The organism is Pedobacter sp. BS3, from assembly GCF_008274585.1.
In the GTDB taxonomy this organism is placed as follows: Bacteria; Bacteroidota; Bacteroidia; order Sphingobacteriales; family Sphingobacteriaceae; genus Hufsiella_A.
In genome coordinates this window covers 1-84,093 of the sequence record NZ_VTRT01000010.1, presented here as the reverse complement: position 1 = coordinate 84,093, position 84,093 = coordinate 1, and the positions used below count along the sequence as shown (strand labels likewise).

At 43.5% G+C, this 84,093-nt stretch carries 65 protein-coding genes; 33 read left to right on the top strand and 32 right to left on the bottom strand.

What is annotated here, in order from left to right:
- Nucleotides 1-257: 257 nt before the first annotated feature.
- From FW774_RS19370 to FW774_RS19355, 4 genes are all read right to left on the bottom strand, one after another.
- A complete protein-coding gene (locus FW774_RS19370; RefSeq protein ID WP_149350033.1) occupies nucleotides 258-953 on the bottom strand; it encodes an RluA family pseudouridine synthase in 696 nt (231 codons plus the stop codon).
- Nucleotides 954-1,098: 145 nt separating this feature from the next.
- Entirely contained in the window at nucleotides 1,099-1,914 is an 816-nt protein-coding gene (gene panB / locus FW774_RS19365; RefSeq protein WP_149350031.1) for a 3-methyl-2-oxobutanoate hydroxymethyltransferase, read from the bottom strand.
- Nucleotides 1,915-2,782: 868 nt separating this feature from the next.
- On the bottom strand, nucleotides 2,783-4,054 hold the full coding sequence (locus FW774_RS19360) for a M16 family metallopeptidase (RefSeq protein ID WP_149350029.1): 1,272 nt from the start codon (nucleotides 4,052-4,054) through the stop codon (nucleotides 2,783-2,785).
- The gene (locus tag FW774_RS19355; protein WP_149350027.1) at nucleotides 4,051-5,292 is read right to left on the bottom strand and encodes a M16 family metallopeptidase; all 1,242 of its coding nucleotides are present in this window, start codon (nucleotides 5,290-5,292) and stop codon (nucleotides 4,051-4,053) included. Before FW774_RS19355 ends, FW774_RS19360 begins: the two co-directional genes overlap by 4 nt.
- A gap of 176 nt (nucleotides 5,293-5,468) precedes the next feature.
- Between FW774_RS19355 and ade the strand changes: the two genes are divergently transcribed.
- From ade to FW774_RS19335, 4 genes are all read left to right on the top strand, one after another.
- Nucleotides 5,469-7,103 (top strand): adenine deaminase, encoded by a 1,635-nt coding sequence (gene ade / locus FW774_RS19350; protein WP_149350025.1) that lies wholly within the window; start codon nucleotides 5,469-5,471, stop codon nucleotides 7,101-7,103.
- A 506-nt stretch (nucleotides 7,104-7,609) separates the two neighbouring features.
- Nucleotides 7,610-8,713, top strand: a complete 1,104-nt coding sequence (gene carA, locus FW774_RS19345) for a glutamine-hydrolyzing carbamoyl-phosphate synthase small subunit (RefSeq protein WP_149350023.1) — start codon at nucleotides 7,610-7,612, stop codon at nucleotides 8,711-8,713.
- A gap of 34 nt (nucleotides 8,714-8,747) precedes the next feature.
- Entirely contained in the window at nucleotides 8,748-9,515 is a 768-nt protein-coding gene (locus FW774_RS19340; RefSeq protein WP_149350021.1) for an ABC transporter ATP-binding protein, read from the top strand.
- Nucleotides 9,516-9,660: 145 nt separating this feature from the next.
- Nucleotides 9,661-10,749 carry an ABC transporter permease gene (locus tag FW774_RS19335; protein ID WP_149350019.1) on the top strand — a complete coding sequence of 363 codons (1,089 nt, stop codon included), beginning with the start codon at nucleotides 9,661-9,663 and terminating at the stop codon, nucleotides 10,747-10,749.
- Between the two features lie 84 nt (nucleotides 10,750-10,833).
- Here FW774_RS19335 and FW774_RS19330 read toward each other — a convergent pair whose 3' ends face one another.
- Complete coding sequence (locus FW774_RS19330) at nucleotides 10,834-11,133, bottom strand: FtsB family cell division protein (protein WP_149350018.1); 300 nt, start codon at nucleotides 11,131-11,133, stop codon at nucleotides 10,834-10,836.
- 330 nt (nucleotides 11,134-11,463) lie between these two features.
- On the opposite strand from FW774_RS19330, the gene nth reads away from it, so the two are divergent.
- The 3 genes from nth (at nucleotide 11,464) to FW774_RS19315 (ending at nucleotide 14,358) form a co-directional block, all read left to right on the top strand.
- Nucleotides 11,464-12,123 carry an endonuclease III gene (gene nth / locus FW774_RS19325; RefSeq protein ID WP_149350016.1) on the top strand — a complete coding sequence of 220 codons (660 nt, stop codon included), beginning with the start codon at nucleotides 11,464-11,466 and terminating at the stop codon, nucleotides 12,121-12,123.
- Between the two features lie 248 nt (nucleotides 12,124-12,371).
- Entirely contained in the window at nucleotides 12,372-13,382 is a 1,011-nt protein-coding gene (recA, locus tag FW774_RS19320) for a recombinase RecA (protein WP_149350014.1), read from the top strand.
- A gap of 367 nt (nucleotides 13,383-13,749) precedes the next feature.
- Nucleotides 13,750-14,358, top strand: a complete 609-nt coding sequence (locus FW774_RS19315; RefSeq protein WP_242457887.1) for a superoxide dismutase family protein — start codon at nucleotides 13,750-13,752, stop codon at nucleotides 14,356-14,358.
- A gap of 159 nt (nucleotides 14,359-14,517) precedes the next feature.
- Here FW774_RS19315 and FW774_RS19310 read toward each other — a convergent pair whose 3' ends face one another.
- The 3 genes from FW774_RS19310 to FW774_RS19300 are packed head-to-tail and all read right to left on the bottom strand — an operon-like array spanning nucleotide 14,518 to nucleotide 15,443.
- A complete protein-coding gene (locus tag FW774_RS19310; RefSeq protein WP_149350012.1) occupies nucleotides 14,518-14,742 on the bottom strand; it encodes a hypothetical protein in 225 nt (74 codons plus the stop codon).
- A gap of 19 nt (nucleotides 14,743-14,761) precedes the next feature.
- On the bottom strand, nucleotides 14,762-15,169 hold the full coding sequence (locus FW774_RS19305; protein ID WP_149350010.1) for a GreA/GreB family elongation factor: 408 nt from the start codon (nucleotides 15,167-15,169) through the stop codon (nucleotides 14,762-14,764).
- A gap of 49 nt (nucleotides 15,170-15,218) precedes the next feature.
- Entirely contained in the window at nucleotides 15,219-15,443 is a 225-nt protein-coding gene (locus tag FW774_RS19300; protein ID WP_149350008.1) for a hypothetical protein, read from the bottom strand.
- Between the two features lie 785 nt (nucleotides 15,444-16,228).
- On the opposite strand from FW774_RS19300, the gene FW774_RS19295 reads away from it, so the two are divergent.
- From FW774_RS19295 to FW774_RS19280, 4 genes are all read left to right on the top strand, one after another.
- Nucleotides 16,229-21,760, top strand: coding sequence for a beta strand repeat-containing protein (locus FW774_RS19295; protein ID WP_187774966.1), 5,532 nt, complete (start codon nucleotides 16,229-16,231; stop codon nucleotides 21,758-21,760).
- 67 nt (nucleotides 21,761-21,827) lie between these two features.
- Nucleotides 21,828-22,889, top strand: a complete 1,062-nt coding sequence (lpxK, locus tag FW774_RS19290; RefSeq protein ID WP_149350004.1) for a tetraacyldisaccharide 4'-kinase — start codon at nucleotides 21,828-21,830, stop codon at nucleotides 22,887-22,889.
- Nucleotides 22,861-23,676, top strand: coding sequence for a purine-nucleoside phosphorylase (locus tag FW774_RS19285; protein WP_149350002.1), 816 nt, complete (start codon nucleotides 22,861-22,863; stop codon nucleotides 23,674-23,676). The genes lpxK and FW774_RS19285 overlap by 29 nt, the downstream gene beginning before the upstream one ends.
- Nucleotide 23,677: 1 nt before the next feature.
- A complete protein-coding gene (locus FW774_RS19280) occupies nucleotides 23,678-25,687 on the top strand; it encodes a putative porin (RefSeq protein ID WP_149350000.1) in 2,010 nt (669 codons plus the stop codon).
- Between the two features lie 193 nt (nucleotides 25,688-25,880).
- Here FW774_RS19280 and FW774_RS19275 read toward each other — a convergent pair whose 3' ends face one another.
- Entirely contained in the window at nucleotides 25,881-27,062 is a 1,182-nt protein-coding gene (locus FW774_RS19275; protein ID WP_149350052.1) for an asparagine synthetase B, read from the bottom strand.
- A 248-nt stretch (nucleotides 27,063-27,310) separates the two neighbouring features.
- Here FW774_RS19275 and FW774_RS19270 point away from each other — a divergent pair, with 248 nt between their 5' ends.
- Nucleotides 27,311-27,748: a peptidylprolyl isomerase gene (locus FW774_RS19270; RefSeq protein WP_149349998.1), complete on the top strand. Its 438-nt coding sequence runs from the start codon at nucleotides 27,311-27,313 to the stop codon at nucleotides 27,746-27,748.
- 31 nt (nucleotides 27,749-27,779) lie between these two features.
- On the top strand, nucleotides 27,780-28,304 hold the full coding sequence (locus FW774_RS19265) for a DUF5606 domain-containing protein (RefSeq protein ID WP_149349996.1): 525 nt from the start codon (nucleotides 27,780-27,782) through the stop codon (nucleotides 28,302-28,304).
- Between the two features lie 225 nt (nucleotides 28,305-28,529).
- On the opposite strand, the gene rlmH is transcribed toward FW774_RS19265, so the two are convergent.
- Both rlmH and FW774_RS19255 read right to left on the bottom strand, forming a co-directional pair.
- Nucleotides 28,530-29,003, bottom strand: a complete 474-nt coding sequence (rlmH, locus tag FW774_RS19260) for a 23S rRNA (pseudouridine(1915)-N(3))-methyltransferase RlmH (RefSeq protein ID WP_149349994.1) — start codon at nucleotides 29,001-29,003, stop codon at nucleotides 28,530-28,532.
- 296 nt (nucleotides 29,004-29,299) lie between these two features.
- Nucleotides 29,300-31,570: an aconitate hydratase gene (locus FW774_RS19255; RefSeq protein WP_149349992.1), complete on the bottom strand. Its 2,271-nt coding sequence runs from the start codon at nucleotides 31,568-31,570 to the stop codon at nucleotides 29,300-29,302.
- A gap of 621 nt (nucleotides 31,571-32,191) precedes the next feature.
- On the opposite strand from FW774_RS19255, the gene FW774_RS19250 reads away from it, so the two are divergent.
- From FW774_RS19250 to FW774_RS19205, 10 genes are all read left to right on the top strand, one after another.
- The gene (locus FW774_RS19250; RefSeq protein WP_149349991.1) at nucleotides 32,192-32,536 is read left to right on the top strand and encodes a YciI family protein; all 345 of its coding nucleotides are present in this window, start codon (nucleotides 32,192-32,194) and stop codon (nucleotides 32,534-32,536) included.
- Complete coding sequence (locus FW774_RS19245; RefSeq protein WP_197739896.1) at nucleotides 32,529-33,815, top strand: RNA polymerase sigma factor; 1,287 nt, start codon at nucleotides 32,529-32,531, stop codon at nucleotides 33,813-33,815. Before FW774_RS19250 ends, FW774_RS19245 begins: the two co-directional genes overlap by 8 nt.
- A gap of 306 nt (nucleotides 33,816-34,121) precedes the next feature.
- Nucleotides 34,122-34,949: a hypothetical protein gene (locus FW774_RS19240; protein ID WP_149349989.1), complete on the top strand. Its 828-nt coding sequence runs from the start codon at nucleotides 34,122-34,124 to the stop codon at nucleotides 34,947-34,949.
- 105 nt (nucleotides 34,950-35,054) lie between these two features.
- Nucleotides 35,055-35,933 carry a helix-turn-helix domain-containing protein gene (locus tag FW774_RS19235; RefSeq protein WP_242457886.1) on the top strand — a complete coding sequence of 293 codons (879 nt, stop codon included), beginning with the start codon at nucleotides 35,055-35,057 and terminating at the stop codon, nucleotides 35,931-35,933.
- Nucleotides 35,934-35,958: 25 nt separating this feature from the next.
- Nucleotides 35,959-36,912, top strand: coding sequence for a zinc-binding alcohol dehydrogenase family protein (locus FW774_RS19230; protein WP_149349987.1), 954 nt, complete (start codon nucleotides 35,959-35,961; stop codon nucleotides 36,910-36,912).
- 294 nt (nucleotides 36,913-37,206) lie between these two features.
- The gene (locus tag FW774_RS19225) at nucleotides 37,207-37,779 is read left to right on the top strand and encodes a dihydrofolate reductase family protein (protein WP_066209143.1); all 573 of its coding nucleotides are present in this window, start codon (nucleotides 37,207-37,209) and stop codon (nucleotides 37,777-37,779) included.
- A 65-nt stretch (nucleotides 37,780-37,844) separates the two neighbouring features.
- On the top strand, nucleotides 37,845-38,435 hold the full coding sequence (locus FW774_RS19220) for a dihydrofolate reductase family protein (protein ID WP_066209988.1): 591 nt from the start codon (nucleotides 37,845-37,847) through the stop codon (nucleotides 38,433-38,435).
- A 187-nt stretch (nucleotides 38,436-38,622) separates the two neighbouring features.
- Nucleotides 38,623-39,414 carry a hypothetical protein gene (locus tag FW774_RS19215; RefSeq protein WP_149349985.1) on the top strand — a complete coding sequence of 264 codons (792 nt, stop codon included), beginning with the start codon at nucleotides 38,623-38,625 and terminating at the stop codon, nucleotides 39,412-39,414.
- A 480-nt stretch (nucleotides 39,415-39,894) separates the two neighbouring features.
- Nucleotides 39,895-40,263, top strand: a complete 369-nt coding sequence (locus tag FW774_RS19210; RefSeq protein ID WP_149349983.1) for a VOC family protein — start codon at nucleotides 39,895-39,897, stop codon at nucleotides 40,261-40,263.
- A gap of 328 nt (nucleotides 40,264-40,591) precedes the next feature.
- On the top strand, nucleotides 40,592-41,059 hold the full coding sequence (locus FW774_RS19205; protein ID WP_149349981.1) for a DUF4293 domain-containing protein: 468 nt from the start codon (nucleotides 40,592-40,594) through the stop codon (nucleotides 41,057-41,059).
- 290 nt (nucleotides 41,060-41,349) lie between these two features.
- Here FW774_RS19205 and FW774_RS19200 read toward each other — a convergent pair whose 3' ends face one another.
- Nucleotides 41,350-42,063 carry an SDR family oxidoreductase gene (locus tag FW774_RS19200; RefSeq protein WP_149349979.1) on the bottom strand — a complete coding sequence of 238 codons (714 nt, stop codon included), beginning with the start codon at nucleotides 42,061-42,063 and terminating at the stop codon, nucleotides 41,350-41,352.
- Nucleotides 42,064-42,256: 193 nt separating this feature from the next.
- Here FW774_RS19200 and FW774_RS19195 point away from each other — a divergent pair, with 193 nt between their 5' ends.
- The 3 genes from FW774_RS19195 to FW774_RS19185 are packed head-to-tail and all read left to right on the top strand — an operon-like array spanning nucleotide 42,257 to nucleotide 45,314.
- Nucleotides 42,257-42,688, top strand: coding sequence for a hypothetical protein (locus FW774_RS19195; protein ID WP_149349977.1), 432 nt, complete (start codon nucleotides 42,257-42,259; stop codon nucleotides 42,686-42,688).
- Nucleotides 42,689-42,698: 10 nt separating this feature from the next.
- The gene (gene queD / locus FW774_RS19190) at nucleotides 42,699-43,055 is read left to right on the top strand and encodes a 6-carboxytetrahydropterin synthase QueD (protein WP_149349975.1); all 357 of its coding nucleotides are present in this window, start codon (nucleotides 42,699-42,701) and stop codon (nucleotides 43,053-43,055) included.
- 27 nt (nucleotides 43,056-43,082) lie between these two features.
- Nucleotides 43,083-45,314, top strand: coding sequence for a tetratricopeptide repeat protein (locus FW774_RS19185; RefSeq protein WP_149349973.1), 2,232 nt, complete (start codon nucleotides 43,083-43,085; stop codon nucleotides 45,312-45,314).
- Nucleotides 45,315-45,318: 4 nt separating this feature from the next.
- Here the strand turns inward: FW774_RS19185 and FW774_RS19180 are convergent, their stop codons facing one another.
- From FW774_RS19180 to FW774_RS19160, 5 genes are all read right to left on the bottom strand, one after another.
- Entirely contained in the window at nucleotides 45,319-46,479 is a 1,161-nt protein-coding gene (locus tag FW774_RS19180) for a beta-ketoacyl synthase N-terminal-like domain-containing protein (protein ID WP_149349971.1), read from the bottom strand.
- 75 nt (nucleotides 46,480-46,554) lie between these two features.
- Complete coding sequence (locus tag FW774_RS19175; protein WP_149349969.1) at nucleotides 46,555-46,929, bottom strand: putative zinc-binding protein; 375 nt, start codon at nucleotides 46,927-46,929, stop codon at nucleotides 46,555-46,557.
- A gap of 565 nt (nucleotides 46,930-47,494) precedes the next feature.
- A complete protein-coding gene (locus tag FW774_RS19170; RefSeq protein ID WP_242457885.1) occupies nucleotides 47,495-48,529 on the bottom strand; it encodes an ABC transporter permease in 1,035 nt (344 codons plus the stop codon).
- Complete coding sequence (locus FW774_RS19165; protein ID WP_149349968.1) at nucleotides 48,522-49,490, bottom strand: ABC transporter ATP-binding protein; 969 nt, start codon at nucleotides 49,488-49,490, stop codon at nucleotides 48,522-48,524. Before FW774_RS19165 ends, FW774_RS19170 begins: the two co-directional genes overlap by 8 nt.
- 3 nt (nucleotides 49,491-49,493) lie before the next feature.
- Entirely contained in the window at nucleotides 49,494-50,651 is a 1,158-nt protein-coding gene (locus tag FW774_RS19160) for an NEW3 domain-containing protein (RefSeq protein WP_197739895.1), read from the bottom strand.
- A gap of 585 nt (nucleotides 50,652-51,236) precedes the next feature.
- Between FW774_RS19160 and FW774_RS19155 the strand changes: the two genes are divergently transcribed.
- Both FW774_RS19155 and FW774_RS19150 read left to right on the top strand, forming a co-directional pair.
- A complete protein-coding gene (locus FW774_RS19155; protein WP_149349966.1) occupies nucleotides 51,237-52,346 on the top strand; it encodes a hypothetical protein in 1,110 nt (369 codons plus the stop codon).
- 231 nt (nucleotides 52,347-52,577) lie between these two features.
- Nucleotides 52,578-54,371, top strand: a complete 1,794-nt coding sequence (locus tag FW774_RS19150; protein ID WP_149349964.1) for a DEAD/DEAH box helicase — start codon at nucleotides 52,578-52,580, stop codon at nucleotides 54,369-54,371.
- 85 nt (nucleotides 54,372-54,456) lie between these two features.
- Here the strand turns inward: FW774_RS19150 and FW774_RS19145 are convergent, their stop codons facing one another.
- The 6 genes from FW774_RS19145 to FW774_RS19120 form a co-directional block, all read right to left on the bottom strand.
- A complete protein-coding gene (locus tag FW774_RS19145) occupies nucleotides 54,457-54,774 on the bottom strand; it encodes a hypothetical protein (protein WP_149349962.1) in 318 nt (105 codons plus the stop codon).
- 45 nt (nucleotides 54,775-54,819) lie between these two features.
- Nucleotides 54,820-55,119 carry a hypothetical protein gene (locus FW774_RS19140; RefSeq protein ID WP_149349960.1) on the bottom strand — a complete coding sequence of 100 codons (300 nt, stop codon included), beginning with the start codon at nucleotides 55,117-55,119 and terminating at the stop codon, nucleotides 54,820-54,822.
- A gap of 41 nt (nucleotides 55,120-55,160) precedes the next feature.
- Nucleotides 55,161-56,168, bottom strand: coding sequence for an NAD(P)H-dependent glycerol-3-phosphate dehydrogenase (locus FW774_RS19135; RefSeq protein WP_149349958.1), 1,008 nt, complete (start codon nucleotides 56,166-56,168; stop codon nucleotides 55,161-55,163).
- Nucleotides 56,169-56,206: 38 nt separating this feature from the next.
- The gene (locus tag FW774_RS19130) at nucleotides 56,207-56,566 is read right to left on the bottom strand and encodes a DUF1016 N-terminal domain-containing protein (protein WP_149349956.1); all 360 of its coding nucleotides are present in this window, start codon (nucleotides 56,564-56,566) and stop codon (nucleotides 56,207-56,209) included.
- Nucleotides 56,567-56,790: 224 nt separating this feature from the next.
- Nucleotides 56,791-58,134 carry an efflux RND transporter periplasmic adaptor subunit gene (locus tag FW774_RS19125; RefSeq protein ID WP_149349954.1) on the bottom strand — a complete coding sequence of 448 codons (1,344 nt, stop codon included), beginning with the start codon at nucleotides 58,132-58,134 and terminating at the stop codon, nucleotides 56,791-56,793.
- 114 nt (nucleotides 58,135-58,248) lie between these two features.
- A complete protein-coding gene (locus tag FW774_RS19120) occupies nucleotides 58,249-59,598 on the bottom strand; it encodes a TolC family protein (protein ID WP_187774964.1) in 1,350 nt (449 codons plus the stop codon).
- Between the two features lie 181 nt (nucleotides 59,599-59,779).
- Between FW774_RS19120 and FW774_RS19115 the strand changes: the two genes are divergently transcribed.
- The 5 genes from FW774_RS19115 to FW774_RS19095 all read left to right on the top strand — a co-directional run bounded on the left by FW774_RS19115 (nucleotide 59,780) and on the right by FW774_RS19095 (nucleotide 66,527).
- On the top strand, nucleotides 59,780-60,397 hold the full coding sequence (locus FW774_RS19115) for a polysaccharide deacetylase family protein (protein WP_149349952.1): 618 nt from the start codon (nucleotides 59,780-59,782) through the stop codon (nucleotides 60,395-60,397).
- 138 nt (nucleotides 60,398-60,535) lie between these two features.
- Nucleotides 60,536-61,321, top strand: a complete 786-nt coding sequence (locus FW774_RS19110; RefSeq protein ID WP_149349950.1) for a murein L,D-transpeptidase catalytic domain family protein — start codon at nucleotides 60,536-60,538, stop codon at nucleotides 61,319-61,321.
- 315 nt (nucleotides 61,322-61,636) lie between these two features.
- On the top strand, nucleotides 61,637-62,941 hold the full coding sequence (locus FW774_RS19105) for an ammonium transporter (RefSeq protein ID WP_149349948.1): 1,305 nt from the start codon (nucleotides 61,637-61,639) through the stop codon (nucleotides 62,939-62,941).
- Nucleotides 62,942-63,040: 99 nt separating this feature from the next.
- Nucleotides 63,041-65,104: a TonB-dependent receptor gene (locus tag FW774_RS19100; RefSeq protein ID WP_242457884.1), complete on the top strand. Its 2,064-nt coding sequence runs from the start codon at nucleotides 63,041-63,043 to the stop codon at nucleotides 65,102-65,104.
- Between the two features lie 223 nt (nucleotides 65,105-65,327).
- The gene (locus tag FW774_RS19095) at nucleotides 65,328-66,527 is read left to right on the top strand and encodes a hypothetical protein (RefSeq protein WP_149349947.1); all 1,200 of its coding nucleotides are present in this window, start codon (nucleotides 65,328-65,330) and stop codon (nucleotides 66,525-66,527) included.
- Nucleotides 66,528-67,179: 652 nt separating this feature from the next.
- On the opposite strand, the gene FW774_RS19090 is transcribed toward FW774_RS19095, so the two are convergent.
- The 9 genes from FW774_RS19090 to FW774_RS19050 form a co-directional block, all read right to left on the bottom strand.
- Entirely contained in the window at nucleotides 67,180-71,160 is a 3,981-nt protein-coding gene (locus tag FW774_RS19090) for a hybrid sensor histidine kinase/response regulator transcription factor (RefSeq protein WP_187774963.1), read from the bottom strand.
- Between the two features lie 206 nt (nucleotides 71,161-71,366).
- Nucleotides 71,367-72,818, bottom strand: coding sequence for a sulfatase (locus FW774_RS19085; protein ID WP_197739894.1), 1,452 nt, complete (start codon nucleotides 72,816-72,818; stop codon nucleotides 71,367-71,369).
- Between the two features lie 13 nt (nucleotides 72,819-72,831).
- Complete coding sequence (locus tag FW774_RS19080) at nucleotides 72,832-74,235, bottom strand: sulfatase (protein WP_187774962.1); 1,404 nt, start codon at nucleotides 74,233-74,235, stop codon at nucleotides 72,832-72,834.
- A 3-nt stretch (nucleotides 74,236-74,238) separates the two neighbouring features.
- Complete coding sequence (locus tag FW774_RS19075) at nucleotides 74,239-75,489, bottom strand: purple acid phosphatase family protein (RefSeq protein WP_149349943.1); 1,251 nt, start codon at nucleotides 75,487-75,489, stop codon at nucleotides 74,239-74,241.
- Between the two features lies 1 nt (nucleotide 75,490).
- Nucleotides 75,491-76,825 (bottom strand): alkaline phosphatase family protein, encoded by a 1,335-nt coding sequence (locus FW774_RS19070; protein ID WP_149349941.1) that lies wholly within the window; start codon nucleotides 76,823-76,825, stop codon nucleotides 75,491-75,493.
- A gap of 138 nt (nucleotides 76,826-76,963) precedes the next feature.
- Nucleotides 76,964-79,030 (bottom strand): arylsulfatase, encoded by a 2,067-nt coding sequence (locus FW774_RS19065; protein WP_149349939.1) that lies wholly within the window; start codon nucleotides 79,028-79,030, stop codon nucleotides 76,964-76,966.
- Between the two features lie 46 nt (nucleotides 79,031-79,076).
- Nucleotides 79,077-80,024, bottom strand: coding sequence for a formylglycine-generating enzyme family protein (locus FW774_RS19060; protein WP_149349937.1), 948 nt, complete (start codon nucleotides 80,022-80,024; stop codon nucleotides 79,077-79,079).
- A 121-nt stretch (nucleotides 80,025-80,145) separates the two neighbouring features.
- Nucleotides 80,146-81,822, bottom strand: a complete 1,677-nt coding sequence (locus FW774_RS19055; RefSeq protein ID WP_197739893.1) for a sulfatase — start codon at nucleotides 81,820-81,822, stop codon at nucleotides 80,146-80,148.
- A gap of 93 nt (nucleotides 81,823-81,915) precedes the next feature.
- Entirely contained in the window at nucleotides 81,916-83,691 is a 1,776-nt protein-coding gene (locus FW774_RS19050) for an arylsulfatase (protein WP_149349935.1), read from the bottom strand.
- Nucleotides 83,692-84,093: the final 402 nt, after the last annotated feature.

Below are 84,093 nucleotides of genomic sequence, written 5' to 3'. Positions count from 1 at the left end.
ATACTAATCCTTAACTTAATGACATTGCCCAGCGGGACAACCGCTTTGTAACAACACAAGTGTGTAGCAAGCGTGCCGTAGGTACGTTTCCTTCCAATTATACCGTAGTCACATACTTGCAAAAACACTTTGCATCTTAGCCAACGCTTTGCCGTGGCCAATCCCCACTGGCAGGCCGGAGAAACGCACAAATTTGAGTATTATAGACGTTCTTCGTCTTGCAATCTCCTGTCTCAATACCCACCGCTCAATACCCGCTACGATTTCTCAAACACCTCAAACTTTTCCCAGAAACCATCGTGCGGGAGCGGAGCAAAAACAGCTACCGGCTCATGCTTTACCGGATGAATGAATTGCAATTGCCGGGCATGTAAGCAGATACTTTTTTTAAGACTGCCACGAGGGTAACCGTATTTATTGTCGCCAACAATGGGGCAACCTAACGTGGATAACTGCACCCGTATCTGGTGCGGCCTGCCGGTAATTGGGTTTACCTCGATAAGATAATAACCATTCAGCTCGCCGATAAGCCGGTAGTTCAGTTCGGCACGCAGGCTTCCGGCCACTTCATGGTCGTATGCCTTCGTTACATTTTTTTGCGGATTTTTTACCAGCCAGTGCACCAGGTTACCTTCGGGCTGCGATGGTTTGTTACGAACCACGGCCCAGTAGGTTTTATGCATCTGGCGGTTTTTGAACAGCTTGTTTACGCGGTCTAAAGCTTTGCTGGTTTTAGCAAACAGGATGACGCCGCTTACGGGACGGTCTAAACGGTGCACTACGCCCAGGAATGCGCCATTGGGCTTATTATACTTTTGGGCGATAAACTTCTTGACCTTTTCGTCGAGCGATTCATCGCCGGTATTGTCTACCTGCACAATATCGCCGGCCCGTTTATTAACGGCAATGAGATGATTATCTTCGTATAAAATATCTTTTTCTGTTACCTGCACTGTATTTTGTTTAATAAACCCGGTTGCAGCGGATACCGGCCTTGTGGCTAATGCCCCGCGAGGTTTCGGGGCGGGCTGAAGGCGTATGAGCGTAAAACGGGACTATGGTAAGCGATAGATCACTGCATTTGCTTTTCCTGACTTATCAATATTGCTCTTTTTCGTTAGGGAAATCCTTATCTTTTACATCCTGCACGTAACGACCAACGGCGTTTTTCATTTCTTCGTACAGGTTGAGGTACTGGCGCAAAAACCGGGGCTTAAAGCCCTTAGTAAGGCCAAACATATCGTTAACAACCAACACCTGGCCATCGCAATCGGCACCGGCACCAATGCCAATGGTCGGGATTTTGAGGCTTGCCGTAACTTCTCTTGCCAGCATAGCGGGTATTTTTTCAAGCACAATGGAGAAGCATCCGGCCTGCTGCAGCACCTGTACATCGTTGCGTAGCTTTTCGGCTTCGGCTTCTTCTTTTGCCCGCACGGTGTAGGTGCCAAATTTATAAATGGACTGCGGCGTTAGGCCCAAATGTCCCATTACCGGGATTCCAGCCGTAATGATACGCTCTACCGACTCGCGGATTTCGGCGCCGCCTTCCAGCTTTACGGCATGCGCTCCGGATTCTTTCATAATACGGATAGCCGAGCTGAGCGCTTCCTTGGAGTTGCCCTGGTACGAGCCAAACGGCAAATCGACAACTACCAACGCCCGTTTTGCCGCCCGCACCACGGACGAAGCGTGATAAATCATCTGGTCTAAAGTGATGGGCAGCGTAGTTTCGTGTCCGGCCATAACGTTCGAAGCCGAATCACCCACCAGGATAGCGTCTATACCGCCATCATCAACAATGGTCGCGGTAGAAAAATCGTACGAGGTTAGCATCGCGATTTTTTCGCCACGCTCTTTCATTTCCTGGAACGTATTGGTGGTTACGCGGCGTATTTCTTTGTTTACAGACATGCCAGACAAGTTTAATTGCCAAAAGTATTAAAAAAGGTGGGAAGGGTGAAGGGTTTTAGGTTCTAAGTTTTACGTAGCTGATGGTTCAAGCTAATGGACAGTTGACACAGTTGACAATCGTTAGTTTATACTCAGCAAGAAAAGACAAGGAAAAAGATTAAATCGTGAAATACTATCTTAGTATAAATAAGCTCCATCTGCTGCCCTAACTTTAAGTTGACGTAAGGCTGAACCTAATATCCATATTAAGGACAGCAGATTTATTGAGTCAAAGCAGAGAGTATTTAGGGCAGAACCCATTATCACGATTTTAGCTACTCAAATGGGGAGCATAAAACAAAATGTTATGCAAGTATATGGAATTGATTTGTCAAAGGAGAAGTTCGATGTAAGCTTCCTTGATTCAACAGGAGAAGAAAAGAACAAAACCGTGAAAAACGGATTGTCGGCTATTTCTGGAGAGAACAATCTACAGTGTGGTAAAGAACAAAAAAGTATTCTCTGCTGACTACGTAGGTATAGACCCCAGAGTAATAAATGCAAACCGCTCCGAAAAAAAAGTGGCCTGATAGCTTGCATTTTATTAGAGTATATGGATAGTGGATAGTGGACAGTGGACAGTGGACAATGGACAATGGACAATATCTGTATGGTTCAGCTCCCCTCTTCCGCCAACTGCGGAGCTGGGGGTGAGGCCAAGCAAAAGCATAGACCCAAGAAAGGTAGAGGGTGGAAGGCATAAGGTTGTACCTTATAAGTTTTACGTAGCACTGCCATGTTCCCTTCTTCCTCCAGTTGGCGGAGTTAGAGATGAGGCCAAACACAAACAAAGAAGCAGAGATAAGACTAACTAACAACCAACTACCAACTACCTCCTACCCACAATCACCTTTTCAAACCTGTCAAAATCAAGGTACTGGTTAGCGAGCTCCTGTAGCCGTTGTGGTGTGATGGTTTTAACGGTATTCACGTAGTGCTCAAAATAATCGTAACCTAAGCCGGAAAAATAAATATTCTTAAACTTATCAGCGTGAGAGAACGCGTTTTCAAGGCTTCCTAAAAAAGAGCCAAGCATATAATTACGTACTAACGCAAGCTCATCCGGCAGTATGAGTTCATCACGTAATAACCGGACTTCCTTTCTGATTTCTTCCATGGCAGCGCCGCACACTTCCGCCCCAACTTCAGAAGCAATGAACAAATAACCCGCATGCTGTAAAGACACCAGCGCCGAGCCGATACCATACGTATATCCCTTATCTTCGCGAATATTAGCCATTAAACGGGAGCCAAAGTAACCGCCTAAAACGGTATTAAGCACCTGTAGCCCGGCAAAATCCGGGTGCGACCGGTTAATGGCCAGTATACCCATGCGTATGGCAGACTGCAACGCTTCCGGCTTTTCAATGTAATGTTCCTGTCCCTGCCCTGCCGTAAATCCGAATGTATTTTTATGATACGAAGCCTGCGATTTCCATTCGCCGAAATAACTGTTCAATTGGGCAATAACATGGTCATTAACCTTTCCTGATGCTACGATTATGCAGTTCTGCGGCTGATAAGCCGTTGAAAAGTACGAACAAACATCTTCACGTTGCAGCTCCTGGTAATCGGTAACGGTTACCGGATGCCCATAAATGCTGCTTCCAAACAACGCATGGCCAAGAGTCTGCCGGGCAACAAAATCATTCTTTTCCAGCTGTACCTTGATCTGCTGCTGGTGATTAAGCCGGTAAACCTCCAATTCATCTACGGGGAATACCGAATGGGTCAATACATCGTGTACAACGGGCAAAACGTTATCCAGGTACTTATTCAGCGTATATAAAACCAACGATGAATGGTCATACGTATATTCAGTTTGCAGAAAGGCTCCGTAATAATCGATCTTTTCAGCGATTTGTGCCGCGTTTAAAGTCGCTGTACCCTCGTTAAGCATTCCGTTAGCCACAGAAGCCTGTAAAGGCCGCGATGCATCCCAGTTGACATTATCGAAAATAAATTCCAGGCGTATTAAGTCCTGCTCTCCGGAATAAATGGAATACACCGGGATACCGTTATCTAATTTTAAAGGAACTGCCTGAATAAGGTCTACTTTTTCAATCTGCCTGAAGGCTGGAGCTATGGTTCTGTCTATCATGCGCCGGCTAAATAATATAATGTAGATGAATTTTCTTTGGTGAATAGTTTTGCTGCACGCTGCTGTATATCGGCAGTACTCACCGCCAGGTATTTATCAATCTCGTGATTAAACCCGTCGGCATCGCCCAGCAATTCAAAATAAGCCAGGTTCATGGCTTTATCCAGCAGGTTCATTTCGCTGAACACGAACGTTGATTCCTGCTTATTTTTTACTTTATCAAGCTCCATATCGGCTACAAGAGTCTTTTTAAGCTGTTCCAGCTCTTCCCAAACTGCCTGTTCCGCCTGGTGAATATCAATGCCGGGAAGCAATTTACCATCAATCACAAACAAGCCGGCATCAATGCTTCCCGTATGATAAGCGTGCAAATCGCTGAAAAGCTTTTTACCCTTAACCAGGTTTAAGCACAACCGTGATGAGTTTCCGCGTGAAAGAATATCCGAAATTAAATCACATTCATAATAACCGGCTGTTTTGCGGGCAGGCATGTGAAAGGTAATATACAAGGCGTTTAATGGCACGTGGCTGCTGGTAACGGTTTCTGCTCGGGCCTCGGTCTGAACAGGTTCCTGCGGCAGGTTCCGGTTGTATTTTTCGCCTGCCGGGATAGGCCCGAACCACTTTTCGGCAAGAGCTTTAACTTCATTGGTAGTTACATGCCCCCCAACCACAAGAATGGCATTTTGCGGGTTATAGTGCTTCTTAAAAAAGGCCTTTACATCCTCAATCCTGGCATCGGCAATGTGGGCAATCTCCTGCCCTATGGTTGGCCAGCGGTACGGATGAACTTTATACGACAGCGGTCTGAGCTTTAGCCATACATCGCCGTAGGGCTGATTCAGGTAACGCTGTTTAAACTCTTCAATAACTACATTTCGCTGCACATCCAGGCTTTTTTCGCTGAACGCCAGACTTAACATGCGGTCGCTCTCCAGCCAGAAAGCCGTTTCCAGGTTCTCGGCGGGCAATGTGATATAATAATTGGTGATATCGTTGCTGGTAAAGGCATTATTTTCGCCGCCAACCCGCTGTAAAGGCTCGTCGTAGCTGGGAATATTTACCGAACCACCGAACATGAGATGCTCAAACAAATGCGCAAATCCCGTCTGGTTAGGATTTTCATCACGTGCACCTACATCGTATAAAATATTAACTACCGCCATGGGCGTAGTTTTATCCTCGTGGACCAACACCCGTAGTCCGTTATCTAACGTAAACCGATCAAATTTTACCATTACTGTGGCAAAGGTAATAGTTTTGTTGGAGTATCATGAAGCCCACCCCAACCCTCCCAAAGGGAGGGAGCTAGTCTATGCTCCCTAGTCGTGTTTCTTGCCTCTCTATCAGCTATGAACCATAAGCTATAAGCTGAAAAAAACCTAAATTTAGGCCATACTTAACTTATCATCTCATGACCATCACAGGAAACATCGTCGATATTTTTAATCGGTCCATCTATTACGGCTCTGTTCGTACAGAAAACGGCCTTATTCAGAACATAGAGCAGTTTAGTTCATCACCGAAAGACGGTTTACCGTTTATCCTGCCGGGATTTATAGATGCTCATGTACACATTGAAAGCTCCATGCTCGTGCCCTCTGAATTTGCCCGGCTGGCCGTAGTACATGGCACTGTAGCTACTGTAAGCGACCCACACGAAATTGCCAACGTGTGTGGTATGGAAGGCGTTGAGTTTATGATTGAGAATGGCAAAAGCGTCCCGTTTAAATTTCACTTTGGCGCTCCAAGCTGCGTTCCGGCAACCGTTTTTGAAACAGCAGGCGCAACTATAAACTCCGGCCAGGTAGCTCAATTGCTTGAACGTGATGATATTTTCTATTTATCTGAGATGATGAATTTTCCCGGTGTATTATATGGAGACGAAGAGGTATTAAAGAAAATTGCGGCAGCCAAACATACAGGCAAACCGGTAGATGGCCATGCTCCGGGATTGCGGGGCGAACAGGCCCGTAAATACATTTCGGCGGGTATCAGTACAGACCACGAATGTTTTACCCGCGACGAGGCTTTGGATAAACTGAATGCCGGTATGAAAATCATCGTTCGGGAGGGCAGTGCCGCTAAAAATTTCGAAGAGCTGATTGACTTATTGCACGACCACCCGGATGCCATGATGTTCTGCAGCGATGATAAACATCCCGACAGCCTGGTTGAAGGGCATATTAACAAGCTATGCCAACGGGCTTTACAAAAGGGAATTAACCTTTTCAACATCCTGAAAGCAGCCTGTGTTAATCCGGTGTTGCATTACAAACTACCGGTTGGTTTATTGCGTAAGGGCGATGCTGCCGATTTTATCGCGGTAGAAAGCCTGGAAAACTTCAACGTATTGCAAACCTGGATAAACGGACAATTAGTAGCTGAAAATGGCAAAAGCCTTATCCTGGGAAAAACGGTAACAGCCATTAATAATTTCAGCTGTTCGCCTAAAAAAGCGGAAGATTTTCAATACCCGGCACAAACCGGTATATCCGAAGTCGATGTGATAGAAGCCTACGATGGTCAGCTGATAACCGGCTGGAAAAAATATCCGCTTAAAGCGAGTAACGGTTTTTTAATTACCGATACCGCTGCCGATATTTTAAAAATTGCCGTAGTAAACCGTTACCGGGATGCTCCGGTTGCCATCGCATTTATTAAGAATTTCGGGTTAAAAGAGGGAGCTATTGCCTCTTCCGTAGCTCACGACAGCCATAATATTGTGGTCGTAGGCGTTGATGATAAAAGCATAGCACAAGCCGTAAACCTGGTTATTGAGCAACAAGGCGGAATCAGCTGCGTAAGCAGCACTGAAAGCCAGATTTTAGCTTTGCCCGTTGCCGGATTAATGAGCACAGACAATGGTTATGACGTAGCCGCCGCTTATACCAGCATCAGCAATAAGGCAAAAAAGCTCGGCTCCATACTTTCAGCCCCGTTCATGACACTCTCTTTTATGGCCTTACTGGTTATTCCCCGACTTAAATTAAGTGATAAAGGCTTATTTGATGGCGAAACGTTTACGTTTGTGCAGGAAAAGAGGTAGAGGGCAGAAGGTTTAAGTTTTATGTGGCTGGTGGTTCAAGCTAATGGACAGTGGGCAGTGGACAAGGGACAAGGGACAATGGACAGTGGACAGTGGACAATGGAGAGTTGACAATGGAGAGTTGACAATGGGCAGTTGACAATGGACAATATCTGTATGATTCATGAGTTGAAAGAGAGACAAAAGCAAAAGGCTAAAAGCCAAAAGCTATAACAGAAGAGACAAAACAAGAAGCAGAACCTACTCCTCCCTTGCGCCACCGCTAAAGCTAAGGCAGCACGCGGTTGGGAAGGTCGGGGTGAGCTTAACCAAAAAACTCCACCTTGCTGTTTACAGATTGGCGAATAATTCTTACCTTTGTCCCTCGTGCAAACAGAAGTCACCTGCTTCATCACGCCAAGTACTTTTAACGCGGATTTTCTCCGTAAACTACCTTCTTTTTTATTAAGTTCCCGTAAGGGCGAAACCTGCAACATACAATTACAGCAATATATTTTAACAGATAAATGACAACGAATTACACCAAACTGCCCGCAATTTTACTCCTGGAGGATGGAACGGTCTACCATGGCAAGGCCGCCGGTAAAATAGGTACTACCACCGGCGAGATTTGTTTTAATACCGGAATGACGGGATATCAGGAGATTTTTACTGACCCTTCGTATTTCGGACAGATCATGGTTACCACCAATGCGCACATTGGCAATTATGGTATCCATGACGATGAAACTGAATCGGGCAACATTAAAATTTCCGGGCTGGTGTGCAAAAACTTTAATATTGCTTACAGCCGCAAGCTATCCTCAGAATCTATCCAGGATTATTTCCAGGAAGAAAACATTGTAGGTATTTCGGATGTAGACACCCGCTCGCTGGTGCGTCATATTCGTGATAAAGGTGCCATGAACGCCATTATTTCATCAGAGATACTGGATGTTGAAGTGCTGAAACAGAAGCTGGCCGAAGTTCCATCAATGGACGGGTTAGAGCTTTCATCAAAGGTTTCTACCCGGGAACCTTATTTCTACGGCGACTCAAACAGCACATATCGCGTAGCTGTACTTGACCTGGGTGTTAAGAAAAACATTCTTCGCAACTTTGATAATCGCGATGTTTATGCCAAGGTTTTCCCGGCCAAAACCAGCTTCAAGGAAATGGAAGCCTGGCAACCACACGGCTATTTCATCTCTAATGGCCCCGGCGACCCGGCGGCTATGCCTTATGCCATAGATACGGTTACCGAAATATTGCAGGCCGATAAACCGATGTTCGGTATCTGCTTAGGGCACCAGCTACTGGCACTGGCCAACGGCATACGCACCCGGAAAATGTTTAACGGGCACCGGGGCATCAATCACCCGGTAAAAAACATTATTCTTGACCGTTGTGAAGTTACCTCGCAAAACCACGGTTTTGGCGTAGTGGCCGAAGACATTGAAAAATCTGACAAGGTTGAGATCACTCATGTTAACCTGAACGATCAGTCGATTGAGGGAATACGGGTTAAAGGCAAAAAGGCTTTTTCGGTGCAATATCACCCGGAGTCATCTCCCGGCCCGCACGATTCCCGCTACCTGTTCGACCAGTTTGTAACATCCCTGCAAAACTAATGTTCTCCACCCTGCGGTAAATAATTATCGGGAAATGGAAGAAAAACCGGCTATTATCACGGTAAGTAACCTGGTAAAAAAATACGATGATTTTACCGCGGTAAACCATATCAGCTTCAGCGTACAGGAAGGCGAAATTTTCGGGTTATTAGGCCCAAACGGAGCCGGTAAAACCACCACGCTGGAGATCATGGAAACCTTACGGGATAAAACTTCCGGCAAGGTAATCATCAATGGCTTCGACCTTGATCAATCGCCTGCGGCCATTAAGCGCATTATTGGCGTGCAGCTACAGGCAGCCGGGTATTATCCCAATTTAAACCTTACCGAGCTGATCGAGCTGTTTTCGGGCCTGTATGGCGTACCGGCCAATCCCATGCAATTGCTTGAGAAAGTAGCGCTTACCGACAAGGCCAAGGCACGCTACAAGGCTTTATCCGGCGGACAAAAACAGCGCTTTTCTATAGCTACTACGCTGATCAATCAGCCCAAAATCATTTTCCTGGATGAGCCTACCACCGGTTTAGACCCGCAGGCCCGGCGTAATTTATGGGATCTGATCCTCGATATACGCCAATCCGGAACTACAGTGGTGATCACTACACATTATATGGACGAGGCCGAAGTGCTGTGCGACCGCGTTGCCTTTATTGACAGCGGTAATATTATCGGCATTAACACCCCCGACCATTTTATTGATGAACTGGTAGCCTCGGGATTTGAACGCACCAAAGAAGTGAAAAAAGCTAATCTGGAAGACGTATTTATACACCTTACGGGAAAAGCATGGCGGGAAGGATGAAGAAATAGAAACAAGAGCATAGAAGCAAGAAAATTAAGCTGAAAGCATAAGTTATGTGTTGTGAGTTATGTGTTGTGGGACTCGTAACCCGTAACCCGTAACTCACAACCCGTAACGATTTAACACTAACTAACAACTAAATAAAATGCAATACAGCAATACAAAAGCAACCCTGGCTATGGCGAAAGCCAGCTTCAGGTCTATCCTGCGCAGCCCGTCTGCTGTGGTATTCAGCCTGGCATTTCCGCTGGTGTTTATTGTTGCATTTGGATTTATTAAAGGCGGTGGTGTAAAAGTAGATGTGGGTGTCGATAAAGCCAGCAACCCGGATAACCCGGTATATTCTATACTAAAACACACTATGGTATTGCACCTGGTTGAAGATCAAACCGAGGATGAAATGCAAAAAAACCTCCAGCGAGGCCACCTCGATGCCATTATTAATATTCAAAAAAACACCACCGGAACTCCTTATACTGTTGCGGTTCAGTATACCAAAGCATCGCCCGATAAAAAGCAGGTTCTAAGCTCGCTGTTGCACAACATTTTATATAAGCTCAACTCAAAAGCGCTCCAAACGCCTGAACCGGTTGCCAAATTAGAGGAGGCCAGCATACAGGGACGTGAGTATAAAAGCATTGATTTCATATTACCCGGTCAGTTGGGGTTTTCATTACTCAGCAGCGGCGTTTTTGGCACAGCTTTCGTTTTTCTGAGCCTGCGGCTAACCCTGGTTATCAAACGTTTTTTTGCTACACCCGTTAAGCGCTCAAGCATTGTGCTTGGCGAGGCGCTTGCCCGTATCGGCTTCTCGCTGATCGGCGCACTATTCATTATTGTTTTAGGCCATTACGTATTTGGCTTCACGCTGATACATGGCATCGTTACCGTATTAAACCTGCTCATACTCTCAGCCATCGGACTGATCGTATTTATGGGATTCGGCTTCGCAGTATCAGGTATTGCCCGCAACGAGAGTTCTGTGCCACCTATAGCCAACATCATTACCTTACCGCAGTTTCTCCTGTCGGGAACATTCTTTTCTATCAGTGTTTTTCCAACCTGGCTGCAATACATCAGCAAGGCATTACCCCTCACCTATCTTAACGAGGCGATGCGCAATGTAGCGTTCGACGGAGCCAGCCTGTTTGATGTCAGGCAGCAGCTACTGATTTTACTATTGTGGGGAGTCGCCATTTATGCACTGGCAGTGAAAGTGTTTAAATGGGAATAGCGAAGTGTGGAAGTTATCCAACACAAGCTAACCTTACGCTCAGGCAAACACGTTAAGCTTGCGCCAGCGAAAAGACGTTACAAATTACTCCTTACTCTTTGCCGGAACAATGATATAAACATCTTCATTGTCTTTTTTCATGTGGTATTTTTCGCGGGCAAATTTTTCGAGTTGATCGCGATTGGTGGTCAATTCGTCGAGGTCTTGTTTTACTTTTTCTATCTGCTGGGTATAAAATTCCTTTTCTTCTTCGAGCTTATTGAGTTGGGTTCTGTATTCGTACTGTGACATCAGGTCGTTACGGTCGAAAAACAGCATCCACACGACAAAGGCCACAGTCGAAATCAGGTATTTATTACGAATGAGATGAACAAAACGAGCCATTGCAATCAAAGGTAAATAAAAAACGTCCGAAGATTTGAATACTCCGGATGTTTTCCAAGTTTTTTTATGTTCGATTGGGCGAAGCTCCAGCTTCGCCCGACTACTTTTAAGCCTCTGGCTTTATACCTGTTAATATTAAATGAACCCTTGCTAACCTTCACTTAGCCAGCCATTCAAGCTTATACCAGCGAAGTGAACCATGAACCATACGCTACACAGATTCCTCGTTTTGTTTCCAACCTTAAGTTTCTCACTATTGTCAGAAATCAATGTAACGCTGTTGGAAGGGTAACTTTTTCCTTTTGATTAACAATAATTACATTTGCCTCTATGCAGAAAAAAGAGCGCTACAAAGCCTTTGTCGATTATTTTTCAGAACACCAGCCCAATGCCGAAACCGAGCTGCATTACTCCAATCCATACGAATTATTGGTTGCCGTAATATTATCAGCACAATGCACCGATAAGCGCATAAACCAGGTTACGCCCAGGTTATTTGAACGTTTTCCGGATGCGGAGAGCCTGGCTGCCGCATCTTCCGACGAGGTTTTCACCTACATTCGCAGTGTAAGCTATCCGAACAATAAGGCTAAACACCTTGTTGGCATGGCTCAAAAGCTGGTTCACGAGTTTAATAGTGTAGTGCCTTCTGATGTTAAAACCCTGCAAACCTTGCCCGGGGTAGGTCGCAAAACGGCCAACGTTATTGCCTCTGTTATTTACGATGTTCCGGCGCTGGCCGTAGATACGCATGTGTTCCGGGTGGCAAACCGTATTGGTCTTACCAGCAATGCCCGTACTCCGCTTGCGGTAGAAAAACAACTGGTTAAATACCTGCCGAAAGATAAAATCGCGGTAGCACATCACTGGCTTATTCTGCATGGTCGCTACATTTGCGTAGCCCGGAAACCGAAATGTGAGATATGTCCGTTAACCTGGTTTTGTAAATACTTTGAATATGTCAAAATTCAAAAATCGGGCATTAAATAAAACCGAATAAAAAATTGAGTATATTCGTTAGTCAGGATAATTAAGAGTATGTTAAAAATGAAAAGTAAGTTATACAGGGCTGCTGGTATTTCCACTAGCAGTGGCAGAGGCCATGGACGGTGTCCTCACCGTCCATTAATTAAACCTGTAAAACCTCTATATAAATTTAATCAACTCTAAAAAATGATAATATTTTTAGCATAATTTATTAAAACAAATACTATATTTGCATTTATAAAACTAAAATAATGAGCAATCCGGAAAAATTAAAAGCCCTGCAATTAACCTTAGATAAGCTTGAAAAATCATACGGCAAGGGTACAATAATGAAACTTGGCGATACAGCTGTAGAACCTATCGATGCCATTTCAACCGGCTCTATTGGTCTGGATATTGCGTTGGGTATTGGCGGATTACCCAAAGGCCGGGTTATAGAAATATACGGGCCGGAATCATCCGGTAAAACCACCCTGGCTATTCATGCCATAGCCGAAGCACAGAAAAAAGGCGGTATAGCAGCTTTTATTGATGCCGAGCACGCCTTCGATAAATTCTATGCAAAGAAATTAGGTGTGGATATTGAGAACCTGCTGATATCGCAGCCGGATAATGGCGAGCAGGCACTGGAAATTGCCGATAACCTGATCCGTTCAGGCGCTATTGATGTTATCGTTATCGACTCGGTAGCCGCATTGGTTCCGAAGGGAGAGATCGAAGGCGAAATGGGCGACTCTAAAATGGGATTACAAGCCCGTTTAATGTCTCAGGCACTGCGTAAACTGACCGGAACCATCAGCAAAACCGGCTGCTGCTGTATCTTCATCAACCAGCTACGCGATAAGATCGGCGTCATGTTTGGTAATCCAGAAACCACTACCGGTGGTAATGCCCTCAAATTCTATGCATCGGTAAGGCTTGATGTACGCCGTATGTCGCAAATTAAAGATACCGATGAGGTATCGGGTAACCGCGTGAAAGTAAAAATTGTGAAAAATAAAGTTGCCCCACCCTTCAGGGTAGCTGAATTTGATATTATGTTTGGCGAAGGAATTTCTAAAGCCGGCGAAATCATTGACCTGGGCGTTGATTTTGATATTATCAAAAAGTCAGGTTCCTGGTTTAGCTACGGCGATACCCGCTTAGGCCAGGGACGCGATGCCGTAAAGCAGCTCTTGCTGGATAACCCTGATCTGATGGATGAATTGGAAGCAAAAATTAAAGAAACCGTTACAGGAGAAAAGCTGGAAGGCAGGGAATAAAGAAGTGTATAATAGCGTTCTCAGCAACATTTACCTGCTGAAACAGTATAGCCAGATGGAATGTGATTTCATCTGGCTTTTTTTATTACAAATCCCGTCGGGCGAAAGGGAGCGTTGTTGAGCAAACCGAAATCCCAGGCATCCAGAATTGTTCGTTGTGCCTTATTCGTTTTTAATTGGTCATTGTCAATTGTCCACTGTCAACTGTCAATTGTCCACTGTCCACTGTCCACTGTATTAAATTTTCTCAAACCAAAAGCCATTTAAACCGTTAAAGTTTGCGTTAACTGATCTTTTCAGGATATTACAAATCCAATAATAACCCGGTCTGTTTCTGGCAGGCTGTTTATCTAAAACAATTAAAACCATGAAAAAAGAAAATCTTTTCGGAATGATGGCTATTGCACTGATTATAGCCGCAGGTTGTAGTAATAATAACCGCAACCAAAACATGACAGACAGCACCATGGCCATGTCTGATACTTCTATGACCGATTCAATGGCTTCGGGAGCTAATGCAACTATGGCGCATGCCGATATTAGCGCAACCAAAACCGATACCGCCGGAACGGGCACCGCTGATTTTGTCAAAGAAAGCGATGGCACTGTTCAGCTACAGTTAAAAATTCATTTCCCGTCAATGGCCAATAAAAGTGTAGCTGTGCACATTCATGAGCATGGCGATTGCGGCGATTCAGGCAAAATGACCCACGGCCACTGGAACCCAACTCATGAGCAGCATGGTAAATGGGGATCAGCATCCTATCATTCCGGCGATATTGGTAATGTACAATTAGATAACAAAGGCGACGGCGAATTAACCATGAAAACAAACCGCTGGAGCATTGGCGGCGATTCAACAACCAATGTAGTGGGCCATGGTATCATTGTTCACTCTGGCGTAGACGATTATAAATCACAACCGGCAGGTAATGCAGGCAGCAGAATTGGCTGCGGTGTGATCACTGCCATGTAGTAGCATTCAAAATCCAGGATCAGAAAGAGTGTCTAAAAGGTTCCCGTCATCCCGAGCGTAGTCGAGATATCTTCGTCAGAAATGCTTGGAACTTCACCTCCTAAAGTCGTCGAAATGACGATGTCTTTTGGCTTTTTAGACACTCTTTTTTTATTGCTATCAGCTTCCGCTCTTACTTATCTTCCATCCCATTTCTACCCGTTCGCTCATTAGCTGCTCATAAAGCCGGATAATGGCATGATATAAATCGGCAGAACGCTCATTATCTTCAAACCGCAAGATGAGTGGAAAAATTTCCCGGTTATAGGTGATCACCCGGATACTATCCTGCGTGTAGGTAGCAGTCAGTCTTTTCAGAAGCTCTTTTACCATTTGCCAGTCCATAGCATAATTCTTTAATGGATTATTTGACTGCGGGTTCAACGTCCAATACATCACGGGTAACGTTTACTATCCTGAAAGTTTTCAGGCCATTAGGCATTTCCCATTGTACCTCAGCGCCCACACCATACCCCAACAGGGCCACTCCTATTGGCGCCAATACCGATAATTTGTACTTTTTCATATCAGCTTCATCAGGACTTACCAGTTGGAAAGTAAAACGCTGCCCTCCTGCAACTTCCTCAATTTCAACCTGCGAATTGGTTGCAACAATATCATCAGGCAGATCTTCCAGCCTCATTATCCGGGCCGACTGCAATTCCTCATTTAGCTTCTTCCTGTTAAATTCAGACAAATTACTGCTTAATTTCAGATGACTCTGTAAAAGATCAAAATCGTTTTGAGAAATAATTAAACGTGCATTTTCCATGTTACTATAGATTTATATAAAAACATTAATTGATAACAAACAGACCTTATTACGGGAGCGAACTGCGCCGTCTTAACCGGTCAAAGTGCCGGCTGATCAGCTTCCTGCGCTGCAAATAATGGTAAGCCGCCAGTTGTAATAACGACAACGTAATGGCGACAAATAATAGCAACTGCTCGTGAGTAAATAAAGCACCCAGGATAGCTGCTATATTGAGTAAAAAAATAAAAACAAATGCAACCCGTGTATAGGGGTAAAATCCAACTGGTTTCATGAAATAAAATTTTAAACAGTAAAAGAAGAAAAAGCGGAATGATACTCCCCAAGCCTGAAAAACAGAGGCCGGGGCTTACTGAATAAAGTCCTTACTGCTCGTTTGGAAAGAATACCCGATTGGAGACGCAGAACGGCCGAGCATACAACAACACCGGTACGCCTGCTGCATCTGTAATGCATGGCATCTCATTGTAGTGGTATGTATATGCTTCTTGTTATTCATAATAGTCCTTGTTGACCATGATGTGATACGAAGATAAGGTATTTATGTATTAGAAACAAAAATTATTACTGCATGCTGCCAGAACAGGCGCAACTGAAAATTCGGCGTCATCGCTGTATGCAATAGCAACAGGAAGAAACTTAAAACGAAGCAATCTCGTCGCCAATTGAGAGATTACCTCAACCCACACGGTCATACAGTGATGACGAAAAAAATTTGATACAGCACCTTGGTGCGCTGCTGATTATTGGTTAACAGCCGCTTTTAAAGTTTTTTTGATATTAACCAGGCTAACACTCCGCCTTAACTCATTCGAATTAAAATACCCTATTATATCTTATATTTTCATATACAGCTCCAATAACATGATTTCGCAAAACTATTGGTTAACCACAGATAACATACTTCATAAGCAGGCAATTTTTTTTCAGAAAAAAGCCACCAGACGCACCAAAAACGATATTAAAAAAAATTTAACTCAAAAAATGAGCTACAACATTGTGATTGTCAACTATTTTTATATAATTTTGCTCCTCTTAACCCCTTTAATACGCTCAACCATGAAAAAAAATTTACGCATCTCTTATTGCGGCAAAGTCTTTACTGCAATATGTTTATTAATCACTTGTTTTGTAATTACCGTATCAGGCCAGATTTATGTATCTGCTTCAGGCGATGATATTACCGGAAACGGTTCGTCAGGATCGCCGTACAAAACCATTAACAAAGCAATAAGTACAGCAACAGGCTCGGCTGTTACTATCAACATTGCGGCCGGTATTTACGATGAGAATGTTGTAATTAACAAAACCAATATTAAGCTCCAGGGTGCAGGAAATGCAAATAGTTTAACCTATAATCCTGCTACAAATACTATTATTAAAGCTGTATCATTAGCCGATGTTACCCACGAAGGAATCTTCATCAACAATAATATTACCGGGACTGAAATTACAGGGATTATTGTTGACGGATTTAAAGCCGGAATAGTTGGAAAGCTAGGCAACAGTAATACCAGCATAACTTATTGTGACATCATCAATAACAACGCTTCCGGCGGGATTGGTGAGCAAGGTGGAATTTATTTTAACGGACCATTGGACAATATAGTCTTTGACCACAACTATCTTGAAAATAATGGCATGGCTGGAGGCTTTAGGCAAATGGTTATTTGGAATGGGTTTAAAACCCATGTTAATATAACTAATAATACCGTAAAAAACACGGATGCCTGTTGTTCTATCGAGCTTCAGGACGGAACAGCATCGGGTGTGAATATTTCAAACAACACGATAGAAAATTCAAGTGATAATGGTATTGGCGTTACAGGCTTAACTTCAGGTGCTGGCCCTAATATTATTTCAGGCAATACCATTACGGTTGCTAAGCGCTACGGTATTGAAATAAAAAACCCGATGGGCAGCGGTGCTGATGATGAAGTGGCCGATGGCAGTATTATCGTGAAAAATAATATTATTACACGGTCAGGAAGTTTGGGTACTGAAAAACGTGACCTGGCAGGAATCGCAGTCTTTCGTCGTGGGGTACTAGAAGATAACAGCGCAGGTTATTTAGATGTTCCGGCAGGTGTAGTGATTAAAAGCAATACCATTGACGGATTCCAACAACCGGATGCCAATGGTGAAGGATATGGTATTGTGGCTGAAGGCGTTCTGGTAACTATAAAGGATAACATTGTTAAAAACTGTGATGTGGGCATCCAGCGACAGTCGGGCAATGCCAGTGGTTACGTTAAAAATAATAAGGGCGATGCCGACCAGGCCGCAGTTGATGACTATTTCGACCGTGGTAACTCGCCTTTTTCTGCCGCAATAACGTTATCAGGCAATGATTTAAGCACCGGAAATATCGTACAGACACGTGATCAATTTGCAGCAAACACTTATTTTGGCGATACGCAATACGTGTTTAACACTACGCTAAACACCGCTTTTGCGACTATTGGCCTGGGTGTCGAAGCTGCTTCGGCCGGGAATACACTGCAACTTTCAGCTAATACCTTTGATGAACGGGTTATTATTGACAAAGCCATTACCATTGATGGGTTAGATACCACCAAGGCAAAGGCTACTTACACAGGCCCTGCTATAACTACTACCGGAAACGGTATACCTACCATTTTTACTGTTGCCTCGCCCAATGTGACTATTAAAAACATTAATTTCATTGTTAATTTAGATAAAATACATTCAGCTATCCATTCGTATGGAGATGTTAGTGGCATAACCATTACAGATAATAATTTTGTAGCCGCGGCTACTGGTACATTGGTAAGTGGAAAACTAAAATATACTTTCCGCAATGCGGTAGGTATTAACATTGACCCGTACGATTCTGATTATAGTAATGTAAATACAGGAATAACCGGGGTAACCATCCAGCGAAATACGGTACAGGGACTTATCGGGGGCACACCGGCTAAAGGGTTCAGAGGCGGCTTCCAGGTTGACAGGGCAAGAAATGTACTTATTGGCGGCAATACTGCCGCTGATGGAAATACTGTTCAGACCATCAGTCAGGACGTTATTTGCCGCTTCTTCACCGATGGCGATGTAACCGTAAAGAACAACACCCTGAACGGTGGCGGACTCGAAATGTCATCTACAAACAACGCATCGGGCACGGTTACTGTTGAGGATAACAGCTTTGATGGAACAACTTCAAATACTTACACTTCACTAGCCCGTTTCCAGTTTAACACCAATAAAAAAACATTCATTGTAAAGAACAACACGTTCACCAATGTAAACTGGGGAATGAGCTTAGAAAACTTCAACAGCATTACATTAGACGGCAATACGTTCACGCCATCGGTTGACGGGTTCAGATTGGTTACTATTAATACCAAAGCTCTGGTTACTTCTCCTCCTACAACCTTACCAATGGGCTTTTTAATGAAGAATAATACATTCAACGGGTTAGCAGGAAGCACCAACGGTACCGCGATAGGGTTCTACAATCACAATGAAGATGGCACAAGTAACTACATAACCAATTCATCATACCTTATTGGTCAGCCCGGAGCTGAGAATACCTTTAATACCAATATTAAAAACTTCATCTGGATAGATAATTCCAATGGTATTTCAACAACAGATGGCACATTCCAATCAACATACCCGGCAGATTATGGTGGAATTCCAGCCACAACAACTGGCTATTGGACAAAAGACATTACTGCTGTTTATAACAAGTATGATATCGGAGCCGGTCTCCAACTAGCCGGCGATATGAATTCATCAGACCGCACAACATTAAAAACGTTTATGCACGATAAGGATGAAGATAATAATATCGGAGAAGTACTTATCTATTTTCCGGTTAAGGATATAACTTCCGGTTATGGGTTTGCCTCGATACAAGATGCTATTGACGATGCTACCACTCAAAACGGTGATGTGATCAACGTTGACGCTGGAACCTACACCTTAACCAGTGGTATCCAGATAAACAAAGAACTCACCATTCAGGGCAACAATAATACAACCAGCACTAAACCTGTAATTAATGGAAATGATAATTCAGCACAACAGGCATTATTTATTGTAAACAAACCCAATACTACCATTTCAAACTTCAGAATAGAAGTTGCTCAAAATGGAAGCACTAAAAACGGAATAAGGGCTCCCCTTTCAGGCACTTACAACAACCTGACTATTCAGGACAATGAAATTGTGGCCATGAGTTCCTCCTATGCTACCTCCTCTACAACAACCCAGTTTGGCACGTATGGCGTACAGTTGGGACATCAGTTAAACGCGTCTCCCCAGGTTTACGATAAAGTAACTATTATACGTAATACTATCACAGCCGACAATCCTAAGTCAGCGTTCGGACGTGCTATCCGTTCGTGGAACATTAACGGAACCATTGGCGGGTCATCGGCAAACGCCAATACATTAAAAGCTTATTTCGCTTCATTCCAGGGAGGTATTTTTGGTGGAGACGCTAACGAAACCATTGATTTCAGTTACAACAATATCATTGCCGGAAAATTAGATCTGTCAGTTTTCAAAACTCCGGGCAATACCATTTCTCATAACACCATTTCAAGTGGAGGCACAGCTTTAAAAGCTACCTGGGCTAGCAACGATGAAGATGCCGCCGACCAATTCCCTGCACTTATTGAAATTAATTCTTCTACTGCCGGAGATGTTACCTTAAGCGACAATACTATTCAGGACTATAAATATCTTGGTATTTTTGTCATGGCTTCGAGCAATGTAAATATTAAAAATAACACATTAACTCCGCTCTCTGGCGTTACTGACTTTACAGCGATAGCTGTTAATACCAAAACATCTAACAGCAATGAGAACAGCTTCGATTCGTACGATAACATCACCATACAGGGAAATACGCTGAACGGTTCGGGCAGTGCTGGCGGAAGAGGTATCTGGTTTGCCAATCATCAGGGCACAGCGTCTGTTATTCCGTTTACCAATATAAAAGTAGGCGGTACCGGTTCTGAAGAAAATACATTCGCATCCAGCCTGGCTACCTACATCGATTTAGACAACCAGGAAGTAGCCGATTCAAAAACAATTTTCCCCTGGAATCCGGAGTTTAAAAGCCCAACTAATGCCAGTTCATTTTACTATGGAAGCAGCTTATCCGCATCACCAACCGCAGCCTATAAAGGTGATGTAGACGCATCTGGCAATATATTTGGCGGTTCATCTTCTTCAGCCATGACTAACGCCGATTTATATGCCCTTGAAACAAAGATCAGCCACGGCATTGACAACGGAACAACCGGCTTTGTAACCATCAAACCGCAAATGGCCTATGTAAGCACCGCTACGGAAACCATCAACGCATTTGCTGTTGTGCCTGATGCCAACTATACTGTTTTGGTAAAAGCAGGAACAGACCTTTCTTCGGCTACTATTTCGGCAGACCGGGATATTACATTAGATGCGGAAAATGCGACAATATCCTTAAGTGGCGTTACTATCAATGCCGCCGGTAAAACATTAACTCTTGCCAAGCCAGTAACCGTTGGTGCATTAACGACCACTGCAGGTGCAATTAAAACAGATGCTACCAATATTTTAAGCGTATCCTCTCCAACCGGGATTACAACCCCGACCGCCAATGGCTATGTTGACGGTCCAATGAAGGTAACTGCCGATGGAACCAATGCCATTATATTCCCTGTAGGTAAAAATGGCGCCTCTGCTCCTATTGAAGTAAGCGGTACAGTTAGTTCAGATATTTTCACTGCCGAATACTTTAAAACTGCCTACAGCGATGTAAGCAGTGTAGAAAGCGGCTTAACTGGCGGTGTAAGTGGTCATGAATATTGGAATTTAGCGCATAGCGGCGCTTCAAATGCAGTAACCGTTACACTGTACAGCTTTGATAAAACGGCCAGTAATATTGCCGGTAGTACAGGTTACACTGTTGCCCACTACGAAAGTGGCGAATGGAAGAACTATGGCGGCACAATTGTCGATGGAGTACCCTATAAAGTAACTTCTACCACAACTTTATCTTCATTCAGTCCGTTTACGTTTGGTTCAACCGACAATGTTCTTCCGGTTAACCTCATCAGCTTTGAAGCTGTTGCCAAAACACAGGGAGCCATGTTAACCTGGGTTACCGCATCCGAAAACAACAACCTGCATTTTGAAATTGAGAAAAGCAGCGATGGCGTAAACTTCACAACGATAGGTATTGTACCCGCACAAGGCGCCGGTAATTATACCTATACTGACGGAACGCTTAGCGGTCTTGCTTATTACCGCCTGGTTCAGGTAGACATAAACGGTAAACGCACCGTTTATACCGATAAAGTTCGTGCAGTAACCGGCCTTAACGGCAACAATATTGTACTGAGCGCTTACCCTGTACCAACACCGTCATCATTAAATGTAATAGCCGGAACACCAGGCAGTGAGCAGGTAACCTTTAAAGTGCTCGATTTGTACGGACGCACTGTCATCAGCCAGTCCGGATTAAGCAACAGCAAACATGAGCTTAACCTGGCATCATTAGCTTCGGGTATTTACACCCTGCAGGTAACTACGTCAGTGGGCGTTAAAGTTCAAAAAATCATCAAGCAATAAATAAATCGGCTATTGCCTCGATAAAAGGCCGGGTAATTGCCCGGCCTTTTATATTTTTACACCGGTTATGCAAATGCTCAGATGGTTGTTACTTCCGTTCTCACTGCTCTATGGGCTGGTAGTGTATCTGCGTAATTTTTTTTACAATCACGGCATATTCAAAAGTTACACCTTTGACCTGCCGGTTATATCGGTAGGTAATATCACAGTAGGTGGTTCAGGTAAAAGCCCGGCAACAGAATATCTTATCCGCTTGCTGAACAGCCGGTATCGTATAGCCACCTTAAGCCGTGGCTACGGACGACAGACAAAAGGTTTTTTGGAAGTAACCACTACAACACCCGCTACCGAAGGCGGCGATGAGCCGGTACAGTTCAAGCAAAAGTTTCCGGCAATTACCGTAGCGGTATGCGAAGACCGGGTAAAAGGTATTCAGCAGCTTCAGCAGAATCACGATGTTATCCTGCTGGACGATGCATACCAGCACCGGGCCGTTAAGCCCGGCCTGTCCATCCTGTTATTTGATTATAACCGCTTACATGAACCTCAGCTTCTGCTTCCGGCAGGAAATCTACGCGAACCGCGAAGCAGTAAGAGCCGGGCGGATGTTATTATCGTGACCAAAACACCAGCTAATCTGGATAATAATGAACGGCAAGAGATTGGCAAAAAAATCCGGCCGTTACCCAAACAACAATTATTTTTTTCATACCTGCAATACGGTAACCTATTGTCGCTTCATGATGGACATAATAAAGCCTTGGGAAGCATCGCTCCGCAAACAGGAATTGTTGTGCTTACCGGGATAGCCTATGCCGAGCCGTTACTTAAGGAACTGCAACGCTATACCAGTCATATCCGGCACATCCGCTACCCCGACCATCATACCTACACCACAAAAAATATTAGTAAACTTGCAGAAATATTTAACGCATGGCCGTATACCGAAAAGCTGATTATTACCACCGAGAAGGACAGTCAGCGGTTGCGCATGCCGGAGTTTAAACAACTTTTAGATACTTTGCCTGTTTACTATCTGCCTGTTGAAGCACGCATTCACCAGCCCGACGAACACAGGTTTAATCAGCTCATAGAACTATATGTTAGAAAGTATAGAAACAACTACTGAATATATAAAACGACGTATAGGCGATTTTAATCCCGAAATAGGCATTATTTTAGGCACAGGGCTGGGGGCGTTGGTCAACGATATCGAGATACAGCACCAGTTGCTCTACGCCCATATCCCGGATTTCCCGGTGTCAACGCTCGAATTCCATTCCGGGAAATTAATCTTCGGCACGCTTAGCGGTAAACGCGTTGTCGCCATGCAGGGCCGCCTTCACCTGTATGAGGGCTACAACATGCAGCAGATCACGTTCCCCGTCAGGGTAATGAAAATGCTGGGCATCAGGCAACTGTTTGTATCCAATGCCAGCGGCGCACTTAATCCCGGCTATCGCAAGGGCGATTTAATGATCATTGACGACCACATTAACCTTCAGGGTAACAATCCCTTACGGGGAAGAAATTACGACGAGTTAGGCCCCCGTTTCCCGGATATGAGCCAGCCGTATGACCCGGTACTACTTTCAAAAGGATTGGAAATCGCAAGCCGGCATAATATTACCTGTCATAAAGGAGTTTATGTATCAGTTTTAGGCCCGAATCTGGAAACACGTGCAGAATACCGTTTTTTACGGATTATTGGCGGCGATGCGGTGGGCATGAGCACGGTACCCGAAGTTATCGTAGCGAACCACATGAGTTTGCCAGTCTTCGCCATATCCGTTTTAACAGATGAAGGATTCCCGGAAACGTTAAAGCCTGTATCTGTAGAGGAAATTATAGAAGTGGCCATGAAAGCCGAACCCAAAATGACACTGATTCTTAAAGAGCTTATTGCCACGTTATAAGATGCGGAACACGTTAACCCGGATTTTAATTTTCATATTATGGTGTTGCAGTTGCAGCGCAGCCTTAGCACAAATACGCCCTGCCGAGCCGCCCAATACACAACAGCAGCCAAAGGATAGCGGCTCGGAAATTGACTCGTTACGTAAGCGTGAAGAACAGCAGCAGGATACGGTTATTTTTACAGCTAAATACATACGGTACACCACTATCGGCTTATTAAAGGACAGTACCCGTACATTGCCATTAGATACCACGCTCAATAATTACGAAAACTACAATCCGCTGTTTCAGCCTCAATCGCCAACGGCAAACCTGGGCAATATGGGCCTGCCGTATCGCGATTTATTGTTTACACCCCGTAAAAACATTGGCTTCGATGCCGGCTTTCATGCCTTAGATGCTTATTTATTAACCGAAGATTCCATTAAATACTACCGGGCACGAACACCCTTTACCCAACTTTACTACGTTAACGGCGGACAAGCACAGCAACTATTTAAGGTTATTCATACACAAAACATCAAGCCTAACTGGAATTTCGGAGCTAATTATAACCGTATAGGCGGCAATGGCTTTTATAAAAATCAAAATCCCGACCATACCAATATCGCGGTTTTTACCTGGTATCAATCGCCGGGAAAACGCTATAATGCACTGGCCAATGTGCTGTTTAACACGTTAAAGGCAGCCGAAAACGGTTCGGTAGTGAATGACAGCTTATTTACAACCAGCCAAACCCTCGGTCATGATGCGCAAACCGTGAGCCTTAGCGGAAGCCAGGGCAACACACCCCGGCAAATCTGGAAAAGCAAAACGTTCTACCTGAAGCAGTTTTATTATATCGGCCGGATAGACAGCCTTACATCCGACAGTAATTCCAGCATTTTACCTACACAGCGCATATCGCACAGCATTTCTTATTCATCCAATAAATACCAGTTTTATAAAAACGAGGCTGATACATACGGGGCTCTCCCCCAACTGATACCCGCCGTTTCAGACCCGCTAACCAACGACTCTACCCTGGTTACCGATTTGCGGAATGAGTTCTTCTACAGTTTCTACCTGCGTGGTAAATCGGTAAAATTTATCAAGAACGAGATGAAGCTGGATTTAGGCTTTCAGCACGATTTATACCGGTACGAGCAGATGGGCACAAAGCTATCGTTCCAGAACATTACGCTAAAGGCTAACGCCGGATACCGTTTCAGCGACCGTGTAAATATCCAGGCCAACCTGCAGCAGGTTGCACAGGGACGTAACGCGGGCGATTTTTTATATGAAGCTAATACCAATTTCCTGCTCAGCAACTCGGTTGGGCGAATTGTACTGGGCGCTTACCTGCTTAACCGTTCGCCGGAGCTGATGTTTGAGCGGGTTAACTACCAATATTATTCCTGGCTCAACAATTTCGACCGGCCTAAGACAACCAACTTCTCTTTCTTTTACGAAAACCCTAAATTCAGGTTTTCAGCCAAAGCCGAATACTTCCTGCTAAGCAAATACCTGTACTATGCATCCGGAGCTTTGCCGAAGCAGGTTATTCCGGTACAGTCAGGCACTGATATCAACCTGCTTAAAGTTTCCGTTGGTAAAAAATTCACATTTGGCAAGTTCAACCTGGACAATTACATTGTGTATCAAAAAACTGACAATAATGATGTTCTACGGGTTCCGGAGTTATATTCTTATAATAGCCTGTATTTCTCTAACCGCTTTTTTAAGGTATTGTATACCAGTATCGGTTTTGATGTCCGCTACAACACCGCCTATCCGGTATCATCGTACGCGTTGGATATCATGCAGTTTTATAACGGAACGCCGGTTAAATATGAGACCTATCCGTTAGTGGATGTGTGGTTAAAGGCCAATCTCCGCCGGGCTAATTTATTCCTGAAATACAATTATGTCAATCAGGGATTCCCGGCCAAAGGCTATTATACCGTAAACCGTTATCCTATGCAGGACGCCTTACTGACTTTTGGCGTACAGTGGAATTTTTATGATTAAGCCTCCGGCTAGTATTGCGTAATGAGCATTGCGTATTGAGATGATGTAATTGCTAAATTGTTATATTGTTGTTCGTTATTCGTTGTTTGCCTTACGCCTTAAACCCTCTGCCTTCTACCTTTTCCCGCTTCCGGACTTTTCTGACTTCCCGACTTCCGGACTATGAGCTATGAACCATCCGCCATCAGCTACCTCACGTTTTCAATTTCTTCTTTTTAGCCGCCGGGAATAACACATTATTCAAGATAAGCCGGTATCCCGGTGAGTTGGGATGCAGGTTCAGGTCAGTTGGCGGGTCTCCAACCACATGCTGGTAATCCTCAGGGTCATGACCGCCATAAAACGTCCACTGACCTTTACCGAAATCACCGTGAATATAACGGGCTTCGTTGGCTGTCTTGGTTTCACCCATGATCAATACGTCCGGCTTGATCAGGTCTTTCCTGAAAGCGGTAGTTTGTCCCATAAATCCTTTAATTACCTTATCGTGGTTTTGGGTTAGCATAGTGGGTACGATATCCCATTTCGCCGAAAAATCAAATAAGGTAAAAAAATCCTCGGTGCGGTCAACATGGCGGGTTTGTGTTACATCGATATCAGCAAACTCATAATCACCGGGATTCATATCCAGCTTGAAATCCTTAAAGGCAAACGTCTTGCTAAAATCAAGCTTAGACTGGGCGTTGGGGTCGGCGGCATCCCCGTCAAATACACTTGCACAAATATCCACGCCATCGGCCGCCAGGGCAATATCAAAGCTGTCCGTTCCGGAGCACATGGCAAACAGGAAACCGCCTCCGGCGCAGAAATCGCGTATGCGTTTAGCCACAGCCAGCTTCATTTGCGAAACCTTGGTAAAGCCTAACTTTTTTGCCATCGCTTCCTGTGATTTTACGTCTTCAATATACCAGGGGGCATTCCTGAAAGCGGCCCAGAATCTGCCGTACTGACCGGTAAAGTCTTCGTGATGCAGGTGCAGCCAGTCATATTTCGGCAAATCGCCTTTTAAAACCTCTTCATCGTAAATTTTATCGTAGGGGATTTCCGCATACGTTAATACCAGCGTAACAGCATCATCCCAGGGTAATTTGCTTTTGGGTGTATACACGGCAATTTTAGGAGCCTTCTCTAATTTTACCATTTCCATGTTCACCTGCGGGTCGGATATTTGTGTAAGAATGGTATTGACCTGGGCATCGGTAATTACCTCGAAAGATACACCGCGTATTTTACATTCATTTTCTACAGCCTGCGAGTATGCGGTCAAAAAGCTACCTCCGCGATAATTCAGCAGCCAGTCGGCCTCCTGTCCGTTTTTCAGCACCCAATATGTAATACCGTAGGCTTTAAGATGATTCTTCTGGTCTTCGTCCATTGGGATGAGTATAGATGCAGCCCGAACCGCTACGGTAAAGCAAAGGCAGATAATGGTTATAAAAAAACGTATGCTCATGCAGGTTAAAACGTAAAAACCAGCTAAAGGTATATAAAATAACCATTAAATATACGGTATAGGCATTGGATAAACCGTCCTATCAGGGAATAATTCGCAGGCTTCTATTTTTACACACTTAACTCCGGGTATACTAAAAATAATTACCTTTGCTGCCTGTTAAAAAAACTATGAGTAAGGCAATTATAAAAACCGAGAAAGGTGACATGACCGTAGAATTTTACGACAAAGACGCACCTAACACTGTAGCTAATTTCTTAAAGCTGGCAAAAGAGGGCTTTTACGATGGTGTGGCATTTCACCGGGTAATTCCTAATTTTGTTATCCAGGGTGGCGACCCTACCGGTACGGGTGCCGGAGGCTCGGGTACACGCATTAAATGCGAGCTTGACGGCGACAACCAATATCATGACCGCGGCGTGTTATCTATGGCTCATGCCGGCCGGGATACCGGAAGCTCTCAGTTTTTTATTTGCCATAACCGCACGAATACAGCCCACCTGGACAGGCATCATACCTGCTTCGGTAAGGTGATTGAAAACGTGGATGTGGTAGATGACATTCGTGTTGGCGACAAAATTTTAGGCATCGATATTATTGAAGAATAACGTTCACCAGACCCGGAATTAATAACATACTATGAATTTAAGAGGACTTGTAGCCGTATCGGGCAAACCCGGCTTATTTAAATTACTTGGACAGAACAAATCGGGTTTTATCCTGGAAAGCCTTGATGCGCAAAAATTGAAGCTGGTGGTTAACATGTCTACCGCTAAGCTGGCATCGCTTGAAGACATCACGATATTCGGCGAGGACGAAGACCTGAAGCTATCGGATATTTTTGCCAGGATGAAAGATGCATCGTCTATTCCCGACAGCAAAAAAGCCGACGGAGCTACACTACGGAACTTTTTCAGAGAAGTTGCCCCCAATCATGATGAAGAACGGGTATATGCTTCGGATATTAAAAAAGTGATCAACTGGTTCTCAATCATAAAGGATTTACCTCTGTTTACCGAAGAGGCTCCGGAACCGGTACAAACAGCAGCCGTTACAGAAAGCAAACAACCGGCCGAAAAGAAACCGGAGCAAACGGAACCCAAAGCTAAACCGACACCAAAAGCGGGTAAAAGCGCTACCCGATTGTCGCAAAAATCAAAATAAGCAGTTCACGTAATTGAACGTTTGTCAACTTTTTGAAAGTTGACAAACGTTATAACAAATACAATAAAATAGCGCCAATAGCTATTCCAATAATGATCCAAATCCAGAAATTACGCTGTTCTTTATCCGGATTAATTCCTTTATAGCGATAATTGCGTTTCAAATCCATCGTAACACTTCTTTATAAGATACCCACTCATACTACTTTAAAAGCCGAGAACCTTTTTACTCATGATGATAAGGCTCTCCTTTGAGTATGGTAAATGCCCGGTACACCTGCTCCATAAAAAACAACCGTACCATCTGGTGCGAAAATGTCATTTTAGAAAGCGACAGCTTATCCGCAGCACGGTTATACACTTCCTGGCTAAAACCATACGGCCCGCCAACTACAAACACCAGGTGCTGTACACTGGCCAGCATTTTTTTGTTCAGGTAACCTGAAAACTGCATCGACGAATATTCCGCACCTTTTTCATCTAACAAAACCAACTGGTCGGTTGTGCTGATATGTTTAAAAATAAGTTCAGCCTCTTTTGCCTTCTGCTGCTCCTCGGTCAGGCTTTTGGTATTTTTTAACTCCGTTATTTCAACCAGCTTAAAGTTAATATAATGTTTAAGACGTTTCTGATATTTTGCAATCCCGTCTTGTAAATATTGTTCTTCTGTCTTACCGATAACAAGCAGGCTTATTTTCATTGGTATTGAGTATTAAGGCCCACCCCGACCCTCCCTAAGGGAGGGAGTTTGGCAGTGCTTCTTGTTTTGTTTCTTCTGTTATAGTTTTTGGCTTTTAGCCTTTTGCTTTTGGCTCTCTTTCAACTCATGAACCATACAGATATTGTCCATTGTCAACTGCCCATTATCAACTCTCACTTGTCCATTGTCCACTGTCCATTAGCTTGAACCATCAGCCATCCAGCGTATAATAAAATACAAAGAACCCCGCCTTTGTTTGATAAAGCAGGGTTCTTTTATTTAAAAGGAGAACTAAATTAAGCTTGCTGTTGCTTCATACGGATAATATTAAGCGCCGCACCAGCTTTAAACCACTCTATTTGCTGCTCATTATAGGTATGGTTTACCAGGAATGATTCTTCCGAACCATCGGCATGATGCAATACCACTTTTAGCTGTTTGCCCGGGGCAAAATCAGTTAATCCAACAATGTCAATAGTATCATCTTCCTGAACCTTATTGTAATCGTTAGAATCAGAAAATGTTATTGCCAGCATACCTTGTTTTTTCAGGTTGGTTTCGTGAATACGGGCAAATGATTTAACTAATATTACACGTACTCCCAGATGCCGAGGCTCCATGGCCGCATGTTCACGAGATGAACCTTCGCCATAGTTTTCATCGCCCACAACAACGGTTCCGATACCGGCAGCCTTATAAGCACGCTGCGTAGCCGGTACAGGGCCATATTCGCCGGTTAGCTGGTTTTTAACATGGTCGGCAGTATCGTTGAAATAGTTAATAGCGCCAATCAGCATGTTATTGGAAATGTTGTCCAGATGTCCGCGGAATTTCAACCACGGACCGGCCATAGAAATATGGTCGGTGGTACATTTACCTTTAGCTTTAATTAACAGTTTTAAGCCGGTAAGGTCGGCTCCTTCCCATGCAGGGAATGGCTCAAGCAGTTGTAAACGGCTTGAAGTCGGACTTACAATTACCTGCACCTGGCTACCGTCTGCTGCAGGAGCCTGGTATCCGGCATCTTCAACCGCATACCCTTTAAGCGGCATTTGCAAGCCTTGCGGCTCATCCAGCTTCACCTCCTGACCATCTTCATTTACCAGGGTATCAGTAAGAGGGTTGAATGTTAAGCTTCCGGCAATAGCCAGTGCTGTAACAATCTCCGGCGACGCTACAAAAGCATGTGTATTGGGGTTACCATCATTACGTTTAGCGAAGTTCCGGTTAAACGAAGTAATGATGGAATTTTTCTCCTGCATGTCAGCGCCATGACGTGCCCATTGACCAATACAAGGGCCACAGGCGTTAGCCAACACTGTTCCGCCAATTTTTTCAAACGTATCTAAATAACCATCCCGCTCAACGGTGTAGCGTACCAGCTCAGAACCGGGAGTAACAGTGTATTCTGATTTTGCTACTAAGTGCTTATCTACAGCTTGTTGTGCCAGCGATGCAGCACGGGTAATATCTTCGTAAGATGAATTAGTACACGAGCCAATCAAACCAACTTCCAGTTTTGCAGGCCAGTTATGCTCTTTAACAGCATCGGCAAATTTAGAAATCGGCCATGCCAGGTCTGGCGTAAACGGACCGTTAATGTGCGGTTCAAGCTCAGAAAGGTTAATTTCTATCACCTGGTCAAAATAAGCCTCAGGATTAGCATACACCTCATCATCGCCGGTTAAATGCTGTTTGATGGCGTTGGCCAGGTCGGCAATTTCGCCGCGTTCGGTTCCGCGTAAATATTCTTCAGATTTTTCGTCGTAACCAAAAATAGAGGTGGTTGCACCAATCTCAGCGCCCATATTACAGATAGTACCTTTTCCGGTAGCCGATAACGAGCGGGCGCCATCGCCAAAATATTCCACAATACATCCGGTACCACCTTTTACGGTAAGGATACCGGCAACTTTCAGTATAACGTCCTTGGCCGAAGTCCATCCGGATAATTTACCGGTAAGCTTAATACCAATCAGTTTCGGGAATTTAAGCTCCCAGGCAAAACCGGCCATCACGTCGCAGGCATCAGCACCGCCCACCCCAATAGCAATCATACCTAAACCACCGGCATTAGGCGTGTGCGAGTCGGTTCCAATCATCATTCCACCAGGGAAAGCATAATTTTCCAATACCACCTGGTGAATAATACCCGCCCCGGGCTTCCAGAAACCGATACCATATTTATTTGATACAGACGAAAGGAAATCATAAACCTCCTTGTTGGTCGAGTTGGCTGTCGCCAGATCCTCGGCAGCGCCTACCTTAGCCTGAATCAGGTGGTCGCAATGCACGGTAGACGGAACGGCCACTTTCGGGCGACCGGCCTGCATAAACTGTAACAGGGCCATTTGCGCTGTCGCGTCCTGCATCGCCACACGGTCGGGGGCAAAATCAACATAAGATACGCCACGCCCGTAAGCTTCATGTGCCTCACCATGCCATAGATGACTGTATAAAATCTTCTCCGTTAAGGTTAGCGGCTTATTTACAACTTTACGAGCAGCTTCAACACGACTTTCAAGGTTGCTGTAAACCTTTTTTATCATATCTATATCAAACGCCATGATACTATTATTTAAATGTTGGTTACGTGAATATTTTGCGGCGAATTTACAAAAAAATAAAGATGCTGCACGTTAATAACAAGTCAATTTCTTGTTTGGAAAAAATCTAAATACCACTTTATCAAGTTAAAAGTCAAAAGTATAAAGTATAAAGTTGAGCACAGCGAAATTCTCCCGAGTAATCGGGGGTTCGGTGTCAAAATGCCGACCCGGGTTTACTCACAGTACGAGTTCTTAACCGGATAATATATTTTTTGCAAAGCAGTGCCGGTATTGCTTCGGTACCGGTAGCCCCGCTTTGCATTCATACGCCTGCAAGCCTTACACACAGGCCGGTATCCATTTCAATCGGGTTTAATTCGGTTCGGGCAGTACACCTGCAATGACGCAAATCCAAACACGCTTTCTAAGCTTTGTATTTTGCCTATATTTAGGCAACTAAAAAGGCAGCTCTATCAGACAAAGCCAACCAAATATGGTGGATATGTCTGATAAAATTAGGCATATAAATGAGTTACCTGCTATTTTAAACCGACACCGTCCGACAAAAAAAATCACGAAATTTGTCCCCGACTTGAAAAGTCAATCGTCATTAAGTCGAACAATTAAAATTTTAAAAAAATGAAAGAATTTGCGTTAATTTTCAGACTGAAAGACATTGCTGACTTCAAACCATCGCCTGAACAAATGCAGGAACGTATGAATTGGTTAGCAGGTATTGCTTCACAAAACAAGTTGGTGGACAAAGGAAACACACTTTTACCAATTCCGGGAAGTGCGAAAACAGTAAAGCCTAACAATGTAGTAACGGACGGACCTTACACCGAAATCAAAGAATTTATTAGCGGTTACATTGTTGTACAAGCTGACACCATTGATGAAGCCGTAGAAATGGCAAAAGGCAATCCGATATTTGACCAAGTTGGTGGAAACATTGAAGTGAGAGAAGTTCTAAAACGTGATTAGCAAAAAATCACATAAAGAACTTTTACCTCACCTATTCCGACAGGAATATGCGAAAATGACGGCTGTTTTATGCCGTCATTTTGGCTTGAAGCATATTGAAATTGCCGAAGACATTGCCAGCGACACATTTCTAAAAGCATCGGAACATTGGGCAATTAACGGAATACCCGAAAACCCGACAGCTTGGCTTTATGCAGTTGCCAAAAACAAAACAAAAGATTATTTTAAACACATTGCCGTTTTTGAAACGCAAATCAAAGAAGCGATAAAACCAACCGAACTTGAAACAGAGCAAAATTTTGAGTTTAGTAATCAAACCATTTCGGACAGTCAGTTAGCAATGATTTTTGCGGTTTGTAACCCGACAAATTCGACCGAAAGTCAAATTTGTTTGGCACTTCAAATCCTCTGCGGTTTCAGCGTGGAAGAAATCGCCAATGCTTTTTTGACAAAAACAGAAACGATAAAAAAGCGGTTGTTACGAGCCAGAACAAATCTTCGCAACGACAATTTTCAAATCAAAACATTAAGCGAAACGGAAATTAAATCACGGTTAGACACCGTTTTGAAAACATTGTATTTGCTGTTTAACGAAGGTTATTTTTCCAAAACAAACAATCAGCAAATCCGAAAAGACTTTTGTTCGGAAGCCGTAAGATTAACGCTAATCTTAACAGACAACGACTATACAAACACACCGCAGACAAACGCATTACTTGCTTTAATGTGCTTTCAAAGTTCACGACTTGAAGCGAGAACAAACGACAAAGGCGAAGCCGTTTTGTTTGACGAACAAGACAAAAGTTTGTGGGACAAAACACTGATTGAAAAAGGGAATTACTATTTGGTAAATGCTTGTAATGGAAACGAAGTTTCAAAATATCATTTAGAAGCAGGTATTGCTTATTGGCATACCACACCGACAGACCAAAACAAATGGCAACACATTTTACAACTTTACAACCAACTTATTCTTATTGAATATTCGCCCATAACAGCGTTGAACAGGACTTTTGCGTTTGCCAAAGTTTACGGACACGACAAAGCAATTTCCGAAGCCGAAAAACTAAAATTGACAGACAGCAATTATTATCACGAATTGTTAGGTTACTTGTATGCTGACACAGACCTTGACAAAGCAATTTACCATTACAAACAAGCAATCGGGCTGACAAAATCCAAGACAGAAAAACAGACGCTGACAAAAGAAATCGAACGACTGACCGAGAAAAAAACAGCAGGTAACAAGGGTTTGGCGTCAGGCGGCCAGACGTGCTAAATTAAACATTCGTACTTTTTTGTAACTTTGGTGCAAGGTTGAACATTCGTGCATTTAATCCCGCCCGAACGCAAAGCCCCGAACCGTTGCCATATATAAATGTCGTATTTTGTATATTAACACGCAAATAAACTAAATTATTTTGAATAATTTTTATACAGAATTCGACAAATTAATCTTCCCCCAAAGCTAACAGTATCAGTCCCTTTCGAAAAAAGATGTTACGGATAAATATTTTTATCAATATTAAAAAGTGGCGTATATTTGAGAGTTAGCAGGCATTGTAAGTGCGACCCTTCCAACATTATGAGAAATGAACGATATGACTTTCTTCATCTCCCTAAGGAGTTCCATCGACAACATAAAAGTTGCGAGTTTTTGCTTTATCAAATTGAAGATTTTGTTACTTCAGAAACATTTAAAGGGTTAAGAGTCCAGACAGTTCAGTTCGACAAAGAAATAGATTTAAACAACGGCGAACATATATTGGACTACTTACTCAGAGCTGATAAATCTGACAAACATGATGAAATACTTACAAGTCATATTCTAAATGCAGTTATCGCTGACTCTTGCCAGTTTTTACAGATTGCACTTTTTGCTTCTTTACAACAGCGACTGACGGTGACATTTTCTCTTATTAGAAAGCCTTTCGTTTACAATCTCCTAGTTATTTTAAGGTTGTATCTTACAAGCGACTTTTTGGAAAAGTTTAATAAAGAAGACAGCTTTGACACAACGGGAATTTCTCAAGAGGATATTATTGAGCTATTAAATGCTACAGAAAACCTTCTTTTAAGCAAATCAATAAAAGCTTCAGATGTATATGATTTCATATTTAATCCAGCTTTGTCAGACAGTTTAGTAAATATGTCAAACAAAGCTCTTCATCCATCGACGACAAGAAACAAAAACAATAAGACAGAAATACAAAACATCAATTTTGTATTCAGCACAAAAGACAGCATTTTAACGCAATGGAATTACTTGTATAGAAGATTGCCTTTTTTATTATTGTATCTTAATGAGGTACTTGAAATACTTGTGTTTGATCATTTAAAATTGGACAACGAACTTTATGTTGAGCGTTTGACAGAAAGAGCAGATTTCTTCAAACAAAACAACGCCTGCTAACAGTGCATTGGCAATATGGCGGGGAGATGAACATATTCTCAGCTTTTTGTTCGCTAATCAAACTCGGTTTCAGCCGACGAATAACACCGAGCAACGGAATAAACAATGAGCCTTTGTATCTTTATTCAGCAGCGGCTCCGGCAGACGGAACACAGAATACCGCCACATCGCCAATGCTTTAACGTTGGCGGTCATTTTAAGCGACACCGTGCAAATGGACAGACGACAATGCAAAATGACTTTACATACAAAATCATTGAACCCGACAAATCACTTGCCGATTTCGTAGAAAGTTTTTGGTTTCTGAAACATCAATCGGACGACAACGCAGAAAAAGTTGTTGTTCCTGACGGTAAAATTGATTTGGTCTTGTCTAAGCCTGAAACAAAGCCATTCCATATCACATTAATTGGTTTGGAAACAAAGCCAAAACTAAATCCTTCTTATCCAAATTCTATATCGTGTGCAATTAGTTTTAAACCACTTGCAACAGAGTATATTTTGCGCTATTCCATTGCCGATATATTGGACAGCAAGAAAATTTTGCCAAATGATTTTTGGAATTTCTACGCAGATGATTTGAATGACTTTGAAGCGTTTTGCGAAAAGGCTTCACAAAAAATTCAGTCGCTTTTACCGAAAGATATTGACAACCGAAAACAAAAATTGTTTGAGTTGATTTATGCTACAAACGGAGCAATTTCCGTAAAAGAACTTTCTGAAAAAGTGTTTTGGAGCAGGCAACAAATCAATCGTTATTTCAATCAACAATTCGGGCTTTCATTAAAAGCATATTGCAATATAATCCGCTTCCGTGCTTCATTTCAGCATATCAAAGAAGGTAAATTATTTCCACAACAAAACTTTACCGACCAATCACATTTCATCAAAGAAGTGAAAAAACTTTCAAGTGCTTTACCAAAGGAACTTAAACAAAATCAAAACGAGCGATTTATACAATTTTCAGTGCTTGACCCCAAATAATTTTGCTGCATAAATTTCAATAGCAATGAAAGCAGCAATCTTAAAAGAAATTGGGACGACACCTGTTTGTGTTGATTTTCCCGAACCTGTTGTTGAAAATGAACAACAAGTTTTAGTGAGTGTAAAAGCATCATCTATTAAACAATTAGATTTACTGAAAGCAGCGGGAAAACACTACACAAAGTATTCATCATTGCCCATTATTGTGGGAATGGACGGTGTTGCAATGTTAGAAAACGGACAAAGAATTTACGCAATGGGTGTAACGGGAATGATGGCAGAAAAGGCTATTGTGCAAAAAAACAGATGGATAATTCTTCCCGAAGGACTTGATGACAATACAGCAGCAGCATTACCTAATTTTTTGGTTGGCTCTGACATTGCTTTGCGAACCAAAGCACAAATAAAAAAAGGCGATATAGTTTTAATAAACGGAGCAACAGGTTCAACGGGAACAATAGCGGTTCAAATGGCAAAATACCATAACGCTGCAACTATTATTGCAACAGGTCGCAATACAAAAGTTCTTGAAAAATTAAAAGAACTTGGTGCAGACATAACCATTTCATTAGACCAACCCGAAAATGATATTGTCAACGATTTTAAAAAAGCATACGCTACCTATCCTTTTGATATTGTTATTGATTATTTGTGGGGAAAACCAATGGAATTGCTTTTGCAATCCTTGCTGACACAGACCTCACAAACAACAACCAAAATTGTTACGGTTGGCGAAATGGCAGGGCACACAATTTCTTCATTGACATCAGACACATTGCGAAGTAGAGATATTGTTCTTTTAGGTTCAGGAATCGGAAGTTTTAAGCAGCAGGTAATAACGGACTATATGCAAAACATACTTCCCGAAATTTTTCAATACGCAGCTTCGGGCAAACTTTTCATAGACACAGAAATTTTTCCTTTAACAGAAATATCCAATGCCTGGAATTTAAACAAAACCATTGTTATTAAAATTTGACATAGACAAGTAGAACAAAAACGAACCGCCAACAAACGGTTTGGCGGCAGTCGGGGGGGACAAGAATATCTCCTCAACTTCAGTTCGCTAATCAGCTTTTGTTCCGGCTGACGGAACACTGTTCAACTTTTAGTTCTTAACTTCAACTTTTGTAACTTTATTTGGCTTCAGTTGTCATCTGACGTTTTTCAAATGCCCGACCGACCGCCAAGCCCCAAAACGTTGGCGGTCATTGTAACGGACGACACAACAAAACAATTAACAAAGGACACATTATAAACAGAAATATAAAGTATGAGAAAAATAATTTCATTTATGCACATATCGCTTGACGGTTTTGTAGCAGGACTAAGCGGAGAACTCAATTGGGCAAAGGCAGACGAAGAAATTTTTACTTATGTCGGCAATCGTATAAGCAAAACGGAAACTGCATTATACGGACGAAAAACTTATGAAATGATGCAAGGTTATTGGCTGACAGCAGGCGACAAACCAACAGCAACCAAACACGACATTGAACATTCAAAATGGTATAAAAAAGCTCACAAAGTTGTTTTGTCAAAAACACTTAATGAAGCGAAATTGCATAACACGACAATCATTAACGACAATCTTGCAGACCAAATAAATGAAATAAAACAGCAGGACGGTAAAGAAATCTTGCTTTTTGGTAGCCCGACAGCCACACATTCGCTTATGCAACAGAATTTAATTGACGGCTATTGGCTATTTGTCAATCCAATTATTCTCGGACAAGGCATTCCATTGTTTGTGGATATAAAAGACAAAACTTCGCTAAACTTAGTAAATACACGACAATTTAATAACGGAGTAACAGAACTGAATTACATTGTGGACAGACAATAATCAACGAACTACCAACATCATTGGCAGTCATAGTAACGGACGACAGTAACAGACAAGATAACAATATGAACAAATTAATTCTTGAAACACAAATTAGTATTGACGGATATATCGCTGACGAAAATGGTGGTACAGATTGGATGATTTGGAATTGGGGACCAAATTGGAATTGGGATAAAGACCTGCAAAGTTATCATACAAATCTAAACAAATCCGCTAACAGCATTTTGATAAGCAGTCAAATGGCACAAGAAGGTTTTAACGCACATTGGAAACAAGTAACACAAGACCCGACAGACACAAGATTTGAATTTGCCAACCATATTGTAAACACCAATAAGTTTGTAGCAAGCAGAACTTTGACAACGGAAACCGAAATCCCGGGCGGTTGGGAAAACGTATCCATTCTAAAAGGCAATTTAGCTGACGAAATCACGAAACTGAAAAACCAAGACAATGGAGACATTATCGTTTATGGTGGTGCAACGCTTGTTTCTTCGCTTATCAACGCAGACCTCATAGACGAATTTCATTTGATAACAAACCCAGTAGCATTAGGACAAGGTTTACCTATTTTCCAAAAGCAGACAAACCTGAAAACAGTAAACTCAACACCGTTTAAGTGTGGTATCATCGTCAATCACTACAAAAAATGAAACAAAAAGATAAAAACAACGAACCGCCAACATCGTATTGGCAATAGGCGGGCTGAACGGCTTCGTATCAACGAAAGTGCAAAATTCGACTTTCGTTCTTCGTATCAGGGTTAGTGCTAAAAATCCCGCCCATCGCCAATACGCGGCTCGTTAGCGGTAATTTCACCAGACACATCATAGCATAAATATGAATATAAAAGTTGGAGCAATTACAATTGGTTCCTTGCTTTGGGACCCGACAGAAATTAGAAAGAAATGGCAATCAGAATTAGCGCTCGACAAAAAATTAAAAGTGCCTTTGCCAATAAGATACGGCAGACTTTCAGAGGAGAGCAGAAATGGAACATTTTCAATGGTTTTTTCCAATAGCATCAATAAGGAAGAAAGTCTTGGGCTTGGATATGTGCTTCCTTACAAACAAAACATTACCTCAACAGAGGAATTTGTTAGACAAATGAGATTGCTTTCACAAGCAGAGGGGATTTCTAAAGACAGAATTTGTAAAAGTTGGGGAACCGTTTGTATTTCAATCAATCCATTTATTAACAAAACCGCAAAGGATGAAATAGCTATGATATGGAATAATCTCGTAAAAGCGACAAAAGACAATTTAACTGGAAATCAAAGACAACCTGACGTTGAGAAATTTGGCGAAATAGATGAATTAAAATCAATTGATAATAATTGGCAACTTACCGTTGACCTAAATTACCTTTTTAAGAACCAGCTAAGGGAATTTGATTGCCTGGTTGCAACATCTAATGCAATTAAGCTAAACTCAAATGATGATAATATATACCCGTCTATTAAGCAAATTGCAAAAGCAATAAGAGACAAAAATTATTATGACTACTTTCTTAAAAACAGAATGAATAGTATTAGGACATTTCAAGACAAGAAGATTGCTAAAATCCTAAAGCTTAAATATAGAGTTTCGCTAAAGGATAAAATGAAAAGCTGCCGCTATGCTGTAATATAAATAAGACACGTTTCTGGGCGATCATTCTGACTTGGCAGCTTGATAATTTAAAAGGACTGCCAAACGACAGTCCTCAAAACCAATGAATTTAATTTTCTTCCTCTATCCGTTTAAAGCCTTCCCAAAGCAACTTTAAATCGAATAAAGCGAATTTCTCCCCCACCTGGCTTAAGTTTCAGCAGAGGAATTGAGCGCAGGAATAACTTAAGCCTTACAATAGCAGGGAAGCTTTAAGAATTTCCTATACCCAAAGTGTTCAGAACGCGGTGGTATAAAGCCCGGAGAGTTTCAGCCGGAGCCTTAGCGCTCCCAACACAAAACTGAACTGACAGAAAATAAACTAAAATAAATATTCTAAACTGACCCCAAAATCTATATATATATTCCTAATTTCAAACGAATTACCGATTTTTATCCCGAAAGGTCAGGCTTTCACTACATTCAACTTTTGGATTTTGACTTTTTACTTAACACTAAATTATGCTTGCCAACCAAAAACTTAAAGCGTTTGTACCAACGGTAAAGCCAAACGAAGCCAAACTATTTTATAAAGATATTCTGGGGCTAAAATTATTGTCGGAAGACAATTTTGCTTTAGAATTTGATGCAAACGGCACTTTGCTGCGTATTACCACTGTCCGGGAGTTCAAGCCACATCCATTCACCATCCTGGGTTGGAACGTTAATAACATTGTTTCTGTCATAAAGCAACTCAACGACAAAAACATCTTTTGCGAACGTTATGACTTCTTTGAACAGGACAGCTTAGGTATCTGGATCTCACCCAATGGCTCAAAGGTTGCCTGGTTCAAAGACCCTGATGGAAACGTTCTTTCATTAACTGAATAGCAAATCAGCTAAAAAGCAACCTGACCTGCCTTAAGTTTCAGCACAGGATTGAACACAGGAATAACCTGAACCTTAACATAGCAGGAAAGTTTTAAGAACTTTCTACCACGAAATGTTCAAAACGCTGCTTACGGTATAATGTCCAACAAAGCCCGGAGGCTTTTTAGGTAACATCACCAAGCCGGAGCTTGGCGCTATCGACTCGCAGGAATTGAACTTAAATCGTTTTTTTATAATGCACAACCCACTCATTACTTTCAGTCTTTTCTGTCTTTCGGACTATATAAACTTTTGACTTTCGGCTTTTAACTTTTAACTTGCCCTCGTTATGATACAACGCATTCAATCCATCTGGCTTATTCTGGCTTCACTAAGCTTATTCTGCCTTTTTTTATTTCCCTTTATCCAGTTTGTAGATATCGACGGACTGGCAAAAACCGTACGTATTACAGGTCTTTATCAGCACACCGGGCAAGAGGACATTAAACTACAGGAATTTATTCCCTTAACTATTGTAACCGTGATTATCGCCCTGGTTCCATTGGTTATTCTTGGTAGTTTCCGCAACCGGAAGAAGCAGCTAACCTTAAGCTACATCACTATTGTGCTGATCCTCGCCTATAGCTTCTGGCTGGTTCAAACCGCAAAAGCGTACTTAAACGGCTTACAACTCCAGTTACAGAACTACGGTATTGGTGTCATCTTACCCTCTTTATCTATTTTATTCATTATTCTCGCCATACGTGGAATCCGCCACGACGAAAAACTGGTAAAATCTGCCGACAGGCTGAGATGATGGAACGGTGTGACGAATGGTTAATGGCTCTTTAATAATTGACAGTGGATAATGGATAGTTGACAATGTCTGCATGGTTCATAGCTTTTTAGTCCGAAAGTTGGAAAGTCCGGAAGTAATCTTTAATAATTGACAGAGGACAATGGAGAGTTGACAATGTCTCCATCCCCTCTTCCGCCAGTTGGCGGAGCTGGGGGTGAGGCCAAGCAAGAATATAGACGCAAGAAACAAGACGAATAGCACAGACCAATTCCCTTCTTCCGCCAACTGGCGGAGTTAGGGATGAGGCTTTAATTCGACGTCTTCGCCGGCCTGATCTCAATCTTGCTGGGCAGCGTTCGCGGGTGCATCTTTAACAGATCAACCAGTAATTGGCCCATATCTTCCGGCTGAATTTTCCAGGCATCTGCCTGGGCATCCGGTTCGTGATCATTAAAATAAGTTGACACCGAGCCGGGCATAATGGTAGCAACCCTAACGCCGTATTGCCTTAGATCCAGCATAACGGCCTGTGTAAATCCGGTTAAACCAAATTTACTGGCATTGTACGCCGACCCTCCGGCAAAAAAGTTGCAACCGGCCAGGCTCGAAATGGTAAAAATATATCCTTTATTCTTTTTCAGCTCGGCTAAAGCCGCTTTAATGCTGTAAAACACACCGGTAAGATTAGTATCAATCGTATCGTGCCAGGTTTCCGGCTCCATTTCTTCAATAGAAGCAAAATGCCCTACCCCGGCATTAGCAATCAAAAAATCCAGCCGGCCCCATTTATCGACAATTTGTTTTACCGCGTGTTGCTGCGATTCCCAGTTTTTTACGTCGGCACCAATAGCCAGCACTTCGCCAAATACGCTTAAACGCCGGGCAGCCTCATCGGCATGCTGCTGTGAGCGACTGGTAATGGCCACTTTAATATTTTCTTTCAGCAAGGCTTCGGCAACACCATAGCCAATACCCTTGCTTCCCCCGGTAATGAGGGCTACTTTATTTGTTAATTGTTGCATGATAAAAGTATTTAATGTAAGAAATCCAAAGGTAAAAAGTTAAATCAAAGGCCGGGAAGTATTTTACGTCATTTTAACTCCGGATGCCGTGATCATCATATATGTTCTGCCTCAATAGTGATACAGATCACGCCCTGATCTGATCGTTATCATTTTAAAAATTACCCGCCAGGCAGACTTTTACACCAAAAAAGTGCAACCAACAATCACAAAATTCTTCGGGTCAAATAAAATAGCTACGCTTTGTTGTGTGGCCGATAATGCCGTTCCTCACTGCTTTAATTGCTTTTACGCATTCGATGAGCAGCATCATTTATTATTCTTCAAATCTTCTGACGATTCTTATCACTCAAAAATACTTGCAGACAATCATAAGGTAGCCGGAACTATTCTGCCGGCAAAGATCTCATTGCCTTTAATTAAAGGACTCCAGTTCTCAGGCACAATTCTCTGTAGCTCTCTGCCACCGGTACATCCCGATAGTTTTTATCATAAAATTTATCCGCTTGCTGTTGCCAGGGCGGGCAAGGTTTGGTGTGTACAGCTCGACTCTGTAAAAATGACAGATAACACGCCGGTATTTGGTGGCAAAACATATTGGCAAAGACAATTACATCATCGTTAACATATTTTTTATGCTCTTATACAAGCAGTTTTCTTTTGATGCCGCTCATTTTTTACCTTATGTACCCAACGGACATAAATGCAAATCTGTACACGGGCACACTTATTATTTAACGGTATTTGCCGAAGGTAAAATAAGCCAAAAGGAAGGCTGGATCTTAGATTATAATGATCTTAAGAAAGCAGTAAAGCCTGTGATCGAATGCGTAGATCATACCCTTTTAAATAATATCACGGGATTAGAAAATCCAACCACAGAATTATTTTCTGTCTGGCTCTGGAATAAGATCAAGCCCCGGTTACCGTCATTAGTAAAAATTGAGCTTAAAGAAACACCAACAGCAGGTGTAATTTATGAGGGCGAATGAGCCTAAACATGCAAATGGTCATTATTTATGAAAACAAGTTATAAATTAGTGATAGCTGCTTTCTTTTGCATCTTAGCGGCTATTGGGATCGACTTGTTTCTTTTACCTCACAATACAGATCAATCAGCAACAGCCTCTAAAGAAGAAAATGCGTTTGTAGGCGATGCAGCATGCAGATCATGCCATGCTATAGCATACAAGCACTGGCAAAGCTCTGATCACTTTATGGCTATGCAGCCCGCAACTGATTCTACCGTGAAGGGCAACTTTAACAATACGGTGCTCACTGCCGATGGTGTTACTTCGCGTTTTTTTAAAAAAGGCGATCGTTTTTTTATCCATACACAGGGCGGGGATGGCAAATATCACGATTTTGAGATCAAATATACCTTCGGATTTTACCCCTTACAGCAATATCTTGTAGAATTCCCGGGAGGCAGAATGCAGGTGACCCGGGCCAGCTGGGATGCGAGGCAAAACAAGTGGTTTCATCAGTATAAAGGTCAGCAAATACCTGCCGGCGACTGGCTGCACTGGACAGGAAATGCTCAAAACTGGAACACCACCTGCGCCGATTGCCACAGCACTAACGTGAAAAAGAATTACGATATAGAAAGCGATACCTATAAAACAACCTACAGTGCTATTAACGTAAGCTGCGAAGCCTGTCACGGTGCAGGGAAAAATCATATTGACTATATAAACAACGATTATAAAGCAGGAAATAAAATTAAGGGAAGTGCACTGGAAATGCCCGGAAACACTTCACAGCTAACTCAAATAAACACCTGCGCCCCATGCCATGCACGCCGTACGGTAATAAGCAATACCCCGCTTGCTTCCACCGGGCTCCTGGATAATTATATCCCGGATATTCCGTCGACAGAAAATTTTTATGCCGATGGACAAATCAAGGATGAGGATTTCATTTACACTTCTTTTCTGCAAAGTAAAATGTTCCAGGCCGGTGTAAAGTGCAGCAATTGCCACGAGCCTCATTCTCAAAAAGTTTTATTCATTGATAACAAGCTGTGCCTGCAATGCCATCAGCAAAAATACAATGACCTATCGCATACCTTTCACGCTGCCTCTACCGCCGGAGCCAAATGTGTCAATTGCCACATGCCCGGCAAATACTATATGGGTAATGATTACAGGCACGACCATAGTTTCCGGGTACCGCGTCCCGATCTGTCTGTTAAATTCGGAACGCCCAATTCATGCAACAATTGCCATACAGATAAATCCAGCCAATGGGCTGCCGGCACAGTAGAAAAGTGGTATGGCAAAACCCGCAGATACCATTTTTCAGAAGATCTTATTCCAGGAAGTAACCCGGGCCCTGATGCCGAACCGCATTTATTAAAGCTGTTAGATAGCAAAACAATACCTGCCATTATTAAAGCCACGGCAGCATCTTACCTGGCTAATACTCCTTCAGAAAAGAGTTTGAATGCCCTGCTTGCCTGCATAAAAAGCAGCGACGCCCAGGTACGGTACAGGGCGTTAAGAAGCCTGGCAAGTTATGAGCCACCGAACTGGATAAATGCGGCAGCGCCTTTATTAAATGATCCGGTACGGGCCGTACGTATTGCTGCAGCCGATCTGTTCCTGACCGTTCCGCCCGATCAGCTCCCACCAGGATATGATGCTGCCCTGAAAACAGCCAAAAATGATCTATCGGTCTTTCTGCGAAACCAGGCCGATTTTGCCGCAGGGAATGTAATGCTCGGCGATTATTATATGCGCCTGCAAGACAATACAAATGCCGAAAAGTTTTATTTACGCGGATTAAAAAAGGACAGCCTGATGAACCTTGCCCGGTTAAATCTTGCCGTGGTATACAACCTGCAGGGAAAAAATGCACTGGCATTGAGCACATTAAAAACTGCTGCTAAAATTACGCCTAAAAATAGCCAGATCTATTTCAACATGGCCCTTCTATACAATGAAATGGGAGACCGGCCCAATGCCCTGGCCTGTTTTGAGAAAGCAATGCTGACAGGATCTGACAATCCCAGGTTATACTATAATTATGGCCTGCTTTTATTACAAACAGATATTATTAAAGCAGAAACCATTTTACAAAAGGGAGCGCATATTTGGCCCAAAGATAATAGCCTGCATTATGCATTAGCCTATTTATACTTAAAGCAAAACAAACTTTTACAAGCATTAGAACATGCTTCGGTTTTAAAAAACACCGATCCCGGTAACCCGGAGTACAGCAGTATTTTTAATGCTTTAAGAATGCAATAACAGTTTATTTTTCTACCAGGATACTAACTGCATTTCCGCCAAAGCCCACCGCATTGATCAGGATCTTTTTTAAAGGAGAGCGCTGTTCCTGCGGTTCAAGATAAGGTGGTTGTATAAAGCGATCGTGTTCCAGCATCAGCAAAGCCATTTCCAGGCTTAAAGCGCCCGATGCCCCAAACGTATGCCCGATCTTCCATTTATTGGATGTTAATAATGGCTTTTTAGCACCAAAAACTGCCTCAACTGCATTCATTTCTGATGCATCGCCTTTTACCGTGCCCGGTGCATGCATAATAAGCACATCAACACTATCCGGATCGTGGTTTTTTATGGCCATTTGCATAGCACGTTGTAAACAAAGCCCTTCTGCCGATATGGATGCCCCGTGACTGATCATCTCCGTACTGTAACCCACCCCTGTAATATACGCCAGGGCAGTATCTGCATTCAGCTCCAGGCAGAAGCTGGCAGCGCCTTCACCTAAAATCATCGAATTTTGCTTTTTATCCGACTCCATCGAGCGGCATGGATATTGATCTTCAAGCGACGAATAAATTTTTAACGCCCGCATTTGTGCGACGGTAAACGCGGTTAGTGCAGCTTCACTTCCGCCGGCCAGGAAACGGCTGCACAAACCTGATCTTAGCCAGGCTACAGCGTTCAGAATGGCGTGAAGTGCCGTGGAACAGGTGATAGAATGTGAAATTACAGGCCCGTTTGCCGCTAAATCGGCAGCTACCCAGCTGGCAATATTTCCCAGCGTGGTTGCAGGAGATGTTAATGGATGTACCTGGCTATTGCCGCTATGAATAAACTGGCTGTGATATTCTTCAAAAGAGGAGGTTGCCCCCCTGGATGAGCCTAAATTGATGCCAAATGCGGTATCACTGTTCCATCCGGCAGCTAATACGGCGACCCTTGATGCATACATGGCATATAATACGCTTGGATCAAGATTTTTATACGCCGGTTTTTCTAATCTCAGGGCATCAATTTTTAGTGCATCTGTAGCAGATAAAGTACCGCACCAGGTATCCGTGCCGCAATATTCCCGGATTGAAAAATAGCTCCTGTTGTCTGAATAGCACTCCCAGATAATGGCGCTATTATCGCCTAATGGCGAAATACTCCCCCAACCGGTAATGGCAATTTTATTATCCGACATCTAACCTGTTATTATTTACCGGGATGTTAAACTTTATACGCCATAGCATCCCGCTAAAACCGTTAAGACCACACTCTAATCCCGGGCTTTTAGTTCTGCAACTTTTGTTCTGATATTTTCCATTACCTCCCGGGCCTCATCCAGGTCAAAATCTTCGTGCTGTTTTTTCTTAACGCCCATCTCGGCAAGCTGCACATGCACTGTGGCCGTAACGCCATGCATGGCCAGACTGGCTTTAACACAGGCCAACGGACAACCATCTATGGCTATGATCTTTCTGCCTGAGGTAGCTACCCGCACCAGGTTCTTCACATTTCCACCAACGCCGGCAATGCACGACATTTCTGCCTCGCCCGAACGGTCTAATTTAACAGCAACATAATTTGCCAACTGGGCAGCGCTTGAACATCCTGAGCAGGAATAAACAATGGGTTTGTCTCTATCTTCCATAAAAGCCGGTTTAAATAGTAATCATGCTACTACCTTTTGGGGTAATGCATAATATAACCAAAAGTAACTTTTTCTGGCCGGAAGGAATAGTTCAGGAGTTATATATCATACTGATTGTAAGAATTTTACTTTGGCATGAGTTTAACGATTTTTTTCACCAGCGTTCAATTCTTTTTCAGAATAATGGATTCTAACTTTTTTGTGGGGGAGATATAAATTTTGTAACTTCACGTAGTGGAGAAAAGACGCAAAATAGCACTGGCTATGTTTCATTTACAGCAAAGACAAAGCTAATTGACCATTACACAAAAATGCTCAATGCTGTTTTGTTTAGCGGACAACTCATGGTAATTAATACAGCCCCAGCAAACATTTTAATTGATAAATATTTTAAAAACACATAATCATGGGATATATTAAAGAACCGTTACCACTAAACTTTACCTAAGAAACACAATACTTACCACTTTTGCCCTTACACAAAAATAAAACCATTGAGTTTAGCACTAACTCAATGGTTCATTTCATATCCCCGATTCAGATTTTACAGTATCCCAATCCTATCTTACCTTGCCCTGATCTCCCTCCGCATAAACAAGTAATACGATCCGGCAAAGCAGGCAATAGTAGCGGCAATAAGCCCGGTAAGCTGAGGCCACACAAGAAGCAAACTTTGCCCTAACGGCAACGGGCTTGGAATAGCGCCATAAACCTGTTCCATAGTTAATGGCCCCAAGCTGCGTACCGATGGCATTAACAAGGTAACGGTAGCATCGCTAAACAACTGGCTCGGAACCAGGCGCATCAGGTTCATGAAGAACGACTGATACCCCATAATTTCTTCGGGCGATGCAGCCGGATCGGGCAACATTACCCTGGCCACCATCTTGATAATGATCTGGTAAAAGATGGTAAAGAACAGCCAGACGGCTATGGCAGTAAGCGCTGATGTTGCCGCCTGCTTAAAGCGGATGGAAAATAAGATAGACAAATTAAGCCAGAATGCAACGTAGCATATACTAAGGCACAGAAAGCATATTATTCTTAAAAATTCTGAAGCTGATGGCGGGATACCGATAATGAATAATCCCAGTCCCATTACCATAAAGCCCAGCGAAAAGAACAGCACGCTGATCACAATCAATGCCGAAACAAACTTGGCATTGATCAGGTAATCGCGGTGTATGGGCTGCGATATGATACGGCTTAATGTGCCCCGGTTTTGCTCGGAGTTAACCGCATCAAATCCCATGGCTATACCTAACAGAGGGCCCAAAAACCCGATAAATACATGGAAGGGCGGTAATGTACCGTCGGATACGGTAAACAGCTTCAGAAAAAGAAACCCCTTTTCAGCATCGTTCTGCTTTAATGCTTCCGGTAAATTAGTAATGGATGTATATAATGAACCAAAGCAGGTTAGCAATATCAGGAACAGCAATACCAGGAAGCGCCAGCTGCGCACCTGGTCGGCGACTTCTTTTCTTACCATTACCCGGAATGCGGATGGAACAGCATTGACACTACCAGGAAACAAACGATCCTTAATATGCTGCACCATGCTATCCCAGGCGCTGATATACTGTGTTAATTTATGCATGAGCTTTGCCTCCTTCAAAATAACGCTGGTAAATATCATCCAGCGCATACGTCTTGCGGTTCAGGTGAACCAGGTCATAACCTTTTTCAACAATAAAGCGGGATATAGCCGCACTCAGATCATGCGTACAGCTGATCCTGAATTTATCCTCTTCGTAACGCACAGAACTTACACCATCCAGTTGCTGCAAGGCATCTGCCAGAGCGGCCTGCCAATTGCCTGTCGTGCCGGAACCCGGCACAGCACCCGCCTCAATGACATAAGGTTCGCCGGGAAACAATTGTGCCGACAGGCTGGAAACATCACCTTCGGCAAGCAGCTTACCTTCTACAAAGATGCCTACACGATCGCATACCTGCTGCACGTGGTGCAGATGGTGCGATGATAACAATACCGTAATTCCTTCTTTACTGCTCAGCTGAATGATCAGCTCCAGGAATTCACGTATCCCCTGCGGGTCAATACCCAAAGTTGGCTCATCCAGTATAATAATTTCCGGATCTTTGATCAGCACATCCGCCAGCCCCAGCCGTTGCCGCATACCGCGGGAGTACTTTCCGGCCTTCTTATGTGCCACATCGCGTAAGCCGACACGCTCAAGCAACTGCATGGCTCTTTCCTCGGCTTCGCGTACGGGTATCCGGTTCAAACCGGCAGTGTACAGCAGGTTATCCAACCCTGAATAATTTTCGTAAAACCCGATATCATCCGGCATATAACCCACTTTCCGTTTCACCTCAAGCGGATGCTTCAGCGGGTCAATACCGCATACCCTTACCGTCCCTGAAGTAGGTTCTGTTAAGCCAAGCATCATTAAAATGGTAGTGGATTTTCCGGCACCATTGGGGCCAAGAAGGCCAAACACTTCGCCTTTACGGATATTCAGGTTAAGATGGTTTACAGCCGTTAGTGAATCATATTGTTTCGTAAGGCCTACCAGCTCAATAACAGATTCGCCCACGGCCTACCTCCTTCCGTATCTTCTGAACAAATAATAAACGCTTCCTGCCGCTATCAGAACGATCAAAATGCCCAGCCAGCCCCATATCAGCGAGGTTTCCACAGTGACCCTTACAGAAATCTTTGACGAGGTTTCGGGTGTGGAGGCGGTCATTTCAGTTACATAATCGCCGGCAATAGCCTTCCTGTCGGCTTTGATAGTTGCAAATACCTGTGCCGATTGCCCGGCGGATATCGATTCGACCTTTGCAGGCTCAAATTGCACATCCCAGTTTGCAGGAGTGGTAGCTTTTAATTCAACATTCTTCAAATCGGCAGAGCCGGTATTTTTCACCTGGAGCTCTATCCGCTTATGATCGCCGGCAGTGACGTCGGTGCTTAGTAAACCGCTTGGTGTGGTAAGCTCCATGCTGTAAGAACCGGTAACCGTTACTTCCAGCTCAAGCCGGGCCGAAGTGCCGCCGCTGCTTGCCAGTACCGGAATTTTGTACGTACCGGCCTTTGTCTGGTCTGACGGCTTAATTTCAATCGTTAGCTCCTGGGTTTTATTGGCTTCTATATTAACAGATGATACCTGCTTGTAATTAGCCTTAAAGGCAATATTCCAGCCTTCGGGGGCCAGCGCACTTAACGCATACACCTGGTTGCCGGCGGTACGGTTTTGTAATGTGGCATTGAAAGTAAACGTGGAGCTTGCTGCGCCCTCCATATTGGCCTGAGTAGTGGTCAGATCAGTTTGATAGGTTCCCTGCCGGGAGATGATGACCGTTAGCGGCAATGTGCCCATACCCCGGGCTGTAACATAGAAGCGGTAAGCGCCTTTATTCACCTTAAACGGAACCTGCACCTGCAAGGCCAGGTTTTTCCTGTCGTTAGGCAGCACCGAAACCTGCTCTACCGTCCAGCCCCCGGATTTTAGGGTGTACGTCCAGCCTTTAGGCAAGCCTGTAATGGCTATATCGGCCCGCTTAACGGCTTTTGAGTTGTTAATGACGTCAATTGAAAAATCAAGCGACTCGCCCGGCGGAACCGAGATTTTAGTGTACGGCGTGTACAGGGTAAGTCCCTGAGCCCGGACTGATTGTGCAGAAAATACTGCGATGGCCCCTGTTATCAACAGCAAAGCCATACATTGCATGATGCGTTTTGTACGTATAGACATTGAAAAAACTATTTAAGATAAATTATAGATTCTTAAAATGGCTCCTGGTACCCTAACAAACATTACCGCGAATGATACTCATCACTGCTGTACGTTTCCCCCCTCTAAATTTTCCGGTAATGGTTTTGAACACCGCAAATTTATAAATGCAACTAAAATCCGGAAGGGGTTGAAATGTTAATAAATGTTAAAAATGGCTTATAGTTCATAGCTTGTAGTCCGTAAGTCGGGAAAGTCAGAAAAGACCGGAAACAATCTTTAATAATTGACAGTGGACAATGGACAGTGGACAAGTGAGAGTTGATAATGGGCAGTTGACAATGGACAATATCTGTATGGTTCATGAGTTGAAAGAGAGCCAAAAGCAAAAGGCTAAAAGCCAAAAACTATAACAGAAGAAACAAGACAAGGAGCACTACCAAACTCCCTCCCTTAGGGAGGGTCGGGGTGGGCTTCAATACTCAATACCAAACTCCCCTAACAGCAAAAAACTAACATGAACCACTTTTTTTCAACAGCCAGACAGTAATATTGCTATTTATCAATACGTTTCATTACTTTTAACTTCAATCAAATCAAAACGTTATGAAAAAAGCTTTACTATTCGCATTATCTTTATTTCTTATGGAAGTATTATCTGCTTCAGTATCCAAAGCAGACATATTAGGTCAATGGAATTTCACAAGTGAAACAACTACCGCTACAACATCTTCCGGTGATGTAACAAATAGTAGTTTAATTTTCAGTGCCGGCAATGTCACATACTTATCCTCGCCATCATCTGTTTATGCGAGTGGATGGCCAACAAGTGCTACTTTTAGCAGTTCCAGCAAATATTGCGAATTTAGTATAACTACCAATTCAGGAAAACAGATGCTATTATCTTCCGTTACTTTTGATGCTGGACGAACAAATGCAGGGCCGACAGCTTTAAAAGTTCAATATAGCCAGAATGGTTTTTCCACTTCAAGTGAGGCAGGAGATTTTAGTAACGACAACACATCATCTTTAACTACTTTTACCTTAACTAATCTTCCAACAACAGCTATTAGTGGTACTATAACATTTAGAATATGGGGATACAATGCATCATCTTCAGGTGGGAACTTCCGTATTAATAATATTACCATTAATGGAGTAACTTCCACCCTCCCCGTCACCCTAACATCCTTCACCGCTAAAAAACAAGGCACAACCGCTCTGCTAAACTGGCAAACCGCATCCGAGCAGGATAATGCTTATTTTGACATCTTACGTTCGCAGGATGGCAGCAATTTCAGCAGCATTGCCAGGGTAACAGGTAAAGGCACAACAACAGAATATTCAACATACACATTCACCGATTTCAATCCGCAAAATGGGTTAAACTATTACCGTTTAAAACAGGTAGACCAAAACGGGAATGAAAAAATTCTTGCCGATGCGTATGCTGATATGGGCCTGACCGACGAACACCTCAACGTATATGCCGATGCATCACAGCAAAAGGTAAACCTGTTTGTGTATGCCCATACAGAAGGGCCGGCCACGGTACAAATTACAGATATAAGCGGTCATGCCATTGCAAACGCTTCGGTAGCTTTAACAAAAGGGTACAATACGTTAACTGTTCCTGCTTTACTTTCTAAAAATATCTACATTGCTACATTAACCGGCCCGGGATTGCACAGCAGCGCCCGTTTTGTGAGTAGATAAAGGTAGAAGTAACTTTAATAGTGGACAATGGATAGTTGATAGTGAACAATACCTGTATGGTTCATAGTTTAAGCAGTGACATTCCAGAGATAAGACTGTAGAAGCAAGAGACAAAACAAAGAGTATTGTCCTACCCCTCCCTTTGGGAGGGTTGGGGTGGGCTTTCACATCAGCAAAAAAAGCGTATCTTTGCGGCGCTTTCGCAATGACGCGAAAGCATTATATGTTATCATGAACCCATTTAGTACGTTGGGTATCCGTCATGATATTGTTAATGCCATTACCGAGCTGGGATTTGAGAATCCCACGCCTATCCAGGAACAAGCCATCCCGGTATTACTTTCAGGCAGCAACGATTTTGTCGGATTAGCTCAAACCGGCACAGGAAAAACCGCAGCATTTGGTCTTCCTTTGTTAGAATTACTTGATTTCTCAGAAAATCATCCCCAGGCACTTGTCTTGTGCCCCACCCGCGAATTGTGCTTACAAATCGCGAACGACATCAAAAACTACGCAAAAAACCTCAGTAACGTGCATATTGTTGCCGTTTACGGGGGCGCCAGCATCTCAGATCAGCTTCGCCAGATTAAACGCGGCGTGCAGATTGTAGTTGCAACCCCCGGCCGTATGCTGGACATTATCAACCGCAAGGCTATTGATTTTTCGGCAGTACGTTACGTAGTGCTCGACGAAGCCGACGAAATGCTCAATATGGGCTTCCAGGAAGACATCGACAGCATATTATCCACCACTCCGGAGGATAAAAAAACATGGCTGTTTTCGGCAACCATGCCAAGTGAAGTTCGTCGCATCGCCAAGAAATACATGACCGATCCGCATGAGCTGACCATGGGCACCAAAAATACCGGTAATGCCAACATTGACCATGAGTATTATGTGGTGCGTGCCCGCGATAAATATGCAGCGTTTAAACGGATCGTTGATTTTAATCCCGAAATTTTTGGTATCGTATTTTGCCGTACCAAAATAGAAACGCAAGAAATTGCCGAAGCGCTTATCAAAGACGGTTATAATGCTGATGCCTTGCATGGCGATTTATCGCAGCAGCAGCGTGACAAGGTAATGAAGCGTTACCGCGACAGAAGCCTGCAACTGTTAATTGCTACCGATGTTGCCGCACGTGGTATTGATGTAAACGATGTTACCCACGTAATCAACTATTCGCTGCCCGATGAGATAGAAAACTATACGCACCGCAGCGGACGAACCGCACGTGCGGGTAAAACCGGTGTTTCTATTGCCATTATTAACTCAAAGGAGTTAGGCAAAATACGCCAGATAGAGCGTGTGATCGGCAAACAGTTTACCAAGGCCGAGATCCCTACCGGCTTTGATGTGTGCGAAAAACAACTTTTCGGCCTGATACACAAAGTACATAGTGTAACGGTTAACGAAGATCAGATCGAGCAATACATTCCCCGCATTATGGACGAGTTTAAAGACCTGAGCAAGGAAGATGTGATCAAGCGCTTTGCATCGTTGGAATTTAACCGGTTCCTGGATTATTATAAGGATGCGCCAGACCTGAATGCTCCGGCTTACGAAGAGCGCAGCAGCGACCGTGGTCGTGGCGACCGGTATGACCGTACTTCTTCCCGGGGCAATTATACCCGCCTGTTCATTAACCTGGGCTCTGTAGATGATTTTACCCGTGGCGATATGCTCGGATTTATTTGCAGCAACGCCCGCATTAGCGGAAAAGCCGTTGGGAAAATAGACCTGAAAGGTGTGTATACCTTCTTTGAAGTGGAGAATAATGTAGTCGACCAGGTTCAGCAAGGCTTTAAATCGGTAGACTTTCAGGGCCGAAATGTACGTATCGAACTGGCTGGCGACCGTGGCGAAAGCCGTGGTGGTGGCAGGGAACGCAGCACCGGAGGTTCTTTCCGCGAACGCAGGGAACGGCGCAGCAACTCTACTGGCGGTTTTCGCGATTTTTCAGGAAAGCGCCGCGATGAACGGCACGAAGGTAACCGTGGCGGCGACCGCAGAAAAAAGTGGTAAAAGTGGTTACCCAAATTCTATATAAAGAAAAAGCTACCCGTTTTAGGTAGCTTTTTCTCTTTATATAAGATATGTAATTTAATGTTTACTCTTTAGGCGCATCTTTCAGTTGAGCTTTAGTAACATACACCTTCTCTCCTTTTTTATTAATCCAATAATATTTGGAGTGACTGTCTATGTAAATGGTTTGTCCCTGAGGACCAACCTTGTCTTTATACGTTTTATCCACAATCTTTGCGGCGCCCTTACTGGCAACCTCCGCCGTTTTATGCCCAACCTTTTTAGCGGCCCGGTCAATTCCTTCGCCTATTTTAACGGTGTCTTTTTTCTTATCCTGAGCCGAAGCTCCGGTAGCTACAGCCATACACACAGCTATAGCAGCTATTTTCCATATCGCTTTCATTGTTCTTATGTTTTTTTAATGGTAAGATGCAATCACAAGTTGAGTTTAAACAGATTCAGGTTGCATATATATCCTTCTGCCGGCCTCATCTTCGTAGAACATGCGGTCATACATATCGGTATAAACCGCTTCGCCGTTAGGCCCTGTAATATGATGCAGCAATTTATTTTTTAACCGGCGGGCATAACGGGCGGTACGCTTACCCATGTCGCGTGCTTCATCAGCAAGCTTTTGCCCCATACGCATGGTTTCTTTACGATTGAAGTACCAGGCGGCGCCTAACGCTGCAGCACCAGCTGCTATGGTTAGTAATGACGATGTTTTCATAATGTCTTTGGTTTTCATGAATAACACCGTAAAAAGTGAGTGGTTTTGAAAATGTAAAATCAGTTCAGCTTATCGGCCAGTAGTTTCATTTCTATCAAAGGCGATCTTTTTTCATACAGTACAGCATAAACGGCCTGGCATATCGGCATATCTACCTGGTATGCCTTATTAATTTGCTGCAGGCAATTAGCTGCATAATATCCCTCGGCAATCATATTCATTTCCAGTTGTGCCGAACGTACCGTATATCCTTTACCTATCATATTTCCAAATGTCCGGTTACGGCTGAATTGTGAGTACGCGGTAACCAGTAAATCACCGAGGTATGCAGGTTCCTTAATATCACGGTTTATAGGATGAACAGCAGCCACAAAACGTTCCATCTCACGGATGGCATTCGAGATAAGCACGGCCTGAAAATTATCCCCGTAACCTACCCCGTGACAAATACCACTGGCTATGGCATAGATATTTTTCAGAACAGCTCCATATTCGGTTCCATAAATATCATCAGAAATGCTGGTTTTAATATACCGCGTCTGTATCAGCGAAGCAAAATCAGAAGCCAGCTGAACATCCGCGGAAGCGATGGTGAGATATGATAACTTTTCAAGCGCCACTTCTTCAGCATGGCAGGGACCACTGATAACCACAATATCGGTAAGCGGAACATCGTATTTCTGGTTCAGAAATTCGGCAATGATCATATTCTCATCGGGAACAATGCCTTTTATTGCCGATATGATTTTTTTATCCTTGAAATCCTCAGCCGAAACATTTTTTAATGCTTCTTTTAAAAAGGCCGCCGGCACATTGAGCAAAATGGTATCAGCCTGCTTTACCAACGATTTCAGGTTTGTACCGATATTTTCGGCAGGTACTTTAATTTCTATCGAACTTAAATACTGCGGATTATGTTTAAAGCTGCGAACGTGGTTTGCGGTATCACGGTTACGTATCCACCAGAATATTTCTTTAGGCTGCGTATTGTCCGTCAGCATTTTGATAATCGCGGTAGCCCAGCTTCCACCCCCAATTACAGCAATTTTATTGATTGAAAATTTCATTAAGTGTACGTTACTCTTTTGTTTGGTGTTTTGATCACTTACCTCTTGTTTAGCTGCTTCAAAATCAAACGATGATACGTCCAACTCAATTTGCTACACAGTGTGTAGCAAATCCCGATATCAGGATAAGTAAGATAAAATTGCCTGAAATTACGCAGGTTAGCATAAGAAAATCCCTTGCCAAATTCCCCGGTAAGGGCAACAGAGAGCTTTTTTAACAGGGCTTCACCATGCCCGGCCCGTTCTTTTCCGTGTTGTTCTTCTTCTACAATACGTTTACCGATGAGCCAGTAAGCTTCTACCATAGCCGCGTTCACTGCCTGATACGCTTTCTGCCTTGCCTGTGCCAGAATAGTTTTTATCTCGACAATGTATGCTTCGGGTTTCCTGAATGCCATAGTTAAATGCGCTATACGTCACAAATCTAAACATTTGTTCGTTATTCGGCACTTCAACTCTTTCTGGTATTGAGTGTAGGGTATTGTGTAGTAGCTTTCTGCTTAAAACGCTTTCGGATTTTCTCAACTTGTGGACTAAAAGGCTATGAACTATGCAGACATTGTCAACTCTCCATTGTCAACTGTCAATTTTTAAAGAACCATGAACCATCCGCCACCTTCAGCTATTTTTTATCCGCAGCAAAAAGTTTGTCTTTACTTACTTTTTCTACAGCCATACCATCTTTCAGCGTAGTAGTAATCGCCGTAAACGGATGAGCTACAACTTCATCCCCAGCGTTCAACCCGGATAAGACTTGGATATACGTATCATCCTGAATACCGGTAGTTACCGGGATCTGCTTTACTTTGCCATCCTTCTGGTATGCGAATACCACGAATCGCGTCGCTGTATGCTCCTTTTTGGCTTCTTCTTTCTGACCAGTGTCAGGCTTATCTGTTTTCTTCTGCTCATCACGGGTAGTAACAGCTTGAATGGGAACGGAGAGAGCGGTCACCTTATTGGTTTGAATATCTACCGTTGCCGATAAACCCGGGCGGAACGGCGATGGATTGGTCGCATCCTTTTTAACCAGCGCCTGGTATGATTCGGGCAGAATACGCACCTTGACCGTGAAGTTGGTCACCTGGTCGGCGCTGGTTCCGGTTACACTGGCCGAGCTGGCAATCTCGGTAACAATACCTTTAAATTTTTTATTGCGAAAAGCGTCAATCTCAATTTCGGCAGAATCGTTAATGCTTACGCGATTAATATCGCTTTCATTCACATCAACACTGGCCTGCATGGTATTCATATTGGCAATACGCATAATTTCGGTACCTGCCATCTGCGCCGTACCTACCACCCGCTCACCGAGCTCAACCTCCAGAGCCGAAATCACACCGTCAACAGGAGCAAATATGGTGGTTTTTGCCAGGTTGTCGCCGGCTTCTTTTACAGCAGCAGCAGATTGCTCCACGCCGTAACGTGACCCGATAACATTTTGCCGCAGCGCCTCAATGTTCGCTTTGGCAGCCTGATATTCGGCTTGCGCCGCATCAAATTCAGATGCTGATAATACCTTCTGCTTATATAATTCGGTACTACGCTTGTAATGGGCCTCCGTATTTTTATAATTGGCTTCGGCTTGTTTCAACAATTGCTCTGAATTTGCCAGTGCGGCCTTCTGACTGTTTAACGATGCTTCTGCACGATTATAACCCGACTGTAATACATCCGGACGGATTTTACACAATAGCTGTCCCTTTTTAACCACATCACCTTCTTTAACCAGCAGCTCAACAATCTCGCCCGACACCTCAGAGCTTAGCTTCACTTCTACTTCGGGCTCTATTTTGCCGCTTGCCGACACGGTTTCAATAATGGTACGGGTCTCGGCCTTCTCGGTAGCTACCTGCACCTTTTTGCCATTACCAAACCAGCCTAGTTTGTTACCTACTACAGCTATAATAAGTAATACTACTGCGGTTATGAGTACATATTTTAAGGTATTGTTTTTCTTTGCCATGTATATATGTTTTTGACGTTTAATCCTGAACGGTCGAAATTGTACTTCGCTCAACTTTTGCCCTCAAACAATCGGGTTTCCCTGCATCCAACTTTCTACTTTCAACTTTTTAACTTAAAACGTAATGGGCTTACCCAAATAAAAATCAATTACTTTACTGCGGAAGATGAGGTCGTATTTGGCCTGTATCATATTAAACTCAGCAGTATTCAAATCTGTTTGCGATTGATTGAAATCCAATGAATTTACCAATCCTACATTATAGCGCTTTTCAATAACGTTAAATGCTTCTTTTGTAGATTGATAGGCGCTAACGGTTGAATAATATTTCTTTTCGGCGGCACGAAGGTCAAGTACGGCCTGGTTAATCACCTTGTTGTAATTATTTTTTGCAAGCTGCTCGGCAATTTCGGCATTTTGTAAAGATATTTTTGCTTTACGAACGTTTAACCGTGAATACCAGCCGTTAAAAATCGGGATATCTAAGTTAAAGCCAACCGATTGATAAAAGTTATCCCTGATCTGGTCGTTAAACGGATACTTATCCAGGCCCAGCGGCGACATAGCTTTATTGGAATACTGGCTTCGCAGATTGGCGCCCAATGTTAGCCGAGGATACAAACCACCTTTCGCAATATCAACTCCTTTTGCCGCTACCAGCCGGTTATATTGCGCCACCTTAACATCCGGATAATTATCAACCGACTCATTATAAATCTGTGAAGCGGCATAACCGGTATTCAGTTGCCCGATCACATCGATAACCGGGTCTACAATCTCGAACTTATCGTCGGGATTACGTTCCATCAGCTGCGATAAATCCAGCATGGCAATATCAAACTGGTTTTGCGTGTTGGTTACGTTTAATTCTGCCGAAGCAACCTGCGCTTTTGCCTGCGATAAATCGGCCTGTGTATTATTTCCCACATCAAACAGCTTCTGCGTACGGTCAAGCTGCTGCCTGGATAAATCCAGTTGCTGCTGTGCCGCCCGTAGCAAATCGCGATTATTCAGTATTTGCAGGTAAACGGTTACCACGTTCAGCACCAGATCATTCTTTGCCTTTTTAGTACTACTTTTATCGGCCTCTAACTGGTATTTATTTTGCGATATCTGATTCATTTTCTGTAATCCCTGAAACAGCGTAACATCGCTTGACAAGCCGCCAGCCGCCGTAGTAATAGCTTGGTTTACAAATTGATACGTTGTTGGATCAACGTTACGACCGAAGTTAAAATTCAAGCTGCTGTTTGCATTTAGCGTAGGGTACAGCGCTAACTTTGACTGCTTTACGTTCACATCAGATAACGATTCGTTCAGCGCAATTTGCTTTACCTGCAAATTGTTTTTCAGGGCAATATCCACCGCCTGCTGAATAGTGATCTTTTCCTGGGCATACAAACCGGAACAGCATATAATAACCGGAACAAAAGCACTTAGTGAATAAAAAAGATTTGACCTCATATTTAACGTACCCTAAATTAACAATTATTAGTAATCTGCTTCATTATACGCTTTTTCCTCATACAAAACTATGCTATACGCATTTTTAAATTCTCCAGTTTTTACTTTTAATCCCGAATGGTTGGGACTGCACCTTTCCCCAACTTTTGACTTTAACTTTTTACTTTCTACTTTTAAAGGCATGTATCTCGTTAAAACCCCAACCCTGCTTAAATGGTATTATAATAAACTTACCTGGCACAAAAGCCGGACTGAAAAAAAAATATATCTTACATTTGACGATGGCCCCATACCGGATGTTACACCTTTTGTATTAAATACATTAAAAAAATTCAATGCCAAGGCCACTTTTTTTTGCATTGGCGATAATATCCGCAAACATCCATCTATTTTTGAGGCCGTGCAGGCCGATGGTCATGCAATTGGCAATCATACCTATAATCATTTAAAAGGATGGGATACACCGGATGAAGTGTATACAGAAAACATGCTTAAATGCGATGAATTAATACATTCTCATCTGTTCAGGCCGCCTTACGGAAGAATAAAACGCAGCCAGGTTAAAGCCCTGAAAGCTCTAAAACCCGGTTTAGATATCATCATGTGGGATGTATTGAGTGGAGATTTTGATACCAGTTTGCTCCCTGAAAACTGCCTCAAAAACGTAACCCGCCACACAACCAGCGGCTCCATCGTGGTTTTTCACGATAGCCTGAAAGCGTTTCCACGCTTAGAATATGCTCTGCCGAAAGCCCTGGAATTCTGGGTTGCACAGGATTACTCTTTCGAAAGTCTTTAAAAGAAACATTTTATATTATTAAATTAAATATGACACAAATAAGATATTTTCAATAAAATTATACGTATCTTTGTAGAAGTTCCTAAAACATACTATTTTTTCAACAAAGCGTTTAAGATAAGAGGGGGAAGAAAAACTATGAGAAAAAATTCAGTGAAGGGCATATTTGTCCTGGCTTTTTTACTAACCATTAGCAGCCTGAGCTGGAAAGCCGCTACCAACGAAAACAAAATCAGTACAAAACCCATCATCGCTAAAGCCTCGGTTAACAACAACGCAGTCCGGTTTGAACAATATGCAGAAAGCATATATACCACATCCGGATTATCAGGAAAGCTGAACTTTAATGTATTTAAAAAAGCATTGACCGGTTATTACAATATGCAGCCGGTTGGCAATAAAAACATCTTAACCGTTATAGACTTTTCGTTGCCAAGCTCGGTAAAACGCCTCTGGGTTATTGATCTGGTTAACCAGAAAGTACTATACAATACATTAGTAGCCCACGGGCAAGGCAGTGGCGACAATATGGCTACCCGTTTCTCTAATAATGCAGAATCGCACCAGAGTAGCCTCGGCTTTTATATTACAGACGATATATATACCGGCAAGCACGGCATGTCGCTGCATTTAAATGGCCTGGACCAGGGAATTAACAGCAATGCCCGAAACCGTTCTATTGTTGTACATGGAGCCGATTATGTTAGCCAGCAATTTATTAACCGGCATGGCCGTTTAGGGCGCAGCTTTGGTTGTCCTGCCCTACCTTTTGAGTTTACAGCTGCAATTATTAATACCATAAAAGGAGGCTCATGCTTATATATCAACGGCCCGGACACTACTTATTCATCCAAATTTCTGGATGAAGACTTTGCTGTTAACAGTTTCGTAAAAGCAAACACCGAATATCTCACCAAAATTTAAACAAATTTGCAATATAGCAACAGAAAAAGCGACCACTTGGTCGCTTTTTCTGTTTAAAACCCATACATATTCCTAAAAAATCATACAATAATTCACATTTTTGATAAAAATTCAAATAAAACACCAAAAAAATTTGTTTTTTAAATATTAAAATTCAATTTTTACAGAAGATATAATAAAAACAACGATTTATATATAATTTATCAACAAAAACTACAAACAATTAAAAAAATGAAACAGAAATATTAAAAATCACAGTAAAAAATCAAACATTCACTAAAAATCTATTTCATCAAACCTTAATTTAACTTAACAATGAAAAAAATCTTACCTTTTCTGCTTTTATTTGTAGCAGTAATCCTGGCATTTGTTTTTCCTTCGGTAGATCTTGTTGAAGTAAAAGATTCAACAATTGATACCGGCGACACCGCATGGCTGTTAGTATCTACAGCTCTGGTTCTGTTAATGACCCCCGGTCTGGCTTTCTTCTATGGGGGTATGGTTCGCAAAAAGAACGTTATCTCTACCATGTTGCAAAGCTTTGTGTGTATGGGGCTCATTACCGTGATCTGGGTAATATTTGGCTTCAGCCTGGCCTTTGGTGAAGACATTGGCGGCGTTATCGGCAATCCATCCACATTCTTTATGATGAAAGGCATGCTGGGCAATGCAACCTGGTCATTGATGCCTACTGTTCCCATTGTACTTTTTGCCATGTTCCAGCTAAAGTTCGCGGTTATTACACCGGCACTGATCACCGGGGCATTTGCAGAACGTATCCGCTTTAACTCCTATCTTATTTTCATCACACTGTTCCTTATATTTATCTATGCACCTCTGGCACATGCCACCTGGCATCCGGATGGGTTAATGGCTAAAGCCGGCGTATTAGACTTTGCAGGCGGTACCGTTGTACACATGTCTGCAGGATGGGCTGCTCTCGCCTCTGCCATTTACCTCAAAAAACGTAATGAGCCAGGACATGCGCCTGCCCGCATCAGCTACGTGATCTTAGGAACCGGCTTATTATGGTTCGGCTGGTTCGGTTTCAATGCCGGTTCTGCCGGTGGTGCCGGAACATTAGCCGCAACAGCGCTTGCAACTACCACAACAGCATCTGCTGCTGCTGCAATGGCCTGGGTATTTTTTGATATGCTAAGAGGTAAAAAACCATCTGCTTTAGGCGCCTGTATCGGTGCTGTAGTTGGCCTGGTAGCTATTACTCCGGCTGCCGGTTTTGTTACCGTACCACATTCATTGGCCGTAGGCGTTATCGCCGCTGTGATCAGCAACCTGGTTGCTACCTGGAGAGCAGGCACTAATATAGACGATACCTTAGACGTATTCCCCTGCCACGGCGTTGGCGGTATGGTAGGTATGTTGTTAACCGGCTTTTTTGCCACCAAGAATGTAAACAGCGCTATCGGCGGTAACGGCTTATATTATGGTGAATCGCACCTGTTCCTGGTGCACATTGCAGCCTTGATCGGTGTTTCCATATTTGCGTTTGCAGGTGCATTTATTCTATTAAAAGTTACCGATATGATCAGCCCGTTGCGTGTTACCCCGGAAGAGGAAACGCTTGGTCTGGACACTACACAACACGACGAAGAACTATAAATCAACCCCTATCTTAAAACTCCGAAGGATGGCCGCCTGGTCATCCTTTTTTTATTTTACAGAATAACCGACCTTTGTTTTCAACCCGATTAACAATCCATGCGTTTATTCATTACCGGTTTTCTGATATGCACAGCCACTTATCTTAGCGTAGCAAAACAACTCAACGATACCATTGCCCACCTGGATACGGTTACTGTAAACGCTTATTTCAGCAAGCAACCCGTTATGCGCACTACCGGCACTATTGGCCTGGTAACAGCGCAGCAGCTTAATAACCAGCCACCAACATCATTGGTACATGCGTTCAATACTGTTCCGGGCGTATCCATGGAGGAGCGTTCACCGGGCAGCTACCGGCTATCCATCCGGGGTAGCTTACTACGCTCACCGTTCGGCATCAGGAATGTAAAAATTTATGTTGACGATTTTCCGCTTACGGACGCCGGAGGAAACAGCTACCTGAATCTTTTCGATCCTTCATCGGTAAACCGGGCAGAGATACTTAAAGGTCCGCAAGCCGGTTTGTTCGGAGCCAACTCAGAAGGTGTTGTTTTAGTGCATACGCTTCCTGCCGGCGAAGATTCATCCCGGATCAAAGCAGGTATAAATGCAGGCTCGTATGGCCTGTTCCAGCAATATGCCGGCTATAACCAACCCGGCAAACGTTATCAGTTTAGCATCAATGAAGCGTTTCAGCGGGCAGATGGTTACCGTCAGAACAGCGCCCTGAACCGGAAATCCATCAGCACAAGCCAGCAATACCGGTATGCTCCATCAGGCACGTTACGCTTGCTGGCTTTATATACCGATCTGGCATACCAAACTCCGGGCGGACTCACCCAAGAGCAATACCTGTCATCGCCCCGCATGGCCCGCCCTGCCACCAGTAGTCTGCCAGGTGCTGCTGAGCAACAGGCCGGCATTGTTAATCGGTCTTTTTTTGGCGGTATTACCAACGAAAATATTCTTTCGACACATACACGCTTTTTAGTGTCCCTTTACGGGATGAATACCGCATTCAGCAATCCGTTTATCACCAATTACGAGCAACGGAAGGAGAATACCATTGGCATACGCAGTTTTTTCGAGCTTAAAAATCAGTGGAATCATGTACACTGGCAATGGAATACAGGCGTTGAAGGATCGATAACCTCATCCCATATCAACAATTACGATAATGATGCCGGCCGGAAAGCCGCTCCCCAGAAGTTTGATAAGATCCGTACTTCGCAGGATTTTGTATTTACCCACCTGAACATCGATATCAGCAGAAAGCTGATGATCGAGCTGGCTACAAGCCTGAATTTTTTTGGCTATAAATACCGTGGATTATACCCGCAGGACATTCCGTGGCAAAAAAAATCGTTCGATGCTGAATGGATGCCCCGTTTTGCAGCCTCATATCAGGCTACTTCCAACTTTGCCGTTCGGGCCTCGGTGAGCCGGGGATATAGCTCGCCCACTACAGACGAAGTTCGGGGAACAAACAACATTATCAATACCGCATTGCAGGCCGAAACCGGCTGGAATTATGAGGCTGGCATCCGGTTTAGTGACAACAAGGACTTTGTACGACTGGATATTACGACCTTCTATTACCGCTTAAATCAGGCCATTGTTCGCCGGGTAAACGCTGACGAGGAAGATTACTATATCAACGCCGGCGGTACTGATCAATCCGGTATTGAATCGCAACTTATTGCCTGGATCAAACACCCGGCAAAAAAAGGATTTATACGCAGCTTACAACTTTGTAACGACTATACATTCAGCCACTTCATGTTCAGGGACTACATTGCCGGAACAGCAAACTACTCAGGAAATAAGCTTACCGGAGTTCCTCAAAATCGCATAATAAATAGTATAGAAACCCATTTTCCATTGAGTATTTACCTGTTTGTACAGCATAACTATACCTCCTCTCTCCCGCTTAACGATGCCAACACAGCAACTGCAAGCGCTTACCACCTGGTACAGTTAAAGGCTGGCTGGCGAAGCGCCATTCACCGCAAAACGAGCTATGAAATTTATGGTGGAATAGACAACCTGCTTAATATGCAGTATAGCCTGGGCAACGACCTCAATGCTGTAGGCAACCGTTATTATAATGCAGCGCCACTCCGGAATGTATATTTTGGCGTAAGGGCTGCATTTTTATAGAATGTTCTTATTATTATAATTTGTATCTATTGTCTCGTTTCACTGTCACAACAATAGCTGAAAAGTATTGAAACGTACAATCCGTAACGATATGTATCCTTATATTTTAGCGCAAGTCAGAAAAAGTAAACCTTTATAAACATTATTATATTTACATACAAGTTTATTATGATTCCTTAGCGTTTTATACCAAAAGCACTAAGGAATTTTATACTTAAATACAATGAAACCATTATTCTTACTTCTCTTATCACTAACCATAGCTTGCCACCAGAGTACACATATCACCAGTGTAGAACCAACATATTCCGTTACAACAGTAAAGCCATTATCTTTCGGCCGGGATATCCAATTATTCCGGCATAAAAAAACACAGGATGGTAATGTAGAATTTTTGGCTCGTATTTATCCGTTACTGGGATTAAATACTGAACAAGTATATGGAATAACAAAATTTATCACTTTTTCTCCTTTGGGTGATACGCTAACGACTAAAGCTGTACGGTTTAATCATGATATTATAGACTACATCAAGGTAAAGAATGGCTATTATGCGGTCACAACCGACCGTAACACACTTCACTCGCCAACCGTCGACTATCTGGAAAAATACAATCTGCAGTGGCAGCTTATCCACTCCGAGGAGTTAACTGTTTCCAAATTTCCCAGGGGTAATAGCCTGATAGATACTACACATAACGGAGAACTATTCTTAGTATCTGATAACAGGAAGCCCATGCGAAAAGATGATAAAGGTATGGGATTATCCATGTTCAGGTTCTCGCCTGAAGTAAGACTTATTGCAGAAAAGGATTTCATAACCCCAGAGTATTGTAATCCGACATCATTATTACGAACTTCTGATGGCAATTTTTTAATCACAGCGGCAACATCACGCAACGAAAGGCCGATTACACAACTACTTAAAGCAAACGCAAAAGGGGATATTATTTGGCAGAAACAGCTTAATACGCAATGTGACGGACCGGTTATAGCATTAAAGGACAGAGGCTTTCTATTTTATACTATTGATTGTAAGTTTCCTTATGAAGCACCATTAAAACCCTATTTTCGTATTATCAAGTTCGACAAAAACGGGAAAATACAATGGCAAAAAATCATTAAAGGCCCTATTGACGTGGTCACTGGAGATGCGCTTGAAACCGAAGACGGATATTATCTCTTTACAGGGAATGTCCAGTTCTCTGAAAATGGCCCTGTTCAGAATATTGTTTTTGAGTTAGATAAGAAGGGGAACCGGAGATTCACCTATTTATTTAATTACAATACTGACCCGCACAGCCGACCAGCACTGATTACGGGTAATGGAGACATTCTCCTGTACGGGTTAAAGCAAGATGCTATAGATAAACGAACAGTAATCATATCTCATTTAAAAAAACAAACTGAACAGGAACGTTAGCATATGGTTAAATTTGCATAAGGCTGTCTCACCAGATCTCCTGCCAATGACAGATTTTTCCAGCTAATTGATTTCAACACTGGCTTTCTTATTGTTGGCCTCCTCCACTGTCCGGAGTGTTTAGCGAAAGCGTCACTCCGGATTAGTAAATGATGATGAGTTTCTGAACTCATTTAAGCAGGGCTAAACAATCTGAGCTCAATTATAAGTTTCTGATTATTAACAGATTGCTTCATTCCAACACACAACTCCAACCCTTTCCCGAAGTCTCGTATAGGCGTCAAGATAAAAGCTAAAAAGCCCCTGCCGTCCTTCCGCCCCGAGTACTCGGGGGATCCGGAATCTCCTAAATAGCAGCATAAGCGCCGCTTTACTCCCGAAATCTCGGGATGGATCAAGTTCAGGGTAACGGGGTTCCGGGCTTTTTAGCTCTGTCTGTGCTTTTTGAACAATTGATTGATTTACAGCCAATTATTAATATTTCATAAAATTAACTTGACACTAATGCGAAGTCTCGGGACAATGACGTACCTATTTGCATCCTTGCGAGAAGGTACGACAGTTATTACAGCTCATACCTGTATTTACAAGCGTATACGCGGCGTACGGTGCGCCAGCGTGTGGGTTTTTATATTTATTTTACGAGAATCTGCTATTGCGGTACCTGGTGCTTCTCGACAAACTCGCTGGGCGTTAGCTGAAACTGCTGGTAAAAACATTTTGAAAAATACGAATGTGAGTTAAAACCGACCATATAGCATATCTCCGAAATAGTATACTCGTTAGAAAGCAACAGACGGGCTGCATGTTTAAGGCGTATCAGCCGGATGAACTCATTGGGCACATGGCCTGAAAGGGATTTGAGCTTTTTATGTAAGCTCGAACGGCTCATACCTACATCCCGGCTCAGCTCTTCTACCGAAAGCTGCGGATCGGTAATGCGCTCTTCGATAATTTCCACAATTTTTTCCATGAACTTTTTATCCCGGCTGTTGGTTCCCAGGCTGTTCACGGTCTCAAACGGATGCTGTGCGAATTTTTCACGCAATAACGTCCGGGATTCGAGCAGGTTTTTCATCACGGCCGAAACGTGTTTCCACTTAAACGGCTTGATGATGTACGAATCGGCGCCATTTTCTATACCCGCAATTTCGGCATCTGAATTACCTTTGGCTGTTAACAATATCAACGGAATGTGGCTGTAATTAATATTGGTTTTTACCTGCTTGCAGAACTCCAGGCCATCCATTTCGGGCATCATCACATCCGAGATCACCAGGTCTACCGTATGATTTTCGAGCATGGAAAGCCCCTCCCGGCCATTACCGGCTTTAAGTACGTTGTATCCTTCGTTACGTAGTGTACCTGAAATAAAATCGATCAATGATTCATCATCCTCTACCACCAATACTGTTGTACGGTCAGCATCATCAACTTGTGATTCACCGGTCTTATCAATACTCTCTACAATGGCATTTTCCTGCTGATTTTCATCCGTATAAGGGATCAGCACGTTGAATGTGGTGCTCACACCTTCTGTGCTGCTTACCTCAAGCCGGCCGTTATGCTTTTCGGTCAGCGATTTTGCCAGCGACAAGCCTATGCCTGTTCCGCCAAGATTAGTATAATGATGCTCTCCTTCGGATACTTTAAAGAACTTTTTAAAGATATTATCAATTTCGGAGGCGGGTATGCCGATTCCGTCATCTTCAATACTCACCGAAAAATACACTTGTCCCGATTCATCTTTTTCCGGCTCATTGATGCTTATCCTTACTTTGGTTCGTGTAAACTTAAAGGCATTTATGAGCAGGTTATTCAGAATTTTAGTGAGCGCTTCGGGATCGGCCTGCACCATTAAGCGGCTGATCTTGGTGCTTAATGTAAACTTTAATCCTTTCTGATACGGGATGGCGGAAAACCGCGAATAAATGGCATGCACAAATGATACCAGCTCGATATTCTCAGTATGAAGGGTATAAATATCGCTCTCAATGCGCCTGAAATCGAGCAACTGATTGACCAGGTTCAGTAACCGGCTGGAATTTTCGTCCATAATGCGTAATTGCTCTTGTTCCTGGGGCTCCCATTTGTTTGAATTTAGCAGCTTTTCAAGCGGGGCAATGATCAGCGATAATGGTGTGCGCACTTCATGGGCCATGGCTGTAAAGAATTCTATTTTCTGTGTATAGAACTCCTGCTCCCGCTTGTTCTTCAGGCGTTCAAGTTTTATCTGGTTCTTCTTACGGGCCTGGTTAATGATATATCGCCGTAAGCCGATAACACTGCCAATAATCAGCAAGAGGTATATGATATAAGCCAGGTCGGTACGGTAAAACGGCGGCTTTACGGTTAGCCGGATGCTTGTTTCGGGTACATTCCAGTTATCTTTATCGCCCGTTGCTTTTACTTTGAACGTATAGCTTCCGGGAGGTAAATTGGTATAGGTTGCCTTACGCTGATTGCCTACATAGTTCCAGTTTTTATCAAAACCTTCCATCATATAGGCGTAATGTGTTTTTTGCGGAGCGATGTAGCTTAATGCCGCATACTCAAAGCTGATTACCGACTGATCGTACGCCAGTACAATATTTTTAGCAAAGCTGATCGGCTTGGTGAGCGGCCCTTCAATGCTGTCCACATTCACATCCTGGTTAAACAGCTGAAAATTGGTTAATGTTACCTGTGTTTTGCCATAGTTATTCGCAATACTATCCGGGTAAAACGCGTTAAAACCTTTTATTCCACCAAAATACAACTTACCGTCCGAAGCTTTATAATAGGCCGTATAGTTAAACTGCTTGCTTTGAATAGAATTCCAGCCGTTATAATGCTTTGCCTTACCGGTACGAAGATCGAGCTTATAAATACTATTATTAGTTGATATCCATAAGTTTCCGTTATCATCCTGCAAAATACCATAGATCACGTTGGCATCAATTCCCTCCTGACTTCCGTAGACTTTTACGGTTCTGTCTTTTAAGCTAAAGCGGTTCAATCCGCCGCCATCTGTCCCGATCCACAAATTTCCGGCATGATCATCCAGCATACAGGTCAGCCTGTCCGAACTCAGAGAATGCGTCTTACCATCTGCCATATAGTGCCTCCATTTGCCTGAACGCTTATTTTTTACAAACAGCCCGTAGTTATAAGTGGCAAACCATATATTGTGGACATTGTCTTCGTAAATATCATAGATATAACCACTGTCAAGCCCCATATCGTTAATCCGGATAAATGAGTCTGTTTGGGGATTATAGATATTCAGCCCATATACAGTACCTACCCAAATCGTATTATCCTTATCCTGGTATATGGAATAAATAATATTACTGCTTAAGGAAGTAGAATCACCCGATATATTTTTATAACGTTTTATCTTCCCTGTTTTCGGGTTATAGATATTTAATCCGCCGGTAAATGTACCAATCCAGATATTACCCGCATTGTCCTTAAACAGGGAATGGATATTATGGTAAGATAATTCGTCCTGACCGGGCGAAAATGGGTAATGCTTAAACTTACCGGTGACAGTATTAAAATAATTCAGACCGCCATCTTCAGTTCCGATCCAGAATTTTCCAGGCTCATCCTCCAGAAAACAGCTTACCGCACTACCGCTAATAGAGTTGGCCTGCGCCTTGGGGTAATAAAGCTCAAAACTATAGCCGTCATTCCGGAAATAATCAACTCCACCAAAGAAAGTACCCACCCAAACATTGCCTTCACGATCCGGACAAATGGAATATACCGCATTATCGCTGATACTAAAAATATCACTGGATTGTTTTTCATACGATACAAACTGATCTGTAGCCAGGTTGAGTACTCCCAGTCCTTTCTCTGTACCCACATACAATTTACCGGGGCCTGGCTGATAAATAGCACGAACAATATTATCTTTGATCGTTCCCGGCCCCGATTTTTTATAGGTTTTAATAGTACCACTGTCTTTACGCCAGACATTTAATCCACCCTGTACGGTTCCTATCCAGATATTATCTTCGTTATCAGCATATAGCGTAAGAATACTGTTATTTGAAAGATTACTGTTTGTTGCAGTATAATGTTTAAACTTCAGGCTTAGCGGATTAAGCATATCCACTCCACCTCCATAAGCTCCTAACCAGATATTACCGCTCTTATCTTCTGTAATTTTACGAATTTGATTGGCTGAAGGCGAAGTATCCGTATGGCTGGCAGTAAACTGCCTGATCTGTCCGTTTTGCGGATCATAGCGGTAAAGGCCTGCACTATGTGTGCCAATCCACACTATTCCACGTTTATCGCGATGGATATCATACGTTAACTTATCGGCTAAAGGGGCGAAATGTGTAAATTCATCCGTTTCAAGATTAAGGATATAAACGCCTCTTTCTGTGGCCACCCACAGATTTTTTGTATCGTAACGGCAGATATCGTGAATAAAATTATCGCCTAATGAGCCGGGTTTTTGCTTATTGAACTGGTACGATTTGAACCGGTAGCCGTCAAACCTGCTCAGCCCGTTTTTGGTTCCAAACCACATATAACCCTGATCATCCTGCGCTATGCACCAAACGGTATTTGAACATAATCCATCTTCCACAGAATAATTCTTAAACAGTATTTGCTGACCGAAAAGATTATTCATCCATCCGAACAGGATTATGTTTAAACACAGGCGCATTTTTATGTTCACGACGCTAATTGCAAAATTTAAAAGTCAAGTTACTCATTTCCCTGATATGCCACAAAGGCGCTAAGACACGAGGCTATATTTTCATCTTTTTATGCTACTAAGGCTCTAAGGCACAGAGTTTATTTCTTTGTGCCTTAGAGCCTTAGTGGCAATAGGTGCTATTTTTTACCTTTTTTCTTATTTTTATTCATATTCACTGCATTCATATCCGGAGCTTCGGCATTTACTTCAGTTTTCCATTTATCGAGCATGGCTTTCAATTCTGCTGTTTTATCCGGCATTTTGTCTGCCAGGTTCTCTTTTTCGGATGGATCATTTTTCAGATCATACAGTTCCAGCCTGTCGTCTTCATAAAAATACAGCAATTTATAATCACCTTTACGTATGGCGCTGGCCATCCGGTTTTTCCAATGCCCGGTTTCTGATGGATAATGCCAGAAGAACGTATCGCGTTGCGGCTGGATCCCTTTTGCAAGCAAGGGCAGTATGCTTGTACCATCCAATATGTTACCTGATGGATTTTTAGTGCCTGCTACATCCAGGAAAGTAGGATAAAAATCAATGCTGCAAACCGGAACATCGCTCACAGCGCCAGCCTTTATTTTACCGGGCCAGCGTACAATAAGCGGCTCACGGATACCGCCTTCATACAGCCAGGATTTGCCGGCACGCAAAAACGCATTATTAGCTACTTTGCCGGCACCGCCATTGTCTGAGAAGAATATCAGCAGCGTATTTTTCTCCAAACCGTTCTTTTTCAGTGTTTCCATAACCTGTCCAACGCCGGCATCAATACGCTCCAGCATTGCTGCCAGATACGGATTGTCTTTATGATCGGCTTCATGCCGGATATTGGCCGGGCCAAACAGTTCTTCTGCCTTACCTGCGCCATATTTGGCATCGAATTTCTTTTTGTATTTATTTACCAGTGCTTCGGGGGCATCAAGTTTGGTATGCACACTGTAAAACGTCAGGTACAGGAAAAACGGCTTTTGCTTATTGCGTTCAATAAATTTACAGGCTTCGGCGCTTTGCCGGTCGGTAAGATATTCGTTTTCGGCGCCGGTAGTGAAGGTGCTTATCTTGTCGTACGGGAAGAAATAATCGCCATCGGCAATGTACTTGGTTTCTGAACCGATAACTTCGTCAAAACCGTGCTCTTTAGGCCCGCCACGATGGTTTTGAAAATCGGTATCCAGGTGCCATTTACCTACTATGCCGGTATGATAGCCTGTTTTTGACAGCGCTTCGTTAACGGTAATATATTTATCCGGATCTAAAAAACGGTCTGTTTTTCCGGGCAGGAAATCGGTGATGTGCACCCGTGCGGGATATTGCCCGGTCATGATACTTGCCCGCGTAGGCGAACAGATAGGCGCCGCGGCATAAGCCTGCATAAATTTTGTTCCTTCAGCCGCCAGCTTGTTTAAATTAGGTGTTTCGTTAAAGGTGTTCCCGTATGCCTGTAATTCACCCCAGCCCAGGTCATCGGCCATAATGAACACTATATTAGTTTTTTCACCTTTCCCGGGTTGGGCAGATGTCAGGTGCGGCAGGGTCATGAGCACCCCGGCCATTATCAGACAGTTATTTAACAATTTTTTCATCATATCTCTCCTCATATTATTTGTTATCCCGCTCAAAAGGTACATCCATTGCAGCGCCTTTATCGCCTTGTTGTTTCATCCAGTCGTTTAGTTTAGCAGTAAATTTATTGATCAACTCTTTATAAGATACATCTCCCGCAAGGTTATTCAGTTCCCAGGGGTCTTTCTGTATATCGTAAAATTCCACAGCGGGATGATGCACAATACGGTTTGTGGCAAACCGGGCATGCTCATTTGTATCTACCCGTGCCATCCAGGTGCTCCAAACACTATTCTTTTTAGCCGGGTTCATAGAGTACTTAATATAATAATCTTTCGTTGAAAGTAGATTGAGTATCAATTTATAATGGGTATCCCGGATACTCCGCATCGGATATGGATTCCCTTCGGGGAAATTATTATGGATGCCATAGGCGTAATCACGATGCGTTTGCTGCTTGCCTTCAATTACCGGTAAAAAACTACGTCCGTCAAGACCTTTAACAGCTTTACCACCGGCAATATCGATCAAGGTTGGTGTAATATCTTCATACTGAACGATAGCCTCTGTTTCGGTATGAGGCTTTACTTTCCCCGGCCAGCGTACAATCATGGAGCTTTTCTGTCCATAATCCCAGCAGGTCCATTTACCACCCGGGAACTGCGGTCCCTGTTCACCTAAGAATATAACGATAGTATTTTCATCCTGCCCGGTTTCTTTAAGCATGTGCATAACATCGCCTACCTGGTTATCCAGCCGGCGTACTTCGGCCAGGTAATGACAAAATGCATCACGCGTTACTCTGGTGTCTACCCAGTGTGGCGGCAATTTCAGCTTAGCGGCATTAAACTCGGAGGGGTCGCCGTTTGTCCAGGGCGCATGCGGGTTAATGCTCATGATAAACAGGCAATACGGTTTATCTTTCTGCGTGATAAACTGCTTCACACTATCCAGAAAATAGTCATCGGTTTTTGAAACGCAATTCGGCTCAAAGCCTTTTATTATCCGAAACGGGAATACCGTGCGGGGCGTGGTGCTATGATCTTTCCCCGTAAGAGCAACCTCGTAGCCTGCATCTCTCATGTAATGGCATACGCTTTTCAGGTTATCATAAACGTGCTTATGGTTTTGGTATGAACCGTGCCTTGCGGGATATAAGCCGGTAAACAGGGATGCCCTTGTAGGTACACACATAGCCTCCGACGCATAGATCTGGTTAAACTTCAGGCCCTGATCTGCCAATGCATCGATGTTTGTTGTACGGAGATTCTGACCGCCGTAACAGCTTAGCTGTCGCGAGTCCAGATCATCAGCCATAATAATGATGATATTGGGCTGTTTCTTAGCCGGCAATGGCTTACCGGCCTGTGCGATAAAGGATGAACACAGCATAACACCGGCTGCCAGGAATGTAATAAAAGGACTGAAGTTTGTTTTCATAAATTAAAGGGTTAAAGTGCCTACAGTTTTTCCGCTGTCATCCAGCATAGTCAGGTTTAGCGCATTGCTATCCGCTTTAACAGCTATCACCGTGCGCTCGCCATCCTTTGGCCCACCGCCAATTACAATGGGAAAGTTATGCTGACCGGTAACAGCCGTGCGTATTTTGTAACGATGCGTATGTCCGCAAATCATCAAATCTATGTTGGCTTTATTTAATACCGGAACCCACAGTTCGCGACAGGCTGTAGTACCGTGGGCATCTTTATTAGCGGTATAATACGGTGGGATATGCACAAAAACCACCTTATATTTTGCCTTACGAAATGCCGGTTTCCGCACTTCCTGCTCCAGCCATACTTTTTGCTCCATGCGATAGTCGTCAAAATCAAGGATACCGCCATAAGCCGGGTGGTTATCTTCTTTGTCTTCGCCCGAATCAAGCACAATGGCATACATTGGGCCCAACTGAAAGGAATAATAGAATTTATGCTCACGTCCATTCACATAATCCGGCAGTTGCCTGCAATATTCACCACGGGCTTCGTGGTTTCCCCGCGAATAAATGAACGGTGTTTGTGTCGCGAATAAATTGGTAACCGGTTGCAACAAGTGTGCTACAATCTGGTCTTCGCCATCTTTCAGTGAGCTGAAAATATCGCCGTTAAGCAGGACGAAATCTTTTCCGGTTGCACTTGCGTATTGCATCATGTGCCCAAATGTTTCGGGCCGGTCGTGTACATCATTAAACACCAGGAACTCCGCTTTACCGGCTTGTGATACCGGCGTTTTAAATGCGTATACCTTACTTTCGGCAGTTTCGGCATACGCAATCTTACCGGCGGTAAAATGGTCTACTCTTTTAGATACCGCCTTGTAATAATAGGTTTTGCCCGGCTGGAGATTTTTCAGTACAATATTATGAATGGTATTATTGGCTTGTACCAACCCGTCTGTTACCGTTTGTGCTCTCTGGTTCAGCATATCCGGACTTTCGCCATATTCTACCCAACTGTAGGTACGCACATTGGTAATCCAACGAACAACCGCACTGTTTAGCTGAACAGCCTGCAAATAGGGCTTGCATTTCATTATTTCGCCGGTTTGCCAGGCTAAAGGCTCTTCGTCTGCCAGCGTAACCAGCGGATTAATCCCGGCGGCGGCCCCGGCTAACCCCAGTGATGTAATGAATTTTCTGCGACTGAGCGATGTCCCCGCCTGTGCCGTATCTTCCCGTTCAAGTGTTTCTTCCATATTATCTGCCACTTAAAATCCCCGATATCAAAATGCCGTCGGGAGCTTTAAAATTCAATCCCAACAATTGCGAAACCAAGGGCGCCACATCTTTAATACCCATTTCCGGAATTTCCTTTTTCTGGTTAATGCCGGCACCAATAGCGATGAAACCGGTGTTTATCTCATGGAAATCGGGATAATAACCGTGTGCGGAACCTTGCTTCTTCACTTTCCTTAAGGGTTCGCCTGCAAAGGCGTTTGATACCGTTATACCTTTTTTCATTGCAATTCCTAAGGCAGCTTCGGGGTTTGCTCCGATTTTGTCCAGTGCTGTACGATCGAGCACCCGGAATAAAGCCTTTTTATCTTCCGGCAGATCGGCCAGGATTTTCTTCACTTCTTCCAGTGTTTTGGTATCGTTTTTATCTTTCAGGTATAAAAACGCCGAGCCGCCTGCCGGATGAAATTTCGCACGCCAGTTTTTACCATCGGTAAGTATTTGGTGCTGTGCCAGGTAAACATTGGGTGCAAACGAGGCTTTGGTGTCCACATGTCCGTGATCGCCGGTTATGATAATAGCTGTACTGCTTTTTAAGCCAGCATCGTTAACGGTTTTAATTACGGTGCCAATCATGCTGTCTATCACCGCCACCGCGTTCTTTACTTCGGCAGCATCGCGTCCATGAGCGTGCTGTTCATGGTCGGCACCCAGAAAATGGATGGCCGTAAGGTTAGGCTTATAGGTTCTGATGATATAGCTGGCCAGGTTGCCTACCGTTTTGTCGAAACGATCGTGAGCAGAGCCAAAATCTTCTTTACTCAGCGTTCCATACGCTTTTCCGTAATCATCAATCAGGGTTGAAGGAGTTACGTAGGGTCGCGTTACCGTGAGTTGGTCTGTTTTTTCGTCGTCATCTGCCCGGCGTACAGGAAAATTATAATTAATGGGTGCGCCCACGGTTACCGGCCACATCACGGCTGCCGAGGTCATGCCGGCTTTTTTAATGGCATCCCACAAAGTTCCGGTTTTAATATAGCTTTCTTCCCAATACCAGTGCCCGTTCTTTGCACCAAACGGAACATTATAATAAATACCGTGCCTTGCCGGGTATGCTCCTGTTACAATAGTTGTATGCGACGGATAGGTTACTGACGGAAATACGCTGTGCACTTCATCGGCATATACGCCTTCTGCCATTAAACGCTGCAAATTAGGAGCTGGCCAGCTTTTGTCTTTATAAAAATCCGGCCGCAGGCCGTCAATACTGACCAGGATAACGTGCTTTACTTTTTGTGCATAAGCGGCGGCACAGGTTGTTACCGTAAGTGCCAGAATGAAAATAATGCGCTTCATGTGAGTTGTGAGTTATACGTTGTAAGTTGTACGTTATAGGTTTTACGTCAATTCTTTACTTTTTAAAGACTTCCGAAGTTTGTTTAATTGGCAAGCAGTAGAAAAACTTCGGAAGTCTGCTGTTTATTACATTATAAGTTAATGCTTCATTGGAGTCAGCGTTACGTCGTCTATCCAGACCTTATCGCCGGAGGCGAGAGTACCAAAATACAGTGCAATACGGTAACGTCCGTCTTCGGGAACTTCTGCCGATTGAAAACTATTTTTGGCAGGGCTGGCTGAAACCTCAATTTTCTGGTCAAGCAGCTTCGGCGCTCCCGGGCTCACTTTTTCCATACGCAGATAATAGGTGGCTGCCTTGTTGGCTACCGAGTTAACAGAAATGGTAAATTTTTCGCCTTTTTTTGCCGGGAAGGGCCAGTTCATAGCTATACCGGCCGGTTTATCGCCGGGCTTATTCATGGCAACTACAGCAGATCTTTTTCCGCTAAGCCGCCCCGTAGTATCTACGCTTACAACGCCTTTTACTTCGGGATTTATCTTTACCTTCCATCCGCCCAGGTTATCATCAAAATTGCCGTTTATCATCCGCTGGTAATCCTGCTTCCGTTCTCCATAACCCCGCGTATCTAAGGGAAAAATACCGATCTGTTTCCCCCAGTTTTCCCAGGTGGCGTACATTTTTTTCACCTTATCGGGATATTTGGCCGCCAGGTTATTCATCTCGGTAGGATCTTCCTTCATGTTGTACAGATCGAGCGATTTCATATCCAACTGCCCGTTTTCGGGAGTTTTTGCGACCAGCTTCCAGTCGCCATCGCGTAAAGCGATATTGGCTTCATGCTCCCAGAAAACCTGCCCGCGATTATTATGTCCGCCTGTAAAATTGGGGGCCAGGCTTTTGCCCTGCATGGGATGGATTTTATTACCCTTATAGGTAAGCGGATAAGTGGCATGCGCCACATCCACACAGGTAGCCATAATATCGGTGATGTGACCGTAATCGTCTATGAATTTATTATCCAGGTTTTTGGATACGCCGTTTGGCCAATGCACAATTAAGGGCGTGGCAATGCCGCCTTCGTAAGTATAATGCTTATATTCTTTGAACGGAGTGCTGCTTACGTTGGCCCAGTTTATACGATAGCTTTCAAAGGTATCTTCTTTTCCGTCAACGGCCTTACGTTTCCCGCTGCTGATAAATTCGGCACAGGCGCCGTTATCGCTCAGGAAAAAGATCAGGGTATTATCTAACTGGTTTTCTGCCTTTAGTTTGGCAATAATGCGCCCGATGCCCTGATCCATAATATCGATCTGTGCGGCATAAATAGCCATACGCATGGCCATGTCTTTCTGTTTTGCCGGACTAAGGCTTTCCCATGCAGGCACTTCGGCATCCCGCGGTGACATCACGGTATTTGCCGGAAATAAGCCGAGTTTTCGCTGTTTTTCAAACCGCTCTTTACGGATAACATCCCAGCCTTTGGTGTACACATCTTTGTATTTGTCGATATCCTGCTGCAATGCCTGTAAGGGCCAGTGCGGCGAGGTATAGGCCACATACATGAACATGGGCTTATCCTTGTGTTTGGTAAAATGTTCGTCGATAAATTTTACGCTGGTATCGCTGATGGCATTGGTAAGGTAAAAATCAGCCGGAGCCTTATAACGTTTGTTATCGCTGTAAATTACCGGGGTAAAATAGTTTGCACCGCCGGGAATAATACCGAAATAACGGTTAAATCCACGCTGATGCGGCCAGTTGTCGGTAACCATACCTTCTATTTTACGCTCATTCGTTAAATGCCATTTACCGCTCATATAAGTGTCATACCCAGCGCTTTTCAACACCTCCGCGATAGTTACCGAGTTGTTATTCAGGTTTCCCTGGTATTCGGACCTGCCCATATCGGCAGCAGCCATCCAACCCATACCGGCCTGATGCGGATATAAACCTGTAATGAGCGATGCCCGTGTGGGACAGCAGCGTGCCGCATTATAAAATTGCTTGTATTTAATGCCTTCTGATGCCAGGCGATCAATATTTGGCGTTTGTATTTCGCCGCCATAGCAACCGATATCTGAAAAGCCCATATCATCGGCAAGAATGAGAATAATATTAGGCCGTTTACCGGTATCTGGATTATCATTGGCAAAAACCTGAATGCCAAGAGTTAAAATAAATAGTGACAGGATGATTTTCATATATAAAATTCAAAATTCAAAAGTTAAAAGTCAAAAAGCAGCCACCTTAGCATGCTTTCACACATCGAAATCCCACATTAGAAGCTGTACTACCGGGCGTGCTTGACGAACGGGCAGCTACACGATACCGGTTGCAATAGGATTGATGGCACAGAAACGAACCGCCTTTGATCACTTTCGCCTGTCCCTGAGGCGGTCCCTGCGGGTTAAGCAACGAAGCTGTGCAATGAAAATCGGCGCTGAACCAATCGGAGCACCATTCCCATACATTTCCGGCCATATTATACAGACCGTAGCCGTTCGGTTTGAAGCTCTTTGCCGGAGCTGTTCCAAGGTAACCATCTTCTAAAGTGTTCTTTCCAGGAAAAACGCCCTGCCAGATGTTACAATAATGTTCTCCGTCAGGCGTCAGCTCATCTCCCCAGGGAAACATTTTCTGCACCAAACCTCCGCGGGCGGCATATTCCCATTCTGCTTCGGTTGGCAGCCGTTTGCCTGCCCAACGGGCATAAGCCACGGCATCATTCCAGGATATATGTACAACCGGATGTTCCATCCTGTCTTTCAGCGAACTGTTCCAACCTTCGGGATGATTCCAGCATGCACCGGGAACAATGCACCACCAGGGCGTTTGCTCTACTACTTCGATATCACCGGTTAACGTTTTCTGGTCTAACAACCCGTCAAACACAAACGACCAGCCAAATCGCTCGGCATCGGTTTGGTAACCGGTAGCCCGTATAAATTCAGCGAACTGCGAGTTGGTGACCGCTGCTTCATCCATATAAAATGAATTTACCGTTACTTCTCTCACCGGGCCTTCACCATCGGCCCAAAAACCTTCATCGCTTTCTGTGCCCATCAGAAAGCTGCCACCGGGAAGCAAAACCATACCTTCCACGGTATTATTCACGTTCGGTGGCAACCCGCCTAAAACGTTTAACACCGACGCAGGCCGTTGGGCGGAGCAACATGGTTTTGATTCTGCATTCATGGGTTCTTCTTTCAATCGTTTTCGTCTCAGATTTCGGCGTTACAAACGCCAGGTAAGTATGCACCCGTTAAAAACGGGCGCAGGCTAACCTCGTTAAAAACGAGCGCAAGCCAGGCTTCTGCTATAAATTCTTTTTCAACTCTTCTTCCGGCTCGTTACGATAGGGAGCCCAGTAATTTCTCGGATCGCGTTTATAGCCATACTTCCGCATTTTATTGGGCCTCGGCAAAGGCAGCGGATCCTGCGTACGCAGCTCCCAGGCCAGCAGATCCTGCAACAACTCGGTTTGCTTATCTTTATACTTGTTATTTCCGTAAAGGTTATTGATTTCTGCCGGATCTTCTGCCAGGTTATATAACTGGCCGCTTCCCTGCATATCGTAAACCAGTTTCCAGTTGTCTTTACGCAACATGCGCATGATGCCGCTCTGGCTCCAGGTATTCAATTCATCAAACTCCTCCTTGCCTTTGGTTATGGTTCCATCCTGTGTATAGGGATCATATTCCCGCAAATTGGTGAAGTGCAAGCCGCCGAAGCCTTGCTGTACCACAATACTCTCAAACTCGGCCTTTGGATATTTATCGCCGGTAAGCAAGGGCCATAAGCTGCGTCCCTGCACACCATCAGGTAACCGTACACCTAACATATCGCAAATAGTGGGCATAATATCTACGTTAGATACATGCGCCGTGTGCGGTTGCGCATTTTTTGCAATGCCGGGGCCGTGCCAGATCATCGGAATACGGGTTAAACATTCGGGCACTTCCACACCTTTTTTAATCAGGCCGTATTCACCGGTAAAATCGCCGTGATCGCCTACAAAAATGAGGATGGTATTGTCGTACAGGTTTTCTGCTTTCAGGAAGTCAACGAACTTTTTCACCTGGTCGTCAATCAGGCGCAGCATACCGTAATAATTACTACGTATGCGGGGAATATTCTTTTCAAAATGGGGGTAGCCCATCTCCATCATTTTTTTCTGTAATACCCACTTATTCCCTTTCTTGGGTAAAACTTCTGCCCCTGCTTTTACCGGCGGCAATGTTTCGGGAGGAAACATGGAATAGTAAGGCTCTGATACCTGGTACGGGTTATGCGGCTCGGGAATGGACATATACAGGAAAAATGGTTTATCCTGCTTTTGAGCTGTATTTTTTATCCAGTCGGCCGAATCTTTTGCAATTCGTGACGGCAGCTGCATTTCGGCAGGAAAAGGCGCCGGTTTCAGGCTGACGTAATAATGAGTACTTTGCAAATACTGATTAAATGCCTTTTCTTCATCGGTTTCGGGTTTATCAACGCCTAAATGGAAATATCCTTTCCAGTAATCAAAATGTTCCGGCTTGAGGTAGCTGTGGTTTTTACCGACAAGCGCCGTAGTGTAACCTTTTGATTTTACTACATCGATCAGATCGGCTGTATAGGTAGCATCCTGCACATTCATGTTTGATTTTACCCGTGTAGCGTTGGGAAAACGACCGGTCATCATCGACGTTCGGCTGGGCACACAGGCCGGAGCCGCACAATACGCCTTGTTCAACCAGGTTCCATCTTTAGCCAGGCTGTCAAGAAAAGGCATGGTATCTAAAGGAAACCCTTCACGTTTGCAAGCATCGGCACGTATCTGGTCGGTTATGATCAGAACGATATTAGGCGCATTTTTTGCGGGTGTAGATTGTCCCAGCGGATTCACATATCCTTTAGGAAGATCTGCTTTTACAATGGCGGGCACCATGCCCGAGAGCATTAGTCCACCTATCTGTTTCAGCGCTTTTTTGCGTGTTATTTTTTCCTGCATATTTTAAAAGTCAAAATTCAAAAGTTAAAATTCAAAAGTTGAGTCCCGTATCCCGAATGGTACAGCAATTGCCAATATCCATTACTGATGGCTCTATTTCTGTATCGGATCAATATATTCTGTTCGAAGCGGCTTTTTCAGCTCCTGCCATGGTGTTGGGTAAACGGGAACTGTTTTTGTCCATTCCTCCCACATGGCGGCCATCTCTTTCACCCTATCAGGATATTCTCCTGCCAGGTTACGGGTTTCGGCCCTGTCGGTTTTGATGTTGTATAACTCCCACGGCCCTTTCTGATAGTATTTCCATAAACCATATCCGCCGTCCATTACCTGTCCTGTAGATACCAGCTTCCAGTCGCCCATGCGTACCGCCCGGTTCATTTCGTGCTCCCAGAAAATGGCTTTTCGGTTTATAGGCTTATTGTAAAATGCCGGTACCAGGCTTACGCCAGCCACCGGAGTTATTTTATTACCGTTAAATTCTGTAGGATATCTGGCTCCGGCGAGATCAACAATAGTTGGCATTATATCGATAAAGTTACCTATCTGGTTACGAAACTCGCCCTTACTTTTTATACCTGCTGGCCAGTGGGCAATTAACGGCGTGGCGATTCCTCCCTCATGAACATAATGTTTATATTCTCTGAAAGGTGTATTGGATACCTGTCCCCAGGGTTTCAGATAAGCCAGATAGGTGTCTGCCGGACCGGCCATTACTTTTTTGCCAGCCATAACCAGCTTGCCGTCACGGGTTATAGGCGGAATGCCTTCTGACTGTGTTTCATTTTTCCCCAATGCCTTTAATCCTTCGGTTTTTCCGGCGATGGGCTGTGTCTTTCCTTCCGGACCACCGCCATAGCCAAGTCCCTCGGCATTACCGCCGTTATCTTCCATAAACAGGATGACGGTATTTTCAAAAATGCCTTTCTTTTTCAGCTCGGAAACCATACGGCCAATGCCCTGGTCCATAATATCTATCATAGCAGCGTAGGTTTCCATACGACGGGCCATGGCTGCTTTATCGGGTTCGTCTTCCCAGGTATGGGTATCTAATGGCGGCAGTATCACCGATGAATCGATCAATCCCAATCGTTTCATTTTATCCAGACGCTGTCTGCGGATAACGTCCCAACCTTTATCATAACGTCCTTTATATTTATTGATGGCTTCTTCGGGCGCCTGCATCGGCCAGTGTGCCGCGGTATAAGCCATGTACATAAAGAATGGCTGTTTGCCTTTATCGTCTTCAATAAATTTTATGGCATTATCGGTAATGGCATTGGTAAAGTAATAGTTATTGGGTTTGTATTCAGGATCATTAAAAGGCGAAATGAGCGTATTGTTACGGCATAACGTACCAGGATCATAGTAGCTTCCGGCTCCTTTCAGGATGCCGTAGAACTTATCAAATCCGCGTTGAATCGGCCAATCGTAATTTGGACTATCCTGGCGGGTATCTTTTTCATATTGCAGGTGCCATTTACCGGCCATATAGGTGCTGTAACCAGCACTTTTTAATACCTGTGCAATGGTTACACAATTTTTATTCAGCTGCGCCTGATATCCCGGCAGGTTATGATTAACGGCATCCATCCAGCCTATGCCGGTTTGGTGCGGATATAAACCGGTCATTAACGATGCTCTTGACGGACAGCAACGTGCCTGGTTATAAAACTGGGTAAAACGTATACCATCATTTGCCAGCGCATCCAGGTTGGGGGTTTCTATTTCGCTGCCGTAACAGCCGATATCCGAATAGCCCATATCATCCGAAAGGATTAGAATAATATTAGGACGTTTTTGCTGGGCATTTGCTGTAGCAATAATAAAAAGGAATGCTAACGCAGAAAGTATCTTGCAGTATTTCATTTAACAGGAATTATTGGTTATTGTGTTACAATATTAACGAACTCTGGCCAGCCTGCACTAATATATTTGTTGCTATTGTTAGCAATATTGTAGCGTTGGGTAGTTGACAATGGATAGTTGACAATGGATAGTTGACAGTGGAGAGTGGACAGTGGAGAGTTGACAGTGGAGAGTTGACAGTGGATAATGGACAGTGGATAATGGATAATGGCTGACAGCTAACAGCTATATGCATGTAGTTCATGAGCAATGGTCTGGAGCTAAAGAGGGTCAGGAAAGATAAAGGGCCGGAAGGTGGAGGTTTAGGGATTACCAAACAACTAACGGTAGTGTCTTGAATTTTGTGTAAGTAAAAAAAGATGTAGGTCATTCCTATTGTGATTAAAGAAATTCAGAACTTTA

Excerpts from the sequence above, each read along its gene's own strand:
- panB (WP_149350031.1), bottom strand. The coding sequence starts at position 1,914 with ATGTCTGTAAACAAAGAAATACGCCGCGTAACCACCAATACGTTCCAG.
- FW774_RS19360 (WP_149350029.1), bottom strand. The coding sequence starts at position 4,054 with ATGATAGACAGAACCATAGCTCCAGCCTTCAGGCAGATTGAAAAAGTA.
- FW774_RS19355 (WP_149350027.1), bottom strand. The coding sequence starts at position 5,292 with ATGGTAAAATTTGATCGGTTTACGTTAGATAACGGACTACGGGTGTTG.
- ade (WP_149350025.1), top strand. The coding sequence starts at position 5,469 with ATGACCATCACAGGAAACATCGTCGATATTTTTAATCGGTCCATCTAT.
- carA (WP_149350023.1), top strand. The coding sequence starts at position 7,610 with ATGACAACGAATTACACCAAACTGCCCGCAATTTTACTCCTGGAGGAT.
- FW774_RS19340 (WP_149350021.1), top strand. The coding sequence starts at position 8,748 with ATGGAAGAAAAACCGGCTATTATCACGGTAAGTAACCTGGTAAAAAAA.
- FW774_RS19335 (WP_149350019.1), top strand. The coding sequence starts at position 9,661 with ATGCAATACAGCAATACAAAAGCAACCCTGGCTATGGCGAAAGCCAGC.
- FW774_RS19330 (WP_149350018.1), bottom strand. The coding sequence starts at position 11,133 with ATGGCTCGTTTTGTTCATCTCATTCGTAATAAATACCTGATTTCGACT.
- nth (WP_149350016.1), top strand. The coding sequence starts at position 11,464 with ATGCAGAAAAAAGAGCGCTACAAAGCCTTTGTCGATTATTTTTCAGAA.
- recA (WP_149350014.1), top strand. The coding sequence starts at position 12,372 with ATGAGCAATCCGGAAAAATTAAAAGCCCTGCAATTAACCTTAGATAAG.
- FW774_RS19315 (WP_242457887.1), top strand. The coding sequence starts at position 13,750 with ATGAAAAAAGAAAATCTTTTCGGAATGATGGCTATTGCACTGATTATA.
- FW774_RS19310 (WP_149350012.1), bottom strand. The coding sequence starts at position 14,742 with ATGGACTGGCAAATGGTAAAAGAGCTTCTGAAAAGACTGACTGCTACC.
- FW774_RS19305 (WP_149350010.1), bottom strand. The coding sequence starts at position 15,169 with ATGGAAAATGCACGTTTAATTATTTCTCAAAACGATTTTGATCTTTTA.
- FW774_RS19300 (WP_149350008.1), bottom strand. The coding sequence starts at position 15,443 with ATGAAACCAGTTGGATTTTACCCCTATACACGGGTTGCATTTGTTTTT.
- FW774_RS19295 (WP_187774966.1), top strand. The coding sequence starts at position 16,229 with ATGAAAAAAAATTTACGCATCTCTTATTGCGGCAAAGTCTTTACTGCA.
- lpxK (WP_149350004.1), top strand. The coding sequence starts at position 21,828 with ATGCAAATGCTCAGATGGTTGTTACTTCCGTTCTCACTGCTCTATGGG.
- FW774_RS19285 (WP_149350002.1), top strand. The coding sequence starts at position 22,861 with ATGTTAGAAAGTATAGAAACAACTACTGAATATATAAAACGACGTATA.
- FW774_RS19280 (WP_149350000.1), top strand. The coding sequence starts at position 23,678 with ATGCGGAACACGTTAACCCGGATTTTAATTTTCATATTATGGTGTTGC.
- FW774_RS19275 (WP_149350052.1), bottom strand. The coding sequence starts at position 27,062 with ATGGACGAAGACCAGAAGAATCATCTTAAAGCCTACGGTATTACATAT.
- FW774_RS19270 (WP_149349998.1), top strand. The coding sequence starts at position 27,311 with ATGAGTAAGGCAATTATAAAAACCGAGAAAGGTGACATGACCGTAGAA.
- FW774_RS19265 (WP_149349996.1), top strand. The coding sequence starts at position 27,780 with ATGAATTTAAGAGGACTTGTAGCCGTATCGGGCAAACCCGGCTTATTT.
- rlmH (WP_149349994.1), bottom strand. The coding sequence starts at position 29,003 with ATGAAAATAAGCCTGCTTGTTATCGGTAAGACAGAAGAACAATATTTA.
- FW774_RS19255 (WP_149349992.1), bottom strand. The coding sequence starts at position 31,570 with ATGGCGTTTGATATAGATATGATAAAAAAGGTTTACAGCAACCTTGAA.
- FW774_RS19250 (WP_149349991.1), top strand. The coding sequence starts at position 32,192 with ATGAAAGAATTTGCGTTAATTTTCAGACTGAAAGACATTGCTGACTTC.
- FW774_RS19240 (WP_149349989.1), top strand. The coding sequence starts at position 34,122 with ATGAGAAATGAACGATATGACTTTCTTCATCTCCCTAAGGAGTTCCAT.
- FW774_RS19235 (WP_242457886.1), top strand. The coding sequence starts at position 35,055 with ATGAGCCTTTGTATCTTTATTCAGCAGCGGCTCCGGCAGACGGAACAC.
- FW774_RS19230 (WP_149349987.1), top strand. The coding sequence starts at position 35,959 with ATGAAAGCAGCAATCTTAAAAGAAATTGGGACGACACCTGTTTGTGTT.
- FW774_RS19225 (WP_066209143.1), top strand. The coding sequence starts at position 37,207 with ATGAGAAAAATAATTTCATTTATGCACATATCGCTTGACGGTTTTGTA.
- FW774_RS19220 (WP_066209988.1), top strand. The coding sequence starts at position 37,845 with ATGAACAAATTAATTCTTGAAACACAAATTAGTATTGACGGATATATC.
- FW774_RS19215 (WP_149349985.1), top strand. The coding sequence starts at position 38,623 with ATGAATATAAAAGTTGGAGCAATTACAATTGGTTCCTTGCTTTGGGAC.
- FW774_RS19210 (WP_149349983.1), top strand. The coding sequence starts at position 39,895 with ATGCTTGCCAACCAAAAACTTAAAGCGTTTGTACCAACGGTAAAGCCA.
- FW774_RS19205 (WP_149349981.1), top strand. The coding sequence starts at position 40,592 with ATGATACAACGCATTCAATCCATCTGGCTTATTCTGGCTTCACTAAGC.
- FW774_RS19200 (WP_149349979.1), bottom strand. The coding sequence starts at position 42,063 with ATGCAACAATTAACAAATAAAGTAGCCCTCATTACCGGGGGAAGCAAG.
- queD (WP_149349975.1), top strand. The coding sequence starts at position 42,699 with ATGCTCTTATACAAGCAGTTTTCTTTTGATGCCGCTCATTTTTTACCT.
- FW774_RS19185 (WP_149349973.1), top strand. The coding sequence starts at position 43,083 with ATGAAAACAAGTTATAAATTAGTGATAGCTGCTTTCTTTTGCATCTTA.
- FW774_RS19180 (WP_149349971.1), bottom strand. The coding sequence starts at position 46,479 with ATGTCGGATAATAAAATTGCCATTACCGGTTGGGGGAGTATTTCGCCA.
- FW774_RS19175 (WP_149349969.1), bottom strand. The coding sequence starts at position 46,929 with ATGGAAGATAGAGACAAACCCATTGTTTATTCCTGCTCAGGATGTTCA.
- FW774_RS19170 (WP_242457885.1), bottom strand. The coding sequence starts at position 48,529 with ATGCATAAATTAACACAGTATATCAGCGCCTGGGATAGCATGGTGCAG.
- FW774_RS19160 (WP_197739895.1), bottom strand. The coding sequence starts at position 50,651 with ATGTCTATACGTACAAAACGCATCATGCAATGTATGGCTTTGCTGTTG.
- FW774_RS19155 (WP_149349966.1), top strand. The coding sequence starts at position 51,237 with ATGAAAAAAGCTTTACTATTCGCATTATCTTTATTTCTTATGGAAGTA.
- FW774_RS19150 (WP_149349964.1), top strand. The coding sequence starts at position 52,578 with ATGAACCCATTTAGTACGTTGGGTATCCGTCATGATATTGTTAATGCC.
- FW774_RS19145 (WP_149349962.1), bottom strand. The coding sequence starts at position 54,774 with ATGAAAGCGATATGGAAAATAGCTGCTATAGCTGTGTGTATGGCTGTA.
- FW774_RS19140 (WP_149349960.1), bottom strand. The coding sequence starts at position 55,119 with ATGAAAACCAAAGACATTATGAAAACATCGTCATTACTAACCATAGCA.
- FW774_RS19135 (WP_149349958.1), bottom strand. The coding sequence starts at position 56,168 with ATGAAATTTTCAATCAATAAAATTGCTGTAATTGGGGGTGGAAGCTGG.
- FW774_RS19130 (WP_149349956.1), bottom strand. The coding sequence starts at position 56,566 with ATGGCATTCAGGAAACCCGAAGCATACATTGTCGAGATAAAAACTATT.
- FW774_RS19125 (WP_149349954.1), bottom strand. The coding sequence starts at position 58,134 with ATGGCAAAGAAAAACAATACCTTAAAATATGTACTCATAACCGCAGTA.
- FW774_RS19120 (WP_187774964.1), bottom strand. The coding sequence starts at position 59,598 with ATGAGGTCAAATCTTTTTTATTCACTAAGTGCTTTTGTTCCGGTTATT.
- FW774_RS19115 (WP_149349952.1), top strand. The coding sequence starts at position 59,780 with ATGTATCTCGTTAAAACCCCAACCCTGCTTAAATGGTATTATAATAAA.
- FW774_RS19110 (WP_149349950.1), top strand. The coding sequence starts at position 60,536 with ATGAGAAAAAATTCAGTGAAGGGCATATTTGTCCTGGCTTTTTTACTA.
- FW774_RS19105 (WP_149349948.1), top strand. The coding sequence starts at position 61,637 with ATGAAAAAAATCTTACCTTTTCTGCTTTTATTTGTAGCAGTAATCCTG.
- FW774_RS19100 (WP_242457884.1), top strand. The coding sequence starts at position 63,041 with ATGCGTTTATTCATTACCGGTTTTCTGATATGCACAGCCACTTATCTT.
- FW774_RS19095 (WP_149349947.1), top strand. The coding sequence starts at position 65,328 with ATGAAACCATTATTCTTACTTCTCTTATCACTAACCATAGCTTGCCAC.
- FW774_RS19090 (WP_187774963.1), bottom strand. The coding sequence starts at position 71,160 with ATGAATAATCTTTTCGGTCAGCAAATACTGTTTAAGAATTATTCTGTG.
- FW774_RS19085 (WP_197739894.1), bottom strand. The coding sequence starts at position 72,818 with ATGATGAAAAAATTGTTAAATAACTGTCTGATAATGGCCGGGGTGCTC.
- FW774_RS19080 (WP_187774962.1), bottom strand. The coding sequence starts at position 74,235 with ATGAAAACAAACTTCAGTCCTTTTATTACATTCCTGGCAGCCGGTGTT.
- FW774_RS19075 (WP_149349943.1), bottom strand. The coding sequence starts at position 75,489 with ATGGAAGAAACACTTGAACGGGAAGATACGGCACAGGCGGGGACATCG.
- FW774_RS19070 (WP_149349941.1), bottom strand. The coding sequence starts at position 76,825 with ATGAAGCGCATTATTTTCATTCTGGCACTTACGGTAACAACCTGTGCC.
- FW774_RS19065 (WP_149349939.1), bottom strand. The coding sequence starts at position 79,030 with ATGAAAATCATCCTGTCACTATTTATTTTAACTCTTGGCATTCAGGTT.
- FW774_RS19060 (WP_149349937.1), bottom strand. The coding sequence starts at position 80,024 with ATGAATGCAGAATCAAAACCATGTTGCTCCGCCCAACGGCCTGCGTCG.
- FW774_RS19055 (WP_197739893.1), bottom strand. The coding sequence starts at position 81,822 with ATGCAGGAAAAAATAACACGCAAAAAAGCGCTGAAACAGATAGGTGGA.
- FW774_RS19050 (WP_149349935.1), bottom strand. The coding sequence starts at position 83,691 with ATGAAATACTGCAAGATACTTTCTGCGTTAGCATTCCTTTTTATTATT.